Source organism: Streptomyces sp. CB02400 (assembly GCF_001905725.1).
GTDB classification, from domain to species: domain Bacteria; phylum Actinomycetota; class Actinomycetes; order Streptomycetales; family Streptomycetaceae; genus Streptomyces; species Streptomyces atrovirens.
Window position 1 is genome coordinate 488,956 of the sequence record NZ_LIWB01000003.1, and the last position, 92,515, is coordinate 581,470.

The window sequence follows — 92,515 nt, forward strand, 5'->3', positions numbered from 1 at the left end:
GCGAAGATCCTCCAGGTCGACGGCAACTTCGACGACTGCCTCACGCTGGCCCGCGCGCTGAGCGACAACTACCCGGTGGCGCTGGTCAATTCGGTCAATCCGGTACGGATAGAAGGCCAGAAGACGGCCGCCTTCGAGATCGTGGACATGCTGGGCGACGCGCCCGACATCCACGTCCTGCCGGTGGGCAACGCGGGCAACATCACCGCGTACTGGAAGGGGTACAAGGAGTACGCCGCCGATCGGGTCAGCACGAAGAAGCCGCGCATGTGGGGGTTCCAGGCCTCCGGCAGCGCGCCGATCGTGCGCGGCGAGGTCGTCAAGGACCCGTCGACCATCGCCACCGCCATCCGCATCGGCAACCCCGCCTCCTGGGACTTCGCGCTCGCCGCGCGGGACGAGTCGGGCGGCGCCATAGACGAGGTGACGGACCGTGAGATCCTGCGCGCCTACCGGCTGTTGGCCTCGCAGGAGGGCGTCTTCGTCGAGCCCGCGTCCGCCGCGTCGGTCGCCGGTCTGCTGAAGGCCGCCGAGCAGGGCAAGGTCGATCCGGGGCAGAAGATCGTGTGCACCGTCACCGGCAACGGTCTGAAGGACCCGGACTGGGCCGTCGCCGGCGCCCCGCAGCCGGTCACCGTCCCCGTGGACGCCGCGACCGCCGCCGAGCGGCTCGGCCTGGTCTAGCACGGGCGGCCGGACGCGACCGGGCCCGCAAAGCGGGCGTAAGAGCGCGTCCACCTGGGGAAGTTCTCCACAGGGGGTGCACAGGGGGCTTGCGACACGCATCGTGCGCCTCCTGTGCGCCCTATGTCGCCACTGAACCTTCCTTCGATAGGCTGTACCGGACCCGCCCGCCGCATATGCCGCGGTATCGCGGCGTCTCCGTGGTCCGGAAAGCGGCCCGGAGCGGCCCGGAAAGCGGCCGGCCACCCCGGTCGGCGGCGATCCCAGGGGGTTTCGTACGCCCCCGCACGTCCCCACACGTCCCCTCACGTCCCTCGAATGTCATTCGACAGTCACGCAGCTCAAGGAGAGTCTTCGAGCGATGGCCGGTCCCGCGTTCCGCGCCGCCGCCGTCCGGGTGCGCGTCCCCGCCACCAGCGCCAACCTCGGCCCGGGCTTCGACGCCCTCGGCCTCGCGCTGGGTCTCTACGACGACGTGGTCGTCCGGGTGGCCGACTCCGGACTGCACATCGACATCGCCGGTGAGGGCGGCGAGACCCTCCCGCGCGACGAGCGCCATCTCCTCGTACGCTCCCTGCGCACCGCCTTCGACCTGCTCGGCGGACAGCCGCGCGGCCTGGAGATCGTCTGCGCCAACCGCATCCCGCACGGCCGCGGCCTGGGCTCCTCCTCCGCCGCCATCTGCGCCGGCATCGTCGCCGCCCGCGCCGTGACCATAGGCGCCGAGGCCAGGCTCGACGACACCGCGCTCCTCGAACTCGCCACCGAGATCGAGGGCCACCCCGACAACGTCGCGGCCTGCCTGCTGGGAGGTTTCACCCTGTCCTGGATGGAGCGCGGCGCGGCCCGGGCGATCAGGATGGAGCCCGCCGATTCCATCGTTCCGGTGGTTTTCGTGCCCGGGAAGCCGGTTCTCACCGAGACCGCGCGGGGTCTGCTCCCGCGCACCGTGCCGCATGTCGACGCCGCCACCAACGCGGGCCGTGCCGCCCTGCTCGTCGAGGCCCTGACCAGGCGCCCCGAGCTGCTGCTGCCCGCCACCGAGGACCGGCTGCACCAGGAGTACCGCGCCCCGGCCATGCCCGAGAGCGCCGCCCTGGTGGAGCGGCTGCGGGGGGACGGGATCCCCGCGGTGATCTCCGGCGCCGGACCCACGGTCATGGCGCTGGCGGACGCGGAAACGGCCGACAAGGTCGAAGCACTGGCCGGCAACGACTGGGCCGCCAACCGGCTCGGTCTCGACGCGCAGGGCGCGAGCGTGCTTCCGCTCGCCACCTGACACACGGTTGCCGGATTTGGAGAGGGGGAATGTTTGTTGGATCCGGTAGTGTTAACCTCAAGTCTGCACCCGACCCCACCATGGCGAGGTGCCTCGTGTCCCCGTCCGGGACAGACATTCTTCCGGGAGCCCCCCAAGCCGCACTGTGTTCTCTGCTACGTACGCGGGCAGTACGTCGCACGCGGACACTGAACGGCTCGACGATGGGGGTACCCCCTCTGGGGGAGCTTCGGAACAGGTGCGACCACGCCACGTGACACTGGGTGCCACGGCTCGGGGAAGCGCCATCACCAGATATCTCTTCCGCCGTTCAGGCGGACAACCGCCCCGGCACGGTTCACACAGCAAGGACCGATGCCGGACAGCACAACCGGTCGCCGAGCCAGACAGGCCGACGTCCGCTCCAGGGAAGGACCCTTCGTGAGCGACACCACCGATCTGATGGGCGCACGTGTCGAGGAGACCGCTGCCGCGCCCGCCACGGACGCTTCCGCGCCTGCCACCGGTGCCGGCTCCCGGCGGCGCCGCGGTACCGGCCTCGAGGGCATGGTGCTGGCCGAACTGCAGCAGGTCGCGTCCGGCCTCGGAATCAGGGGCACCGCGCGGATGCGCAAGAGCCAGCTGATCGAGGTCATCAAGGAGGCGCAGGCCGCCGGTGGGGGTGCCCCCTCTGGGGGAGCGGCCCCGGCCAAGGCCGAGTCCGCCGCCGAGACCAAGCCCAAGCGCCGTGCCACCTCCCGGACCCGTACCGGCGAGGCCGCCGAGAAGAAGGCCGACGCCAAGGCCGAGCAGGCCCCCGCCGAGAAGGCCGCGGCCCAGCAGCAGATCGAGATCCCGGGCCAGCCCTCCCCGAAGGCCTCCGGCCAGTCCGAGCAGGCCGAGGAGGCCGCTCCCGTCGAGCGCCGCCGCCGTCGCGCCACCGCCGAGGCGGGCGCCCCGGCCGCCGCCGCGACCGAGACGGTCACCGCCGAGGCGAAGGCCGAGCCCAAGGCCGAGGCCCCGGCCCAGCAGCAGTCGCAGCAGCAGGGCGACGCCAAGGGCGACCACGACGGCGGCGAGGGCCGCCGCCGCGACCGCCGTGAGCGCGGCCGCGACCGTGACCGTGGTGAGCGCGGCGACCGTGGTGAGCGCGGCGACCGCGGGGACCGTCGTGGCAAGGGCGACGACCAGCAGCAGGGCCAGGGCGGCCAGGGCCGTCAGCAGAACCAGCAGGGCGGCGGCGGCCGACAGGACCGTCAGCAGCACGACGACGACGACTTCGAGGGCGGCCGTCGTGGCCGTCGCGGGCGCTACCGCGACCGCCGTGGCCGTCGTGGCCGCGACGAGATGGGCCAGGAGCCGCAGATCACCGAGGACGACGTCCTGATCCCGGTCGCGGGCATCCTCGACATCCTCGACAACTACGCGTTCATCCGGACCTCCGGCTACCTGCCCGGTCCGAACGACGTGTACGTCTCCCTCGCCCAGGTCCGCAAGAACGGCCTGCGCAAGGGCGACCACGTCACCGGCGCCGTGCGCCAGCCCAAGGAGGGCGAGCGCCGCGAGAAGTTCAACGCGCTGGTCCGCCTGGACTCCGTCAACGGCATGGCGCCCGAACACGGCCGTGGCCGCCCGGAGTTCAACAAGCTCACCCCGCTGTACCCGCAGGACCGCCTCCGCCTGGAGACGGACCCCGGCGTCCTCACCACCCGGATCATCGACCTCGTGTCGCCGATCGGTAAGGGCCAGCGCGGTCTGATCGTGGCCCCGCCGAAGACCGGCAAGACCATGATCATGCAGGCGATCGCCAACGCGATCACCCACAACAACCCCGAGTGCCACCTGATGGTCGTCCTCGTCGACGAGCGTCCGGAAGAGGTCACCGACATGCAGCGGTCGGTGAAGGGCGAGGTCATCTCCTCGACCTTCGACCGTCCCGCCGAGGACCACACCACGGTCGCCGAGCTCGCCATCGAGCGCGCCAAGCGCCTGGTGGAGCTGGGTCACGACGTCGTCGTGCTGCTCGACTCGATCACGCGTCTGGGCCGTGCGTACAACCTCGCCGCCCCGGCCTCCGGCCGCATCCTGTCCGGTGGTGTCGACTCGACCGCCCTGTACCCGCCGAAGCGCTTCTTCGGTGCGGCCCGCAACATCGAGGACGGCGGTTCGCTGACCATCCTCGCCACCGCCCTGGTGGACACCGGGTCCCGCATGGACGAGGTGATCTTCGAGGAGTTCAAGGGCACCGGCAACATGGAGCTCAAGCTCGACCGGAAGCTCGCCGACAAGCGCATCTTCCCCGCGGTGGACGTCGACGCGTCCGGCACCCGCAAGGAGGAGATCCTGCTCGGCAACGAGGAACTGGCCGTCGTCTGGAAGCTGCGCCGGGTGCTGCACGCGCTCGACCAGCAGCAGGCGATCGAGCTGCTCCTCGACAAGATGAAGCAGACCAAGTCGAACGCCGAGTTCCTGATGCAGATCCAGAAGACGACGCCGGGCAACGGCGACTGACGTCGCGCTTTCCCGTCGCGCTTTCCACCGGAAGGGCCGCTCCCGCGAGGGGGCGGCCCTTCCGCGTGCGGCGAGGGCTCCGCCGGCGGGACGATGGATGCCGTACGGCTGTGAGGGCCGGGTCTGACACCGGGTGCAGGGGGTAACCGACCGGGGACGAGCCGAGGAGCACATGTCTGCCGAGAGCACACCGGGCCACCGGGGCAAGGGGCGCCGGGGCCTGAAGGTCGCGGCCTGGACCGCCGCCGGCGTCGTCGCCCTCGGCGGCACCGGCGCCGGATACGTGTACTTAAAGCTCAACGGCAACATCGAGAGCCTCGACATCGACCGGGCCCTCGGCACCGACCGGCCCGAGAAGGCCGGCAACGGCTCCGAGAACATCCTCGTCCTCGGCTCCGACACCCGCTCCGGCGGCAACAAGGAGCTCGGCGGCGGCACCGACGACGGAAGCGCCCGCTCCGACACCGCGATGATCGTGCACGTCCACGAGGGCCACAAGAAGGCGAGCGTGGTCTCCGTCCCGCGCGACACCGTCGTCGACCGTCCCGAGTGCACCGACACCGACGGCGGCACCCACCCCGCGGCGAGCGGTGTGATGTTCAACTCCGCCTACGCCACGGGCGGGGCGGCCTGCGCGGTGAAGACCGTCGAGTCGATCACCGACCTGCGCATGGACCACTACCTGGAGATCGACTTCACCGGCTTCCGGAAGATCGTCGACGAACTCGGCGGCGTCGAGGTCACCACCGGCGAGGACATCCACGACCCCGACAGCCACCTCGACCTGGAGGCCGGCACCCACCGGCTCGACGGCGAACAGGCCCTCGCCCTGGTACGCACCCGGCACGGCGTCGGCGACGGCTCCGACCTCGGTCGCATCCAGCTCCAGCAGGCCTTCGTCAAGGCCCTGGTACGGCAGGTCGGGGAGATCGGCGTCCTCACCGGCCCCAAGAAGCTGTACGACCTCGCCGACACCGCCACCAGGACCGTCACCACCGACTCCGACCTGGGCTCGGTCAACGCCCTGATGTCCTTCGCGTCCGGCCTGAAGAACATCACCCCCGCCGGCCTGCACATGATCACCCTGCCGGTTACCTACGACCCGGCCGACGCCAACCGGGTCCTGATCGAGAAGACCAAGGCCCAGCAGGTCTGGAACGCCCTGAAGAACGACCAGCCGATCCCGGCGACGGCCACAGAGGAAACGGCCACCGGTGAAGCAAAGGGCTTGGTGAGAGGCTTTTAAGGGGCGCGGGTCTGTATCGATATGCGGCTCCGCCGCGTGGGCGCGAGAAACCACAGACGGCCCGCAGGGAACAAACAACGGCAACCCCCGGTTTTGGGAGAGGACGCCAGTCCTGGCAGACTGGTGAGTCGGCCCCGGTTCACGCCCCCGCACCCCGCGGCAGCGACCCGGTGCCCTCCCGAACCTAGGAGACACCTTGAAGCGCGACATCCACCCCGAGTACGTCGAGACGCAGGTCAGCTGCACCTGTGGCGCGTCGTTCACCACCCGCAGCACGCTCCCCGGCGGCACCATCCGCGCCGAGGTCTGCTCCGAGTGCCACCCGTTCTACACGGGCAAGCAGAAGATCCTCGACACCGGTGGCCGTGTGGCCCGCTTCGAGGCCCGCTTCGGCAAGGCCGCCGGCTCCAAGAAGTAGCGAGCCCCATACCGCCGGTCCACGGCCGCGCCCCCGCCCGGGGGCAGGCCGGGACCGGCGTTTTTGGTCGCCCGCCCTTCACCCACGTAATCGCAGGAGCCCAAGATGTTCGAGGCCGTCGAGGAACTCGTCGCCGAGCACGCCGACCTGGAGAAGAAGCTCGCCGACCCGTCGGTCCACGCCGACCAGGCCAACGCGCGCAAGCTGAACAAGCGCTACGCCGAGCTCACCCCGATCGTCGCCACGTACCGCTCCTGGAAGCAGACGGGCGACGACATCGAGACCGCGCGCGAACTGGCCGCCGACGACCCCGACTTCGCCGCCGAGGTCAAGGACCTGGAGAAGCAGCGCGAGGAGTTCACCGAGAAGCTCCGCCTGCTGCTGGTCCCGCGCGACCCCAGCGACGACAAGGACGTCATCCTCGAGATCAAGGCGGGCGCGGGCGGCGACGAGTCCGCCCTGTTCGCCGGCGACCTGCTGCGCATGTACCTGCGGTACGCCGAGCGCGTCGGCTGGAAGACCGAGATCATCGACGCCACCGAGTCCGAGCTGGGCGGCTACAAGGACGTCCAGGTGGCCGTGAAGGCCCGCGGGCAGACCGAGCCCGGCCAGGGCGTGTGGGCCCGGCTGAAGTACGAGGGCGGCGTGCACCGCGTGCAGCGCGTGCCGGCCACCGAGTCGCAGGGCCGCATCCACACCTCCGCCGCCGGTGTCCTGGTGACCCCCGAGGCGGAGGAGGTCGACGTCGAGATCAACCCGAACGACCTGCGCATCGACGTCTACCGGTCCTCCGGCCCCGGCGGGCAGTCCGTCAACACCACCGACTCCGCCGTGCGCATCACGCACATCCCGACCGGAGTCGTCGCCTCCTGCCAGAACGAGAAGAGCCAGCTCCAGAACAAGGAGCAGGCACTGCGTATCCTGCGCTCCAGGCTGCTCGCGGCGGCGCAGGAGGAGGCGGAGCGGGAGGCCGCCGACGCCCGTCGCAGCCAGGTCCGTACCGTCGACCGCTCCGAGAAGATCCGTACGTACAACTTCCCGGAGAACCGCATCTCGGACCACCGCGTCGGCTTCAAGGCGTACAACCTCGACCAGGTCCTGGACGGCGAGCTCGCCGCGGTGATCCAGGCCTGTGTCGACGCGGACTCCGCCGCCAAGCTCGCCGCCGCGTAAATCCCGTAGACAGCCCGGAGGACCGTCGTGAACCTGCTGCTCGCCGAGGTGGCCCAGGCCACCCAGCGGCTCGCCGACGCCGGCGTGCCCTCTCCGCGCACCGACGCGGAGGAGCTCGCCGCGTTCGTGCACGGCGTCAAGCGCGGCGAGCTGCACACCGTGAAGGACTCCGACTTCGACGCCCGGTACTGGGAGGTCATCGCCCGCCGTGAGGCGCGCGAGCCGCTCCAGCACATCACCGGGCGGGCGTACTTCCGCTACCTGGAGCTCCAGGTGGGTCCCGGAGTGTTCGTGCCGCGGCCCGAGACCGAGTCGGTGGTCGGCTGGGCGATAGACGCCGTCCGCGCGATGGACGTCGTCGAGCCCTGCATCGTCGACCTGTGCACCGGCTCGGGCGCCATCGCGCTCGCGCTCGCGCAGGAGGTGCCGCGCTCGCGCGTGTACGCCGTGGAGCTGTCCGAGGACGCCCTGAGGTGGACCCGCAAGAACATGGAGGGGTCCAGGGTCGAGCTGCGCCAGGGAGACGCCCTGACGGCCTTCCCGGACCTCGACGGACAGGTCGACCTGGTCGTCTCCAACCCGCCGTACATCCCGCTCACCGAGTGGGAGTACGTCGCCCCGGAGGCCCGCGACTACGACCCCGACCTCGCGCTGTTCTCCGGTGAGGACGGCCTCGACCTGATCCGCGGCCTGGAGCGCACCGCGCACCGGCTGCTGCGGCCCGGCGGGGTGGTCGTCGTCGAGCACGCCGACACCCAGGGCGGACAGGTGCCGTGGATCTTCGCCGAGGAACGAGGGTGGGCCGACGCGGCCGACCATCCCGACCTGAACAGGCGCCCCCGGTTCGCCACCGCCCGCAAGGCGCTGCCGTGAGCACCCCGCATACTTCATTCCCCCAGCAGCACCCGTACGAGGAGGCCCGCTAGATGGCTCGGCGATACGACACCAACGACGCGACCGACCGCACGACCGGTCTGCGCGAGGCCGCGTCCGCCGTCCGCCGGGGCGAGCTCGTGGTGCTGCCGACGGACACCGTGTACGGGATCGGCGCCGACGCGTTCACCTCGGAGGCCGTCGCCGATCTGCTGGACGCCAAGGGCCGGGGCCGCAACATGCCCACGCCCGTCCTCATCGGCTCCCCGAACACCCTGCACGGCCTGGTCACCGACTTCTCCGAGCTGGCCTGGGAGCTGGTCGACGCGTTCTGGCCGGGCGCGCTGACGCTGGTCGCCAGGCACCAGCCGTCGCTCCAGTGGGACCTCGGGGACACCCGGGGCACGGTCGCCGTGCGGATGCCGCTGCACCCGGTCGCCATCGAGCTGCTCACCGAGGTCGGGCCCATGGCCGTCTCGTCCGCGAACCTCACCGGGCACCCGGCGCCGGAGAACTGCGACGCCGCGCAGGAGATGCTCGGCGACTCCGTCTCCGTGTACCTGGACGGCGGGCCCACCCCCGGGAACGTGCCCTCCTCCATCGTCGACGTCACCCGGCCCGTGCCCGTGCTGCTGCGCGAGGGCGCGATCTCGCCGGAGGAGCTGCGCAAGGTGGTACCCGACCTCGAGGTGGCGAATTGACGGCCCCTGAGTCGGGGCGTGGCATAGGCAACGGGGAATCCAGCGCGGAGATCACGACGACCTTCGGTTTCCCGCGCGACACCTTCCGCATCCTCCACGTCAGTACCGGAAACGTGTGCCGCTCGCCCGTCACCGAGCGGCTGACCCGGCATTTCGTGAGCCAGCGGCTGGGGATCCTGGGCGGCGGGCTGATCGTGGAGAGCGCGGGGACCTGGGGGCACGAGGGTGCGCCCATGGAGGCCCATGCGGAGACCGTGCTGGCGGAGTTCGGGGCGGACGCCTCGGGGTTCGTGGGGCGGGAGCTGCTGGACGAGCATGTGATCCGGGCGGATCTCGTGCTGACCGCTACGCGGGACCACCGGGCGCAGGTCATTTCCATGGGGCATTCCGCGGGGCTGCGGACGTTCACGTTGAAGGAGTTCACCCGGCTGGTCAACGCGATCGATCCGGCGACTCTGCCGTCGTTGGACGAGGGGCTGGTCATGCGGGCGCGTGCGCTGGTGCGGGCTGCCGCGGCTCTACGCGGGTGGCTGTTGGCGCCGACGGCTGAGGCGGATGAGGTGTACGACCCGTACGGGGCGCCGCTGACGTTCTTCCGGTCGATCGGGGACGAGATATTCGAGGCGCTGGACCCTGTGGTGACCGCGCTGACCGGGGTGCCTGCTCGGGCGTAGGCGTCCGGCTGCCGGGGTGGGTTCGCAGGGCCTCTGGTGTTGTTCCGCTGTGCCCACCCGTTCCGCCTTGCGGAACGACTGCCCACAGCGGCGGCGGGGGTGGGTGATCGCCCACAGCGACGCGGGTGCCCACATCGAGGCGGGCGGGGTGACTGGTCGCGGCGGGGCGGGGGCGATTTCTGGGGGTTCGGCATACATTGGGCGGTATGACGGTCGGGCATGTCCTTGAGGTCGATGTGGTGCGGCGGCAGGATCCCGAGCTGGCCGATGTGCTGCTCGGGGAGTGGGAGCGGCAGTCGAGCTCGCTCCAGCTGATCGCCGCCGAGAACTTCATGTCGCCGGCCGTGCTGGCCGCGCTCGGGTCGCCGCTGGCCAACAAGTACGCCGAGGGGTACCCCGGCAACCGGCACCACGGCGGCTGCGAGGTCGTCGACGTCGCCGAGCGCCTCGCCGTGGAGCGGGCGAAGGCGCTGTTCGGCGCCGAGCACGCCAACGTGCAGGCGCACTCCGGCTCGTCCGCCGTGCTCGCCGCGTACGCCGCCCTGCTGCGCCCCGGCGACACCGTCCTCGCCCTCGGCCTGCCCCACGGCGGTCACCTCACCCACGGCTCGCCCGCCAACTTCTCCGGCCGCTGGTTCGACTTCGTCGGCTACGGCGTGGACGCGGAGAGCGGGCTCATCGACCACGACCAGGTCCGCGCCCTCGCGCACACGCGCCGCCCCAAGGCGATCGTCTGCGGCTCCATCGCCTACCCCCGCCACATCGACTACGCGTTCTTCCGCGAGGTCGCCGACGAGGTGGGCGCGTATCTGATCGCCGACGCCGCGCACCCCATGGGTCTCGTCGCCGGGGGAGCGGCGCCCAGCCCGGTGCCGTACGCGGACATCGTGTGCGCGACGACGCACAAGGTGCTGCGGGGACCGCGCGGCGGGATGATCCTGTGCGGCGGCGAGCTGGCCGAGCGCCTCGACCGGGCCGTCTTCCCCTTCACCCAGGGCGGCGCCCCGATGAACACCGTCGCGGCCAAGGCCGTCGCGTTCGGGGAGGCGGCGACACCGGCGTTCGCCGCGTACGCGCACCAGGTGGTCGCCAACGCGCGGGCCCTGGCCGCCGCCCTGGCCGCCGAGGGGCTGGCCGTCACCACCGGCGGCACCGACACCCACCTGATCACCGCCGACCCGGCGCCGCTCGGCGTCGACGGACGCGCCGCGCGCGGCCGGCTCGCGGCGGCCGGGCTCGTCCTGGACTGCTGTGCGCTCCCGCACGACGACGACCGCGGGCTGCGCCTGGGCACGGCGGCGGTGACCACGCAGGGCATGGGGGCGAGGGAGATGACGTTCGTCGCGGGACTGCTGGCGAGCGTCCTGCGGGGCGGCACCGAGCCCGCGCGGGCCCGGGAGGACGTACGGGAACTGGCCGCGGCGTTCCCGCCGTACCCCCGCTGAACGGGCCGGTTCCGGGGTAGGCGGCACGGATGCACAGTCACGCGTGCAACCATCGTCGCTACCCGGAAGTCCCCACTCATATGCGTGCCTCGCTAGGGTGTGGGGCTGTGATGGCCAGCGAGACCTGTGGGGAAGCCCGTGCGTGAATACCTGCTGACGCTCTGCATCACGGCCGCGGTGACGTACCTGCTGACAGGGCCGGTACGGAAGTTCGCGATCGTGGCGGGGGCGATGCCGGAGATCCGGGCACGTGACGTGCACCGGGAACCCACTCCGCGGCTCGGCGGTATCGCCATGTTCTTCGGCCTGTGCGCGGGCCTGCTGACCGCCGGCCACCTCACCAACCTGGGCCAGCTCTTCGAGAAGTCCAACGAGCCGCGGGCGCTGCTCTCCGGGGCCGCGCTGATCTGGCTGATCGGTGTGCTGGACGACAAGTTCGAGATCGACGCGCTGATCAAGCTGGGCGGTCAGATGATCGCCGCGGGCGTGATGGTCATGCAGGGTCTGACGATCCTGTGGCTGCCCATCCCGGGCGTCGGCACGGTCGCGCTGACCCAGTGGCAGGGCACCCTGCTCACGGTGGCGCTGGTCGTCATCACCATCAACGCGGTCAACTTCGTGGACGGCCTCGACGGCCTCGCCGCCGGCATGGTGTGCATCGCGGCGGCCGCGTTCTTCATGTACGCCTACCGCATCTGGTACTCGTACGGCATCGAGGCCGCCGCCCCCGCGACGCTGTTCGCGGCCATCCTGATGGGCATGTGCCTGGGCTTCCTGCCGCACAACATGCACCCCGCGCGGATCTTCATGGGCGACTCGGGCTCGATGCTGATCGGTCTGGTCCTGGCGGCGGGCGCGATCTCCATCACGGGACAGGTGGACCCGGACAGCCTGTTCGGCGGGTCCGAGCGCAGCACGGTGCACCAGATGGTGCCGGTCTACATCCCGCTGGTGATGCCGCTGACGATCATCGCGATCCCGGCCGCCGACCTGATCCTGGCGATCGTGCGGCGCACCTGGCGCGGCCAGTCGCCGTTCGCGGCGGACCGGGGGCACCTGCACCACCGGCTGCTGGAGATCGGCCACTCGCACAGCCGGGCGGTGCTGATCATGTACTTCTGGTCGGCGCTGATCGCCTTCGGCGCGCTGACCTACTCCGTGAACTCGGCGTCGATGTGGATCGTGCTGGGCGTCGTCATCCTCTCCACGCTCGGCCTCGTCCTGCTTCTGCTGCCGCGCTTCACGCCGCGCGCCCCGCGCTGGGCGGAGGCCTTCGTCCCGCCGCGCTACCGGCGCCGCCGTCGGACGGCCCTGGCCGCCGCCCCGGACACGTCGGTCCCGGCGGACCCCGGGTCCACCGACGACGACCACCGCACCCCGGTCGCCGCGGGTGTCTCCGGCGTCAACGGCGCGACCGCCGTCGGCCCCCGCGCACGCCTGGCCGACCGATCACGGGCAAGGTAAGAATCCGACTAGAGCATTGCCAAGTCGTGGGGCCCCGATGGGTCCCCGTTGGGTCCCTGTTGGGTGTGCAAACTGCCCCAATACCAGACAAAGAGGCCGCGTTCTCGCTCAGACGCGCAGATTCACTCTCATGTGTGACAGTGAGCACACCAGGCAGGTAAAGACTGCATCAAATAGTTTGTGATACCGTTCACGAGAACCCCGGATAGAGCCGAAGGACCGCAGTGCGACGGTTCACCGGCGCGAGGAATTCACCCTCGGCCCGGGGGTCTACGCTCGTCCATGACGACACCCTGCCCCCTGTGAAAAGCGGAGTTGCCGCCATGCCGTCCAATGACGTCCGGATCCTGGCCCAGGCCGCCGTGCCCACGGCTGCCGCCGGCGCTGTCGCCGCCGTCGTCAGCGCGGTGGTCGCCGGTGGCAAGGGTGCGATCGGGGCGCTCGTCGCGACCGTGGTGGTGATCCTCTTCATGGGGATCGGCCTCTACGTACTGCAGCGGACCGCCAAATCGCTTCCGCACCTGTTCCAGGCCATGGGGCTGATGCTGTACGCGGCACAGATCCTGCTGCTGTTCATCTTCGTCGCCCTGTTCCGGGACACCACCCTGTTCCACCCCAAGGCCTTCGCCCTCACGCTTCTCGGCACCACGCTCGTGTGGATCGCCGCACAGACGCGCGCGCACATGAAAGCCAAGATCCTGTACGTCGAACCCGAGTCGACGACGAGCGGAAAGCCCGGAAACCCGGGGCACTCGTCGTGAGGGGTAGGCCCGGGATAAAGAGGCCCCGGAACTCCTGCTATCGTCCGGTGCCAACTGCGGCATCGCGGGCGCGGGCATCCGAGCTGACGCCTGCTCAATGGCGAGGCGAGATGCCCCCCAGCCGCCCCCACATCCGAACCACCAGTCCCGTGCCGAACCGCGGCCGTGCGCCGCGCCGACACAACGAGGTTGCCGTACCTATGCGCCACGATGAAGGAGCCCGCGGTGAGTGCTGACCCGACGCAGGTGCTCGCCTTCGAGACCGACTGCCACCTGTTCGACGGTTGTGGCTTCCCGGCTCCGGGCCTGCACTCGTTCCTCTTCGAGCCGCTCTGGGGCGACGCAGACGGCAACGGCCTGTACTTCAACAAGCCGATGCTGCTCGCGCTGCTCGGTTCCATCATCGTGGTGGGCTTCTTCTGGGCCGCGTTCGCCAAGCCCAAGCTCGTCCCGGGCAAGCTCCAGATGGTCGCCGAGGCCGGCTACGACTTCGTCCGTACCGGCATCGTGTACCAGACGCTCGGCAAGCGCGAGGGCGAGAAGTACGTCCCGCTCGCCGTCTCCCTGTTCTTCTTCGTCTGGATGATGAACCTCTGGTCGATCATCCCCGTCGCCGCCTTCCCGGTGACGTCGATCATCGCCTACCCGCTGGTGCTGGCCCTGATCGTCTACATCACCTGGGTCTCCCTCACCTTCAAGCGGCACGGTTTCGTCGGCTTCTTCAAGAACGTCACGGGCTACGACAAGTCGCTCGGCGCGGTGCTGCCGCTGTCGATGACCATCGAGTTCTTCTCGAACCTGCTGGTCCGCCCCTTCACGCACGCCGTGCGACTCTTCGCGAACATGTTCGCCGGTCACACCCTGCTGCTGCTCTTCACGATCGCCAGCTGGTACATGCTCAACGGCATCGGCATCGCCTTCTCCGCCGTGTCGTTCGGCATGGTCCTCGTGATGACGCTCTTCGAGCTCTTCATCCAGGCCGTGCAGGCGTACGTCTTCGTCCTGCTGACCTGCACGTACATCCAGGGCGCGCTCGCCGAGCACCACTGAGCGCCCCAGGTTCCCACCCCCAAGTCGTCCGGTGGCCAACCCCCACCGGTCCGTAAAGAGAAGGAAGAACTGGCATGTCCCAGACCCTCGCTGCTGTCGAAGGCCACATCGGCTCCATCGGTTACGGTCTCGCGGCCATCGGCCCGGGCGTCGGCGTCGGCATCATCTTCGGTAACGGCACCCAGGCCCTGGCCCGTCAGCCCGAGGCTGCCGGCCTGATCCGCGCCAACCAGATCCTGGGCTTCGCCTTCTGTGAGGCGCTCGCCCTGATCGGTCTCGTCATGCCGTTCGTCTACTAAGACGAACCCTGACGACCGACCCTTTCGACGAAAGGCACTGATGTGACATCCGCCCTGGTTTTCCTGGCGGCCGAGGGTGAGAAGGAGAATCCCCTCGTTCCGCCGTGGCCGGAAGTTGTCATCGGCCTCATCGCTTTCGTCATCGTCTTCGGTTTCCTCGCCAAGAAGCTCCTCCCGACCATCAACAAGGTCCTGGAAGAGCGTCGCGAGGCCATCGAGGGCGGTATCGAGAAGGCCGAGGCCGCTCAGACCGAGGCCCAGAGCGTCCTTGAGCAGTACAAGGCTCAGCTCGCCGAAGCCCGGCACGAGGCCGCGCGTCTGCGCCAGGAGGCGCAGGAGCAGGGCGCGACGCTCATCGCCGAGATGCGGGCCGAGGGCCAGCGTCAGCGCGAGGAGATCATCGCCGCCGGCCACGCGCAGATCGAGGCCGACCGCAAGGCCGCCGCGTCCGCGCTGCGCCAGGACGTCGGCAAGCTCGCCACCGACCTGGCCGGCAAGCTCGTCGGCGAGTCCCTCGAGGACCACGCCCGGCAGAGCCGCGTGATCGACCGCTTCCTCGACGAGCTCGACCAGAAGGCCGAGGCCACGCGATGAACGGAGCGAGCCGCGAGGCCCTGGCAGCCGCACGTGAGCGTCTCGACGCGCTGACGGACTCCACGTCCGTGGACGCCGGCTCGCTCGCCGGTGAGCTGGCCGCCGTCACCGCGCTGCTCCACCGCGAGGTGTCGCTGCGTCGGGTCCTCACCGACCCGGCGCAGGCCGGTGAGGCCAAGGCCGACCTGGCCCGGCGCCTGCTCGGCTCGCAGGTCAGCGGTCCGGCCGCGGACCTGGTGTCCGGCATGGTGCGTTCCCGCTGGTCGCAGTCGCGCGACCTGGTGGACGCGCTGGAGGAGCTGGCCGATGTGGCCGACCTCACCGCCGCCCAGAAGGCCGGCGCGCTCGACGACGTCGAGGACGAGCTGTTCCGGTTCGGCCGGATCGTCTCCTCCAGCACCGAGCTGCGCGCCGCGCTGACCAACCGGAGCGCCACCGCCTCCGCCAAGGGCGAGCTGCTGCGCAGCCTGCTCGGGGGCAGGGCGAACGCGGCCACCGAGCGTCTGGTCACGCGTCTTGTGACCGCGCCGCGGGGACGTAGCCTGGAATCGGGACTGGAGTCCCTGTCCAAGCTCGCCGCCGAGCGCCGCGACCGCATGGTGGCCGTCGTCACCTCCGCGGTGCCGCTGAGCGACCAGCAGAAGCAGCGCCTGGGCAACGCCCTCGCGAAGCTCTACGGCCGCCGGATGCACCTCAACCTCGACGTCGACCCCGAGGTCGTCGGCGGGATCCGGGTGCAGGTCGGTGACGAGGTCATCAACGGCTCCCTCGCGGACCGGCTCGAGGACGCCGGCCGTCGGCTGGCCGGCTGAGCAGCACATTTCTTCATAGCAGTACGTAAGCAATTACGGCCCTGGTTGGGCCGTGCAGAGGATTCACCTCGTATCGGGGGGAGTCCCCATACCCCCCAAGTGAAACTTCGGGCCCAACAAGGAGAGCAGGGAACTCAGATGGCGGAGCTCACGATCCGGCCGGAGGAGATCCGGGACGCGCTGGAGAACTTCGTCCAGTCGTACAAGCCGGACGCGGCCTCGCGCGAGGAGGTCGGTACGGTCACCCTTGCCGGCGACGGCATCGCCAAGGTCGAGGGCCTTCCCTCGGCCATGGCCAACGAGCTGCTGAAGTTCGAGGACGGCACCCTCGGCCTCGCCCTCAACCTCGAGGAGCGCGAGATCGGTGCCATCGTCCTCGGTGAGTTCAGCGGCATCGAGGAGGGCCAGCCGGTCACCCGTACCGGCGAGGTGCTGTCCGTCGCCGTGGGCGAGGGCTACCTCGGCCGCGTGGTCGACCCGCTCGGCAACCCGATCGACGGCCTCGGCGAGATCGAGACCGAGGGCCGCCGCGCCCTCGAACTGCAGGCCCCCACGGTCATGCAGCGCAAGTCGGTGCACGAGCCGATGGAGACGGGCTACAAGGCCGTCGACGCCATGACCCCGATCGGCCGTGGTCAGCGCCAGCTGATCATCGGCGACCGCCAGACCGGCAAGACCGCCCTGGCCGTCGACACGATCATCAACCAGCGTGACAACTGGCGCACCGGCGACCCGAAGAAGCAGGTCCGCTGCATCTACGTCGCCATCGGCCAGAAGGGCTCCACCATCGCGTCGGTCCGCCGCGCGCTGGAGGAGAACGGCGCGCTGGAGTACACGACCATCGTCGCCGCCCCGGCGTCCGACCCGGCCGGCTTCAAGTACCTGGCGCCGTACACCGGTTCGGCCATCGGCCAGCAGTGGATGTACGAGGGCAAGCACGTCCTGATCATCTTCGACGACCTGTCGAAGCAGGCCGACGCCTACCGCGCCGTCTCCCTGCTGCTGCGCCGCCCGCCGGGCCGTGAGGCCTACCCGGGTGACGTCTTCTACCTGCACTCCCGTCTGCTGGAGCGCTGCGCCAAGCTCTCCGACGACATGGGCGCGGGCTCGATGACCGGTCTGCCGATCGTCGAGACCAAGGCCAATGACGTGTCGGCGTTCATCCCGACCAACGTCATCTCCATCACCGACGGCCAGTGCTTCCTGGAGTCGGACCTGTTCAACGCCGGTCAGCGCCCCGCGCTGAACGTCGGTATCTCCGTCTCCCGAGTCGGTGGTTCCGCGCAGCACAAGGCGATGAAGCAGGTCTCCGGCCGTCTGCGCGTGGACCTCGCCCAGTTCCGTGAGCTGGAGGCGTTCGCCGCCTTCGGTTCCGACCTGGACGCCGCGTCGAAGGCGCAGCTGGAGCGCGGTCAGCGCATGGTCGAGCTGCTGAAGCAGGACCAGTACCAGCCGATGTCCACCGAGGACCAGGTCGTCTCCGTCTGGGCCGGCACCACCGGCAAGATGGACGAGGTCCCGGTCGCCGACATCCGCCGCTTCGAGAAGGAGCTCCTGGAGCACCTGCACCGCAACGAGCAGGGCCTCATGACCTCCATCCGCGAGGGCGGCAAGATGTCCGACGACACCCTGCAGGCCGTGGCCGACGCGATCGTGGACTTCAAGAAGCAGTTCGAGACGAGCGACGGCAAGCTGCTCGGCGAGGACGCGCCGAAGGCGACCAGCGCCTCCAAGTGACGTAAGGAAGGGACCTGACTCATGGGAGCCCAGCTCCGGGTCTACAAGCGTCGCATCCGATCCGTCACCGCGACCAAGAAGATCACGAAGGCGATGGAGATGATCGCCGCCTCGCGCGTCGTCAAGGCGCAGCGCAAGGTGGCGGCCTCCACGCCGTACGCGCGGGAGCTCACCCGCGCGGTCACGGCGGTCGGTACCGGCTCGAACACCAAGCACCCGCTGACCACGGAGGCGGAGAACCCGACCCGTGCCGCGGTCCTGCTCCTCACGAGCGACCGCGGCCTGGCCGGCGCCTTCAACTCCAACGCCATCAAGGCGGCGGAGCAGCTGACCGAGCGCCTGGAGCGCGAGGGCAAGCAGGTCGACACGTACATCGTCGGCCGGCGCGGTGTCGCCCACTACAACTTCCGTGAGCGCAAGATCGCGGAGACGTTCACCGGCTTCACCGACGAGCCCTCGTACGCGGACGCCAAGAAGATCGCGGCCCCGCTGATCGAGGCGCTCGAGACGGAGACGGCGGACGGCGGCGTGGACGAACTCCACATCGTCTACACCGAGTTCGTGTCGATGATGACGCAGACGGCGGTCGACTCCCGGATGCTTCCGCTGCGCCTCGAAGAGGTCGCGCAGGAGAGCACCACCAAGGGCGAGATCCTGCCGCTGTTCGACTTCGAGCCCTCGGCGGAGGACGTCCTCGACGCGCTGCTGCCGCGGTACGTCGAGAGCCGGATCTACAACGCGCTGCTCCAGTCGGCCGCTTCGAAGCACGCCGCCACGCGGCGCGCGATGAAGTCGGCCACCGACAACGCGGGCGAGCTGATCAACACGCTCTCCCGTCTTGCCAACGCGGCCCGCCAGGCCGAAATCACCCAGGAAATCAGCGAGATCGTCGGTGGCGCCAGTGCCCTGGCCGACGCGAACGCGGGGAGTGACAACTAATGACCACCACTGTTGAGACCGCGACGGCCACGGGCCGCGTCGCCCGGGTCATCGGCCCGGTCGTCGACGTGGAGTTCCCCGTCGACGCGATGCCGGAGATCTACAACGCCCTCCACGTCGAGGTCGCCGACCCGGCCCAGGAGGGTGCGCTCAAGACGCTGACCCTCGAGGTCGCGCAGCACCTCGGTGACGGCCTGGTCCGCACCATCTCCATGCAGCCCACCGACGGTCTGGTCCGCCAGGCCCCGGTGACCGACACGGGCTCCTCCATCTCGGTGCCGGTCGGCGACTTCACCACCGGCAAGGTGTTCAACACCCTCGGTGAGGTGCTGAACGTCGACGAGCAGTACACGGGTGAGCGCTGGCCGATCCACCGCAAGGCGCCCAACTTCGACGAGCTCGAGTCGAAGACCGAGATGTTCGAGACCGGCGTCAAGGTCATCGACCTTCTCACCCCGTACGTCAAGGGTGGAAAGATCGGTCTGTTCGGCGGTGCCGGCGTCGGCAAGACGGTGCTCATCCAGGAGATGATCTACCGCGTCGCCAACAACCACGACGGTGTGTCGGTGTTCGCCGGTGTCGGTGAGCGCACCCGTGAGGGCAACGACCTCATCGACGAGATGAGCGAGTCGGGCGTCATCGACAAGACCGCCCTGGTCTTCGGCCAGATGGACGAGCCCCCGGGCACCCGTCTGCGCGTGGCCCTCGCCGGTCTGACCATGGCGGAGTACTTCCGCGATGTGCAGAAGCAGGACGTGCTGTTCTTCATCGACAACATCTTCCGCTTCACCCAGGCCGGCTCCGAGGTGTCGACCCTGCTCGGCCGCATGCCCTCCGCGGTGGGCTACCAGCCGAACCTGGCCGACGAGATGGGTCTCCTCCAGGAGCGCATCACCTCGACCCGTGGTCACTCGATCACCTCGATGCAGGCGATCTACGTCCCCGCGGACGACCTGACCGACCCGGCCCCGGCCACCACCTTCGCCCACCTCGACGCGACGACGGTGCTCTCCCGTCCGATCTCGGAGAAGGGCATCTACCCGGCCGTGGACCCGCTGGACTCCACGTCCCGGATCCTGGACCCGCGCTACATCGCGCAGGACCACTACCAGGCCGCGATGCGCGTGAAGAACATCCTGCAGAAGTACAAGGACCTGCAGGACATCATCGCGATCCTCGGTATCGACGAGCTCGGCGAGGAGGACAAGCTCGTCGTCCACCGCGCCCGTCGCGTGGAGCGCTTCCTGTCCCAGAACACCCACGTCGCCAAGCAGTTCACCGGCGTCGACGGGTCGGACGTCCCGCTGGACGAGTCGATCGCGGCCTTCAACGCGATCTGCGACGGCGAGTACGACCACTTCCCGGAGCAGGCGTTCTTCATGTGCGGTGGCATCGAGGACCTGAAGAACAACGCCAAGGAGCTGGGCGTCTCCTGAGCATCAGGCTCACCGTGAACCCCTGAGGTTCACACCTGAGGGGGCGGGTGCGTCCCGCCCCCTCGTTCACGCCCCTTAGACTTGTAACCAACACCCGGCACAACCGCCGGGTGGTGACCCGAGGAGCCACCTTGGCTGCTGAGCTGCACGTCGCGCTGGTCGCGGCCGACCGAGAGGTCTGGTCCGGCGAGGCCACCCTGGTCGTCGCGCGCACCACGTCCGGCGACATCGGCGTCATGCCCGGTCACCAGCCGCTGCTCGGTGTGCTGGAGTCGGGCCCGGTGACCATTCGTACGCGTGAGGGCGGGACGGTCGTCGCCGCGGTGCACGGCGGTTTCATCTCGTTCGCGGACGACAAGCTGTCGCTGCTGGCCGAGATCGCCGAGCTGTCGGACGAGATCGACGTCCAGAGCGCGGAGCAGGAACTCGCCCGTGCGAAGGCGGAGGACGATGCGGAGGCCCAGCGCCGCGCGGACGTCCGTCTGCGGGCGGCGTCGGCAGGGCGCTGATACCGGCGCGGTGGGATGACGTCACTCAGCCGCGGCCGGCACCGGAGCGATCCGGAGCCGGTCGCGGCTGAGGCAGATCTGGATGATTTTTCCGTTCCGTTACCTAGGAGACGAGGAGGTCGGTGTCGATGGTCCTCGCTCTGACTGTGTGCGGAATCGTGGTGGCCCTCGTGGTGGTGGGGCTCTTCGTCTTCGGCCTGCGCCGCCGCCTCATCCAGCGTTCCGGTGGAACGTTCGACTGCAGCCTGCGCTGGGACGCGCCCGAGTCGGGCGACTCCGGCGGCAAGGGCTGGGCGTACGGGGTGGCACGTTACAACGGTGACCGGGTCGAGTGGTTCCGGGTCTTCTCCTACGCTCCCCGCCCGCGCCGCCTCCTGGAGCGTTCCGCGATCGAGGTGGCCGGCCGTCGGCTGCCCGAGGGCGAGGAGGAGCTGGCACTGCTGTCGGACTCGGTGGTTCTCGCCTGTCTGCACCGGGGCACGCGTCTTGAGCTCGCCATGAGCGAAGACGCGCTGACCGGATTCCTCGCGTGGCTCGAGGCAGCCCCGCCCGGTCAGCGCGTCAATGTCGCCTAGTACTGCTTGTACTGCTTGTACTGCTTGAGAGTTACTTCAGGCCGTTGTTGATGGCGCTGACCAGCTCACCGTTGGCGGTGTCGCCGCTGAACTCCCAGAAGAAGGCTCCGCCCAGGCCCTGGTTCTTGGCCCAGGCCATCTTCGTGTTGATGGTGGCCGGGGTGTCGTACGACCACCAGTTCTGACCGCAGTGGGCGTACGCCGTGCCGGCGATGGTGCCGGTGGCCGGGCAGGAGTTCTTCAGGACCTTGTAGTCCTCGATGCCGGCCTCGTAGGTGCCGGCCGCCGGGCCGGTCGCCGTTCCGCCCGGGGTGGACTGGGTGACGCCGGTCCAGCCGCGGCCGTAGAAGCCGATGCCGAGCAGCAGCTTGCTCGCCGGGACGCCCGCCGCCTTGAACTTCGCGATCGCCTCGGCGGAGTTGAAGCCCTGCTGCGGGATGCCGTCGTACGAGGTCAGCGGCGAGTGCGGAGCGGTCGGGCCGTTCTTCGCCCAGGCGCCGAAGAAGTCGTACGTCATGACGTTGTACCAGTCGATGTACTGCGCGGCCGTGCCGTAGTCGGCGGCCTCGATCTTGCCGCCGTCGGAGGCGTCGGCGGTGGTGGCCGCGGTGACCAGGTCGTCGCCGAACTCGGCGCGCATGGCCTTCATCATGTTGCTGAAGGCGTTCGGGGCGCTGGTCGTGTCACAGCTCAGACCGCAGGCGTTCGGGTACTCCCAGTCCAGGTCGATGCCGTCGAAGACATCGGCCCAGCGCGGGTCCTCGACCAGGTCGTGGCAGGACTTGGCGAAGGCCGCCGGGTTCTTGACCGCGTCGGGGAAGCCGCCGGACCAGGTCCAGCCGCCGAAGGACCAGATGACCTTGATGTGCGGGTACTTGGCCTTCAGCTTGCGGAGCTGGTTGAAGTTGCCGCGCAGCGGCTGGTCCCAGGTGTCGGCGACGCCGTCGACGGACTGGTCGGCGGTGTACGCCTTGTCGTAGTCGGCGTAGGCGTCACCGATGGTGCACTTGCCGCCCTGGACGTTGCCGAAGGCGTAGTTGATGTGCGTGATCTTCTCGGCGGAGCCGGAGGTGACCAGGTTCTTCACGTGGTAGTTGCGCCCGTAGACGCCCCAGTTGGTGAAGTAGCCGAGGTTGACCTTCTCGCCCGGGTCGGGCTGGCCGCCGTCGCCGCCGGTGGTGGTGACCTTCACGGCGCCGCTCACCGGACCGGTCTGGTCGGCGGTGTCACGGGCCTGCACGGTGTACGAGTAGTCCGTGCCCTTGCTGAGGCCGGTGTTCGTGTACGAGGTGCCCGTCACGGTGGCGACCTTGGCGCCGTCGCGCAGGACGTCGTAGTTCTTGACGCCCTTGTCGTCGGTCGCCGCCGACCAGGACAGCTTCACCGAGGTGTCGGTGATGTCCGAGGCGGTCGGGGTGCCGGGTGCGGAGGGGGCCGCGTCGCCGGGGACCTCCGGGCCGCCGTCGCAGCTGCCGCCGTTGAGCGTACAGCCGGAGGGGGCGCCGGAGCCGCTGCCGTTGAAGCCGAAGGAGACCGACGCCCCGGGGGCGAGGGTGCCGTTCCAGCCGAGGTTCTTGGCGGTCCAGTGGTCACCGGAGTTGGTGACCGTGGCGTCCCAGGCGGAGGTGACCTTGGTGCCGGAGGGGAAGTCCCACTCGATGGTCCAGGAGCTGAGGCTCGTGGTGCCGGTGTTCTTCACCGTCCACTTGCCCTCGAAGCCGGAGCCCCAGTCCTGGGTCTTGGCGTAGGTGGCGGTCGCCGAGGTCGCGGCCTGGGCGGGGCTCGCGAGGGCGACGAGGCCGGAGAAGGGGAGCAGCAGGGTCGCGAACCCTGCGGCGGCTTTATGTCTGAAGCGCATGCTGCGCCTCCTTATGGGGAGAAGCCGTCGTGGGCGTGACTGAGCCATCACGCCCGCAGTGCCGCGAGAATAGAAAGGTCTGGACCACAGGTCAATAGGTCTGGACCACTTGCCCCGGCTGTCCCTCTGTGCTTCCGCTAGAGCCCCAACTCTTGTGCCAGCACGGCCGCTTGCACCCGGCTGCGCAGCTCCAGCTTGCCCAGCAGACGGCTGACGTGCGTCTTCACCGTCGCCTCCGCCATGTCGAGACGGGCCGCGATGTCGGCGTTGGACAGCCCTTCGCCGACACAGGACAGCACCTCGCGCTCGCGCCGGGTGAGGGAGTCCAGCACCGCCGGATCGGCGGTCGCCCGGCGGGCGGGCTTCGCGGCGAACTCCGCGATCAGCCGCCGGGTGACGGCCGGGGCGACGATGCCCTCCCCGCGCGCCACCGTGCGCACCGACGCGATGAGGTCCTTCGCGTCCGTGTTCTTCAGCAGGAACCCGGCCGCCCCGGCGCGCAGCGCCCCGAACACGTACTCGTCGAGGTCGAAGGTGGTCAGCACCAGCACATCGGCGAGCCCCTCCCCGACCACCTGCCGGGTCGCCGACACCCCGTCCAGGCGCGGCATCTGTACGTCCATCAGCACCAGGTCGGGGCGGAGTTCACGGGCGAGGGCCACCGCCTGCTCGCCGTCGCCCGCCTCGCCGACCACCTCGATGTCGGGCGCGCTGCGCAGGATGAGGACCAGTCCGGCACGGACGGCGGACTGGTCCTCGGCGACCAGGACCCGGATCATTGCGTCTCTCCTTGGGCGATGTCGGTGACGGGAAGACATGCGCGTACGACCCACAGCTTGCCGTCCGGGCCGCTCTCGGGCGCCGCCTCGAACGTGCCGTCCAGCAGGGCCGCCCGCTCCCGCATCCCGACGAGCCCGGCCCCGGACCCCGGTGCGCGCGGGGTGTCCCGGCCGCCGTACGGGCTGGCCACCCGGATGTCGAGGCCGCCGTCGAGGCGGCGCAGCAGCACGGTGACCTTCCCCGGCGCGGCGTGTTTCAGCGCGTTCGTCAGCGACTCCTGCACGATCCTGTACGCGGCGAGCTCGACCGGTGCGGGAACGGAGCCGTAGGTGGCGTCGAGGGTGACGTCCAGACCGTTGGCGCGGGCGCCCTCGACCAGTGCGCCGAGGCCGTCGAGAGTGGGGGTCGCGGCCGGTTCCCGGTCGTCGGCCCCGTCGCGCAGGATGCCGATGAGCCGTCGCATCTCGGACAGTCCCTGGACGCTGTTCTCCCGGATCACGGTGAGCGCGTCGCGGGAGGTCCTCTCGTCGTCCAGGGAGAGCGCGGCCGTGGAGTGGATGGCGATCGCGGAGAGGTGGTTGGCGACCATGTCGTGCAACTCCCGTGCCATCCGGGCACGTTCCGCGGTCACCGCCTGGGTGCGGTCCATCTCGGCGAGCAGCGCGGTCTGTTCGGCCCGCAGCCGGGCCGCCTCGGCGGCGTCGCGGTGGTTGCGCACGATGAGGCCGGTCGACGCGGGCGCGAACGAGACGACACCGACCGCCACCCCGATCAGCAGTGCCTGGGGCACCCGCCACACGGCGTACGGCACCAGCGATGCGGCGATGCTGAACAGCCCGGTGATCCACGGAATGCGGCGGGCGGAGGCGGGAGAGCCGTACAGGACGGCCGCGTACATCAGGTCGGTGTACATCAGGAGTGTGGCGATGCTGCCCTGGGTGAGGGTGTCCACGGTCAGGGCGGCCGTGCCGGTCAGCACGGCGGTGCGTGGGGCGGTCCTGCGCAGCAGCTCGCAGCAGGCCGTCACCAGCAGCGGCAGCAGGACCGGCCAGCGGCCGTCGAGCAGCACGATCGGCTCGTCGGCCGGCCGGGTGCCCAGCCCTGTGCCCCACAGCAGCAGTCCGCCGAGCAGTCCGGCGAGCGCGACCCACACGTCGAAGCGGCAGGGGCGGGGCAGTCGTACGGCCATGGCACCATCCAACACGCTGCGCGCACCCGGCGCCTGATCCCCGCGGACGGTCCTGGACTGCATCTTTCGATGTACCGCGAGTTCATCGGCGGCGACGACGAAACGGGCCGCTTCGCACGGGAGCCTGAAGGGGTGAACGAAGGGAGTGCGTCGTGGTCGTCGCTTTGATCATCGCCTGCGAGGTCGGATTCTGGGTCCTGCTGGCCCTCGGGCTGGCCGCCCGCTACCTGCTGAAGTGGCGCCGCACCAGTGTGTTCCTGCTGCTGTGCGAGCCCGTCCTGGAACTGGTGCTGTTCGCCGTGACGGCGATCGACCTGAGGAACGGAGCCGAGCCGGGCTGGGAGCACGGCCTGGCCGCGCTGTACATCGGCTACACGGTCGCGTACGGCCACTACACGATCCGCTGGCTCGACGGCCACGCCGCCCACCGCCTGGGCGGCGGCCCGCCGCCGGTGAAGCCCCCGCGCTACGGCAGGGCCCGGGCCGCGCACGAGGGCCGGCTGTGGCTGCGCACGCTGCTGGGCGCGGCCGTGGCGTGCGCACTGCTCCAGGGAGCGGTCTGGTACGTCGGCGACGAGGGCGACGTCTCCTCCCTGCGTGCCTTCCAGTGGGTGGCGATCAGGGTCGCCGCCATCCACGGCCTGGTGGCCCTCGGCTACCTGATCTGGCCGAAGAAGGCCCCGGCCGGGACGCAGGAGGTCACGGCCGGACGGCAGAAGGAGGAGGCACACCGGTGAACCGGGCGTCGAAGAACCTGCTGGAGGGTGTGGTCACCCTGCTCGTCGGGCTGGCCCTGTGGCTCTTCACCGGGGACGTGGAGGTCCCCGTGGTCACCCCGGCCAAGGTCGGCATCGTGCTGATGTGTGTCGGCGGCGCGCAGACCGCGTGGGGCCTGTACGGGGCCGCGCGCCGGTCGGCCTAGCGCTCCCCGCCCGGCACCCACAGCACGTCACCGGTCTCCTTGTTCGCGATGCGGGCGAGGATGAACAGCAGGTCGGAGAGGCGGTTGAGGTAGGTCGCGGTGAGCGGGTTCATGGTGTCGCCGTGGGCCTCCAGCGCCGCCCAGGTGGAGCGCTCGGCGCGGCGTACGACCGTGCAGGCCTGGTGGAGCAGGGCCGCGCCGGGCGTGCCGCCGGGCAGGATGAAGGAGCGGAGCTTCTCCAGCCGCTCGTTGAAGCGGTCGCAGTCCGCCTCCAGCCGGTCGACGTAGAACTGCTCGACCCGCAGCGGCGGGTACTCCGGGTTCTCCACCACCGGCGTCGACAGGTCGGCGCCCACGTCGAACAGGTCGTTCTGCACGCGGGTGAGGACCTGTACGACCTCCTCCTCGAGACCGCCCAGCGCGATCGCCGTACCGATCACCGCGTTCGCCTCGTTGGCGTCGGCGTAGGCGGAGATCCGCAGGTCGGTCTTGGCGACCCGGCTCATGTCACCGAGAGCGGTGGTGCCCTTGTCGCCGGTCCGGGTGTAGATACGCGTCAGGTTGACCATGAGGTCAATCTAGACGCTTGCTTTGTGGGAGCCGAGACCGGCCAGTACCCGGATGGAGTCCGGGGTCCAGGTTCTGAGCTCGTACATTCGCACCTGTTTCGCACCCGTGTCCTGAAGCCCGGCGCGTCGTCCACAAAGCAGATCGTTCGAGTCGGAGGGGGGGAGGGAAGTCGTGCTGGTCGGCAGGAAGTACCGGCTCGCGCTCACGCCGGAACGGAGGGATCAGGCGGAGGAGTACGGCAGCGTCTGCCGAACTGTGTGGAACATCGGCCTGGAGCGGCGACGTGAGTACCGTCGGCGGGGCAAGCTGATCGGATATGTGCAGCAGGCCCGTGAGCTGGCCGAGGCGAAAGCGGATCATCCGTGGCTGGCCGCACCGTCCCACGTTCTGCGGGTCACAGGGCGTGGAGGCCTCGGTGCAAGCCGGTCCGCGAAGCGCCAACCAGCGTGAAGCCGCAAGGAATTACCGCTTCGACCGCTGAGGTCGGAATCCCGTCGGCTCCCGCCGCCGGGAGGATCGCCAAGCCCGTCATGCGAGACGTGACAGGGGTCTCACTCCGTGAGACGTGAAACGCGTTACTAAGTCAGTCACAGGGGCGCCGGCGCCCGCTAATGTCCGCTCCTGGAGAACAAGACAGCGCGTATCAGGGGAGTCGCACAGTGGCACGCAAGCTCGCCGTCATCGGGGCCGGTCTCATGGGGTCCGGCATCGCCCAGGTATCCGCCCAGGCGGGCTGGGACGTCGTCCTGCGGGACGTCACCGACGAGGCGCTCACGCGCGGCACCGACGGGATCAAGGCGTCGTACGACAAGTTCGTGAGCAAGGGCAGACTGGAGGCGCACGACGCCGACGCCGCCCTCGCCCGGATCACCGCGACCACCGACCTGGACGCCTGCGCGGACGCGGACGTCGTGGTCGAGGCGGTGTTCGAGAAGCTCGAGGTCAAGCACGAGATCTTCCGCACGCTCGACAAGATCGTGCGTGAGGACGCCGTACTCGCCTCCAACACCTCCGCCATCCCGATCACCAAGATCGCGGCCGTGACGGAGCGCCCGGAGCGGGTCGTCGGCACCCACTTCTTCTCGCCGGTGCCGATGATGCAGCTCTGCGAACTGGTCCGCGGCTACAAGACCAGCGACGAAACCCTCGCCAGGGCGCGGGAGTTCGCCGAGTCGGTCGGCAAGACCTGCATCGTCGTCAACCGCGACGTCGCCGGCTTCGTCACCACCCGCCTCATCTGCGCCCTCGTCGTCGAGGCCGCCAAGCTCTACGAGTCGGGCGTGGCGAGCGCCGAGGACATCGACCTCGCCTGCAAGCTGGGCTTCGGCCACGCGATGGGACCGCTGGCCACCGCCGACCTCACCGGCGTGGACATCCTGCTGCACGCCACCGGCAACATCTACACCGAGTCCCAGGACGAGAAGTTCGCCGCTCCCGAGCTGATGCGCCGGATGGTTGACGCCGGTGACATCGGCCGCAAGAGCGGGCAGGGCTTCTACGAGCACTGACACCGCGCACTCGCCCCGGCACGCATCACACGCCGGGGTGAATTCGGTATCGGTTCGCTTACAGGTAGCAACCTCGGACGCCGCCACGCAGTCAGAGGTTGCATCACCGGCCATCAGAAAACGCGGAGCACGAGACGCATATCGGGGAGCGCATATGTACATCAAGGGCGACCACGCCGGGCTGGTCGTCGGGGGCCGCCTCGACGTCCGCAGCGCGGCGGACGCCCGTACGGTCCTGCACTCGGCCGTCGACGACGGAGTCGGCGACCTGGTGCTGGACCTGTCCGACCTGGACTCCTGGGACGCCACCGGACTCGGCGTGATCATGGGGGCCCACCGACGGGCCGGCCGCTGCGGCCGGCGCCTGGTGCTGCGGGACGTGCCGCCGCAGATGCAGCGCCTGTTGGTGGCCACCCGGCTGCACCGGATCCTGGCGATCGAGGGAGGCATCGGGGTGGACACGCTGCCCCGCGTATGAGGGCGTACGGGTACGGGACGGACGCCCCCCGAGAACCCGGACCGACCTCGACGAACCCTTCGACGCGCGCACAATCCTCACGAGACCGTGACCTCTCGGACCGCGCGGTACCCCGGACTGTCGTAGATACTGAGCGAAGGTTTAGGGTTCGGCTGCCTGCTGCCCTGCAAACCCTGAGCGGGCCCGGACCAGAAGCGACAGCGCGGTGTGCGGCGAGGTCGGGAGGGGCTTCCACCACACGACGCTTTTGGGGGGCTAGGACCTATGGACCCGAACAACCCGGGACCCGAGGAGTACGGCCACGAGGGTGACGGCCGCGCGCCGCGCCAGCGTCCGCCCCGGGAATCCCTCACTTCCGACTTCGGACAGCACGCGCCCGCGCTCGCCCGCACGGTGCAGCTCGTCTCCGGCGACTTCCTGCTGACCGTCAACCCCGTCGACGGCAGCGAGATCGAGCCCTGCCCGCCCGCCGAACGGCCGGCCCGCCCCGCGAAGCTGACCGAGGCCGAGCGCGCCGAGGTCGAGCGCGCCGCCAGGCCGTCCGTCCCGCCGGGACCCGCGCAGCTCCCGCTGCCGCTGCTGGCCCGCCAGGACGAGCGCGAGAAGCTGGTCCGGCTGCTGGCCCGCGGCCGCTCCGTACGCCTCACCGGCCCGGCCGGCTCCGGCCGCACCCGGCTCCTCGACACCGTCGCCGAGGACTGCGCGGACCTCGCCCCCGACGGCGTCGTCCGGCTCAACGGCCACCGCCGCTCCGCAGACGACCTGCTGCACGACCTCTTCTACGCCGTCCACGACGCCCCGCTGCACCGCCCGGACCGGGACGAACTCACCGACCACGTCCGTGAGATCGGCGCCGTCGTCGTCCTCGACGACCTGGAGTTCGGCGGCGCCGCCCTCGACGAGCTGCTGGACGCCACCCCCGAGTGCGCCTTCCTGCTCGGCGCCACCCCGGACGTGCCCGAGCCGTCCGCCGGCGCCGGCATCGAGGAGGTCGCCCTCCCCGGCCTCGACCGCGCGGCCAGTCTCGACCTGCTCAGGCACGCCGTCGGCCGGGACCTCACCGAGGACGAGTCGAACTGGGCCGGCGACCTCTGGTTCGAGTCCGAGGGCCTGCCGCTGCGCTTCGTCCAGGCCGGTGCCCTGCTGCGGCAGCGCGACCGGCTGCGGGCCGGCACCGACGCCGTCGACGAGTTCGGCGTCTTCGAGGACGTACGGCCCGACGAGACGTCCTACGATCCCGCGGACGGCGACGAGGTGCCGCTGCCCTCGCTCGGCGAGGCCGCCGCGCCCGCCCCGCTGCTCGCCTCCCGGCTCAGCGCCTCCGCCCGCGCCACCCTGCGGTTCGCCGTCGCGCTCGGCGGCGAGGTGCCCCACCAGGCACATCTGCCCGCCCTGGTGGGCGACACCCACGCCGACGCCGCGCTCGGCGAGCTGGCCGCCTGCGGACTGGTCTCCGCGGCCGGCGCCCGCTACCGGCTCGCCGCCGGGGTGCCGGCCCAGCTCGAGGCCGCCGGATACGCCGACGAGGCCGAGGACCGGGCCCGCGCCGCCGCCCAGCACTACACCTGGTGGACCGGGCACCCCTCGGTCACCCCGGAGCGGGTGTGCGCCGAGGCCGACGCGGTGCTCGCCGCGCTCGCCGTGCTGTCGCCGCTCACCACGGCCGTCGCCGAGGGCGAGCAGAGCACGGCCGTACAGCTCGCCCGTACCGCCGCGCCCGCGTTCGCCTCGGGCCTGCACTGGAGCGCCTGGGAGAAGGCGCTGCGGGCCGGCGCGGAGGCCGCCCGGCTCGCGGGGGACGTGGCGGAACAGGCCTACTTCCACCACGAACTCGGCATCCACGCGCTGTGCGCCGGACAGCTCGACCGGGCGCGCGCCGAACTGGAGGCGTCCATCGGGCTGCGCGGCGCCCTCGCCGACAAGCGCGGCACCGTCGCCGGACGCAGGGCACTGGCCCTCGTCGCGGACCGCTCCGGAACCCCGCTCGCGCTCATGCCGACCGCGGGGGAGGAGGTGCCCGAGGCCCGCTACGAGGAGTCGGCCTCGCCGCCCCGCGGGGTACCGACGGCCTTCCCGGAGCTCCAGCCGCCCTCCGACACCGGCCTGGTCGTCAACCGCGCGGTGCCGTCGCCGTCCAGGCCGTCCACGCCGTCGGCCAAGCCGGGCGGCGGCCTCAAGGGGCTGGCCAAGCGCAACCTGGTGGCGGCCGGCGCGGGCGCGCTGCTCGTCGCCGTGCTGGGCACGGTGGTCACCCTGGGCGCCACGTCGGAGAACGACGCCGGCACCCCCTCCGAGAACGTCGGCGTCAACCCCTCCGCCAGCCAGGGCGTCGACGACGGCAGCCTCGGCGCCGATCCGGCGACCGGGGACGAGGGCGACACCGGCGAGGCCACCAGCCGGCCGACCGACCCGGGCCCGGACGGCACCGTGGGCACGTCCGACGACCCGACGCCGACGGCCAGTTCGTCGGGGGAGCCGTCGGACGGTCCGAGCGGCACCAAGAAGCCGGACGATCCGTCGAGGTCCCCGTCGAAGTCCCCGTCGAAGACGCCGCCGCCCGAGCCGTCCGACAGCGGGTCTCCCACGCCGACCGAGACGGAGACGGAGGAGGAAACGCCGACGGGATCGCCGACGCCGACGGGTTCGGGAACGCCGACGGACACCACGCCCACCACCACCAACTCCGCGAGCGATTCCGCCCCGTCCACCCCCGTGGAGACGAACGCGAGCGCCCCCCAGAGCAGCGGCGCGAACACGCCCGGAGACCCGGAACGGGTGATCTGACCCGCAGGACACACACGAGGGCCGGGTTCCCCGCGGAACCCGGCCCTCGGTCCGTACCGGCGCGGCTCAGAACAGCCGCAGCTTGTCGTCCTCGATGCCGCGCATCGCGTCGTAGTCGAGGACCTGGCAGCCGATGCCCCGGTCGGTCGCGAGGACCCGGGCCTGCGGCTTGATCTCCTGCGCGGCGAAGACGCCCCGCACCGGGGCGAGATGGGGATCGCGGTTCAGCAGCTCCAGATAGCGCGTGAGCTGCTCCACGCCGTCGATCTCGCCGCGCCGCTTGATCTCCACCGCGACGGTCCGCCCCTCGGCGTCCCGGCACAGGATGTCGACGGGGCCGATCGCCGTCATGTACTCGCGGCGGATGAGGGTGTAGCCCTCGCCGAGGATCTCGATGCGGTCGGCGAGCAGTTCCTGGAGGTGCGCTTCCACGCCGTCCTTGATCAGGCCGGGGTCGACGCCCAGTTCGTGCGAGGAGTCGTGGAGGATCTCCTCCATCGTGATGATGAGCTTCTCGCCCGCCTTGTTGACGACGGTCCAGACGCCCTCTTCGTCGCCGGTCCCCTCCTTCAGGGTGCAGGGCGGCGACATCCAGTTCAGGGGTTTGTAGGCCCGGTCGTCGGCGTGGATCGAGACGCTGCCGTCCGCCTTGACCAGGATGAGACGGGGTGCCGACGGCAGGTGCGCGGTGAGCCGCCCGGCGTAGTCCACGGAGCAGCGGGCAATGACGAGACGCATGGTCGGCAACGCTACTCGACCGGCCGGGGTCGACGCGATTCGCCGTCACACACGACCCTCGGGACCCACCTGACGCGTCCTGAATCTCCGGGAAAACGCTTGTTTCGGCGATGGCCGATTACCGGCCCACAGGAAGTTCCGCATCCGGGCATTCGCCTGGTGCCGTCACCGTCCGTTGCTTACGGTATTGAACGGGAGGTCGCGAACTGTGTACGCAGCGTGTCCGATACCGCGCACTCCCTTATCTGTCAGGCAACCCCTGTTCGTTGGGGGTGCGAGAGGAGAACCCATGTCGCTCGACGTCTCACCGGCCCTACTCGAACAGGCCGAGCGAGGCGAGGTCGACGAAGCTGAATTCGTCGACTGCGTCCGGACCTCCCTGCCCTTCGCGTGGGAGATGATCAGCTCCCTGGTGGCACAGCTGAAGGTGGACGGCGGAGCCTTCGCCGACAACCAGACGCCCCCGCCGGACGAGCAGGCACGCGGTCAGCTGCTGCGTGCACTCGCGAGTGACGCGATACGCGGCGCGCTGCAACGGCACTTCGGTGTACGGCTGGCCTTCCAGAACTGCCACCGGGTGGCGGTGTTCCCGCTCGACCCCTCGGTCGACGAGAGGCACGCCCGCTTCACCTCGGTGCGCGCTCAGATACTGAACCAGTCGCCGGAACTGCGCGACTGCTGACGCGCTCCACCGTTCGCTTGCCGCTCCGTACGCGGGAGGTGCAGTTGTACCGGGGCGGCAAGCCTGTGTGAACCCCGCTCGCTCAGCCGAGCCGGGGCAGTACCTCGGCTCCGAGCCGCCGCACGTTCTCCTCGGTCGCCGCGAGGTCGCCGGAGCCCTCGACGAGCAGGGCGAAGCGGGAGATGCCGGTCCGCTCGCTGGTCGCGGCGAGCCGGTCGGCGCACAGTTGCGGGGGCCCCACCGGGTGCAGTCCGCAGAGGAGTTCGGTGTACGCCAGCGGGTCGCGCATCCGCCGCTGCCGCCCGTCCACCGTGACATGGGCCTCAAGCCCCTGTTTCAGCCAGCCGGGCATCGCCTTCATCAGGGTCTCCGCCGCGTCCGTGCGCCGGTCCGCGATCTGGCAGACGCCGGCCGAGACATGGGCCGCGCGGTGGATCTCCCGGGCCGGCCGCCCGCAGGCACGGGCGTGGTTGCGCCACAGGGCGACCATCTCGGCCTTCTCCTCGTCCCCGACGTGCATGCCGAGCAGCATCGGCAGCCCGCGCTCGGCGGCCAGCCGTACGCTCGCCGGGGAGGTGCAGGCGACCACGACCTCCGGGCCCTCCGCCTCGTCCAGGGACTCCGACGGGCGCGGCACGACGGGCACCTCGCGGAAGCGGTAACGCTCGCCGTCGGCCCCGACGGACGGTTCACGCAGCCAGCGCACCAGCAGATCGAGTGATTCCGGGAACCCTTTCTCGTACGCGTCCAGTCCGGCCCCGAACACCTCCAGGTCGACCCACGGCCCGCCGCGCCCGAGGCCCAGCGAGAACCGGCCGCCGCTCGTGATGTGCAGCAGCGCGGCCTGTTCGCCGAGGGCGACGGGGTGGACGGTGGGCAGCACGCTGACCGCCGTACCGACCCGCAGCCGGCGGGTGCGGCCGAGCAGTAACGCGGCCAGGGTGACGGCCGACGGGCAGGTGCCGTAGGGCACGAAGTGGTGCTCGGCCAGCCAGACCGTGTCGAGCCCCGCCTCCTCGGCGACCTCGGCCGAGCGGACCGCGCGGTGCAGCGCCTCTCCCTCGCCCTGCCCGGGGAACTGGGCGGCCAACACGAAACTTCCAACGCGCATTGCTTTCCTGCTTCCTTGGCTCCGACGCGGAGCTCCCCCGCAGGGCATAACCGCCCGACACGTGCCGAGGACACGGCCGGGCGGGGGATTTTGCGGATTGTCTGCAGAATCAGCCGCTCAGGAGGGGGTGCCGCATGACCACGGAGGGGACTTGTGACGTTTGGTTCCGTACGCGTACCCCTGCGCGCGCCGCGTAGGCTGGTAGCGGCCCCAGCATCCTGTATAGCCCCGTGAGGTGTTCTGTGTCCCCGCGTCGCAACCGACCCAAGGGAGCCGGTTCGTCCGGCCGGAGCGCCGAGGACGACCGCTCCGGCCGCTACGGCGGCTGGCAGTCCACGGAGAGCTGGCAGGGCGAGGAGTGGAGCGTACGGCACGTGGCGGGCGCCAGTGCCCAGGGCAAGGCCTACCGCTGCCCCGGTTGCGACCAGTTGATCCCGGACGGGGTGCCGCACGTGGTGGCCTGGCCGGAGCACTCGGGCGTCGACGAGCGCCGGCACTGGCACAAGGCGTGCTGGAACGCGAAGGACCGCCGCACCACGCGGGTGCGGCGGTCCCGTGACGCGCCGAAGTTCTGAACCTCGTTACACGTCCCGCTTCTGCAGCAGGGCGAAGGCGCCGCCGAGCGCGGCCGCCGTGGCGACCAGCATGATCCACAGCGGGTCCCAGCCCGACGGGCCGGAATCGCTCAATGAGTTGGCGTAGAAGATGCTCATCTGGTTCGGGATGGAGTACTCGAACAGCGCCTGCTGCACGTCCGCCAGCGAGGACGAGAACATGAACAGCGCGATCACCAGCGGGGCGAGCACGGCACCGATCATGATGGTGATGGCGCCCGCCGAGTGCCGGATGATCGACCCGATCGCCAGCGACAGCGTGCCGAGCAGCGCCACGTAGAGCGAGACGCCGACCGTGCCCTTCAGCCACTCCTCACCCGAGGGGCTGCTCGCGCCGTCGCCCTCCAGCAGCGCCACGTGCAGGAAGCCGACCAGCGACGCGCACACCAGGGTCACCACGAAGGCGATCAGGAAGAACACCATGGCCTTCGCCGCGAGCACCCGTCCGCGCGAGGGGCAGGCGACCATCGTGGTGCGGACCATGCCGGTGCCGTACTCCGACGCCGTGGTGAGCACGCCCAGCGTGATGATGCACATGTTGCCGAGGAGCAGCCCGAAGAAGCCGAGGGCCAGCGGGCTCTCGCCGCCCATGTCGGGTTCGGCGCTCGACACCACCAGGCCGGTCAGCAGACCGATGCCGACCACGAGCAGCACGAACACGCCCAGCGTCCACATCGTGGAGCGCACGGACTTGATCTTCGTCCACTCGGAGGCGAGCGCGTGCCCGAGGTGCGTACGGACCACGGGGATCGGCGAGGTGTAGCCGGGATACGGGGAGCCGGGCGCCGCCTGCCAGTCGGGTGCGGCGGTCTGCGGCATCGGGGGCGGGGGCGTGCTCATCGGGCGTCCTCGGGCTTGGTCAGGTCGGCGGCGGGAGCGGTCGGGGGCGCGGCGGGCACGGCGGGCGGCGCCGCCGGAGCCTGGGCGGGCGGCGCCTGGGGCGCCTGCGGGGCGGGCTGCGCGTACGGGTTGGGCGCGGGGGCGCCCGGGGCCGCTCCAGGGGCGCCCGGGGCGCCGTAGGGGCCCGCGGGGGCCTGTCCGGGTACGCCCTGCGGCGCGGCGAAGGGCTGCCCGCCCTGCTGGGGCGGCGGCGGGGCGTACCAGCCGGGCTGGCCCTGTCCCGGAACCGGCACCGGCGGCTGCGCGCCGGGCGGCAGCGGCTGCTGGAGCCCGGCCTTCTGGTCGGTGGTCGAGCGGTAGTCGACGGCGCCCTGCGTCATCCGCATGTACGCCTCCTCCAGCGACGCCTGGTGCGGCGACAGCTCCCACAGCCGTACGTCGGAGTCGTGGGCGATGTCGCTGATGCGCGGCAGCGCCAGTCCCGTCACCCGCAGCGCGCCGTCCTGCTCGGGCAGCACATGGCCGCCGGCCTCGGTGATCGCGGCGGACAGCTTCTCGCGCTGCTGCGGCTCGGTGTCGGGGGTGCGCACGCGCGCGAAGTCGGCGGAATTGGCGGAGATGAAGTCCGTCACGCTCATGTCGGCGAGGAGCTGTCCGCGCCCGATGACGATGAGGTGGTCGGCGGTCAGCGCCATCTCGCTCATCAGGTGCGAGGAGACGAAGACCGTACGGCCCTCGGCGGCCAGCGCCTTCATCAGGTTGCGCACCCAGAGGATGCCCTCGGGGTCGAGGCCGTTGACCGGCTCGTCGAACAGCAGCACCTGGGGGTCACCGAGCAGCGCGGCGGCGATGCCGAGCCGCTGGCCCATGCCCAGGGAGAAGCCCTTGGACCGCCTGCGCGCCACCTCGTGCAGGCCCACCACGCCCAGCACCTCGTCCACCCGCCGGGCCGGGATGCCCGAGAGCTGGGCCAGGCTCAGCAGGTGGTTGCGGGCGGACCGGCCGCCGTGCACCGCCTTCGCGTCCAGCAGCGCGCCGACCTGACGGGGGGCGTTGGGCAGCCTGCGGTAGGGGTAGCCGCCGATCGTGACCTGACCCGCGGTGGGGTTGTCCAGACCGAGGATCATCCGCATCGTCGTCGACTTGCCCGAGCCGTTGGGACCCAGGAACCCGGTGACGGCGCCGGGCCGCACCTGGAAGGAAAGGTTGTACACAGCGGTCTTGTCGCCGTACCGCTTGGTCAGGCCGACTGCCTCGATCATGCTCCGCACCCATCGAAAGGTTCAGGACAGCGGGGCACACGCCCCCGTAAGGGTTAGGAGCTTATCGAGGCGCTGACGGTTCCGCTCAAGCCGAGGTAAAAACCGGTCCCGCGCGGTCACCCACCGGGCGTCGCGCCCCCTTCACTGCGCGTCGCGCCGCTTCAGCAGCACGTAGCCGCCGACGACCGCCGCGATCACCCAGAGCGCCATGATCCCGAGGCCGCCCCAGGGCCCGTATGGGGTGTCGTCGTCCAGGGGCGTCACCACCTGCATGATCCTGCTGCCGGCCTGGTCGGGCAGGAACTGTCCGACCTTCTTCGTGGCGTCGACGTTGCCGAGGATGTTGGAGATCAGGAAGAAGAACGGCATCAGGATGCCCAGCGACAGCATGGGGGAGCGCAGCATCGCGGCGACGCCCATAGAGAACAGCGCGATCAGCGTCATGTAGAGGCCGCCGCCGATCACCGCCCGCAGCACCCCGTCGTCCCCGAGGGACGCCTTGTGCTCGCCGAGCATCGCCTGGCCCAGGAAGAACGTGGCGAAGCTGGTCGCCATGGAGACGACCAGGGCGAGCGCGGTGGCGACCGCCAGCTTGCTCAGCAGGAACGTGCCGCGCCGCGGTACGGCCGCCAGCGAGGCGCGGATCATGCCGGTGCTGTACTCGTTCGACACCACCAGCACCCCGAACACGATCATCGCGAGCTGCCCGAGGCTCATCCCGGCGAAGCTGATGAACGTCGGGTCGAAGGAGAGCCGGTCCCGTGCGCTCATGGTCTCGAACTCGTTCTTCGACAGCGCCGAGATCAGCATGCCGAGCGCGATGGTGACGACCACCGCCAGGGAGAGCGTCCACACCGTGGACGCCACCGACCGGATCTTGGTCCACTCGGACCGTACGACCTGCGTCGCCGCCATGCCGCTCAGCCCTTCTTCCAGCTCTCGCCCCACTGCTGCCGCGGGGGCGCGGGCGTACCGGTGCCGGTGTGCGCGTGGTACTCCACCGACTCCGCGGTCAACCGCATGAACGCCTCCTCCAGGGAGGCCTGCTGCGGGCTCAGCTCGTGCAGCACCAGCTGCTGCCGGGCCGCCAGCTCCCCGATGTACTCGGCCTTGGAGCCGTCCACCTCCAGCGCCCCGTCGCCGCTCTCCACGGCGGTGACCCCGGCCTGGCGCAGCGCGTCGAGCAGCCGCTCGCGCTGGGGGCTGCGGACACGGACGTACGAGCGGGAGTTGCGCTCGATGAACTCGGCCATGGAGGTGTCGGCGAGCAGCCGGCCCTGGCCGATGACGACGAGGTGGTCGGCGGTCAGCGCCATCTCGCTCATCAGATGGGAGGAGACGAAGACCGTACGGCCCTGGGCGGCGAGCGATTTCATCAGTGTGCGGATCCAGTGGATGCCCTCGGGGTCGAGCCCGTTGACCGGCTCGTCGAACATCAGGATCCGCGGGTCGCCGAGCAGCGCGGCGGCGATGCCGAGCCGTTGGCCCATGCCGAGCGAGAACCCCTTGGCCTTCTTCCGCGCCACCGCCGTCAGCCCGACCGTGTCCAGCACCTCGTGCACCCGCTGCCGCGGGATGCCGTTGCTCTGCGCGAGGCACAGCAGATGGTTGTAGGCGCTGCGGCCCGGGTGCACGCCCTTGGCCTCCAGCAGGGCGCCGATGCAGGTCAGCGGGTCCTTGAGCCGGTCGTAGCGCGTGCCGTCGATCCGTACGTCCCCGGCGGTCGGGTGGTCCAGGCCCAGGATCATCCGCATGGTGGTCGACTTGCCGGCGCCGTTCGGGCCGAGGAAGCCCGTGATGATGCCCGGTCTGACGGTGAAGGTCAGATCCTTGACCGCCACCTTCTCGCCGTACCGCTTGGTCAGCCCCTCGAGCTCGATCATGCGGCCACGCTAGAACGGGACAAAGCCCTCTGCCACCTCAGTGGCAGAGGGCTTCGCCGATACGTCGGTCGCCGTTACCGGGACTGCTGGGCCGGAACCCCGCGGGAGATCGGCTCGTCCTCGGTGGCGGGCGCGCCGGTCGCCGCCACCGCGGCACCGGTGAGCGTCGCCAGCATCTCGCGCACGTTCGTCAGCTGGGCGTTGATCGAGTCGCGGCGGTTGGTCAGCGCCGCGAGCTCACGCTCGGATTCCGAACGGATCCGGTCGGCCTTGGCGTTGGCGTCGGCCACGATGTCCTCCGCCTGACGCTGAGCCGTCTCCACCGTCTGGCGGGCACGGCGCTCGGCGTCGGTGCGCAGCTTCTCGGCCTCCAGCCGGAGCTGCTCCGCGCGGTGCTCGATCTCCGCGAGGCGCTTCTCGGCCTTCTGCTGGCGCGAGGCCAGGTCGCGCTCGGACTGCTCACGCCGCTTGGCGAGGTTCGTCTCGAAGTCGGCGGCGGCCTGCGCGGCCTTGGCGCGGGTCTCCTCGAAGAGGGCGTCCGCCTCCTCCCGCTTGGACTGCGCGTCCTTCTGCGCCTCGGAACGCAGCTGGGCGGCGTCGCCCTGGGCCTTCTCGACGATCCGCGCGCCCTCGTCCTCCGCCTTCGACTTGCGCTCGGCGGCGTACGACTCGGCGTCGTTGCGCACCTGCTGGGCGGCCGACTCGGCGAGCTCGCGGTGCTGCTCCGCCGCGCGCCGGGCCTCCTCGCGCAGGTCCTTCGCCTCCTCCTCGGCGAGGCGGAGGATCTTCTCCACGCGCGCGCCGAGACCGGCGTACGACGGCTCGGCGTCGTTGACCTGGGCCTGGGCGTTCTGCGTCTCGAGATGGAGCTCTTCGATGCGCTTTTCCAGAGCGGTGATGCGGGCGAGAGCGCTGTCACGGTCGGAGACGAGCTTGGAGATACGTTCGTCCACCTGAGCGCGGTCGTACCCACGCCGCACAAGCTCGAAGCCGTAGGGGGAAGTGTCGCTCATGGGGTTCCTGTCGAATGAGACCGGTGAGGTGATAGGTGGAATCCTAGGGGCGAAAGCGCTGTGTCATCGAGCGGATGCACGTTTGATACGGAGAATGACACCCCTTTTGAGTGGCTCGCCGCCGCAATGCTTGCCAAAAGCATGATCAAAGCCCTCACCCTACAAGGGATTTCGTCCGCTTTGCCAGCTATTCCGCTGACTTGCCACCCGTACGGGTACCACCCGCGGCGGCCCCCGCCTTGACCCCGTTGTCCTTCGCGCCCCCCGGCGCCTCGAAGGACTCCAGCGCCTCCAGCACGTCCTGCACGCGGGAGATCTCCGCGTTGATGTCCTCGCGGCGCCGCACCAGCACCTCCAGCTCGCGCTTGCCCTCCTCGACCGTGCGCCGCGCCTCCCGGACCGCCTCGGCCTTCAGCTCCTCGGCCTCCTTCACCAGGCGGGCCTTCTTCTGCTCCGCCTCCTTCAGCAGACCCTCGGCCTTCTTCACGGCGGCGATACGCACCTTGCCGGCCTCGGAGTTGGCCTCGGAGACGATCTCCTTGGCCTTCGCCTCCGCCTTGGCGAGCTGTTCCTCGGCGGCCTTGATGAGCGCGTCGCAGCGGTCGCCCGTCGACTTCATCGTCTCCGCCGCCTCACGGCGGGCCCGCCCGTGCAGCTCCTCGATCTCACTGGTGATCCGGTCGCGCAGCTCCTCCGCGCGCTCCCTGATCTGCGTGGCGTCCCGGCGCGCGCCGACCAGCAGCTCGTCCGCGTCCGTACGGGCCTTCTCCACCCGCGAGTTGCCCTCGACGGTCGCCTCGGCGACCAGCCGGTCGGCCTCGCTGCGGGCCGCGCCGACCATCGTGTCCGCCTGCGCCTCGGCCTCCGCCGTCGTCTTCAGCGCCTGCTGCTGCGCCTCGGTGAGCAGCTTGTCCGCCTCGGCGGTGGTCTCCGTGATGAGCGTGTCCACCTGCTCGGCCGCCTCGGAACGCCGCTTGTTGGCGTCCTTGCGGGCCTCGTCCAGCGTCCGCTCCGCCTCCTCGCGCGCGGCGGACACCATCCGCTCGGCCTCCGACTCCGCGTCGGACCTGACCCGCTCGGCCTCCTGGCGCATCCGCTCCGCGTGCGCCTGCGCCGACCCGACCGTCTCCGCGGCCTCGGCCCGCAGCCGCTCCGCGTCCCCGGTGGCGTCCGCGATCAGCTTCTCCGCCTTGGACACCGACTCCGACCGCACCCGCTCGGCCTCGGCGGCCGTCTCCGCGCGCACCCGCTCGCTCTCCGCGAGGGTCTCGTCGGTGAGCCGCTCCGCCTCGCTGCGGGCCTCGGTGATGAGGGTGTCCGCCTGCGTCGCCGCGTCCGAACGGATCCGGTTGGCGTCCTCACGGGCGTCCGCCCGGGTGCGCGCCGCGGCCTGCTCCGCCTCGGCGATCGCGTCCGACGCCTCCGTACGCACCCGCTGGGCGTGCTCGGACACGTCCGTACGGATCCGGTCGGCCTCCGTGATGGCCTCGGACACCGTCCGCTCGGCCAGCGCCTTCGCGGCCTCCGTCTCCTCCTGCGCCTCGCGCCGCAGCCGGCCTGCGTCCTCGCTCGCCCGCTCCCGCTCCGCGTAGGCGTCGGAACGGACCCGGTCCGCCTCCTCCTCGGCCTCACGGCGGGTGCGCTCCGCCACGTGCTCGGCGGCGCTGCGCAGCCCGGCGATCTCCTCCTGCGCCTGCTCGTGCAGCCCCGCCACGGAGTCCCGCACCTGCTGGGCGTGCTGTTCGGCCGCCGACACCATCTCGGTGGCACGCCGGTCGGCCTCCTCGACCAGCCGTACGGCCTCGGCCTGCGCCTCCTCCACGCGGGTGCGCGCCGACGCCAGCAGCTCCTCGCTCTGCTCGCGGGCCCGCTCGCGCTCCTGGTCGGCCTCCTGCCGGGCCGCGCCGAGGAGTTCCTCGGCCTCGCGGCGGCGCCGGGCGGCCTCCTCCTGCGCGGCGGCCAGCGTCTCCGAGGCCTCCGCGCCGATCCGCTCGGCGGCGGCCTGCGCCTCCGCGCGCATCCGGTCGGCGCTGTCCTGCGCCTCCGACTTCAGCCGCTCCGCCTCGGCCGCGGCCTCCGACCGCAGCCGCACGGCGACGGACTCGCCCTCCGCGCGGGACGCCGACGCGTCCGCGGCGGCCTCGTCACGCAGCCGCTCGGCCTCCGCCTCCGCCTGCTGCCGCAGCGTCCGGATCCGCTCGGCGGCCTCCGCGCGCAGCCGCTCGGTCTCCTCGGACGCCTCCCGGCGGATCCGGCCGGCCTCCTCACGCGCGTCGCTCAGCGCCTGCTCGGCCGATGCGAGCCGCTCCTCGGCCTCCGTGTGCAGCCGCGTCAGCTCCCCGGCGGCCTCCGCGCGGCGCGCCTCCACGGCCAGCTCGGTCTCCTCGCGCAGCTCGCGCGCGGCCCGCTCGGCGTCCTCCTTGAGCGCGTCGGCCTGCTCGACGACCTCCGCGCGGTGCCGCTCGGCCTCCTGGCGGGTGCGCTCCAGCGTCTCCTCGGCCTGCCGGCGCAGCGTCGTGGCGCGCTCGATGGCCTCGGTGCGGACCTTCTCGCTGTCGCTCTGCGCGGTGGAGCGCAGTTCGTCGGCGTCCGCCTTCGCCTTGGCGAGCAGCTCCTCGGCGGACTTCGCCGCCTCCTCGATCTGCGCCACGGCCTCCTTGCGGGCCTCCGCGCGGATCTTCTCGCCCTCGGCGACCGCGTCGGCGCGCAGCTGCTCGGCCTCGCCGCGCAGCCGGCGGGCCTCCTCCTGCAGCTCGACCGTCTTGGCGCGGTACTCCTTGGTGTCGTCCTTCGCCGCGCCCTTGAGCTGCTCGGCGATGTCGTGCGCCTCGGCGCGCAGCCGGTCCGCCTCGGCCTCGGCCTCGCTGCGGATCCGCTCGGCCTCCTCGGCCGCCGCCCTGGTGGTCTGCTTGGCCTCCTCGGACGCCTTGTTGAGCACGTCCTCGGCGGTCTTGGCCGCCTTGGAGAGCTGGGTGGCGGTTTCTTCGGCGGTGAGCGTGCGGGCCTTCTCGGAGGCCTCGGCGACGATCTTCTCGGCCTCCGCGCGGGCGTCCGCGACCAGTTGCTCGGCGTCCGCCTTGGTGGTCTCCGCCTCCTTGGTGGCCTCGCTGACCAGCCGCGCCACCTGCTCCTTGGCGGTGCGCGTACGGGTCTCGTTGGCGGACTCGGCGGAGGCGAGCGCCTTCGAGGCGGCCTCCTTCGCCTCGGCGAGCACCTTCTCCGCCTCCGCGCGGGCCTCGCGCAGCGCGGAGTCGGCCTGGGACATCCGCTCCTCGGCGGCCCTGCTGAGCTCCTGCGCCTGACGGCGCGCGGACTCCGACTCGCTGGCCGTCGACGTCCGCAGCTGCTCGGCGTGGTCGGTGGCCTCCTGGGCCTGCGTCGAGGCGGCGTTCAGCAGCCGCTCGGCGTCCGCGCGGGCCCGGCGCAGGATCTGCTCCGCCTCCGCGCGGGCCGACTCCGCCTCGCTCTGCAGCCGCTGCCGGGCCTCGGCCGTCAGCCGCTCGGCCTCCGCGCGGGCGGCGGCCATCGCCTGCTCGGTCTCCGCGCGGGTCTCGTCGAGGAGCCGGCGGGCCTGCTGCTCGGTGCGGGCACGGAGCTGCTCCGCCCACGCCACGTTCTCGTTGACGTGCGACTCGACGGTCTGCCGGCGCTCCGCCAGCTCCTGGTCGAGCTGCTGGCGCCGCGTCACCGCCTCCTGGTGCAGCTCCGCCTGGAGCCGGGCCGCCTGCTCCGCGTGCTCCTGGAGGATCCGCTGGGTCTGCGCCCGCGCCTGGCTCAGCTCCCGCTCGGCGTCCGCGCGGAGCTGGTCGGCCTGCACCTGCGCGTTGCGCAGCAACTGCTCGGCCTGGTAGCCGATGTCACCGCCGTCGTACGCGGGCCGGGACATGATGGTGCGCCGCGCCTCGTGCAGCTTGGCGCGCAGCACCTCGACCTGGTAGCCGAGGTCCTCGGCGTGCTGGATCGCCTTTTCCCGCTCGGTCTTCAGCCGCTTCATCTCGGCTTCGAACCGAGAGAGGTGGTCGACGTCAGCCGCCGGCTCTCGCTCCTGGCTCTCGTAGCCCCGCACTGCGCGGTCCCATCCGTCCCCTGGTCGCAAGTCTGGCCGAGCTCCGTCCATCCGCCGAACGGGGCCCCCGGGGAATGGTGTCAGATCAACGGCGGAGCATGGGCTGCCGCCCCGCGCTCGCCCCCCGAAAACCGGACCCCGGCGATCCCGCCGCCAAAGACGACGGGACTGGGTCACCACGCATCGAGCGGCGACCAGACCCAACCCTACCGGCCCTTATGTACGTGGGTCAGTGCCCGGACGACTCAACGGGCGCCGAAGTGACCAGTTCTGTCAGTACGCCATGGCAGTCCTTGGGGTGCAGGAAGGTGATTCGTGACCCCATGGAGCCGCGCCGGGGCTCTTCGTAGAGAACGCGTACGCCCTTGTCCTTGATGTCCGCGGCCTCCGTGTCCACGTCCGCCGTACCGAAAGCGATGTGGTGGACGCCCTCGCCGTTCTTCGCCAGCCACTTGGCGACGGTGGAGTCCTCCCGGATCGGCTCGAGGAGCTGCAGATAGGAGGCCCCGCCGTCGGAGGTGTCGTTGATCTTGAGCATGGCCTCGCGCACGCCCTGCTCCTCGTTGACCTCGGAGTGGAACACCTCGAAGCCGTAGGTGGCCCGGTAGAACTCCACGGTCTTGTCCAGGTCGAAACAGGCGATCCCGATGTGGTCGATTCGCGTCAGCATGGATTCAGTGCAGCGCTCCCGCGACGGTTACGCAACGTGCGCGCGATCACACCGAAAGGACGATGACGTGGTCCACCGCACGTCAGTACATTCGAAGTAAACCCTCGTTCACTCCTCGGCTGTGCAGCCGGAAGGGGATCGCAGCTCATGTCTTCCGAAACTTCCGCACCATCCGCAACGAACGGCACGACCTCCGTCATCGTCGCGGGCGCCCGCACCCCCATGGGTCGGCTGCTCGGCTCACTCAAGTCCTTCTCGGGAGCCGACCTCGGCGGCTTCGCGATCAAGGCCGCCCTCGACCGTGCGGGGATCGGCGGCGACCAGGTCCAGTACGTGATCATGGGCCAGGTGCTCCAGGCCGGGGCGGGGCAGATCCCGGCCCGCCAGGCCGCCGTCAAGGCCGGCATCCCGATGAACGTCCCGGCGCTCACCGTCAACAAGGTGTGCCTCTCCGGCCTCGACGCCATCGCGCTGGCCGACCAGCTCATCCGCGCCGGCGAGTTCGACGTGATCGTCGCCGGCGGCCAGGAGTCCATGACCAACGCCCCGCACCTGCTCCCGAAGTCCCGCGAGGGCTTCAAGTACGGCGCGGTGCAGATGCTCGACGCCATGGCGTACGACGGTCTGACCGACTCCTTCGAGAACATCGCCATGGGCGAGTCCACGGAGAAGCACAACACCCGCCTCGGCATCGCCCGCCCCGAGCAGGACGAGATCGCGGCCCTGTCCCACCAGCGGGCCGCCGCCGCGCAGAAGAACGGCATCTACGAGGCCGAGATCACCCCGGTCGAGATCCCGCAGCGCAAGGGCGACCCGGTCCTGTTCAGCAAGGACGAGGGCATCCGCGGCGACACCACGGTCGAGTCGCTCGGCAAGCTGCGCCCGGCCTTCTCGAAGGACGGCACGATCACCGCGGGCACCTCCTCGCAGATCTCGGACGGTGCGGCGGCCGTGGTCGTGATGAGCAAGGCCAAGGCGCAGGAGCTGGGCCTGGACTGGATCGCCGAGATCGGCGCCCACGGCAACGTGGCCGGTCCCGACAACTCCCTCCAGTCGCAGCCGTCCAACGCGATCCGGCACGCCCTCAAGAAAGAGGGCCTGGAGGTCTCCGACCTCGACCTCATCGAGATCAACGAGGCCTTCGCCGCGGTCGCCGTGCAGTCAATGAAGGACCTGGGCGTTTCCACCGAAAAGGTGAACGTCAACGGCGGCGCCATCGCGCTGGGTCACCCGATCGGGATGTCCGGCGCCCGGCTCGTACTGCACCTGGCGCTGGAGCTGAAGCGGCGCGGCGGCGGTGTCGGCGCGGCGGCGCTGTGCGGCGGTGGCGGCCAGGGTGACGCGCTGATCGTGCGGGTACCCAAGGCCTGAGCCGGTTTCTTTACAGGTTTTCTTCTCGTGAACGGAGCTGTGATGCAGGACGTCTCCTCGCTGGTCGCCCAGGCCAGGGAAGGCAGGCCACGGGCCGTGGCCCGGCTGATCTCCCTGGTGGAGGGGGCGTCCCCGCAGCTCAGGGAGGTCATGGCGGCCCTGGCGCCGCTGACCGGGAACGCGTACGTGGTCGGCCTCACCGGCTCCCCGGGCGTAGGCAAGTCCACGTCCACCTCCGCCCTGGTGACCGCGTACCGCAAACAGGGCAAGCGGGTAGGCGTCCTTGCCGTCGACCCGTCCTCCCCCTTCTCCGGCGGAGCCCTGCTCGGCGACCGCGTCCGCATGTCGGAGCACGCCTCCGACCCGGGCGTCTACATCCGCTCGATGGCCACGCGAGGCCACCTGGGCGGCCTGGCGTGGGCGGCCCCGCAGGCCATCCGCGTCCTGGACGCGGCCGGCTGCGACGTGATCCTGGTCGAGACGGTGGGCGTGGGACAGTCGGAGGTCGAGATCGCCTCCCAGGCCGACACGTCGGTGGTGCTCCTGGCCCCCGGCATGGGCGACGGCATCCAGGCGGCGAAGGCCGGAATCCTGGAGATCGGCGACGTCTACGTCGTCAACAAGGCCGACCGCGACGGCGCCGACGCCACCGCCCGCGAACTGAACCACATGCTGGGCCTCGGCGAGTCCCGCGCCCCCGGCGACTGGCGCCCCCCGATCGTGAAGACGGTCGCCGCGCGGGGCGAGGGCGTCGACGAGGTCGTCGAGGCCCTGGAGAAGCACCGCGCCTGGATGGAGGAGGGGGGCGTCCTGACGACCCGCCGCCTGGCCCGAGCCTCCCGAGAGGTCGAGACCATCGCGGTGACGGCCCTCCGCGAACGCATCGGCGACCTCCACGGCGACCGCCGCCTGGACGCCCTGGCGGAACGCATCATCGCGGGGGATCTGGACCCGTACCGGGCGGCGGACGAACTGGTGGAGGGCCTGACTGCTGCCGGCCCGTCCGGTACCGACTAGCCCGTCCGGCACCGACCGGCCCGTCCGGCGTTTGAGGACAAAGGGGGGCCTGGGGGCACAGCCCCCAGGGACGGGACGGGAAGGGGCGGCGGGGGCGAAAACAATCAGTCGTCGTCCGAGTCGCCCCCGTCGTCGTCCCGGTCAGCCGTGACAGAGCCGCTGCCCAGATCGACCCGCCAGTCCCGCTCACCCCCGGAGGAGGCCCGCGTCTCGGCCTCCCACCCCTTGTCATCGTCGTCGTCCAGATCCACCGACGTCACCGTCCCCTTGGCGGCAGCCGCCTTCGCGGCCTCCCCGGCCGTCACCGACGCCCCCTTCAACGCGGCCCGCACCTCGTCGGCGTCGTCCTCGTCGTCCTTCGAGGCGCCCAGGACCTTCCCGTTGCCCGGATCGACGCGCACGCTGTACCAGCCGTCCCCACCACCGAGGACGTCGACCTCCCAGACCGCCTTGCCGCCGTTGTCGTCATCGTCGTCGTCCAGCTCGGCGGAGACGGCCGTACCCGGCGTGTGCTTCAGCGCGGCGGCGATGGCGTCGGCGGCGGTCACGTCACCGGAGACGGCACGCTCGTCACGGTCGTCGTCACGACTGTCGTCGTCGTTACGACTGTCGTCGTCGTCCCGCCCGTCGTCGTCCCGCCCGTCGTCATCCCCCACCCGGCTCTCCGTCTGCGCCACCGACGCCGCCCCGTCGTCGCTCCCCGAGACCGCGAGGGCCGTAGCCGTACCGCCCCCGACCAGGGCCGCGGCCGTGACGACGGCGATCACGATGTTGCGCTTCATGCTGTTTCCTCCCGAGTCGCTTCGTTTTCGACGTCTTCAATCTCGCCGACCGACGCTGAGGAGAACCTGAAACCGCCTGAAGGGATCTTCAGGTTCGCTTTGCGACCCTTGACCCATGCGCCCGCCCGTCTCCCACCACCACCCTGCCGGAGGCGCTTCGCGCCGCCCCTTTCGACTCCTGATCGTGGAGGACGAAAAACGCCTCGCCCTCTCCCTCGCCAAGGGCCTCACCGCCGAGGGCTACGCCGTGGACGTCGTCCACGACGGCCGGGAGGGCCTGCACCGGGCCACGGAGGGGACGTACGACCTCCTGATCCTCGACATCATGCTGCCCGGCCTGAACGGCTACCGGGTCTGCGCCGCCCTGCGCGCCGCCGGCCACGACGTGCCGATCCTGATGCTCACGGCGAAGGACGGCGAGTACGACGAGGCCGAGGGCCTCGACACCGGCGCCGACGACTACCTCACCAAGCCGTTCTCGTACGTCGTCCTCGTCGCCAGGATCAAGGCGCTGCTGCGCCGCCGGCAGGGCGCCGGGGCCTCCCCGGTCCATGTGCACGGCGACCTCAAGGTGGACACCGCCGCCCGCCGGGTCTTCCTGGGCGAGGACGAAGTGACCCTGACCGCGAAGGAGTTCTCGGTCCTCGAACACCTGGTGCTGCGGGCCGGCGAGGTGGTCTCCAAGGCCGACATCCTCGAACACGTCTGGGACTTCGCCTACGAGGGCGACCCCAACATCGTCGAGGTCTACGTCAGCGCCCTGCGCCGCAAACTGCGCGCCGGTCTCATCCGTACCGTGCGCGGCGCCGGTTACCGCCTGGAGACGGCTTCGTGAGCCGCCTGTTCGGCTCGGTCCGCGCGCGGGCGACGCTCGGCGCCACCCTCGTGGTCGCGGTCGCCCTCGTCGCGGCCGGCACCGCCGTGCTGCTGTCGCTGCGCTCCAACCTGATCGGCGAGGCGGGCACCCAGGCGGAACGCTCCGCGCGGGCGGTCGCCTCCGAACTCGCCGCCCGGACGCCGTACGACAAACTGTCGGGGCTGGACGGCGACGACAGCCCGGTGCAGATCGTCGACGCGGACGGACGACTGGTCGCGGTGAGCGAGGACCTGCGACGGATCACCGGCACGGCGACGACCGACGTGACCCCGCAGTCGCCGAAGCCGGACGATGACGACGACTCCGGCGACGACTCCGACGACTCCGACGACGATTCCGGTGAGTCCCTCGCCCCCGGCGAGATCTCCGCCGAGACCACCTTCAGCAACGGCTCGGCGACCATCGACGGCGACACCGAGGACTACCGCTTCGCCGCCGTGGAGGTGGAGACCGACGACCGGGGCCGCCTCACCGTCCACGCGGGCGCCCCCCTCGCCGCCGAACACAGCGCCGTGCGGACCGCGCTGACCGTGATGCTCATCGGCTTCCCGCTGCTCCTGACGGTCGTCGGTGCGGTGACCTGGCTGGTCACCGGCCGGGCGTTGCGCCCGGTGGAGGGCATCCGGAGCGAGATGGCCGCGATCACCGCCTCCGAGGACCTCGCCCGCCGCGTCCCCGAACCGGCCACGCACGACGAGATCGCCCGTCTCGCCCGCACCACCAACGAGACACTGGCCGCGCTGGAGGCGTCCGTGGAGCGGCAGCGGAGGTTCGTCGCCGACGCCTCGCACGAGCTGCGCAGCCCGATCGCGTCCCTGCGCACCCAGTTGGAGGTGGCCGCCGCCCACCCCGAGCTGCTGGACCTGGACGGTGCCGTCGAGGACACCGTGCGGCTCCAGCACCTCGCCGCCGACCTGCTGCTGCTTGCCCGGCTGGACGCGGGGGAGCGGCCCGCCGACGCCCGGGTCGACCTGTCCGCGCTGGCCCGCGAGGAGGCCGCGGGCCGTACGGGCGTGACGGTGGACGCGGAGCCGGCGGAGGTGACCGGATCGCGGGGACAGTTGGGGCGAGTGCTCGCCAATCTGCTGGACAACGGCCGGCGGCACGCCCGCGAGCGGGTCACCGTGACCGTACGGCGGGAGGGTGACTGGGCGGTCCTGGGTGTGGCCGACGACGGCGAGGGTGTGGCCGAGGCCGACCGGGAGCGGATCTTCGAGCGGTTCGTACGGCTGGACGCCGCCCGCAGCCGCGACGACGGTGGCGCGGGGCTGGGGCTGGCGATCGCGCGGGATGTCGCCGTACGGCACGGCGGGACGCTCACGGCGTCCGCGGCGCCGACCGGCGGAGCCCTGTTCGAACTCCGCCTGCCGCTCGCCCGCTGAGCCCGAGGGCCGTCAGTGACGCCCCCGCTGCCCCCGCAGATGCTCGGCGATGGGCTTGAGGGCCTTGTCGAGCTCGGTGAGGGCCTCGGGGGAGAGCAGGTCGATGAAGTGCCGGCGCACGGACGCCACATGGTGCGGGGCGACCTTCTGCATGGTCTCCATGCCGTGGTCGGTGAGGACCGCGTACAGCCCGCGGCGGTCGGACTCGCAGTTCTCCCGCCGGACCAGGTTCGCGTTCTCCATGCGGGTGATCTGGTGCGAGAGGCGGCTCTTGGACTGCATGGTGGCGGAGGCGAGGTCGCTCATCCGCATCCGCCGGTCCTCCGACTCGGACAGGTTCACCAGGATCTCGTAATCGTTCATCGTCAGGCCGAACGGCTGCAGATCCTTCTCGAGCTGGTACGTCAACAGCCTGTTGACCTCCAGGTGGGTGCGCCAGGCGCACTGCTCCGCATTGGTCAGCCAGCGGGTGGCCGTCTCGGTCTCCATGAATGAAGTCTACCTAAGAAAGTTGAATGGCGAACTAATAAGGCTTCCGTGTGACACCGCGCGCAGGCGTTCGATGTCACACCCCGCACACTACCGCTCACAGCCCGAAGCGACGCTGGAGGTCTCCCAGCTGTCCGGGAAGACGCGGTGTGCCCGCCCCCTGCCCGTGGCCACCCGGAACCCCGCCCCCGGGCACCCCCGGCTCGTTCGGAGTCACCCCCGTGGCCTGCTCCGCCATCAGCGTCTCGGACGACTGGAGCAGCACCGTGCCCGCCCCCACGAACTCGAACTGGTGCTCCTCGCCGGAGGCCCCGCCGAGGCCCGTCATCGCACGTAGACCGCCCATCAGGCCGGTCATGTAACCGTGGTCGTAGTGGTGGCACGGGGAGGGGCAGTCCGCCCATCCGACCAGCGCCTGCGGATCCACCCGGATGGGAGGTTCCATGAACACCACCGGACCGTTGGAGGCGGCCACGAACTTTCCGGTTCCGATCAGCGTCAGAAAACCCGGCACGATCGACTGCTTGAGCGCGAGACTTGGCTGAAAAGCGAGGAGGTTGCCCGAGCGAATGGTCAGGTTGCCGTCCTCGAGGTCGTACGAATTCACATCGAAGGCCCGGTCGGCGAGGAGCATCTTGCCCGAGCCCTCCGCCACGACCCAGTCGCTCGCGTGCAGTGGCGAATGGAACGACGTACGGACAAGTCGGTCGAGTCGCCCGTGCCCGATCCCGTTGAACTCGATCGAACCGTAGTAGGCGATCATCTTCCCCTTCTGCATGAACCACTGGGTGCCCTTGAGCTCCACGCAGAAGGTGTAGTGATCGACGTTGTCGTCGGACGGCAGCGTCGCCGGGTCGTGGACGGTGTTGCTCACAGCTTCTCCTCCGACGCCTGGACGTACACGGCACCGCTGCCGCTCAGCTCCAACTGGAACGCCTCGCCGGAGCCGCGGCCCACCATGTCCCGCCAGCCGAGGGCGGTCGACAGCTTGTTGCGGACGTCACCGTGGTGGGCGACGTAGGCCTGCGGGTCGACGTGCACCGGCCGCTGCGGGGTGATCGGGACCTCGATGACCCCTCCGTGGGCCATCACGGCGACGGAGCCGTGTCCCTTCAGCGAGGTGGTGAACAGCCCCTGCCCGGAGACCTGCCCCCGCACCATGCCCATCACCCCGCCCTGCGAGCCGAGGAACACCGTGCCCTGCTCCAGCGTGCCCTCGAAGGCCAGCAGCCGGTCGGCCTCGACGTACAGGGTGTCCCCGGCGAGGTCGATCACTTGCACGTGATGGCCGCCGTGCCCGAACAGGACGGTGCCGCTGCCCTCGACGGACATCAGGGGCGTGTCCTCGTTGGCGACCCGCCGCCCGATCATCGACATCACCCCGCCCTGACCGCCGGCCATGTTCGGGGTGAAGCTGACCTCCCCCTTGTACGCGAGCATCGCGCCGCGCTGACTGAACAGCCGCTGACCGGGCGACACGGTCGCCTCGATCATCTTCGCGTTGATCTCCCGGAAGCCCATGTCAGACGTCCCCCGCGATCGTGTTCCGCTCACTGGGCTGCACGTAGACCAGCCCGTCGCCCTCGAACCGGATCTGGAAGGCCTCGCCGCCGCCCTCGCCCATCAGCGTGCGGAAGGTCACACCCGACTGGAAGGACTGCCGCAGGTTCCCCTGGTGGGCCACATAGGCGCCGGGGTCGACCGTCAGCGGGTACTGCGGGCTGACCCGGAGCAGCACCGCCGGCCCGTCCGACAGGAGCGCCGCCTGGCCGTGCCCCTCGACCGTGGTCGTGAACAGCCCGTTGCCCTGCGAGGCCCCGCGCATCCCCGTGAAACTCGTCCCCGTGCGCAGCCCGCCGTCGGTCGCCAGCAGGTTGCTGGACTCCACGTACAGCTTGTCGCCCTGCAGGCCCACCAGATTGATCTCGGAGGCCCGGTCCGCGAAAAAGCAGGTCCCGTGCCCCTTCACCTCCATCAGGGTCATCTGCTCGCCCGTGAGCCTGCGGGTCACCATCCCCCTCAGCCCCTCACCACCACCGCTGAGCTTCTTGAAGGCCATCTCACCGTCGTACGCGACCATGGAGCCGTTCTTCGCCTTCACGGCGTCCCCGGTCATGTCGACGGCGAGCACCTTGCTGCTCTGAAGTCGGAACATCGCCACGCTTGCGACGGTAGCCGCACCTTCGCCCCCACCGACAGATCCCGAAGGTGGAGTCGCACCCTGACCGCCCCCTTACGGGATGCGTGGCCCCCCTCCGGTGATCGCGGACGGCGTTTGCCACAATGGCGGGGCGCTTGTGCGTGCGTTCACAAGCCGTCCGACCCGTAGACGCCGACGTCTCTCCCACCGAAGGTGACCCGTGGACATCAAGACCGCCTCCGCCCTCCGCCGCCTCCGCCTGGTCTCGGGCCCCGAAGCGATCTCGTTCCTGCTGCTGCTCGTCTGCTCGGTCCTCAAGCGGACCACGGACTTCAACGCCGTCCCGGTGATGGGCGCGGTCCACGGCTTCCTCTTCGTCCTCTACGTGCTCTTCTGGGCCGACGCCTGGAACCGCGCCAAGTGGTCGCTGGGGACCGCCGCCTTCTACTTCCTGATGTCGGTCCTGCCCACCGGCGGCTTCTTCGCCGACCGCCGCCTCAAGCGCGAGGCCGAGGACGCGGTGATCGCCTCCCGCGCCCGTAACGAAGGGGTCGTGGGCGCGTGATCGTCGCCTTCTCCGTGACACCGCTCGGTGTCGGCGAGGACGTGGGGGAGTACGTCGCCGACGCCGTGCGCGTGGTCCGCGAATCCGGTCTCCCGAACCGCACCGACGCGATGTTCACCTCGATCGAGGGTGAGTGGGACGAGGTCATGGACGTGGTCAGGCGCGCCGTGGCCGCGGTGGAGGCGCGCGCACCGCGCGTCTCCCTCGTCCTCAAGGCGGACGTCCGCCCGGGTGTGGAGGACGGTCTCACGTCCAAGGTGGAGACCGTCGAAAGGCATCTGGCGCAACGCGACGGCTGACCGACGGGACCGATGAGTGAGACAGGGCTGACCGACATATGACCGGCCGGTAGGGTCTGGTCCGTGCCGAAGCCGCTCAGTCTCTCGTTCGATCCCATCGCCCGCGCCGACGAGCTCTGGAAGCAGCGCTGGGGAAACGTGCCGTCGATGGCCGCGATCACCTCGATCATGCGGGCACAGCAGATCCTGCTGGCCGAGGTGGACGCGGTCGTCAAGCCGTACGGGCTCACGTTCGCGCGGTACGAGGCGCTGGTGCTGCTGACCTTCTCCAAGTCGGGCGAGCTGCCGATGTCCAAGATCGGCGAGCGGCTCATGGTGCACCCCACGTCGGTGACGAACACCGTGGACCGCCTGGTGCGCTCGGGCCTGGTCGCCAAGCGTCCCAACCCCAACGACGGCCGAGGCACCCTCGCGACCATCACCGACAAGGGCCGCGAGGTCGTCGAGTCCGCCACCCGCGACCTGATGGCCATGGACTTCGGCCTGGGCGCGTACGACGCCGAGGAGTGCGGCGAACTCTTCGCGATGCTCCGGCCACTGCGGCTGGCGGCGGGGGACTTCGAGGGGGAGTAGCCTTCCCGTGGGTCAGCACGTTGTTCCCCGCCGTCGCGGGGGTGTTCCGAGCGTCCTGACGCGCTGGCGCATGATGGCTTACCGCTCCCCGCCGACGCGGGGATTTTTCGGACGGTTACGCTCGTATCCATGAAACGAAGCGTGCTGACCCGCTACCGGATCATGGCCTACGTCACCGGTGTCCTCCTCGTCGCGCTGACCCTCGGCATGATCGGCAAGTACGCGCTCGACATGGGCGGGGCGGCCGACTTCACACAGGTGGTCAGCATCGCCCACGGATGGCTGTACGTCGTCTACCTGATCTTCGCCTTCGACCTCGGTTCCAAGGCGAAGTGGCCGGTCAAGAAGCAGCTCTGGGTACTCCTCGCCGGCACCGTCCCCACCGCCGCGTTCTTCGTGGAGCGCAGGATCAGCCGCGAGCTGGAGGGCAAGGTCGCGGACGAGGCCCCCGCGGTCGCGTAACGCGTCTCACCGCCGTACGGAGCAGCGTGCGGCGGTCTCCCATCGACATTTACTAGGACGTCCTAGTAAATTCGAAGGCATGGACGCTGACGCCATCGAGGAGGGCCGCCGACGCTGGCAGGCCCGGTACGACGCCGCTCGCAAGCGCGACGCGGATTTCACCACGCTCTCCGGCGATCCCGTGGAGCCGGTGTACGGGCCCCGGACCGGGGACAGCTACGAAGGGTTCGAGCGGATCGGCTGGCCGGGGGAGTACCCCTTCACCCGCGGGCTGTATCCGACCGGCTACCGGGGGCGTACGTGGACCATCCGGCAGTTCGCCGGGTTCGGTAACGCCGAGCAGACCAACGAGCGGTACAAGATGATCCTCGGCAACGGCGGAGGCGGGCTCTCCGTCGCCTTCGACATGCCGACGCTCATGGGCCGCGACTCCGACGACCCGCGCTCCCTGGGCGAGGTCGGCCACTGCGGGGTGGCGATCGACTCGGCCGCCGACATGGAGGTCCTGTTCCGGGACATCCCGCTCGGGGACGTGACGACCTCCATGACGATCAGCGGGCCCGCCGTGCCCGTCTTCTGCATGTACCTCGTCGCCGCCGAGCGCCAGGGCGTCGACCCCGGCGTGCTCAACGGCACGCTGCAGACGGACATCTTCAAGGAGTACATCGCGCAGAAGGAGTGGCTCTTCCAGCCCGAGCCGCACCTGCGCCTCATCGGCGACCTGATGGAGCACTGCGCGGCCGGCATCCCCGCCTACAAGCCGCTGTCGGTCTCCGGCTACCACATCCGCGAGGCCGGGGCGACGGCCGCGCAGGAGCTGGCGTACACGCTCGCGGACGGCTTCGGGTACGTGGAGCTGGGCCTCAGCCGCGGCCTGGACGTCGACGTCTTCGCGCCCGGCCTCTCCTTCTTCTTCGACGCGCACGTCGACTTCTTCGAGGAGATCGCCAAGTTCCGTGCGGCCAGGCGCATCTGGGCGCGCTGGATGCGGGACGTCTACGGCGCGAAGAGCGACAAGGCGCAGTGGCTGCGCTTCCACACCCAGACCGCCGGTGTCTCGCTGACCGCGCAGCAGCCGTACAACAACGTCGTACGGACGGCCGTGGAGGCCCTGGCCGCCGTGCTCGGCGGGACCAACTCCCTCCACACCAACGCCCTCGACGAGACCCTCGCGCTGCCCAGCGAACAGGCCGCCGAGATCGCCCTGCGCACCCAGCAGGTGCTGATGGAGGAGACCGGCGTCGGCAACGTCGCCGACCCGCTGGGCGGTTCCTGGTACGTCGAGCAGCTCACCGACCGCATCGAGGCGGACGCCGAGAAGATCTTCGAGCAGATCAAGGAGCGGGGCCTGCGGGCCCACCCGGACGGGCGGCACCCGATCGGGCCGATCACCTCCGGCATCCTGCGCGGCATCGAGGACGGCTGGTTCACCGGCGAGATCGCCGAGTCGGCGTTCCGCTACCAGCAGGCGCTGGAGAAGGGCGACAAGCGGGTCGTCGGCGTCAACGTCCACACCGGTTCCGTCACCGGCGACCTGGAGATCCTGCGGGTCAGCCACGAGGTGGAGCGCGAGCAGGTGCGGCTCCTCGGCGAGCGCAAGGCCGCCCGCGACGACGCGAAGGTGCGCGGCGCGCTCGACGCCATGGTCGCGGCCGCGCGCTCCGGCGCCAACATGATCGAGCCGATGCTGGACGCCGTCCGCGCGGAGGCGACCCTCGGCGAGATCTGCGGTGTCCTGCGCGACGAGTGGGGCGTGTACACGGAGCCCGCCGGGTTCTAGACCCGACGCCACTCCGTCACGACGGCGGGGGAGCCGCCGACGCGGCCGCCCCCGCCGTCGTGACGCCGGTCGGAGGCGTTCCGGGCGTGGAGCCGGTGTCCTGCGCCGGGACCGCGCGGAAGGGAGATCGCCGTGGTCCGCGGTCCTGATCCGGGCCACGGCGACCTCCGTGCCGGAGGCCACGTCAGCGGCGGGTGATCTCCACGGTCACCTCGGCGGAGGCCGCGGTGTGCCAGGAGTCACCGGCGTACGTCACGCCGTACCTCGCCTGACCGAGCCTGCTCGGCGTGTCGGTCACGGCGAAGGTGCCGTCGGCCGACACCGTGACGGTGCCCAGCGAGGTGCCTTCCGGAGCGGCGGCGTCGTAGCGCTTCACCGCGACGGTGGTGCCGGGAGCGAAGCCGGCGGCCGGTGCCAGGGTGCCGGTGACGGTCAGTTCCCGGTACCTCCTGCTGGTCGGGGGCGCATCGAGGGTGAGGGTGGTCTGCACGGTGGTGGCGACCTGCCGCGCATGGAAACGGAGTCCGAGGACGCGGGGCTGCTGCGTCACGGCGAAGATCCGGCTCCCGTCCGGCGCCCAGGCCAGCCCCTCGGCCACCAGGCCCTCGGTGTCACCGCCCAGCTCGACCGTGGTCAGCGGAGCGGGAGCGCCCGGCGCGTAGAAGGACAGGTCCGGCACGTCGACGCTGTTGTTGGAGGTTCCTCCGGCCACCGTGCCGTCGGGTGCGACGGCGACGGCCAGGGGGGAGGGCGACGCGTGAGTTCCCTGGTCCGAGAGGTCGTCGAGGCGGAAGACCTGGTACCCGGGCGAGATCAGGGCGGCCACGACGACGCTCCGGCCGTCGGGCGTCACGGCCAGGTCCCGCAGACCGTTCATCTCCGTCCCGGAGAGGACCCGTCGGGCGGCCACCTCGGGCGTTCCGCTGCTCACGTCGTACACCGTGAGGGTGTTGGCGTTGGTGCCGCCCGTGCCGGTCACCAGCACGTTGGGGTCGGTGGGAGAGGTGACGAGATCCGCACCCCAGTCCAGTGAACCGTCCAGACCGAGTTCGATCACCGGCTCGGCAGTGGCCACGTCGACCGACCCCAGGTCCCCGGTGATGCCGTACCCGAACCACAGCTTCCCGCCCGCGAAGGCCAGGCTCCACGGGGCGGTGTCCTCGCCCACGAAGTACCGTGCGGTCTCCGTCAGTGTCGCGGTGTCGTACGCGACGATGGTGTCGATGTCCCGCGCGGCCACGTAAAGGGTCCGGGAGTCGGGCGAGAGGGCCAGCCCGCCGGCGCCCGGCAGGCCGCTCAGCCAGGTGCTGTTCCCGCCGTCGTAGTCCGTCACCACGACTCGGCCGTCGATCCCCGCGGGCATGCTGAGGAAGACCTGCCGGTTGCTCCCGTCGACCTCCATGTCGGCGAGGGAGTACATCGGCAGCGGCACGGGGTCCGCCGCGAACGCCGGGGCGGCTCCCGGAACGGTCAGCAGCAGCGAGCCGAGGGCTGCGGTGAGCGTGGTGCCCAGCGCCCGTCTGAGTATGCGCAAGGTAGTGCCCTTCTGTGTCCCATGAATCACGTCGGCACACCGGTTGGACGACCGGAGGGGACGGCGCGGGACGCCGCCCGCCAGGATTCTGCGGCGCGGAGTCCCTTGGATCACGGCGGCACACCGGTTGGACGACCGGAGGGGAAGGCGCGCGGCAGGGGAGACGGCTCCCCACCTCGTCCCGGGAGACGCTCAGTCGAGACAGAACTCGTTGCCCTCGATGTCCCGCATCACGATGCACGACTCGTTGTCCTCGTCGGCGTACAGCGTCCGCTCGTGTACCGCGCCGAGCGCGACCAGTCGTGCGCACTCGGCTTCGAGCGTGGCGAGGCGCTCCTCACCCACGAGCCCGGTACCGGCCCGCACGTCGAGATGCACCCGGTTCTTGACGACCTTCCCTTCGGGGACGCGCTGGAAGAACAGTCGCGGGCCCGCGCCTGAGGGATCGACGCACGCGAACCACACGACCTGATGGTCGGACGGCAGCGAGCGGTGGTAATCGTCCCAAGTGGCGAATCCCTCCGGAGGAGGCGGTACGACGTACCCCAACACCTCGCACCAGAAACGGGCGAGGCGCTCGGGGTCCGCGCAGTCGAAGGTGACCTGGAACTTCTTGACCGATGCCATCGAGGCACCGTAGCAAGGGCTTTGTCGCTCGTTTCCCGGTGGGGATCCGGCGGCCGACGGAACGTGCTCGATATGAGTGGCCCCGCCGCGCGATCGTGTCACGGCTTGCGGGCCACCGCGCCGTACAGCGAGATCACGGCGTTCTCGTCGGTGCTCTCCCCGACGGCGAGCTCGGGGTGCCAGTCGGTCAGCTGGACCAGGCCCGGCTCCACGGGCTCCAGGCCCTCGAAGAAGCGGGCGATCTCCGCGCGGCTGCGCGGCGCGAGCGTGACGCCGCCCGCCTTGTACATCTCGACCCCGCGGCCGACCGCCTCGGGGTCGAAATCCGCCGTGAGCTGCGACAGGACCAGATGACTGCCGGAGGGCAGCGCCTCGACGAGCCGCGCCACCAGCCCGTACGGATCGTCCTCGTCGCCGAGGAAGTGCGTCAGCGCGACGAGGGACAATGCCACCGGCCGCTCGAAGTCCAGCTTCTCGCGGGCCTGTTCCAGGATGCGGCCGGGTTCGCGCACATCGGCCTGGACGTAGTCGGTGACGCCCTCGGGGGTGCTGCGCAGCAGCGCCTCGGCGTGCTTCAGCACGATGGGATCGTTGTCCGTGTAGACCACGCGGGACTCGGGCGCGATGCCCTGGGCCACCTGGTGCAGATTGGGCTCGGTGGGGATGCCGGTGCCGATGTCCAGGTACTGGCGGACGCCCGCCTCACCGGCCAGCCATCGGGTGACCCGCTGCATGAACCAGCGGTTGGTGCGGGCGACGTGCCGGGCCGTGCCGTCGACGCCCATGATCTGCCGACCCAGCTCCTCGTCGACCGGGTAGTTGTCCTTGCCGCCGAGGAACCAGTCGTAGACCCGGGCCGGGTGCGGCCTGGAGGTGTCGATCCGTGCGGTGGCGGGTTCGGTCCCTGTCCCGGTCATGTGCGCCTCCCTGGCTGCTCGGCGTCCCGCGCGTTCCGGCGCGGGGTGATCATCGATCCTCGCAGCGCGCCGGGGGCGGTGACAGGCGACTACCGGCCGACCGTGGCCGGTTCAGGGCCCTGGGGCGGAGAGACCCGACAGCAGGACCCGGGTGAAGCCGTGCACCCATTCCTCGTCGGCCGGTTCCGCGCTCACCAGGGTGCGGTGCACCACCGCGCCGGCCACCATGTCGAAGATCAGGTCGACCGTACGCTCCGCCTCCCGCGCGTCGGACTCCGGCGGTAGTTCGCCCCGCGCCTGCGCCCGCGCCCGGCCGGCGAGGACGAGACGCTTCTGCCGGTCCACGATCGAGGCGCGGATGCGCTCGCGCAGGGCGTCGTCGCGGGTGGACTCGGCGACCACCGCCATCAGTCCGTTCCGGGCCTCCGGGCGGGCCAGGATCGCGGCGAACTGGAGTACCACGCCCTCGATGTCGGCGGCGAGTGAGCCGCGGTCGGGCAGGGTCAGCTCGTCGAAGAGTTCCGCGACGGCGTCCACGACCAGTTCGTTCTTGCCCGCCCAGCGCCGGTAGAGGGTGGTCTTGGCGACCCCGGCGCGGACCGCCACGTCTCCCAAGGTGAGCTTGGACCAGCCCAGTTCGACCAGAGCCGCACGGGTCGCGGCCAGGATCGCGGCATCCGCGGCGGCACTGCGCGGGCGCCCGGTGCGACTGACGGGGGTGCGGCTCTGCATGGCACGACGATAACGGCGGATTCCGTGCGGTCGTGCGTGAGGGAGATCACCGGGGCACCCTGTTCAGCAGGCCCCGGTCGGTATTACGCTACGACCCGTAGCGAAAGCGCGCACGACCGGCGTGCCCGAGCGACGACCACCGGCGCGGGGTGGGGACCCGGCGTCAACAACACGCGTACGCCTGGCTTTCCCGGGCGTTTTCACACACACGCACCGTACGGGGGAGGATAGACGCATGCAGCCACGGAACATGTCCATGAGCGGAGTCGTCGACCTCGCCGCGGTGAAGGCGGCCCAGGAGGCCAAGGCGAAGGCGGAGCAGGCGCGCGCGGAAGCGGCCCGGCAGGGCGGCGGGGGCGCCATCTCCCCGGCCGATCTCGTCATCGACGTCGACGAGGCCGGCTTCGAGCGCGACGTCCTGCAGCGGTCCACCGAGGTCCCGGTCGTCATCGACTTCTGGGCCGAGTGGTGCGAGCCCTGCAAGCAGCTGAGCCCGCTGCTTGAGCGGCTCACCGTCGAGTACAACGGCCGCGTCCTGCTCGCCAAGATCGACGTCGACGCCAACCAGATGCTGATGCAGCAGTTCGGGATCCAGGGGATCCCGGCGGTCTTCGCGGTGGTCGCCGGGCAGGCGCTGCCGCTCTTCCAGGGGGCCGCGGGCGAGGCGCAGATCCGCCAGACCCTGGACCAGCTGGTGCAGGTCGGCGAGCAGCGCTTCGGCCTGACCGGCCTCGACGTCGACCCCGACGCCGTACCGGGCGGTGGCGCCCCGGCGGAGACCCCGGGCGAGGCCGTCGGTCCGTACGACGCCCTGCTGGAGGCCGCCGTACGGGCGCTGGACAGCGGCGACCTCGCCGGTGCCGTCCAGGCGTACAAGAACGTGCTCACCGACGACCCGACCAACCCCGAGGCCACGCTGGGTCTCGCCCAGGCCGAACTGCTCCAGCGGGTGCAGGGCCTGGACCCGGCGAAGGTGCGCGGGGACGCCGCCGAGAAGCCGGGGGACGCCGCCGCGCAGATCGCCGCCGCCGACCTGGACCTGGTGGGCGGTCATGTCGAGGACGCCTTCGGCCGGCTCATCGAGACGGTGGGGCGCACCGCGGGCGACGACCGCAATGCCGTACGGGTGCGGCTGCTGGAGCTGTTCGAGGTGGTCGGCGCCGACGACCCGCGGGTGATCGCCGCGCGCCGGGCGCTGGCGCGGGCCCTGTTCTGAGCCACCCGGGCGCCGTTGCCCGATTCCGGTCGGTTTGCCGGGGGTTCGGGCGCGTGGGGCCCGAGTTGCCGTTCGGTTCACGGATGCCGGTGCGGCCGCGCTTTACCAAAACTTGGTAATCGCGGCCGCTGTTACTGCCAGTAAGTCACAGGCTTTGGTCTGTCGTGTTCTGTCCGCCGATCAATGGTTTTGTACGGCACGTGCGGTGAACCCAGCGTCGCCGCGTGGCGTCGGCGGGTCGTTACGGGGTTACCCGGCCGTTACTAGCGAGTAACGAACCCCCTTGTGTCGACGGCGAGAATGGACCACGATCGGCGACGCTCGGTCCATCACCCGTATCCCGACAGCCGGTCGGGCCGCGGGAACTCCTGGGTCCCCACCGAGCAGAACCGGCGGCAGTGACGCCGGTTCTTGGACAGGGGGGTCTTCGCCCACCCGGCGAAGCCTGTCCAGCAGGGTTGTGCGTGATGCGTGTCAGGCGCGACCAGTGGTTGTCGCTCGGGGGTGATCGCCGGTGATCGGGCGCGTCGTACGCGCCGTCGAGCTCGGGCGCTCTCCTTCCCGAGGACGTAGCACTTCTCCCATCCCTGCCCGGCCGGGCCGCCGTTCATGGCGACGGGCCGGGGCAGGAGATGTACGTCCGAGAAGGAGGAAATATGGAGTCCCAGGTGCGTGGCGGGACCAGATGGAAGCGGTTCGCTGTGGTCATGGTGCCCAGCGTGCTCGCTACGGCGGCGGTGGGTGTCGGCCTGGCGCAGGGCGCGCTCGCCGCGTCGTTCAGCGTGTCCGGCCAGCAGTTCAAGGTGAAGGCCGGTCACCTGTACGGTGAGGGTTTCGCCCAGTACGGCGGTATGGACGAGGGTTACACGTCGGTCGCCGGCGATGAGAAGACGAAGCGCCCGGTCGCGATCTCGTCGTTCAAGACCGCCGAGATCACCAAGATGTGCCAATCGGTCAAGACGACGATCCCGGTCCTCAACAAGACGGTCTACCTCCGTCTTGAGGCGGGCAACGACGCGAAGAACCCGGTCACGGCCGAGAACCTCTACATCGACGTCGCCCAGCTGGACGCCGACGCCACGTTCAAGAACATCGACATCGGTGTGGCGGTCCAGGACCAGCACCGCGGGCCGGCTGTGAAGCAGGACGGCACCTCGCTGCCGGGCGGCTTCGCCCAGCAGGCCGAGTCTGCCGATCTCTACAACGTCGAGCAGACGGCGTGGGCGACCACGGCCGGCACGTTCAAGCTCAGCGGCCTGAAGATGCGTCTCGGCGCAGACCCGAAGATGGAGTGCTTCTGACGGTTCCGTCATCGGGATGACCTCGGCTGGCTGAGTGGCCGAGGAGGGGTGGGGAGGGTTCGCCTCCCCACCCGCCCGGCTCGCCGCCCGACGGCGGGCACTCGCTGATAGTCAGACACTTCCGGCTTCTCCGTGCCTAGGCCGAGCCGATACGTACGTTCACCGGACCAGGGAGCTGTTTTCCATGAGTGCCGAGACTCCGGTCCAGAGCGCCGGTACCTTCACCCGGCTGCGTCTGCGATTCCGCAACTGGCGGGGCACCCGGCCGTTCTGGGCCGGTCTGCTCACGCTGCTGGGTGGCATCCCCATCGCGTACTTCCCCTACGCCACGCTCAAGCTGGGCCACATGTCGATCGCCATGGCGACGACGGCCGGCGCGGGGTCGCTGATCATCGGCGTGCTGCTGGTCACGCTGGGCCTGACCATGTGGTTCCAGTCCGCCACCCGAATTTTCGCCGGTGTCGCGGCGATCCTGCTGGCCCTGGTGTCGCTGGTGATCTCCAACATAGGCGGCTTCCTGATCGGCTTCCTGCTCTCGCTGGTCGGCGGTGCGCTCGCCCTATCCTGGGCGCCGGGCGAGCCGCCGGTCGAGGCGGCGGGGGAGCACGACGGTGCCGAGGCGCCCACGGGTGAGGCGGCGCCGGACGACGTGTCCCAGGACCCCGCCATGGCGCCGCAGTTCCCGGCCGTTTCCTTCGAGAAGGGGGAAGACGGTGAGGCGGACGGCGTCCGGGCCGCAGGGGGGCACCGTGTCGGCTGACGAGGTGCGCGGACCGCGTCACGCGGCCCCGAAGAAGCCGCTGTTCACCAGGTTCCACGTGCCGAGCGGCAAGGCGATCGCCCTGGCGGCGATGCCCACGGCGGTCCTCATGGGGATGGGGTTCACGCCGACGCTGGCCCTCGCCGACGGCAACGACGGGACGCCGACGGCGAACAGCCTGACCGTCGACGAGTACCAGGCCTGCCTGGAGGTCGTCGAGGACGCCAAGAAGGACGACGCCTCCGCGTCGCCCACGCCGTCCGCGTCGGCGAGCGAGAGCGCGTCCTCGGACGGGGAGCCCTCGGCGGAGACCTCCGAGGAGCAGAAGGCCCCCGAGGCGGACAAGGGCACTGACAAGGAGACGTCCTCTTCGTCGGATTCAGGTTCCGACGACAAGGACGAGCCGGCGCCCGCCACCTCCGCCCCCGCCGCCGAGGACACGACCGAGCCCGAGCCGGAGCCCTCGGAGACCGACCGCAACCTCCTGGAGGGCCTCGGGGACGCCTTCAAGGACGTCTTCACCCCGAAGGAGAAGGAGGCCGAGGCGAGTCCCACCCCGTCCGCCTCCGCCACGGAGGACGACGAGGCCGGGGACGCGGCCGGAACCGCCAAGGAGACCACCGAGAAGGTCACCGAAACGGCGAAGGACACCGCCGAGGACGCCGGCGACAAGGCGACGAAGGCCGCCGAGGACACCAAGAAGACGGTCGAGGAAGCCACCGAGGAGGCCACCGAGACCCCCGAGGCCACCGCCTCCCCCAGCCCCTCCGAGTCGGCCAAGATCGACCCCGAGGACTGCCCGATCGCCACCGACGCCGAGGGCGGCGTCGACAACCAGCTCCTGCTGCCCGACGACCCCTGGACCCTCAACGCCAGCTCGCTGCTGCTGAAGGGCGCCTCGTACGAGGGCATCGTCGAGGTGCGGACGGCGAGCGGCGGCACCAAGAGGGTGCTGAAGTACGTCATCTCCGGCGGCACAGACATCGGGGACCTGCACCAGACGGTCGAGGACAAACGGTCCGGCGCGACCCACCACGTGCAGGCGGCCAAGGGGTCGACGTCCACCATCCGCGACGGCGACACCGTGATGTACACCGAGAGCATCTCCGGCAACCTGCTCGGCCTGATCCCGGTCACGTTCGACCCGGAGCACCCGCCGCCGCTCGACATCCCGCTGATCTACTTCACCAAGGTGACGGTGAAGCAGGCCGGCCAGTTCGGCGGCACCCTGCACGTCCCCGGGCTGCAGCAGTACATCACCACCGGCTGAACGCCACCAAGACCCCCCCCGGGAGCCGCAACACACCGAGGGCGCCCCCTGTGAGACCACAGGGGGCGCCCTCGGTGCCGTACAGGCCCCTTACGGTCAGCCGGTCGCCTCGCCCAGGTGGTGGACGCGGACCATGTTGGTGGTACCGGGGACGCCGGGGGGCGAGCCGGCCGTGATGATCACGATGTCGCCCTCGCTGAAGCGGTTCAGCTTGAGCAGCTCCTGCTCCACCAGCTCGACCATCTCGTCGGTGCTGTTCACGAACGGCGCGACGTACGGCTCCACGCCCCAGCTCAGCGCGAGCTGGTTGCGGGTGGACTCGTCCGTGGTGAACGCCAGGATCGGCTGGGCGGCGCGGTAGCGGCACAGCCGCCGGGCCGTGTCACCGGACTGGGTGAAGGCCACCAGGCCCTTGCCGCCGAGGAAGTCGGCGATCTCGCAGGCGGCGCGGGCCACCGAGCCGCCCTGGGTGCGCGGCTTCTTGCCCGGCACCAGCGGCTGCAGGCCCTTGGAGAGCAGCTCCTGCTCGGCCGCCTGGACGATCTTCGACATCGTCCGCACGGTCTCGATCGGGTACGCGCCCACGCTCGACTCGGCCGACAGCATGACCGCGTCGGCGCCGTCCAGGATCGCGTTGGCCACGTCGGAGGCCTCGGCGCGGGTCGGCCGGGAGTTGGTGATCATCGACTCCATCATCTGGGTCGCCACGATCACCGGCTTGGCGTTGCGCCGGCAGAGCTCGATCAGGCGCTTCTGCACCATGGGGACCTTCTCGAGCGGGTACTCGACGGCCAGGTCGCCGCGCGCGACCATGACGGCGTCGAAGGCCGCCACGACGGACTCCATGTTCTCCACCGCCTGCGGCTTCTCCACCTTGGCGATGACGGGGACCCGGCGGCCCTCCTCGTCCATCACGCGGTGGACGTCGGCGACGTCCTTGGCGTCCCGGACGAAGGACAGCGCGACCAGGTCGCAGCCCATCCGCAGGGCGAACCGCAGGTCCTCGATGTCCTTCTCGGACAGCGCGGGCACGTTCACCGCCGCGCCGGGCAGGTTGATGCCCTTGTGGTCGGAGATGACACCGCCCTCGATGACGATCGACTTCACGCGGGAGCCGTCGACCTCGGTGACCTTCAGCTCGACGTTGCCGTCGTTGATCAGGATCTGGTCGCCCTTGGCCACGTCACCGGGCAGGCCCTTGTAGGTCGTTCCGCAGATCGTCTTGTCGCCCGGGACGTCCTCGGTGGTGATGGTGAACTCGTCACCGCGCACCAGCTCGACGGGACCCTCGGCGAAGGTCTCCAGGCGGATCTTCGGGCCCTGGAGGTCGGCGAGGACACCGATGGCCCTGCCCGTCTCCTTGGCGGCGGCACGGACCCGGTCGTACCGGCCCTGGTGCTCGGCGTGCGAGCCGTGGCTGAAGTTGAAGCGGGCCACGTTCATGCCGGCTTCGATCAGAGCGACGAGCTGCTCGTGGGAGTCGACCGCGGGGCCGAGAGTACAGACGATTTTCGAACGGCGCATGGGGCGATCCTATCGGTTTGTTTCGCAGCGGAATATTCCGTCTGACGGAAAGTACAAATGAGGAAGTCCCTGCTCAGTTGTTCTTTCCGACCAGTGCGTATGTCTGCTGAGCGATCTCCATTTCCTCGTCCGTCGGTACCACCGCGACCGCGACCCGCGCGCCCTCGGGCGAGATCAGCCGCGGCCCGCCACCGCGTACGGCGTTGCGCCCGCCGTCCACCGCCAGGCCCAGCCCCTCCAGGCCCGCCACGGCCGCCTCCCGCACCGGGGCGGCGTTCTCGCCGACCCCGGCGGTGAAGGCCACCGCGTCCACCCGCCCGAGAACGGCGTAATAGGCGCCGATGTACTTCTTCAGACGGTGAATGTAGATGTCGAACGCCAGCTCCGCCTGTTCGTCGCCCTCGTCGATCCGGCGCCGGATCTCCCTCATGTCGTTGTCACCGCACAGTCCGACCAGACCGCTCTTCTTGTTGAGGAGAGTGTCGATCTCGTCGGCGGACATTCCGCCAACACGCATCAAATGGAAGATGACGGCCGGGTCCATGTCTCCGGACCGCGTACCCATCACGAGCCCCTCCAAGGGCGTCAGCCCCATGGAGGTGTCCACGCAACGACCGCCCCGTACGGCCGAGGCGGACGCCCCGTTGCCCAGGTGCAGCACGATGACGTTCACCTCCTCGGGCGCCTTGCCCAGCAGCTCGGCCGTCGCCCGGGAGACGTACGCGTGCGAGGTGCCGTGGAAGCCGTAGCGGCGGACGCGGTGCGCGTCGGCGGTCTCGACGTCGATCGCGTAGCGGGCCGCCGACTCCGGCATCGTGGTGTGGAAGGCGGTGTCGAAGACGGCGACCTGCGGCAGGTCCGGGCGCAGCGCCATGGCGGTGCGGATGCCGGTCAGGTTGGCCGGGTTGTGCAGCGGCGCCACCGGGATCAGCCGCTCGATCTCGGCCAGCACCCGGTCGTCGATCACCGTCGGCTCGGTGAAGCGCTTCCCGCCGTGCACCACCCGGTGGCCGATCGCGGCCAGCTCGGGGGAGTCGAGGCCGAGACCGTCGGCGGCCAGCTCCTCGGCCATCGTCTTCAGGGCGGCGTCGTGGTCGGCGACCTGCCCGGTCCGCTCCCGGGTCCCGCCGCCCGCCGCGAGCGGGGTGTGCCGGACGAGGGAGGTCCGCTCACCGATCCGCTCGACCAGACCGGAGGCCAGCCGGCTGCTGTCGCGCATGTCCAGCAGCTGGTACTTCACCGACGAGGAGCCGGAGTTGAGGACGAGGACGCGCGTGGAACTCACTGGGCCGCCTTCTCGGTCGGGGACTGGGCCGGGGACTGGGCCTGGATCGCCGTGATGGCGACGGTGTTGACGATGTCCTGGACGAGGGCGCCCCGGGACAGGTCGTTGACCGGCTTGCGCAGACCCTGGAGCACCGGGCCGACGGCGATGGCGCCGGCCGAGCGCTGCACGGCCTTGTAGGTGTTGTTGCCGGTGTTCAGGTCGGGGAAGATCAGCACGGTCGCCTGCCCGGCCACCTCCGAGCCCGGCAGCTTGGTCGCCGCGACCGACGGTTCCACGGCCGCGTCGTACTGGATCGGACCCTCGATCCGCAGATCGGGCCGGCGCGAGCGCACCAGCTCGGTGGCGGCGCGCACCTTGTCGACGTCGGCGCCCGTACCGGACGTACCGGTCGAGTACGACAGCATCGCGATCCGCGGCTCCACCCCGAACCGCGCCGCCGTGACCGCCGACTGCACGGCGATGTCGGCGAGCTGCTCGGCGTCCGGGTCCGGGTTGACCGCGCAGTCGCCGTAGACCAGCACCTTGTCGGCCAGGCACATGAAGAAGACGGAGGAGACGATGCCCGCGTCCGGCTTGGTCTTGATGATCTCGAAGGCGGGCCGGATGGTCGCGGCCGTGGAGTGCACCGAGCCCGACACCATGCCGTCGGCGAGCCCCTCCTGCACCATCAGCGTGCCGAAGTAGTTCACGTCGGAGACGACGTCGTAGGCCAGCTCCACGGTGACGCCCCGGTGGGCGCGCAGGGCCGCGTACTGCTCGGCGAAGGAGTCCCGCAGCTCGGAGGTGGCCGGGTCGATCAGCCGGCTGTCACCGAGGTCGACGCCCAGGTCGGCGGCCTTCTTGCGGATCTGGTCGACGTCCCCGAGCAGGGTCAGCTCGCACACGCCCCGGCGCAGCAGCACCTCGGCCGCGTGCAGCACCCGCTCCTCGGTGCCCTCGGGGAGCACGACCCGGCGCAGGTCGGAGCGGGCCTGCTCCAGCAGCTTGTGCTCGAACATCATCGGGGTGACGCGGTCGCTGCTGGGTGCGGAGACTCGCTTGGTGAGGTCCGCGGTGTCGGCGTACCGCTCGAACAGGCCGAGCGCCCGCTCCGCCTTGCGCGGGGTGGCCGCGTTCAGCTTGCCCTCCAGGGAGAAGAGCTGCTCGGCGGTGGGGAAGCTGGTGCTCGGCACCGACAGCACCGGCGTGCCGGGGGCGAGCCGGTCGGCGAGGGTGAGGATGTGCTCGGCCGGGACCTCGTCCAGGGTGAGCAGCACCCCGGCTATCGGCGGGGTGCCGGCGCTGTGCGCGGCCAGCGCGCCGACGACCAGGTCGGCACGGTCACCCGGCGTCACGACCAGGCAGCCCGGCGTCAGGGCGGCGAGGAAGTTCGGCAGCATGGCACCGCCGAACACGAAGTCCAGGGCGTCGCGGGCCAGCCCGGAGTCGTCGCCGAGCACCACCTTCGCGCCGAGGGTGTGCGCGATCTGGGAGACGGTCGGGGCGGACAGCGCCGGCTCGTCCGGCAGCACGTAGCAGGGCACCGGCAGCCGGCTGGCGAGCCGCTCGGCGAGCTCGTCCCGGTCCTCGCGGGCGACCCGGTTGACCACCATGGCGAGCACGTCGCAGCCCAGCGTGTCGTAGGCGCGGTAGGCGTTGGTGGTCTCGGCGCGCACCGACTCGGCGGTCTGCTTGCGGCCGCCGACGACCGGGATCACGGAGGCGCCGAACTCGTTGGCGAGCCGGGCGTTCAGGCTGAGCTCGTCCGGGAACTGGGTGTCGGCGTAGTCGGTGCCGAGGACGAGGACGACGTCGTAGTCGCGGGCGACCCGGTGGAACCGGTCGACGAGGGTCGACACCAGCTCGTCCGTGCCCTGCTCGGCCTGGAGGGCGGACGCCTCGTGGTAGTCCAGGCCGTAGACGGTCGACGGGTCCTGGGTGAGCCGGTACCGGGCGCGCAGCAGTTCGAAGAGGCGGTCGGGCCCGTCGTGCACCAGGGGACGGAAGACACCCACCCGGTCGACCTGCCTGGTCAGGAGCTCCATGACCCCGAGTTCGACGACCTGGCGGCCGTCGCCGCGGTCGATACCGGTCACGTACACGCTGCGGGTCACGCGCGCTCTCCGTTTCGTCGAGGGCCGCAAGGGTCTTCGGCAAGGTTTTCGGCGGGCCACAAAAATCGCCCACCCAGGTGAGCGGACCCCTCTTGACAATACCTCCGGCACTGGCTAGGGCGCCCGCCCGTACGGCGTCGGCGGCGCCCGGGGGGACGTGAAACAATCGGGACTGACTCACCGGTATCGACAGCGACCAGGAGACTCGGCACGATGCGCATAGGAGTACTCACCGCAGGCGGCGACTGCCCTGGACTGAACGCAGTGATCCGGTCGGTCGTGCACCGGGCGGTCGACAACTACGGCGACGAGGTCATCGGCTTCGAGGACGGCTACTCCGGCCTGCTCGACGGCCGCTACCGCACGCTCGACCTCGACGCGGTCAGCGGCATCCTGGCCCGCGGCGGCACCATACTGGGCTCGTCCCGGCTGGAGCGGGACCGGCTCCGCGAGGCCTGCGAGAACGCCTCCGACATGATCCGCGACTTCGGCATCGACGCGCTGATCCCGATCGGCGGCGAGGGCACGCTCACCGCGGCGCACATGCTGTCGGACGCGGGCCTGCCGGTGGTCGGCGTCCCGAAGACGATCGACAACGACATCTCCTCCACCGACCGCACCTTCGGCTTCGACACGGCGGTCGGTGTGGCGACGGAGGCGATGGACCGCCTCAAGACCACCGCCGAGTCCCACCAGCGCGTGATGGTCGTCGAGGTCATGGGCCGGCACGCGGGCTGGATCGCCCTGGAGTCCGGCATGGCCGCCGGCGCCCACGGCATCTGCCTGCCCGAGCGCCCCTTCGACCCGGCCCAGCTGGTCAAGATGGTGGAGGAACGCTTCGCCCGCGGCAAGAAGTTCGCGGTGATCTGCGTCGCCGAGGGCGCGCACCCGGCCGACGGCACCATGGACTACGGCAAGGGCGAGATCGACAAGTTCGGCCACGAGCGCTTCCAGGGCATCGGCACGGCCCTGGCGTACGAGCTGGAGCGCCGACTCGGCAAGGAGGCCAAGCCGGTCATCCTCGGTCACGTCCAGCGCGGCGGCGTGCCCACGGCGTACGACCGCGTCCTCGCCACCCGCTTCGGCTGGCACGCGGTGGAGGCGGCGCACCGGGGCGAGTTCGGCAAGATGACGTCCCTGCGGGGGACCGACATCGTGATGGTGCCGCTGGCGGAGGCGGTCACCGAACTGAAGACGGTCCCGAAGGACCGGATGGACGAGGCGGAGTCGGTCTTCTAGGAGCACCGCCCGAGGGGTGGCCCCGAGCCGTTGAGCGGTGGAGCGGTGGGGCCACCCGTGCGCTCACTCACACCGTGATGACGCCGATCGAGGGCTGCCCTGGCAGGTCCAGAGCGGCGGCACACAGCTTCGGTATGTGTGATCTGTCGGACGTCACGAGGACTGTCGTCGGCGGACTTGATCCGGGCTCGCATCCCGTCGTCACCATCGACATGCAGGGACAGGCCCTGGGCGTCCAGCACGAGAGTGCCTCCAGCTTGCACCCTGGCCTTGAGGCGTTTGCTCACCACTCGGATTCCGCCCGCCTCATCGCCTCGTCGCCGACCGGCCCGACCTCGCGCTCGTCGGCCTCGACGACCTCGCGCAGCTTGGCCATGGCAAGCCACTGCTCCAGCGCCTCGGAGACGACGGCCGAGAACCCGGACTTCCCGGTCCGGACCTCGATTTCCTTCATCAATGACTGCGGCAGAGAGACGGACCGCTTACCAGCCCGCTCCGGTGTGGGGGAGGCGCCGTGAGTGCTCATACCCGGAACGTAGCGCCGCTGGTAGGAAAATTCCTCTTGCGAACTCTTGCAGGTGAGGGGAGCGGTGTGTGGTGAGGTGGAGGGGCGGTGGTCAGAGCAGGTGGTCGGCCTTGCCGGACTTGATGTCGCGGATGAGGGCCTGAAGGGCTTCGCGGGTGTCGGTGAGGTAGTGGTCCTCCTGTCCGGCGACGGCGATGTAGGCGTTGCCTCGGGGGTCGGTGCCTATGCGGAAGCAGTTGGCGCCCTCTCCGCAGAACGGTTCTTCCCAGCTGATGTCGTTCATGGTGACTCTCCTAGAGGTCGTGTGCCAGGGCGTGGATGAAGTCGCGTGAGGCGGGCGGGGCGAGCGCGAGCGCCTGCGCGGCGTCCAGCTGGGCGCGGTACTTGGCAAGTTGGACTTCGTTGTCGATGAACTCCGGGCCGTGGGTGCTGTCGAGCTCCACGGTGTCGAGACGGGGGACAGTCGCATCGGCGTAGATGACGGACTGTCCGGCTCCTGGGAAGCCACCCGCCTTGAACGGGATGACCCGCAGGGTCACGTTCTCGCGCTCAGACATGCGCAGCAGGTGCTCCAACTGCCGTCGCGCGACCGCAGGACCGCCGAACTCCATGCGGAGGGCGGCCTCGTGGAGGATCACGTCGAGTGTCGGCGGGCTCGGACGGTCCAGCACCTGGTGCCGGTCGATCCGGTGGGCGACGCGGACGTCGATGTCGTCCGACGGCAGGCGGGGGATCACGGCCTCGAAGACGGCGCGGGCGTGGTCTTCGGTCTGGAGCAGCCCCGGTAGGTGCATGGTGACGGCGATACGTAGCCGGGTGGCGTGCCACTCCATCTCGGCGATGTCCAGAAAACTGTCCCGGAGTTGTCCCCGGTACGCCTCCCACCAGCCCTTCTCGCGCCCGGCGGCCATGGCGGCGAGAGCCTCGACGAGGGCCTGGTCCGTGCAGCCGTAGTTTCCCGCGAGGGTGCGTACGCGTTCCGCGCTGATGCCGGAACGTCCGGACTCCATGTTGGGCACATTCGTGCGCGGGACGTTCAGCAGGGCGGCGGCGTGCTCCGTGGTCATCCCGGCCGCGACGCGCAACTTGCGCAACTCGGCACCGAGTCGTCGCTGACGCTCCGTCGGAGCGCTCCTCGGCGGCATTCGTCCTCCCGTTCAGCGGTGTGACGGGGACAGTCTGCCGCCGGTGTGACGGGCCGGTCCACCGGGGACTTCGGTGAAGAGTAGTACGTGTACTCCGCTATTGCTCTACAGTCGGTGATGAGCCGCTTACGGTCCGACGCCGTTGGAAGTGCATCGCGCGAGCCTGCCCACATGCTCCTTCCCTGGGAGGGGCGGGCCCGCGCCAGGGAAACAGGCCACCACTGGTCGGGGCGTCGGCGCGTCATCGAATGTCCGCAGTCAATAAGGGAGTTGCCCATGCCCGCGTCCGCAGTCGGGGCCGTCTTCGCCTGTCCCGTGTTCGCCGAGAGGGCGGACTTCGTGCCGTCCTCGCCCGACATGCTCACCTACAGCCTCACGCTGCCCGCCAAGCCGACCAGCTCGCGGATCGCACGGGTCGCGACACGGGCCGTGCTCCAGGGGCACGGGCTGGAGGTCATGGCGGACGCGGTGGTGCAGGTGGTGGGAGAACTCATTGCTTGCGCTTGCCGGTTCACGCCCGGAGGTGAGATGTACGTGTCGCTGCGGTACCGGGAGGGAGCGCTGCGGGTGGTGCTCTACGACGGGCACCGTCGGCACGAGCACCCCCGGCTGGTCGCGGCCTGCGATGCGCGGAGGCGGGCGGCGCTGCGGGTGCTGGGGTGCGTGGTGCGGGAGTGCGACGGGGAGTGGGGGTTCGGGGAGGCGCGGGAGCCCGGGGGCGGGACGCGGATGTGGGCGGTGGTGCCTTGGCGGGGGCTCGGAGGTATGCGGGGGGTGGGGTGAGGCGGGAGCTAATCCAGTAGTTCGGCGGCGTAGGCGCGGGCCTCGGAGGCTTCGGTGAGGGCGTTGGCGCGGGTGAAGGCGTCGGCGGCCTGGAGGTGGGCGGCGCGGGCCTCAGCAGGGCGGTGGGCTGTCTTGTGGGCGAGGGCCAGGTTGCTCAGGGTCTGTCCCTCGCCGTACCAGTCCCTGAACTCCCGGCAGATCTCCAGGTCCTTGCCGTACGCCTTGATCGCCTCCTCCACCCGGCCTGCCTCGCGCAGGATGATGCCGAGGTTGTGCCAGGCCCTGCCCTCGCCGTGGCGGTCTTCGGCGGCCTGGTACAGGTCACGGGCCCGGGTGTAGGCGTCGATTGCCTCCTCCTCTCGCTCCGCCTCTCGCAGGGCACTGCCGAGGTTGTCCCACGCCATGGCCTCGCCGACGCGGTCTTTGGCGGCCTGGTACAGGTTGCGGGCCCGGCGGTGGGCGCCAATTGCCTCCCCTGCCCTGCCCGCCTCCCGCAGAGCGCTGCCGAGGTTGTTCCACGCGGTGGCCTCGCCAACGCGGTGTTCGATGGCCTGATACAAGCCGATGGCACGGACGTGGGCGTCGATTGCCTCCTCCTCCCGGCCTGCTCTCTGCAGGGCGATGCCGAGGTGGTCCCATGCGATGGCCTCATCCAGCCGATACCTGGCAAGTTGCGCGGCCTCCCGCGCGGCTTTCGCGACGGCGATCCAGTCGTCGAAATACCGCCGCCAGTCCAGGTACTCCCCCAGACACTGGGCCAGCCGCACCGCCGCGCCCGCGAACCGCTCCTCCTGTCCCCACCCCACCGCCGCGACCAGACCGGATCGTTCCGCGTCCAGCCACGCCAACGCCTGCCCCCGGTCTCCGAACCGCTCCGGCACCGGCTTCCCCGGCAGCCACCGCAACCGGTCATCGGCCGCGTCCGCCCACCGCAGGTAGAACTTCAGCACCCGCTCCCGCGCCGCGTCCCCCTCCTCCCGCAACCCCGCGTCCCTCGCCACCACACCCGCCCCGAACGCCCGCACCAGGTCATGCAGCCGCCACCGCATGGCGGAAGGTGCCCCGTTGACGCGCCGAACCGGCGTGACGAGATGTCTGGCGGCTAGGTCCTCCAGCAGCAACACCACGGACTCCGGGTCGAGGTCGGCGAGAGGGGTGATCGCCTCCGTGTCGGTCTCCGTGCCTGGCGCGAGGCAGAGCAGGCGCAGCAGCCGGGCCTGCTCGGGTGGCAACCGGCGATAGGAGGTCTCCAGAACAGGCCGCAGGACGAGCGAGCGTCCGTACAGGTCGGTTCCGGGACTGCCGTGGTCGAGGACGGTGGTCGCGTCCCCGGCCTCCCGGATCTCGGCCACCAGGGAGGCGATGTCCCGGTGGCGGCGCCGACGCAACATGCCTGCCGCGATTTGGAGGGCCAGGGGCAGGTGCCCGCACAGATCAGCCAGCTCGCGCAGGGCTCCGGACTCACGCGCCGGGCGGTCGTCGCGTTCGTCGGTGTCGTGCAGGGCACGGGTCAGGAGGGCGACGGAATCGTCTGGAGCGAGTGTTTCCAGGTTGATCAAGCGTACCGGAAGGGCGTCGGGGCGGTCCCGGGAGGTGATGAGCACCCGATGGTGGTCTGTGCCGGGCAGAAGCGGCAGGTACTGGGACGGGTCCGAGGCGTTGTCCAGAATCAGCAGCATCCTGTCCCGTCGTTCGGCGAGGAGCGTGCGGTATGCGTCGTACTGGCGGTCGGCCGTCGGCGGCAGGTCCCCGTCTCGTACGCCGAGCGCGTCGAGTAGGGCCAGGACCGCCTGATCAGCCGTAACCGGGTCATCGTCGTACCCGCGTAGGTCCACGAAGAGCGTTCCGCCCGGGAACCAGCCCCGCGCACGGGCCCGGTGCGCTGCCTCCACCGCCAGCGCGGTCTTGCCGACGCCGCCCATACCCGTGACGGCGAAGATGAGGAGCGGCAGCGCAGCCGTGTCGTCCTCGTCGGGGGAGAGGTGCGGAAGCAGGCGGTCCAGGTCCTCCGATCGACCGGTGAAGCCCAGGGGCCGGGGTGGGAGGGTGGCGGTCGCTCGCGGGACCGGGCCGTGGACGGTGCCCCTATCGCTGCCCTCCGCTCTGCTTGCCGGTGACGGGGCCGCAGAAGGTGCCGCCCCGGAAGTCGATGTGGTCTCCGCCGTACGTCGCTCCGCCGTCCCCGCGCCGTTGGGGACTCTCCTCGGAGTCGGAGGAACCCTCGCGCGGCCGGTGCTTGTGCAGCACCGCCACCGTCACCGCAGCCGCCTGCTCGGCAGCGCGCTTCTGCGAACCCGAGGCGTCGGCCTTGTGCTTCTTGGCGTCGGCCCGGTCGCTGATGCCCCGGATCACCAGGGCGTTCAACTGGCCGTTCAGGTGGGCCGCGTGAGCTGCTCCGGAGCCCTCCATCTCGATCGCGCCGGCGTCGTTGTAGTTCTTGCGGAGGGAGCGGGCGATCTCGGACTTGGCGTCCGCCAGGACCACGTCGCCCGTGGCGATCGGCAGGAAGTGCGCCCGCACGTCGGGCATGTCCCGCACAGCGGAACGGGCCGCCTGTACGAGCGCGTGCGAGCCCGGCAGGGATTCCGGCCGGACCTGGAAGCCGTCCGGCGTCTGCTTGCCGCCATGGATCTCGTACACCTTCGTGCCCACGACGACGTCGCCGATCCCGACGTCGTCCTTCAGGCTGCCGGCGACACCGACGAAGAACACGGCCTCGGGACGCAGCCAGTTGATGAGCTGCGTGGTGAGAGCCGCGGCCCGCTCGGCGCCCATGCCCAGCTCGGCGAGGGCGACGTTCCAGGAGGTACCGAGTAGTTGACCCTTCTCGACTCGGGTCCCGTCACGGTGCACCAACTCCTCCCGCTCCTCGATGTGCGCGCGAACAGCGGCATATTCGAGCGGAAGTGCGGTCAGGACCAGAACAGTGGGCCGGGTCTCCTGCATAGTCATAAGTTACAACTGGGGGGAAGGGAATCGAGTGCCGGAACAGGACCTCACCGTCGGGCAGTTGCTGCTCGCCGAGTACCAGACCGTGAAGGACGAGCAGAAGGCGAGGATCGGGTTCCGGGACAACCTCCTCTACGTGACGCTGGCCGTCGTGGCCGCCGTCATCGCCGCCGCGGCCCAGGCGAAGCAGCCCTCGATGCTCCTGGCGTTGCCGCCGGTGTGCCTCGTCCTCGGCTGGACCTACCTCGTCAACGACGAGAAGATCTCGGCGATCGGCCGCTACGTCCGGGACGATCTGGGGCCCCGGCTGGCCGCCCTCGCGGCGAACGGGAGCGGCTTCACGACCTTCGGGTGGGAGGCGTACCACCGGAGCGACACCCGGCGCCGGTCCCGCAAGACGATCCAGACCGTGATCGACCTGACGGCGTTCTGCGCGGTACCGCTGGCCGCCCTGGTCGTGTTCTGGGTGAACGGCGACGGCGGCGGGCTGCTGGTCACGCTGTCGGTGCTGGAGGCGCTCGCCGTGGCGGGGCTCGGCTCGCAGGTCGTGTGGTACGCGAAGGTGGCATGAACGTACGTTCCATTCACTAGCTTTGACGCACAGTCGGGAGTTGTTGACGGGGGCGAGTACGGCGTATGGAAGCGGCACTGCTGGCGGCCTTGGTCGAGGGCGCGGGCGGGGACAGTGGACGCCGGGCGGTGGACAGGCTGGCGCGGGCGGTGGGGCTCGACGCCGGCGCGACCGCCCGGGACATCGCCGAGGCGGCACAGGACCCGGCACGGCGGGAGGTCGTACGGGAGTGGGGCGAGACGGTGGCCGACCTGCTCGCCGCCGATCCGCGGGGCGTCGCCGGTGCCGTCGCGCGGGCCATGGAACGGTCCGCGCCGGGAAGCGGGACGCCCTGGTACGACGGCGACCACACCGACTTCCGGGGCGGGGTCTTCCTGCGCGAGGTGGTCGGTGCGCAGGTCGTTGTCCAGCAGGGCGGGGCCGCCGTCCCCGAGGCGATGGCCGGTCTGCCGCCGAGGCCCGGCGGGTTCACAGGCCGGGAGCGCGAGACGGAGGAGCTGCTGCGTGCGCTGGACCCGGCCGGGACGCAGTCGGCGGCGACCCTCGTCGCCGCCGTGTCCGGTCTCGGCGGCATCGGCAAGACCGCGCTCGCCGTCGAGACCACGCACCTGGCTCGTGAACGGGGCTGGTTCCCCGGCGGTGTTCTCTTCATCGACCTGCACGGCTACGACCGGGAGCCCGTCACCGCCGACCGTGCTCTCCAAGCCCTGCTGCGCGCCCTCGGCACCCTGCCGGAACACATCCCGACCACAACGGACGAGCGGGCGGCGCTCTACCGCTCGACGCTGGCCGCTCGGGCTGACGAGCGCGGCGCGGTGCTGGTCCTGGCCGACAACGCCTCCTCGCCGGACCAGGTACGGCCCCTCCTGCCGGGCGACTCCCGGCACCACGTCCTGGTCACGTCACGCGACCGGCTGTCCCAATTGGGCGCGCGGCTCATTCCCCTGGACCAGCTCAGTCCGAGGGAGGCGTACGAACTCCTCGACCGTGCCCTGCGGATCGCCGACCCGTGCGACAGCCGGGTGGCCGACGACCCCGACACGGCCGAGCGACTCGCCGACCTCTGCGGGCACCTCCCGCTGGCCCTGCAGATCGCGGCCGCCCTGCTGGTGGAGGACCCGGGCAAGCCGGTGACCGAACTCGTGGCGGAGTTGGCCGAGTCCCGCGACCGGCTCGACCACCTCGACGACGGCGAGCGCAGCGTCCGCGCCGCCTTCGAACTCTCCTACCGCCGGCTGTTGCCCGAGCACGCGCGGCTGCTGCGCCTGCTCGCTCTCGCGCCGGGGCCCGAGGTGAGTGATGAGGTCATCGCCGCGCTGGTCGGTGCCGAGGGACCTCCGGTGCGGGCTCAGAAGGCCCTGGCCCGTGCCCACCTCGTGGAGAGGGGGAGCGAGCGCGGATGGTGGCGGTTGCACGACTTGGTGCGGGTGTTCGGGGCGGGTGTGGTGGCGGGGGACGCGGGGTCGCGGGAGGAGGGGGAGGCTGCGCGGGAGCGGGTGCTGGGGTTCTACGTGCGGTGGGCGTATGCGGCTGATGACCGGTTGCGGTGGTTGCCGGGGATGGCGGAGCCGGAGCGGTTCGGGGATCGAGGGCAGGCGTTGGCGTGGCTGGACGGTGAGCGGGCGGGTCTGGTGGCGGCGGTGGGTTGGGGGCGGGAGGAGCGGTTCGCGGGCGCGGCGGTGTGGCTGGCCACATGTCTGGGGGAGTATCTGTCCTGGCGCCGGTATTTCGATGACTGGATCGCCGTCGCGGAGGCCGCGCGGGAGGCCGCGCAGCGTGCCGGGAACCGACTGGGCGAGGCCGCCGCGTTGGACCATCTCGGCATCGCCCTGCAGAGGGCGGGCCAGGCCGAGAAGGCGATCGGCGCCCACACCCGGGCCCGCGACCTGTACCGGGCCGGGGGAGACCGTGACGGCGAGGCCGGCGCGTGGGACAACCTCGGCCTCGCCATGGGGGAGGCGGGCCGGGAGGGGGAGGCGATCGAGGCCCACAGCCGGGCCCGCGACCTGTACCGGGTCGCGGGAGACCGCCACCACGAGGGCGGGGCGTGGAACAACCTCGGCGTCGCCCTGCGGATGGCGGGTCGGGAGGGGGAGGCGATCGAGGCCCACAGCCGGGCCCGCGACCTGTACCGGGTTGCGGGAGACCGCCACCGCGAGGGCGGGGCGTGGAACAACCTCGGCAGTGCCCTGAGGGAAGTGGGCCGGGCGGGAGAGGCGATCGAGGCGTACGGCAAGTCTCTGGAGATCTTCAGGGAGTTCGAGGACTGGTACGGCGAGGGGCAGACCCTCCACAATCTGGCCATCGCTCACGAGGCAGCCCACCGCCCCGCCGAGGCCCGCACCGCCTACCTCCAGTCCGCCGACGCCTATGCCCGCGCCAACGCCCCCACCGAAGCCACCCAGTCCCGCGCCTACGCCGCCATCCTGGACACCCCCACCCCCTAACGCCCCTTCTCCACCCCCCGAACCCACCGATAAACCAACTCAGGCCGCCCTACCTGCCCATAAACCGGCGCCCGCCCGGCCCTCCCCGCCTCCACCAGATGCTCCAGATACCGCCGAGCCGTGATCCGGGAGATCCCCACCACCTCGGCGACCCCCGCCGCAGTCAGCCCCTCCTCCACCTCCCGCAGCGCCCCCGTCACCCGCTCCAGCGTCGGCCCGCTCAACCCCTTCGGCAGCGCGGCCGGCCCCGGCGCCCGCAGCACCGCCAGCGCCCTGTCCACCTCGTCCTGCCCGCTCGCCTCGCCCACCGCCGCGTGGAACTCGGCGTACCGAACCAGCCGGTCCCGCAGGGTCGCGAACGTGAACGGCTTCAGTACGTACTGCACGACCCCGAGCGACACCCCCTCCCGCACCACCGCCAGATCCCGCGCCGACGTCACCGCGATCACGTCGGCGTGGTGACCGGCCGCCCGCAGCGAGCGCGCGAGCTGGAGCCCGTGCACATCGGGCAGGTGCAGGTCGAGGAGGAGCAGGTCGACAGGCGTCCGGTCCAGGACCCGTCGTGCCTCCGCCCCACTCTGCGCCTTCCCGACGGCGACGAACCCGGGCACCCGCCCGACGTACATCACATGGGCGTCGGCGGCCACCGGGTCGTCCTCGACCACCAGCACTCTGATGGGCTCCCCGGCCACCCCGGTCATACGGCGCCTCCCGCGCTCTCCACGACAGTGGAGCCCCTCAGCGGCAGCCGCGCCTCGAACACCGCGCCGCCCTCGTCCCCGGACGTCACCGACAGCACCCCGCCGTGCCGGCCCGCCGCCTGCCGTACGAGTGCCAGCCCCAGCCCCCGCCCGCCCGGCCCGGCCGGCTTGGTCGTGAAGCCCCGCTGGAAGACCGCCTCCGTGTGGTCCGGGTCCACGCCGGGGCCGGTGTCGGAGACCCGCAGGACCAGCTCCGAGCCGTCCCCGTCCTCTTCCGTCAGTGCCGTCACCGTCACCCGCGGGTGCAGCCCGCCCTGTGCCGCGTCCACGGCGTTGTCGATCAGGTTGCCGAGGATGGTGACCAGGTCCCGGGCGGGCAGGGTGTCGGGGAGGAGGCCGTCGTCCAGGCGGCTGTCGTCCGACACCACCAGTTCCACACCCCGCTCGTTGGCCTGGGCGGTCTTGCCGAGGAGCAGCGCCGCGAGGACCGGCTCGCCCACCGCCGCCACCACCTGGTCGGTGAGGGCCTGCGCCAGCTCCAGCTCGGCGGTGGCGAAGTCGACCGCCTCCTCCGCCCGGCCCAGCTCGATCAGCGAGACCACGGTGTGCAGCCGGTTCGCCGCCTCGTGCGCCTGTGACCTGAGCGCCTGCGTGAAGCCGCGCTCGGAGTCCAGCTCGCCCATCAGCGACTGGAGCTCGGTCACGTCCCGCAGCGTCACCACCGAGCCGCGCTGCTGGCCGCCGGTGACCGGCGAGGTGTTCACCACCAGCACCCGGTCCGCCGTCAGGTGCACCTCGTCCACCCGGGGCTCGGAGGAGAGCAGCGCACCCGTCAGCGGTGTGGGCAGCCCCAGCTCCGCCACCGACCTGCCCACCACGTCCTCCTCCTGGCCCACGCCCAGCAGATCCCGGCCGCCGTCGTTGATCAGCGCCACCCTGTACTGCCCGTCCAGCATCAGCAGCCCCTCGCGCACGGCGTGCAGCGCGGCCTGATGGTAGTCGTGCATGTGGCTGAGCTCGGCCGCGTTCATGCCGTGGGTGTGCCGGCGCAGCCGCGCGTTGATGACGTACGTGCCGATCGCGCCGAGCCCGAGGGCGCCGGCCGCGACCACGAGCAGCGCCGTGAGCTGGCCCTGGGCGCGCTGGCTGATCTCCTCGACCCTTATGCCGGCGCTGACCAGGCCGGTGATCCGGTCGCCGTCCCGGATCGGGGTGACCGCCCGGACCGACGGGCCGAGGGTACCGGTGTAGGTCTCGGTGAAGGTGCGGCCCCGGAGTGCCGGACCGGTGTGGCCCTGGAAGACCAGGCCGATCTGGTCGGGGTCGGGGTGGGTCCAGCGGATGCCCCGCGGATCCATGATCGTGACGAAGTCGACGTCGGTGTCCCGCACCACCGCCAGCGCGTACGGCTGGAGCTCCGCCGACGGGTCGGACGTACGGATCGCCTCCCGCACGGACGGCGAGTCGGCGACCGAACGGGCCACCGCGGTGGCCTGGCGGCCCGCCGCCTGTTCGGCCTGGCTGCGGTCACTGACGTAGGTGAACAGCGCGTATCCGGCCACGACGACCGCGATGAGCACGGCCTGCATGGCGAAGAGCTGGCCCGCGAGGCTGCGGGGGCGGGGCAGGGGGATACGCATTCAGCCAGTCTGCCTCTCGGTTCCACGGTGAACTAAATGAACGGAAGGGTGACCGCGCTCACAAGGCACGACATAGTCACGGCATTCCCCGAAAACCCATCCCCCGGACGTGAGCCGCACGCCGGTGATGCCGACGACGTCGTCAAGGAGGGCCGCCGTGACCAGCACAGCCGCTACGGCACCTGCCGCACCCAAGGCCAAGCGGGACCGCACGCACTATCTCTACATCGCGGTGATCATCGCGGTCGCCCTCGGTATCGCCGTCGGTCTGATCGCGCCCGACTTCGCGACCGAGCTGAAGCCGCTCGGCACCGGCTTCGTGAACCTGATCAAGATGATGATCTCGCCGATCATCTTCTGCACCATCGTGCTGGGCATCGGCTCCGTGCGGAAGGCCGCCAAGGTCGGCGCGGTCGGCGGTATCGCGCTCGGCTACTTCATGGTGATGTCGGTCGTCGCGCTCGCCATCGGTCTGATCGTCGGCAACATCCTGGACCCGGGTACGGGCCTCGCGGTCACCGACGCCGTCAAGGAGACCGGTCAGGCGCAGGTCGACGCGGAGGCCAAGAGCACCGTCGACTTCCTGATGGGCATCATCCCGACCACGATCGTCTCCGCGTTCACCGCCGGCGAGGTCCTGCAGACCCTGCTGGTCGCCCTGCTCTGCGGCTTCGCCCTCCAGGCCATGGGGTCCGCCGGACAGCCCGTCCTGCGCGGCATCGAGCACATCCAGCGGCTGGTCTTCCGCGTCCTGGCGATGATCATGTGGGCGGCCCCGATCGGTGCCTTCGGCGCCATCGCCGCGGTCACCGGCTCGGCCGGCGTCGACGCGCTCAAGAGCCTGGCCGTGCTGATGCTCGGCTTCTACGTCACCTGCGTCCTGTTCATCTTCCTGGTGCTGGGCACGATGCTGCGCCTCATCGCCGGTGTGAACGTCTTCTCGCTCTTCAAGTACCTGGGCCGCGAGTTCCTGCTGATCCTCTCCACCTCCTCGTCGGAGTCGGCGCTGCCGCGCCTCATCGCGAAGATGGAGCACCTGGGAGTCAGCAAGCCGGTGGTCGGCATCACCGTCCCGACCGGCTACTCCTTCAACCTCGACGGCACCATGATCTACATGACCATGGCCTCGCTGTTCATCGCCGACGCCATGGGCACGCCGATGTCGATCGGCGAGCAGATCCCGCTGCTGCTCTTCCTGCTGGTGGCCTCCAAGGGCGCGGCCGGTGTCTCCGGTGCCGGTCTCGCCACGCTGGCCGGTGGCCTCCAGTCGCACAAGCCGGCCCTGGTGGACGGCATCGGCCTCATCGTCGGCATCGACCGCTTCATGAGCGAGGCCCGCGCCCTCACCAACTTCGCGGGCAACGCCGTCGCCACCGTCCTGATCGGCACCTGGACCAAGGAGATCGACCGGGCCCGGGTGGACGAGGTCCTGGCCGGCCGCGCCCCCTTCGACGAGAAGACGCTGCTGGACGACGACCACGGCACCGGCGGCGACGCCGACGAGCCCCGCGCCGAGCTGCCCGAGCCGGGCGGCGAGAAGGAGCTGGCCAAGGCCTGACGGCCACCGGCGCAGCACACAGCACACCCCACAGACCCGGGCGGCTGGGACACTCCCCCGTTGCTCAGCCGCCCGGTCGCTGGAGGCCCGCCGCCCGTATCCGGGCCTCCACAGCCGCCGAGCGGCCAGGCTCCGCCCCCGTGAGCCCGGCCGCTCGGCTTCTTCCGTTCCGCCCGACCCGTACGGCCCCGCCCGTCCCGTACGTCCTTGCCTTGACGCCGACGTCAAGGCTTACGTTCGTCCGTATGCGAATCGGCGAGCTGGCCGCACGGGCCGGGACCACCACGCGGACGCTGCGGTACTACGAGTCACGCGGGCTGCTGTCCGCGCGGCGTACCGGCAACGGATACCGGACCTACGACGAGAGCGATCTGAAGCTGCTGCGGCAGATCCGCACGCTCCAGGACTTCGGGTTCGACCTGGAGGAGACCCGGCCCTTCGTGGAGTGTCTGCGGGCCGGGCACCCCGAGGGCGACTCGTGCCCCGCCTCGCTCCAGGTCTACCGGCGCAAGCTGGACGAGCTCGACGCCCTGATCGGCGAGCTGCGTGCGGTACGGGCGAAGGTCGGCGAGCAGCTCGCGCGGGCGGAGTCGGCACGGGACGGGCTGGCCGCCGACGCGGCGGCTCCGGGCGGTCCGGAGCCGGTGTGCGAACTGGGAGGGGAACCAAGGTGAGCAAGGCGAGTGGTGTGCCCGAGGTGACCGACGCGGACTTCGAGGAAGAGGTGATCGGGGCGGAGCTGCCGGTGCTGGTGGAGTTCACCGCCGACTGGTGCCCGCCGTGCCGGCAGATGGCGCCGGTGCTGAGCGCGCTGGCCGCCGAGGAGGACGGCCGGCTGAAGGTCGTCCAGCTGAATGTGGACGCCAATCCCGGTACGACCAACGCCTACAAGGTGCTGTCGATGCCGACCTTCATGGTGTTCCGCGACGGGGAGCCGCTGCGGTCGATGGTGGGGGCCAGGCCCAAGCGGCGGCTCCTGGAGGAGCTGGCGGACGTGCTCTGACCTGGTACGACGGCCTGGGATGACCTGGTACGCGGCACAAGAAAACCCCCGGGCAATTGCGCCCGGGGGTTTTCTTTGCGTATATTCATTGATTCGCGACTTCGTTTTCGTGGAAGCCGCAGTGAAGTTCAGTGACCACAGTGTATCCGGGCGGGAGCGGAATTGTCAAACACCGAATTTCCGGACGAGGAATTGCGGCAGGAACAGCAATTCATCGACGGACTGTACGCACGCGTGGACGTCCTGCGCGGCGACGCCGAGGTGTCCGTCACGGAGGCGCTCGCCCAGGGCCACACCCCCCGGCAGGCCCGGCTGGAGCGGGACATCCTGGTCGCCGAGCGCTCCGGGCTGCTCGCCGCGCTGAACGCCGTGGACGGCTCCCTCTGCTTCGGCCGCATCGACCTCGCCTCCGGCGACACCCACCACATCGGCCGGATCGGCCTGCGCGCCGACGACGCCGAACGCACGCCCGTCCTCATCGACTGGCGCGCCGACGTCGCCCGCCCGTTCTACCTGGCCACCGGCCACACCACGATGGGGCTCAGGCGCCGCCGGCACATCTCCACCGAGGGCCGCCGGGTCACCGCCCTGCACGACGAGGTCCTCGACCTCGGCGACGACACCCGTACCGGCCACGAGGACCCGACCGGCGACGCCGTCCTGCTCGCCGCGCTCAACTCCGCGCGCACCGGCCGCATGGGCGACATCGTGCGCACCATCCAGGCCGACCAGGACCGCATCATCCGCGCCCCGCACCGCGGGGTCATGGTCGTCGAGGGCGGCCCCGGCACCGGCAAGACCGCCGTCGCCCTGCACCGCGCCGCCTACCTGCTCTACGAGCACCGTGAGCTGCTGGCCCGCCGCGCCGTCCTGATCGTCGGCCCCAACCCGGCGTTCCTCGGCTACATCGGCGAGGTGCTGCCCAGCCTCGGCGAGACCGGTGTGCTGCTCGCGACCGTCGGCGAGCTGTTCCCCGGCGTGAAGACCACCCGGACCGACACTCCCGAGGCCGCCGCCGTCAAGGGCCGCGCGGAGATGGCCGGCGTCCTCGCCGACGTCGTGCGCGACCGGCAGGCGCTGCCCGACCCGGTGATCGCGATCGAGCACGACCGCGAGGTCCTCATGCTCGACGACGGCCTGGTGAACGTCGCCCGTGAACGCACCCGCGCCGCGAAACTGCCGCACAACGTGGCCCGCGAGCACTTCGAGGGCCACATCCTCAACGCGCTCACCGACATGGTCGCCGAACGCATCGGCACCGACCCCTACGACGGCTCCAACCTGCTCGACCCCAGCGACATCACCCAGATCCGCGACGAACTCGCCGAGAACCCCGAGGTCTGGTCCGCGATCGACCGGCTCTGGCCCCGGATCACCCCGCAGCGCCTGGTCGCCGACTTCCTCGCCGCACCCGAGGGCCACCTCCCCGACGAGGACGCCGCCGCGATCCGCCGCCCGGTCACCCGGCACTGGACCGTCTCCGACGTGCCCCTGCTCGACGAGGCCGCCGAACTCCTCGGCGAGGACGACCGCCTCGAACGCGAGCGCGCCGAACGCGAACGGCAGACCCAGATCGCCTTCGCACAGGGCGTGCTGGACGTCTCGTACGCCTCCCGGACCTACGAGTTCGAGGACAAGGAGGACGACGACCCGGACTCCTCCGAGGTGCTGTCCGCGCACGACATCATCGACGCCGAACGCTTCGCCGAACGGCACGAGGAGGACGACCACCGCAGCGCCGCCGAACGCGCCGCCGCCGACCGCACCTGGGCGTTCGGGCACATCATCGTCGACGAGGCGCAGGAGCTGTCCCCGATGGCGTGGCGGCTGCTGATGCGGCGCAGCCCCACCCGCTCGATGACCCTGGTCGGCGACCCGGCACAGACCTCCGAGGCGGGCGGTGTCGGCTCCTGGGCGGACATCCTCACCCCGTTCGTCGAGGACCGCTGGGAGCACACCCGGCTCGGCGTCAACTACCGCACCCCCGCCGAGATCATGGACGTCGCCGCGGCCGTGGTGCGCGCCGAGCACCCCGGTTTCGAGCCGCCCGGCTCGGTCCGCTCCACGGGCGTACGGCCCTGGGCCCGCGCCACCGACGACCTGCCCGGCGCGGTCGCCAAGGCCGTCGCGGAACTCACCCCCGACGAGGGCCGCCTCGCGGTCATCGCCCCGCGCGAGCTGCACCGCGCCCTGGCCGCCCGCCTCGACGGGGTGACGGCGGGCGCCGAGCCCGACCTGGCGCACGCCGTCGTGCTGCTCGACCCGCGCCAGGCCAAGGGGCTGGAGTTCGACTCCGTCCTCGTGGTCGAACCGGGCCGCTACGGCACCAGCGACCTGTACGTGGCCCTCACCCGCGCCACCCAGCGGCTCGGCGTCCTGCACACCGAGCCGCTGCCGAAGCCGCTGGCCGAGGCCATGAACTGAGCGGAAGAGCTCAGGCCGGACGCAGCCACACCGTCGCCAGGGGCGGCAGGGTCAGCCGGATGCTCGCCGGGAACCCGTGCCGTCCCTGCGGCTCCGGCTTGACCGGGTCGGGGCGGGTGACGTCACCGCCGCCGTAGCGGCCGGCGTCGGTGTTCACCACCTCGTGCCAGGCGGGCACGTCGTCGGGGACGCCGATCCGGTAGTCCTGCCGGACCACGGGCGCGAAGTGGGACACCGCGAGCAGCGGGGAGCCGTCGGAGTCGTACCGCAGGAACGCGAACACGTTGTCCTCGGCAGCGTCCCCGGTCACCCACCGGAAACCGGACGGCTCGGTGTCGCCCCGCCACAGCGCCGGGGTGCGCCCGTACACGGTGTTGAGGTCACGCACCAGATCGCGCACCCCGCGATGGTCGGCCTCCGCGCCGTAGTTCGGGTCGAGGAGCCACCAGTCCGGGCCGTGCGCCTCCGACCACTCCGCTCCCTGCGCGAACTCCTGCCCCATGAAGAGGAGCTGCTTGCCCGGATGGGCCCACATGAAGCCCAGGTAGGCCCGCAGGTTGGCGCGCTGCTGCCACCAGTCGCCGGGCATCTTCGACACCAGGGAACGCTTGCCGTGCACCACCTCGTCGTGGGAGATCGGCAGCACGTAGTTCTCGCTGTAGGCGTACACCATCGAGAACGTCATCTCGCCGTGGTGGTAGCGGCGGTGGACCGGCTCGTGGCTCATGTACTGGAGCGAGTCGTGCATCCAGCCCATGTTCCACTTCAGCCCGAACCCGAGCCCGCCGAAGCCGCTCGGCCCCTTGTGGTGGGTGGCCCGGGTGACGCCGTCCCAGGCCGTGGACTCCTCCGCGATCGTCACGACCCCCGGCACCCTGCGGTACACGGTCGCGTTCATCTCCTGGAGGAACGCCACCGCGTCCAGGTTCTCCCGGCCGCCGTGCTCGTTCGGCGTCCACTGGCCCGGCTCGCGCGAGTAGTCGAGGTAGAGCATCGAGGCGACCGCGTCCACGCGCAGCCCGTCGATGTGGAACTCCTCGCACCAGTAAAGGGCGTTGGCGACGAGGAAGTTGCGCACCTCGCGCCGCCCGAAGTCGAACTCCAGGGTGCCCCAGTCGGGATGGGCGGCCCGCAGCGGATCCTCGTGCTCGTACAGCGGCCGCCCGTCGAACTCCGCCAGCGCCCACTCGTCGCGCGGGAAGTGCGCCGGCACCCAGTCCATCAGCACCCCGATCCCGGCCCGGTGCAGGGCGTCGACCAGGTACCGGAAGTCGTCCGGGGTGCCGAGGCGGGCCGTGGGCGCGTAGAACCCGGTGACCTGGTAACCCCACGAGCCGCCGAAGGGGTGCTCGGCGACCGGCATCAGCTCCACGTGGGTGAAGCCGAGGTCCTTGACGTACGCGGGGAGCTGCTCGGCGAGCTGCCGGTACGTCAGTCCCGGCCGCCAGGACGGCAGGTGCACCTCGTAGACGGAGAACGGCGCCCGGTGCGCGGGCACGGCCGCCCGGCGCTCCAGCCATTCCGCGTCGCCCCACTCGTACGCCGACGACGTGACGATCGACGACGTGGCCGGCGGGACCTCCGTACGGCGGGCCAGCGGGTCGGCGCGCAGGGTCTTCGAACCGTCGGGGCGAGTGATCTCGAACTTGTACAGCTCGCCCTCGCCGATCCCCGGCACGAACAGCTCCCACACCCCCGTCGAGCCCAGCGACCGCATGGGGAAGCCGGTGCCGTCCCAGAAGTTGAAGGTGCCGGACACCCGCACCCCGCGCGCGTTCGGCGCCCACACCGTGAAGCGGGTACCGGTGACGCCCTGGTGGGTCATGGGGTGCGCGCCGAGGACCGTCCACAGCTCCTCGTGCCGGCCCTCGCCGATCAGATGCAGGTCGAGCTCGCCGAGCGTGGGCAGGAAGCGGTACGCGTCCTCCGTCTCCTGCACCGTCCCCTCGTACGTCACGAGCAGCCGGTACGCCGGGACCTCGCCCAGCGGCAGCAGTCCCGAGAAGAAGCCGTCACCGTCGTCGTGCAGCTCGACGGTGAGGCCCCCGGAGACGACGGTCACCGCGAGGGCGTACGGCCGGAACGCCCGGAAGACGACCCCGCCGGGCACCGGATGCGCGCCGAGCACGGAGTGCGGGGCGTGATGCGTCCCGCTCAGCAGCCGCTCCCGGTCGGCGGCGTCCACGGCGGGGGAGACGGCGATCTCCATCTCGGGCGGGGCGGGCTGTGCGGCGGGGGTGGCCTTCAACGCCGTCTTCTTCGCCGCGGCCTTCTTGGCGGGGGTCTTCTCGGCGGGGGTCTTCTCGGCCACGGCCCTCTTCGTCACGGCCTTCTTCGCCGGGCTCTTGGCAGCAGCAGCCTTCTTCACCGCGGCCTTCTTCACCGCGGCCTTCTTCACCGCCGCTTTCTCGGTCGCCGCCTTCTTGGCCGTGGCCTTCGCCGCCGCGGCGGTCTTCTTCGCAGCGGTCTTCTTCCCGGCGGTCTTCTTCGCGGTGGCCTTCTTCACCGGCTCGGCTGCCGCGGGCTGGCGCTCGGCCGGCTGTTCCGGATGCGAACCGCTGGACTCGGGGCGGGGGGTCACGGGCGAGGCCTCCTGGACGCGGGTCGGATGGGTCAGATCAGGTCGGACGAGGCGAGCCGGTGCACGGCGGCCAGCGGTACGGGCAGCCACTCAGGACGGTGCCGGGCCTCGTAGACCACTTCGTAGACCGCCTTGTCGGTCTCGTACGCGCGCAGCAGCACCGGATCGGTGCGCGGATCCCGGCCGGCCGCCTCCGCGTAGCCGGAGCAGTACGCCGCCCGGCACCGCACGGCCCAGTCCGGCTGCGGCGGGTCCACCGAACGCGCCGCGTAGTCGAAGGACCGCAGCATGCCGGCCACGTCCCGCACCGCCGGCTGCGGCATCCGGCGCTCGGCCAGCGGACGGGCCGGCTCCCCCTCGAAGTCGATCAGCGACCACTCCCCGGTCGGGGAGCGCAGGCACTGCCCGAGGTGCAGATCGCCGTGCACCCGCTGGGCGGTCCAGACGTGCCCCTCGACGGCCAGACCGTCCAGCGCCGTGAACGCCGAGCGCAGCCCGTCCGCGTACGGCCGCAGCGCGGGCACCGCGTGCACGGCAGCCTCCAGCCGCTCGGTCATGCCGGCGACCAGGGAACGGAGCTGGGCGTGCCCCAGCGTGACCGTGGGCAGCGCGCGGGCCAGCGCGGTGTGCACCTCGGCGGTGGCCCGCCCGAGGGCCCGTGACTCGGCGACGAAGTCCTCCCCCTTGGCCAGCTCCCGCAGCGCCAGCTCCCAGCCGTCCGTCGCACCCTGCACGAACGGCTGGAGCACCCCCAGGACGTACGGCTCGGCCGGGGGCGGCGGGCCGGGCGCCTCATCGGGCTCCGCGACCAGCCAGGCCGTCGGCGGGGGCACCCGGGGGCAGCCCACGCGGGCCAGCGCCAGCGGCAGCTCCAGATCGGGGTTGATCCCGGGCACGATCCGGCGCAACAGCTTCAGGATGAACGTATCTCCGTAGACGACCGAAGAGTTCGACTGCTCGGCGGTCACCAGGCGCGGCACCAGACCGGACCGGATCTCCTGGCGCGGGTCCCGATCGAAGCGAAGCCCGCCGATCCGGGCCTGGGTGCGCAGCGCCTCCAGGAGCAGTTCGGCGGGCCGGGTGTCGTGCAGGGCCTCGTAGACCGTCCGTCCGGCCAGCGGGCCCCGCGTCACATGGCCGATCAGCGCGGGCGCGAGCCGGGGCGGCAACGCCTCGCGCACGCCTATGAGCAGCTGGTAGCAGTCGCCGGGCTGCTCGGGGCCGTCGTGGCCCGGCTGGAGCGGCTGGTGCGCGCGTACGAGCAGGTGGTACAGGCCCAGCTTGGCCGTGGGCGGCAGCAGCTCGGTGGCCGCGACCAGGGAGAACCCGGTGACGGGGCGGCCCTTGCCAGCGAACCAGCGCTGCCGCGGCAGCCATTCCCTCAGCAGTGGATCCAGTGACGCAAGGAGGCCGGGCGGGGTCGTGACGGTGCGTGTGACGGCTTCCGACATGGCGTCGCGTCCTTTCCCCTCTTTCGGCGCGCCCACGGGGGCGCCGCCGGTGGGCGGGGTGTTACTCATGCGTGCCCCGGGCGGAGCGGCGGAAACCGCGCCGCCCCGGGTTCTACGCGGCGTCCTTGCGGAGCCGGAACCAGTAGAAGCCGTGGCCCCCGAGGGTCAGGAGATACGGCAGTTCGCCGACGGCGGGGAAACGCACCCCGCCGAACAGCTCGACCGGGTGCCGTCCTCCGAAGGCGCTGAGATCGAGCTCGGTGGGCTGTGCGAAGCGTGAGAAGTTGTTCACGCAGAGCACCAGGTCGTCCTCGTACTCGCGAAGGAAGGCGAGGACGGCCGGGTTGGAGGACGGCAGCTCGGTGTACGAGCCGAGGCCGAACGCCGGGTTCTGCTTGCGGATCTCGATCATCCGGCGGGTCCAGTGCAGCAGCGAGGAGGGGGAGGCCATGGAGGCCTCGACGTTGGTGACCTGGTAGCCGTAGACCGGGTCCATGATGGTCGGCAGGAACAGCCGGCCGGGGTCGGAGGACGAGAATCCGGCGTTCCGGTCCGGGGTCCACTGCATCGGCGTGCGGACGGCGTCGCGGTCGCCGAGCCAGATGTTGTCGCCCATGCCGATCTCGTCGCCGTAGTAGATGATCGGCGAACCGGGGAGCGACAGCAGCAGGGCGGTGAAGAGTTCGATCTGGTTGCGGTCGTTGTCCAGCAGCGGGGCGAGCCGGCGGCGGATGCCGATGTTGGCGCGCATGCGGGGGTCCTTGGCGTACTCCGCCCACATGTAGTCGCGTTCCTCGTCGGTGACCATCTCCAGGGTCAGCTCGTCGTGGTTGCGCAGGAAGATGCCCCACTGGCAGCCGGACGGGATGGCCGGGGTCTTGGCGAGGATCTCGGAGACGGGGTAGCGGGACTCGCGGCGGACGGCCATGAAGATGCGGGGCATGACCGGGAAGTGGAAGGCCATGTGGCACTCGTCGCCCCCGGCGGCGTAGTCGCCGAAGTAGTCGACGACGTCCTCCGGCCACTGGTTGGCCTCCGCCAGCAGCACCGTGTCCGGGTACTGGGTGTCGATCTCCTTGCGCACCCGCTTCAGGAAGGCGTGGGTCTCCGGGAGGTTCTCGCAGTTCGTCCCCTCCTGCTGGTACAGGTACGGCACCGCGTCGAGGCGGAAGCCGTCGATCCCCAGGTCCAGCCAGAACTTCAGCGCGGAGATCATCTCCTCCTGGACCGCCGGGTTCTCGTAGTTGAGGTCCGGCTGGTGGGAGAAGAAGCGGTGCCAGTAGTACTGCTTGCGCACCGGGTCGTACGTCCAGTTGGAGGCCTCGGTGTCGACGAAGATGATCCGGGCGTCCTGGAACTGCTTGTCGTCGTCCGCCCACACGTAGTAGTCGCCGTACGGTCCGTCGGGGTCCTTGCGCGACTCCTGGAACCACGGGTGCTGGTCGCTGGTGTGGTTCATGACGAAGTCGATGATCACGCGCATCCCGCGCTGGTGGGCGGCGTCGACGAACTCCACGAAGTCGGCGAGGTCACCGAAGTCGGGGAGGACGGCGGTGTAGTCGGCCACGTCGTAACCGCCGTCGCGCAGCGGCGACTTGAAGAAGGGCGGCAGCCAGAGGCAGTCGACGCCCAGCCATTGCAGGTAGTCCAGTTTGGCGGTCAGGCCCTTCAGGTCGCCGATGCCGTCACCGTTGCTGTCCTGGAAGGAGCGGACCAGGACCTCGTAGAAGACGGCTCGCTTGAACCAGTCCGGGTCCCGGTCCTTGGCGGGGGTGTCCTCGAAGGTGTCCGGGACGGGTTCGTTGACGATCATGCTGTGGGTGACCCTCCGATCGACGGGCTGGACGGTCGCAGGACACGGCTGTGCTCACCCGGCGGCTCACTCCCGGATGCCCGGCCGACGACGAGCACATGCGCTCCCCCCGGCTCCAGGCGCACATAGTTGGCCCTGCCCCATTGATAGGTCTCGCCGGTGAGCTCGTCGCGCACCGGTACCGACTCGTGCCAGTCCAGGCCGAGTTGCGGCATGTCCAACGAGACCGTGGCCTCCTGGGTGTGGTGGGGGTCGAGGTTGGCGACCACCAGAACCGTGTTCGAACCCCGCCGCTTCGAGTACGCGATGACCTCCTCCTTGTCGGCGTGGTGGAAGTGGAGGTCGCGCAGTTGCCGCAGGGCCGGGTTCTCGCGCCGGATGGTGTTGAGCCGGGTGATGAGGGGGGTGATGGTGCGGCCCTCGCGTTCGGCGGTCTCCCAGTCGCGGTGCCTGAGCTGGTACTTCTCGCTGTCGAGGTATTCCTCGCCGCCGTCGCGCAGGGGGGTGTTCTCGCAGAGTTCGTAGCCGCTGTAGATGCCCCAGGTGGGGGAGAGGGTG

85 protein-coding genes and 1 pseudogene (1 of these 86 cut by a window edge) are annotated in these 92,515 nt (G+C 70.7%); 50 read left to right on the forward strand and 36 right to left on the reverse strand.

Going from position 1 to position 92,515, the window contains the following annotated elements; translation table 11 throughout:
* The 21 genes from thrC to AMK33_RS10485 form a co-directional block, all read left to right on the forward strand.
* On the forward strand, nucleotides 1-684 hold the 3' portion of the coding sequence (gene thrC, locus AMK33_RS10385) for a threonine synthase (RefSeq protein ID WP_073932485.1). 375 nt of this gene lie to the left of the window's left edge; 684 of the gene's 1,059 nt are visible here — the last part of the coding sequence; its start codon lies beyond the left edge, outside the window; it ends in the stop codon at nucleotides 682-684.
* Nucleotides 685-1,045: 361 nt separating this feature from the next.
* Complete coding sequence (gene thrB / locus AMK33_RS10390; RefSeq protein WP_073932486.1) at nucleotides 1,046-1,963, forward strand: homoserine kinase; 918 nt, start codon at nucleotides 1,046-1,048, stop codon at nucleotides 1,961-1,963.
* Nucleotides 1,964-2,383: 420 nt separating this feature from the next.
* Nucleotides 2,384-4,453, forward strand: a complete 2,070-nt coding sequence (gene rho / locus AMK33_RS10395) for a transcription termination factor Rho (protein WP_073932487.1) — start codon at nucleotides 2,384-2,386, stop codon at nucleotides 4,451-4,453.
* A gap of 172 nt (nucleotides 4,454-4,625) precedes the next feature.
* A complete protein-coding gene (locus AMK33_RS10400; protein ID WP_073932488.1) occupies nucleotides 4,626-5,699 on the forward strand; it encodes an LCP family protein in 1,074 nt (357 codons plus the stop codon).
* A 196-nt stretch (nucleotides 5,700-5,895) separates the two neighbouring features.
* Entirely contained in the window at nucleotides 5,896-6,117 is a 222-nt protein-coding gene (gene rpmE / locus AMK33_RS10405; protein WP_073932489.1) for a 50S ribosomal protein L31, read from the forward strand.
* Between the two features lie 105 nt (nucleotides 6,118-6,222).
* Entirely contained in the window at nucleotides 6,223-7,290 is a 1,068-nt protein-coding gene (gene prfA, locus AMK33_RS10410) for a peptide chain release factor 1 (protein WP_073932490.1), read from the forward strand.
* Between the two features lie 27 nt (nucleotides 7,291-7,317).
* The gene (gene prmC / locus AMK33_RS10415; protein ID WP_073932491.1) at nucleotides 7,318-8,163 is read left to right on the forward strand and encodes a peptide chain release factor N(5)-glutamine methyltransferase; all 846 of its coding nucleotides are present in this window, start codon (nucleotides 7,318-7,320) and stop codon (nucleotides 8,161-8,163) included.
* 53 nt (nucleotides 8,164-8,216) lie between these two features.
* Nucleotides 8,217-8,864 carry an L-threonylcarbamoyladenylate synthase gene (locus AMK33_RS10420; protein ID WP_073932492.1) on the forward strand — a complete coding sequence of 216 codons (648 nt, stop codon included), beginning with the start codon at nucleotides 8,217-8,219 and terminating at the stop codon, nucleotides 8,862-8,864.
* Nucleotides 8,861-9,538: an arsenate reductase/protein-tyrosine-phosphatase family protein gene (locus AMK33_RS10425; RefSeq protein ID WP_073932493.1), complete on the forward strand. Its 678-nt coding sequence runs from the start codon at nucleotides 8,861-8,863 to the stop codon at nucleotides 9,536-9,538. The genes AMK33_RS10420 and AMK33_RS10425 overlap by 4 nt, the downstream gene beginning before the upstream one ends.
* Nucleotides 9,539-9,744: 206 nt before the next feature.
* Nucleotides 9,745-10,983: a serine hydroxymethyltransferase gene (gene glyA, locus AMK33_RS10430; protein ID WP_073932494.1), complete on the forward strand. Its 1,239-nt coding sequence runs from the start codon at nucleotides 9,745-9,747 to the stop codon at nucleotides 10,981-10,983.
* Between the two features lie 138 nt (nucleotides 10,984-11,121).
* Entirely contained in the window at nucleotides 11,122-12,447 is a 1,326-nt protein-coding gene (locus AMK33_RS10435; RefSeq protein ID WP_073932495.1) for an MraY family glycosyltransferase, read from the forward strand.
* A gap of 323 nt (nucleotides 12,448-12,770) precedes the next feature.
* Nucleotides 12,771-13,208: a hypothetical protein gene (locus tag AMK33_RS10440; protein ID WP_073932496.1), complete on the forward strand. Its 438-nt coding sequence runs from the start codon at nucleotides 12,771-12,773 to the stop codon at nucleotides 13,206-13,208.
* A 210-nt stretch (nucleotides 13,209-13,418) separates the two neighbouring features.
* Nucleotides 13,419-14,258: a F0F1 ATP synthase subunit A gene (gene atpB / locus AMK33_RS10445; RefSeq protein ID WP_073932497.1), complete on the forward strand. Its 840-nt coding sequence runs from the start codon at nucleotides 13,419-13,421 to the stop codon at nucleotides 14,256-14,258.
* A 74-nt stretch (nucleotides 14,259-14,332) separates the two neighbouring features.
* Nucleotides 14,333-14,557 carry an ATP synthase F0 subunit C gene (gene atpE, locus AMK33_RS10450; RefSeq protein ID WP_073932498.1) on the forward strand — a complete coding sequence of 75 codons (225 nt, stop codon included), beginning with the start codon at nucleotides 14,333-14,335 and terminating at the stop codon, nucleotides 14,555-14,557.
* A 42-nt stretch (nucleotides 14,558-14,599) separates the two neighbouring features.
* The gene (locus AMK33_RS10455) at nucleotides 14,600-15,151 is read left to right on the forward strand and encodes a F0F1 ATP synthase subunit B (RefSeq protein ID WP_201263004.1); all 552 of its coding nucleotides are present in this window, start codon (nucleotides 14,600-14,602) and stop codon (nucleotides 15,149-15,151) included.
* Complete coding sequence (locus AMK33_RS10460; RefSeq protein WP_073932499.1) at nucleotides 15,148-15,963, forward strand: F0F1 ATP synthase subunit delta; 816 nt, start codon at nucleotides 15,148-15,150, stop codon at nucleotides 15,961-15,963. Before AMK33_RS10455 ends, AMK33_RS10460 begins: the two co-directional genes overlap by 4 nt.
* A 138-nt stretch (nucleotides 15,964-16,101) precedes the next feature.
* On the forward strand, nucleotides 16,102-17,700 hold the full coding sequence (gene atpA, locus AMK33_RS10465; RefSeq protein ID WP_073932500.1) for a F0F1 ATP synthase subunit alpha: 1,599 nt from the start codon (nucleotides 16,102-16,104) through the stop codon (nucleotides 17,698-17,700).
* A gap of 21 nt (nucleotides 17,701-17,721) precedes the next feature.
* Nucleotides 17,722-18,639: a F0F1 ATP synthase subunit gamma gene (locus tag AMK33_RS10470; protein ID WP_073932501.1), complete on the forward strand. Its 918-nt coding sequence runs from the start codon at nucleotides 17,722-17,724 to the stop codon at nucleotides 18,637-18,639.
* Nucleotides 18,639-20,075, forward strand: coding sequence for a F0F1 ATP synthase subunit beta (atpD, locus tag AMK33_RS10475; RefSeq protein ID WP_073932502.1), 1,437 nt, complete (start codon nucleotides 18,639-18,641; stop codon nucleotides 20,073-20,075). The genes AMK33_RS10470 and atpD overlap by 1 nt, the downstream gene beginning before the upstream one ends.
* Nucleotides 20,076-20,206: 131 nt before the next feature.
* Complete coding sequence (locus AMK33_RS10480) at nucleotides 20,207-20,584, forward strand: F0F1 ATP synthase subunit epsilon (RefSeq protein WP_004925483.1); 378 nt, start codon at nucleotides 20,207-20,209, stop codon at nucleotides 20,582-20,584.
* Nucleotides 20,585-20,712: 128 nt separating this feature from the next.
* Nucleotides 20,713-21,159 (forward strand): DUF2550 domain-containing protein, encoded by a 447-nt coding sequence (locus tag AMK33_RS10485; protein ID WP_073932503.1) that lies wholly within the window; start codon nucleotides 20,713-20,715, stop codon nucleotides 21,157-21,159.
* Nucleotides 21,160-21,190: 31 nt separating this feature from the next.
* On the opposite strand, the gene AMK33_RS10490 is transcribed toward AMK33_RS10485, so the two are convergent.
* The 3 genes from AMK33_RS10490 to AMK33_RS10500 form a co-directional block, all read right to left on the reverse strand.
* Nucleotides 21,191-23,017: a glycoside hydrolase family 18 chitinase gene (locus tag AMK33_RS10490; RefSeq protein ID WP_073932504.1), complete on the reverse strand. Its 1,827-nt coding sequence runs from the start codon at nucleotides 23,015-23,017 to the stop codon at nucleotides 21,191-21,193.
* A 137-nt stretch (nucleotides 23,018-23,154) separates the two neighbouring features.
* The gene (locus tag AMK33_RS10495) at nucleotides 23,155-23,796 is read right to left on the reverse strand and encodes a response regulator (RefSeq protein WP_073932505.1); all 642 of its coding nucleotides are present in this window, start codon (nucleotides 23,794-23,796) and stop codon (nucleotides 23,155-23,157) included.
* Nucleotides 23,793-24,986, reverse strand: a complete 1,194-nt coding sequence (locus tag AMK33_RS10500; RefSeq protein WP_073932506.1) for a sensor histidine kinase — start codon at nucleotides 24,984-24,986, stop codon at nucleotides 23,793-23,795. The genes AMK33_RS10495 and AMK33_RS10500 overlap by 4 nt, the downstream gene beginning before the upstream one ends.
* 152 nt (nucleotides 24,987-25,138) lie before the next feature.
* On the opposite strand from AMK33_RS10500, the gene AMK33_RS10505 reads away from it, so the two are divergent.
* Both AMK33_RS10505 and AMK33_RS10510 read left to right on the forward strand, forming a co-directional pair.
* Nucleotides 25,139-25,723 carry a hypothetical protein gene (locus AMK33_RS10505; RefSeq protein WP_073932507.1) on the forward strand — a complete coding sequence of 195 codons (585 nt, stop codon included), beginning with the start codon at nucleotides 25,139-25,141 and terminating at the stop codon, nucleotides 25,721-25,723.
* Nucleotides 25,720-25,908 (forward strand): DUF5708 family protein, encoded by a 189-nt coding sequence (locus AMK33_RS10510; protein WP_073932508.1) that lies wholly within the window; start codon nucleotides 25,720-25,722, stop codon nucleotides 25,906-25,908. The genes AMK33_RS10505 and AMK33_RS10510 overlap by 4 nt, the downstream gene beginning before the upstream one ends.
* Here the strand turns inward: AMK33_RS10510 and AMK33_RS10515 are convergent.
* Entirely contained in the window at nucleotides 25,905-26,477 is a 573-nt protein-coding gene (locus AMK33_RS10515) for a cob(I)yrinic acid a,c-diamide adenosyltransferase (protein WP_073932509.1), read from the reverse strand. The genes AMK33_RS10510 and AMK33_RS10515 overlap by 4 nt on opposite strands.
* A gap of 172 nt (nucleotides 26,478-26,649) precedes the next feature.
* Here AMK33_RS10515 and AMK33_RS10520 point away from each other — a divergent pair, with 172 nt between their 5' ends.
* From AMK33_RS10520 to AMK33_RS10535, 4 genes are all read left to right on the forward strand, one after another.
* Nucleotides 26,650-26,928 carry a helix-turn-helix domain-containing protein gene (locus AMK33_RS10520; RefSeq protein ID WP_073932510.1) on the forward strand — a complete coding sequence of 93 codons (279 nt, stop codon included), beginning with the start codon at nucleotides 26,650-26,652 and terminating at the stop codon, nucleotides 26,926-26,928.
* Between the two features lie 209 nt (nucleotides 26,929-27,137).
* Complete coding sequence (locus AMK33_RS10525; RefSeq protein WP_073932511.1) at nucleotides 27,138-27,986, forward strand: 3-hydroxyacyl-CoA dehydrogenase family protein; 849 nt, start codon at nucleotides 27,138-27,140, stop codon at nucleotides 27,984-27,986.
* 154 nt (nucleotides 27,987-28,140) lie between these two features.
* The gene (locus AMK33_RS10530) at nucleotides 28,141-28,464 is read left to right on the forward strand and encodes an STAS domain-containing protein (protein ID WP_030860450.1); all 324 of its coding nucleotides are present in this window, start codon (nucleotides 28,141-28,143) and stop codon (nucleotides 28,462-28,464) included.
* Between the two features lie 264 nt (nucleotides 28,465-28,728).
* Nucleotides 28,729-31,248 carry an ATP-binding protein gene (locus AMK33_RS10535; protein WP_073932512.1) on the forward strand — a complete coding sequence of 840 codons (2,520 nt, stop codon included), beginning with the start codon at nucleotides 28,729-28,731 and terminating at the stop codon, nucleotides 31,246-31,248.
* A gap of 66 nt (nucleotides 31,249-31,314) precedes the next feature.
* On the opposite strand, the gene nucS is transcribed toward AMK33_RS10535, so the two are convergent.
* Nucleotides 31,315-31,986 carry an endonuclease NucS gene (nucS, locus tag AMK33_RS10540; protein ID WP_073932513.1) on the reverse strand — a complete coding sequence of 224 codons (672 nt, stop codon included), beginning with the start codon at nucleotides 31,984-31,986 and terminating at the stop codon, nucleotides 31,315-31,317.
* A gap of 289 nt (nucleotides 31,987-32,275) precedes the next feature.
* Here nucS and AMK33_RS10545 point away from each other — a divergent pair, with 289 nt between their 5' ends.
* The gene (locus tag AMK33_RS10545; protein WP_073932514.1) at nucleotides 32,276-32,668 is read left to right on the forward strand and encodes an SCO5389 family protein; all 393 of its coding nucleotides are present in this window, start codon (nucleotides 32,276-32,278) and stop codon (nucleotides 32,666-32,668) included.
* 82 nt (nucleotides 32,669-32,750) lie between these two features.
* Here AMK33_RS10545 and AMK33_RS10550 read toward each other — a convergent pair whose 3' ends face one another.
* Entirely contained in the window at nucleotides 32,751-33,779 is a 1,029-nt protein-coding gene (locus tag AMK33_RS10550) for an LLM class flavin-dependent oxidoreductase (RefSeq protein ID WP_073932515.1), read from the reverse strand.
* A 242-nt stretch (nucleotides 33,780-34,021) separates the two neighbouring features.
* Here AMK33_RS10550 and AMK33_RS10555 point away from each other — a divergent pair, with 242 nt between their 5' ends.
* Entirely contained in the window at nucleotides 34,022-34,354 is a 333-nt protein-coding gene (locus tag AMK33_RS10555) for an ATP/GTP-binding protein (RefSeq protein ID WP_073932516.1), read from the forward strand.
* A 6-nt stretch (nucleotides 34,355-34,360) separates the two neighbouring features.
* Here the strand turns inward: AMK33_RS10555 and AMK33_RS10560 are convergent, their stop codons facing one another.
* From AMK33_RS10560 to mce, 7 genes are all read right to left on the reverse strand, one after another.
* Nucleotides 34,361-35,233, reverse strand: a complete 873-nt coding sequence (locus AMK33_RS10560) for an ABC transporter permease subunit (protein ID WP_073932517.1) — start codon at nucleotides 35,231-35,233, stop codon at nucleotides 34,361-34,363.
* A complete protein-coding gene (locus AMK33_RS10565; protein ID WP_073932518.1) occupies nucleotides 35,230-36,495 on the reverse strand; it encodes an ABC transporter ATP-binding protein in 1,266 nt (421 codons plus the stop codon). Before AMK33_RS10565 ends, AMK33_RS10560 begins: the two co-directional genes overlap by 4 nt.
* Before the next feature lie 141 nt (nucleotides 36,496-36,636).
* The gene (locus AMK33_RS10570; RefSeq protein ID WP_073932519.1) at nucleotides 36,637-37,410 is read right to left on the reverse strand and encodes an ABC transporter permease; all 774 of its coding nucleotides are present in this window, start codon (nucleotides 37,408-37,410) and stop codon (nucleotides 36,637-36,639) included.
* A gap of 5 nt (nucleotides 37,411-37,415) precedes the next feature.
* Nucleotides 37,416-38,378: an ABC transporter ATP-binding protein gene (locus tag AMK33_RS10575; RefSeq protein WP_073932520.1), complete on the reverse strand. Its 963-nt coding sequence runs from the start codon at nucleotides 38,376-38,378 to the stop codon at nucleotides 37,416-37,418.
* A gap of 74 nt (nucleotides 38,379-38,452) precedes the next feature.
* A complete protein-coding gene (locus AMK33_RS10580) occupies nucleotides 38,453-39,391 on the reverse strand; it encodes a cellulose-binding protein (RefSeq protein WP_073932521.1) in 939 nt (312 codons plus the stop codon).
* Between the two features lie 187 nt (nucleotides 39,392-39,578).
* Nucleotides 39,579-43,457, reverse strand: coding sequence for a polarized growth protein Scy (gene scy, locus AMK33_RS10585; protein ID WP_073932522.1), 3,879 nt, complete (start codon nucleotides 43,455-43,457; stop codon nucleotides 39,579-39,581).
* A 229-nt stretch (nucleotides 43,458-43,686) separates the two neighbouring features.
* Complete coding sequence (gene mce / locus AMK33_RS10590) at nucleotides 43,687-44,127, reverse strand: methylmalonyl-CoA epimerase (RefSeq protein WP_073932523.1); 441 nt, start codon at nucleotides 44,125-44,127, stop codon at nucleotides 43,687-43,689.
* 147 nt (nucleotides 44,128-44,274) lie between these two features.
* Between mce and AMK33_RS10595 the strand changes: the two genes are divergently transcribed.
* Both AMK33_RS10595 and meaB read left to right on the forward strand, forming a co-directional pair.
* Nucleotides 44,275-45,498 (forward strand): acetyl-CoA C-acetyltransferase, encoded by a 1,224-nt coding sequence (locus AMK33_RS10595; protein WP_073932524.1) that lies wholly within the window; start codon nucleotides 44,275-44,277, stop codon nucleotides 45,496-45,498.
* 42 nt (nucleotides 45,499-45,540) lie between these two features.
* Nucleotides 45,541-46,515 (forward strand): methylmalonyl Co-A mutase-associated GTPase MeaB, encoded by a 975-nt coding sequence (gene meaB / locus AMK33_RS10600; protein ID WP_073932525.1) that lies wholly within the window; start codon nucleotides 45,541-45,543, stop codon nucleotides 46,513-46,515.
* A gap of 104 nt (nucleotides 46,516-46,619) precedes the next feature.
* Here meaB and AMK33_RS10605 read toward each other — a convergent pair whose 3' ends face one another.
* Entirely contained in the window at nucleotides 46,620-47,297 is a 678-nt protein-coding gene (locus AMK33_RS10605) for a PepSY domain-containing protein (protein WP_073932526.1), read from the reverse strand.
* Nucleotides 47,298-47,412: 115 nt separating this feature from the next.
* On the opposite strand from AMK33_RS10605, the gene AMK33_RS10610 reads away from it, so the two are divergent.
* Nucleotides 47,413-48,132, forward strand: coding sequence for a response regulator transcription factor (locus AMK33_RS10610; protein ID WP_073932527.1), 720 nt, complete (start codon nucleotides 47,413-47,415; stop codon nucleotides 48,130-48,132).
* Nucleotides 48,129-49,556 carry a sensor histidine kinase gene (locus AMK33_RS10615; RefSeq protein WP_073932528.1) on the forward strand — a complete coding sequence of 476 codons (1,428 nt, stop codon included), beginning with the start codon at nucleotides 48,129-48,131 and terminating at the stop codon, nucleotides 49,554-49,556. Before AMK33_RS10610 ends, AMK33_RS10615 begins: the two co-directional genes overlap by 4 nt.
* 12 nt (nucleotides 49,557-49,568) lie before the next feature.
* On the opposite strand, the gene AMK33_RS10620 is transcribed toward AMK33_RS10615, so the two are convergent.
* From AMK33_RS10620 to AMK33_RS10635, 4 genes are all read right to left on the reverse strand, one after another.
* Nucleotides 49,569-50,045, reverse strand: coding sequence for a MarR family winged helix-turn-helix transcriptional regulator (locus AMK33_RS10620; protein WP_073932529.1), 477 nt, complete (start codon nucleotides 50,043-50,045; stop codon nucleotides 49,569-49,571).
* A gap of 97 nt (nucleotides 50,046-50,142) precedes the next feature.
* On the reverse strand, nucleotides 50,143-50,919 hold the full coding sequence (locus tag AMK33_RS10625) for an AIM24 family protein (protein WP_073932530.1): 777 nt from the start codon (nucleotides 50,917-50,919) through the stop codon (nucleotides 50,143-50,145).
* Entirely contained in the window at nucleotides 50,916-51,566 is a 651-nt protein-coding gene (locus AMK33_RS10630; RefSeq protein ID WP_073932531.1) for an AIM24 family protein, read from the reverse strand. Before AMK33_RS10630 ends, AMK33_RS10625 begins: the two co-directional genes overlap by 4 nt.
* A gap of 1 nt (nucleotide 51,567) precedes the next feature.
* Complete coding sequence (locus tag AMK33_RS10635) at nucleotides 51,568-52,200, reverse strand: AIM24 family protein (RefSeq protein ID WP_073932532.1); 633 nt, start codon at nucleotides 52,198-52,200, stop codon at nucleotides 51,568-51,570.
* A 205-nt stretch (nucleotides 52,201-52,405) separates the two neighbouring features.
* Here AMK33_RS10635 and AMK33_RS10640 point away from each other — a divergent pair, with 205 nt between their 5' ends.
* The 5 genes from AMK33_RS10640 (at nucleotide 52,406) to AMK33_RS10660 (ending at nucleotide 55,864) form a co-directional block, all read left to right on the forward strand.
* Nucleotides 52,406-52,750: a DUF3817 domain-containing protein gene (locus AMK33_RS10640; protein ID WP_073932533.1), complete on the forward strand. Its 345-nt coding sequence runs from the start codon at nucleotides 52,406-52,408 to the stop codon at nucleotides 52,748-52,750.
* Nucleotides 52,747-53,049, forward strand: a complete 303-nt coding sequence (locus AMK33_RS10645; protein ID WP_073932534.1) for an MTH1187 family thiamine-binding protein — start codon at nucleotides 52,747-52,749, stop codon at nucleotides 53,047-53,049. Before AMK33_RS10640 ends, AMK33_RS10645 begins: the two co-directional genes overlap by 4 nt.
* Nucleotides 53,050-53,112: 63 nt before the next feature.
* Nucleotides 53,113-53,622: a MarR family winged helix-turn-helix transcriptional regulator gene (locus tag AMK33_RS10650; RefSeq protein WP_073932535.1), complete on the forward strand. Its 510-nt coding sequence runs from the start codon at nucleotides 53,113-53,115 to the stop codon at nucleotides 53,620-53,622.
* A 129-nt stretch (nucleotides 53,623-53,751) separates the two neighbouring features.
* Nucleotides 53,752-54,084, forward strand: a complete 333-nt coding sequence (locus AMK33_RS10655) for a DUF3817 domain-containing protein (RefSeq protein ID WP_073932536.1) — start codon at nucleotides 53,752-53,754, stop codon at nucleotides 54,082-54,084.
* A gap of 79 nt (nucleotides 54,085-54,163) precedes the next feature.
* Nucleotides 54,164-55,864 (forward strand): acyl-CoA mutase large subunit family protein, encoded by a 1,701-nt coding sequence (locus AMK33_RS10660; protein WP_073932537.1) that lies wholly within the window; start codon nucleotides 54,164-54,166, stop codon nucleotides 55,862-55,864.
* A gap of 184 nt (nucleotides 55,865-56,048) precedes the next feature.
* On the opposite strand, the gene AMK33_RS10665 is transcribed toward AMK33_RS10660, so the two are convergent.
* The 4 genes from AMK33_RS10665 to AMK33_RS10680 all read right to left on the reverse strand — a co-directional run bounded on the left by AMK33_RS10665 (nucleotide 56,049) and on the right by AMK33_RS10680 (nucleotide 59,674).
* Entirely contained in the window at nucleotides 56,049-57,398 is a 1,350-nt protein-coding gene (locus AMK33_RS10665; protein WP_079194809.1) for a WD40 repeat domain-containing protein, read from the reverse strand.
* 192 nt (nucleotides 57,399-57,590) lie between these two features.
* Nucleotides 57,591-58,025, reverse strand: coding sequence for a VOC family protein (locus AMK33_RS10670; protein WP_073932539.1), 435 nt, complete (start codon nucleotides 58,023-58,025; stop codon nucleotides 57,591-57,593).
* Between the two features lie 98 nt (nucleotides 58,026-58,123).
* Nucleotides 58,124-58,942 (reverse strand): SAM-dependent methyltransferase, encoded by an 819-nt coding sequence (locus tag AMK33_RS10675; protein WP_073932540.1) that lies wholly within the window; start codon nucleotides 58,940-58,942, stop codon nucleotides 58,124-58,126.
* Between the two features lie 111 nt (nucleotides 58,943-59,053).
* Nucleotides 59,054-59,674, reverse strand: a complete 621-nt coding sequence (locus AMK33_RS10680) for a TetR/AcrR family transcriptional regulator (protein WP_073932541.1) — start codon at nucleotides 59,672-59,674, stop codon at nucleotides 59,054-59,056.
* Between the two features lie 235 nt (nucleotides 59,675-59,909).
* On the opposite strand from AMK33_RS10680, the gene AMK33_RS10685 reads away from it, so the two are divergent.
* From AMK33_RS10685 to AMK33_RS10705, 4 genes are all read left to right on the forward strand, one after another.
* The gene (locus AMK33_RS10685) at nucleotides 59,910-60,890 is read left to right on the forward strand and encodes a tetratricopeptide repeat protein (RefSeq protein ID WP_073932542.1); all 981 of its coding nucleotides are present in this window, start codon (nucleotides 59,910-59,912) and stop codon (nucleotides 60,888-60,890) included.
* Between the two features lie 656 nt (nucleotides 60,891-61,546).
* Nucleotides 61,547-62,191, forward strand: coding sequence for a DUF6230 family protein (locus AMK33_RS10695; RefSeq protein WP_073932543.1), 645 nt, complete (start codon nucleotides 61,547-61,549; stop codon nucleotides 62,189-62,191).
* Between the two features lie 184 nt (nucleotides 62,192-62,375).
* Nucleotides 62,376-62,951, forward strand: coding sequence for a DUF6114 domain-containing protein (locus AMK33_RS10700; RefSeq protein WP_073932544.1), 576 nt, complete (start codon nucleotides 62,376-62,378; stop codon nucleotides 62,949-62,951).
* Entirely contained in the window at nucleotides 62,941-64,221 is a 1,281-nt protein-coding gene (locus AMK33_RS10705) for a hypothetical protein (RefSeq protein ID WP_073932604.1), read from the forward strand. The genes AMK33_RS10700 and AMK33_RS10705 overlap by 11 nt, the downstream gene beginning before the upstream one ends.
* Nucleotides 64,222-64,317: 96 nt before the next feature.
* Here the strand turns inward: AMK33_RS10705 and pyk are convergent, their stop codons facing one another.
* The 3 genes from pyk to pta form a co-directional block, all read right to left on the reverse strand.
* Entirely contained in the window at nucleotides 64,318-65,745 is a 1,428-nt protein-coding gene (pyk, locus tag AMK33_RS10710) for a pyruvate kinase (protein ID WP_073932545.1), read from the reverse strand.
* A gap of 73 nt (nucleotides 65,746-65,818) precedes the next feature.
* On the reverse strand, nucleotides 65,819-67,030 hold the full coding sequence (locus AMK33_RS10715; protein WP_073932546.1) for an acetate kinase: 1,212 nt from the start codon (nucleotides 67,028-67,030) through the stop codon (nucleotides 65,819-65,821).
* Nucleotides 67,027-69,126 carry a phosphate acetyltransferase gene (gene pta, locus AMK33_RS10720; RefSeq protein ID WP_073932547.1) on the reverse strand — a complete coding sequence of 700 codons (2,100 nt, stop codon included), beginning with the start codon at nucleotides 69,124-69,126 and terminating at the stop codon, nucleotides 67,027-67,029. Before pta ends, AMK33_RS10715 begins: the two co-directional genes overlap by 4 nt.
* A 213-nt stretch (nucleotides 69,127-69,339) precedes the next feature.
* Between pta and AMK33_RS10725 the strand changes: the two genes are divergently transcribed.
* Complete coding sequence (locus AMK33_RS10725) at nucleotides 69,340-70,365, forward strand: ATP-dependent 6-phosphofructokinase (RefSeq protein WP_073932548.1); 1,026 nt, start codon at nucleotides 69,340-69,342, stop codon at nucleotides 70,363-70,365.
* Nucleotides 70,366-70,648: 283 nt separating this feature from the next.
* Here the strand turns inward: AMK33_RS10725 and AMK33_RS10730 are convergent, their stop codons facing one another.
* The 3 genes from AMK33_RS10730 to AMK33_RS10740 all read right to left on the reverse strand — a co-directional run bounded on the left by AMK33_RS10730 (nucleotide 70,649) and on the right by AMK33_RS10740 (nucleotide 71,985).
* Nucleotides 70,649-70,891 carry a hypothetical protein gene (locus AMK33_RS10730; protein ID WP_073932549.1) on the reverse strand — a complete coding sequence of 81 codons (243 nt, stop codon included), beginning with the start codon at nucleotides 70,889-70,891 and terminating at the stop codon, nucleotides 70,649-70,651.
* Nucleotides 70,892-70,982: 91 nt separating this feature from the next.
* On the reverse strand, nucleotides 70,983-71,174 hold the full coding sequence (locus tag AMK33_RS10735; RefSeq protein WP_073932550.1) for a hypothetical protein: 192 nt from the start codon (nucleotides 71,172-71,174) through the stop codon (nucleotides 70,983-70,985).
* A gap of 10 nt (nucleotides 71,175-71,184) precedes the next feature.
* Nucleotides 71,185-71,985, reverse strand: coding sequence for a helix-turn-helix domain-containing protein (locus tag AMK33_RS10740; protein WP_327379013.1), 801 nt, complete (start codon nucleotides 71,983-71,985; stop codon nucleotides 71,185-71,187).
* A 327-nt stretch (nucleotides 71,986-72,312) separates the two neighbouring features.
* Between AMK33_RS10740 and AMK33_RS10745 the strand changes: the two genes are divergently transcribed.
* The gene (locus tag AMK33_RS10745) at nucleotides 72,313-72,819 is read left to right on the forward strand and encodes a hypothetical protein (protein WP_073932552.1); all 507 of its coding nucleotides are present in this window, start codon (nucleotides 72,313-72,315) and stop codon (nucleotides 72,817-72,819) included.
* Between the two features lie 8 nt (nucleotides 72,820-72,827).
* Here AMK33_RS10745 and AMK33_RS10750 read toward each other — a convergent pair whose 3' ends face one another.
* Nucleotides 72,828-74,771, reverse strand: coding sequence for a tetratricopeptide repeat protein (locus AMK33_RS10750; RefSeq protein WP_235618041.1), 1,944 nt, complete (start codon nucleotides 74,769-74,771; stop codon nucleotides 72,828-72,830).
* A gap of 133 nt (nucleotides 74,772-74,904) precedes the next feature.
* Nucleotides 74,905-75,765, reverse strand: a complete 861-nt coding sequence (locus tag AMK33_RS10755; protein WP_073932554.1) for a 5'-methylthioadenosine/S-adenosylhomocysteine nucleosidase family protein — start codon at nucleotides 75,763-75,765, stop codon at nucleotides 74,905-74,907.
* 34 nt (nucleotides 75,766-75,799) lie between these two features.
* Between AMK33_RS10755 and AMK33_RS10760 the strand changes: the two genes are divergently transcribed.
* Both AMK33_RS10760 and AMK33_RS10765 read left to right on the forward strand, forming a co-directional pair.
* Complete coding sequence (locus AMK33_RS10760; RefSeq protein WP_073932555.1) at nucleotides 75,800-76,339, forward strand: hypothetical protein; 540 nt, start codon at nucleotides 75,800-75,802, stop codon at nucleotides 76,337-76,339.
* A gap of 65 nt (nucleotides 76,340-76,404) precedes the next feature.
* Nucleotides 76,405-78,786 carry a tetratricopeptide repeat protein gene (locus AMK33_RS10765; protein WP_079194812.1) on the forward strand — a complete coding sequence of 794 codons (2,382 nt, stop codon included), beginning with the start codon at nucleotides 76,405-76,407 and terminating at the stop codon, nucleotides 78,784-78,786.
* Here AMK33_RS10765 and AMK33_RS10770 read toward each other — a convergent pair.
* Both AMK33_RS10770 and AMK33_RS10775 read right to left on the reverse strand, forming a co-directional pair.
* The gene (locus AMK33_RS10770) at nucleotides 78,783-79,487 is read right to left on the reverse strand and encodes a response regulator (protein WP_073932556.1); all 705 of its coding nucleotides are present in this window, start codon (nucleotides 79,485-79,487) and stop codon (nucleotides 78,783-78,785) included. The genes AMK33_RS10765 and AMK33_RS10770 overlap by 4 nt on opposite strands.
* The gene (locus AMK33_RS10775; RefSeq protein WP_073932557.1) at nucleotides 79,484-81,127 is read right to left on the reverse strand and encodes a sensor histidine kinase; all 1,644 of its coding nucleotides are present in this window, start codon (nucleotides 81,125-81,127) and stop codon (nucleotides 79,484-79,486) included. Before AMK33_RS10775 ends, AMK33_RS10770 begins: the two co-directional genes overlap by 4 nt.
* Nucleotides 81,128-81,284: 157 nt before the next feature.
* Here AMK33_RS10775 and AMK33_RS10780 point away from each other — a divergent pair, with 157 nt between their 5' ends.
* The 4 genes from AMK33_RS10780 to AMK33_RS10795 all read left to right on the forward strand — a co-directional run bounded on the left by AMK33_RS10780 (nucleotide 81,285) and on the right by AMK33_RS10795 (nucleotide 86,112).
* Nucleotides 81,285-82,685 (forward strand): cation:dicarboxylate symporter family transporter, encoded by a 1,401-nt coding sequence (locus tag AMK33_RS10780; protein ID WP_073932558.1) that lies wholly within the window; start codon nucleotides 81,285-81,287, stop codon nucleotides 82,683-82,685.
* 245 nt (nucleotides 82,686-82,930) lie between these two features.
* On the forward strand, nucleotides 82,931-83,359 hold the full coding sequence (locus tag AMK33_RS10785) for a MerR family transcriptional regulator (RefSeq protein ID WP_073932559.1): 429 nt from the start codon (nucleotides 82,931-82,933) through the stop codon (nucleotides 83,357-83,359).
* 14 nt (nucleotides 83,360-83,373) lie between these two features.
* The gene (locus AMK33_RS10790; protein ID WP_073932560.1) at nucleotides 83,374-83,688 is read left to right on the forward strand and encodes a thioredoxin family protein; all 315 of its coding nucleotides are present in this window, start codon (nucleotides 83,374-83,376) and stop codon (nucleotides 83,686-83,688) included.
* Between the two features lie 192 nt (nucleotides 83,689-83,880).
* Nucleotides 83,881-86,112, forward strand: a complete 2,232-nt coding sequence (locus tag AMK33_RS10795) for a HelD family protein (RefSeq protein WP_201263012.1) — start codon at nucleotides 83,881-83,883, stop codon at nucleotides 86,110-86,112.
* A 10-nt stretch (nucleotides 86,113-86,122) separates the two neighbouring features.
* On the opposite strand, the gene glgB is transcribed toward AMK33_RS10795, so the two are convergent.
* The 4 genes and pseudogenes from glgB to AMK33_RS10815 form a co-directional block, all read right to left on the reverse strand.
* Nucleotides 86,123-88,693, reverse strand: a complete 2,571-nt coding sequence (gene glgB, locus AMK33_RS10800) for a 1,4-alpha-glucan branching enzyme (protein WP_073932562.1) — start codon at nucleotides 88,691-88,693, stop codon at nucleotides 86,123-86,125.
* A gap of 32 nt (nucleotides 88,694-88,725) precedes the next feature.
* Nucleotides 88,726-90,144: a maltokinase N-terminal cap-like domain-containing protein gene (locus AMK33_RS10805; RefSeq protein ID WP_073932563.1), complete on the reverse strand. Its 1,419-nt coding sequence runs from the start codon at nucleotides 90,142-90,144 to the stop codon at nucleotides 88,726-88,728.
* 112 nt (nucleotides 90,145-90,256) lie between these two features.
* The gene (gene treS, locus AMK33_RS10810) at nucleotides 90,257-91,957 is read right to left on the reverse strand and encodes a maltose alpha-D-glucosyltransferase (RefSeq protein WP_073932564.1); all 1,701 of its coding nucleotides are present in this window, start codon (nucleotides 91,955-91,957) and stop codon (nucleotides 90,257-90,259) included.
* Nucleotides 91,954-92,515 (reverse strand): annotated as a pseudogene (locus tag AMK33_RS10815) (alpha-1,4-glucan--maltose-1-phosphate maltosyltransferase); the annotation flags it as partial. The gene treS and the pseudogene AMK33_RS10815, both read right to left, overlap by 4 nt.

Coding starts and splice junctions, on each gene's coding strand:
- AMK33_RS10495 (WP_073932505.1), bottom strand. CDS start 23,796: ATGATCCGGGTCCTGGTCGCCGAGGACCAGTCCGCCGTCCGTGCCGGA.
- AMK33_RS10515 (WP_073932509.1), bottom strand. CDS start 26,477: ATGGTCAACCTGACGCGTATCTACACCCGGACCGGCGACAAGGGCACC.
- AMK33_RS10500 (WP_073932506.1), bottom strand. CDS start 24,986: ATGGCCGTACGACTGCCCCGCCCCTGCCGCTTCGACGTGTGGGTCGCG.
- AMK33_RS10565 (WP_073932518.1), bottom strand. CDS start 36,495: ATGATCGAGGCAGTCGGCCTGACCAAGCGGTACGGCGACAAGACCGCT.
- AMK33_RS10655 (WP_073932536.1), top strand. CDS start 53,752: ATGAAACGAAGCGTGCTGACCCGCTACCGGATCATGGCCTACGTCACC.
- meaB (WP_073932525.1), top strand. CDS start 45,541: ATGCAGGACGTCTCCTCGCTGGTCGCCCAGGCCAGGGAAGGCAGGCCA.
- thrB (WP_073932486.1), top strand. CDS start 1,046: ATGGCCGGTCCCGCGTTCCGCGCCGCCGCCGTCCGGGTGCGCGTCCCC.
- atpB (WP_073932497.1), top strand. CDS start 13,419: ATGAAGGAGCCCGCGGTGAGTGCTGACCCGACGCAGGTGCTCGCCTTC.
- AMK33_RS10775 (WP_073932557.1), bottom strand. CDS start 81,127: ATGCGTATCCCCCTGCCCCGCCCCCGCAGCCTCGCGGGCCAGCTCTTC.
- AMK33_RS10675 (WP_073932540.1), bottom strand. CDS start 58,942: ATGACCGGGACAGGGACCGAACCCGCCACCGCACGGATCGACACCTCC.
- AMK33_RS10605 (WP_073932526.1), bottom strand. CDS start 47,297: ATGAAGCGCAACATCGTGATCGCCGTCGTCACGGCCGCGGCCCTGGTC.
- prfA (WP_073932490.1), top strand. CDS start 6,223: ATGTTCGAGGCCGTCGAGGAACTCGTCGCCGAGCACGCCGACCTGGAG.
- AMK33_RS10420 (WP_073932492.1), top strand. CDS start 8,217: ATGGCTCGGCGATACGACACCAACGACGCGACCGACCGCACGACCGGT.
- AMK33_RS10735 (WP_073932550.1), bottom strand. CDS start 71,174: ATGAACGACATCAGCTGGGAAGAACCGTTCTGCGGAGAGGGCGCCAAC.
- glyA (WP_073932494.1), top strand. CDS start 9,745: ATGACGGTCGGGCATGTCCTTGAGGTCGATGTGGTGCGGCGGCAGGAT.
- AMK33_RS10575 (WP_073932520.1), bottom strand. CDS start 38,378: ATGATCGAGCTCGAGGGGCTGACCAAGCGGTACGGCGAGAAGGTGGCG.
- AMK33_RS10470 (WP_073932501.1), top strand. CDS start 17,722: ATGGGAGCCCAGCTCCGGGTCTACAAGCGTCGCATCCGATCCGTCACC.
- AMK33_RS10670 (WP_073932539.1), bottom strand. CDS start 58,025: ATGGCATCGGTCAAGAAGTTCCAGGTCACCTTCGACTGCGCGGACCCC.
- AMK33_RS10805 (WP_073932563.1), bottom strand. CDS start 90,144: ATGTCGGAAGCCGTCACACGCACCGTCACGACCCCGCCCGGCCTCCTT.
- AMK33_RS10545 (WP_073932514.1), top strand. CDS start 32,276: ATGTCGCTCGACGTCTCACCGGCCCTACTCGAACAGGCCGAGCGAGGC.
- atpE (WP_073932498.1), top strand. CDS start 14,333: ATGTCCCAGACCCTCGCTGCTGTCGAAGGCCACATCGGCTCCATCGGT.
- AMK33_RS10765 (WP_079194812.1), top strand. CDS start 76,405: ATGGAAGCGGCACTGCTGGCGGCCTTGGTCGAGGGCGCGGGCGGGGAC.
- AMK33_RS10490 (WP_073932504.1), bottom strand. CDS start 23,017: ATGCGCTTCAGACATAAAGCCGCCGCAGGGTTCGCGACCCTGCTGCTC.
- AMK33_RS10580 (WP_073932521.1), bottom strand. CDS start 39,391: ATGAGCGACACTTCCCCCTACGGCTTCGAGCTTGTGCGGCGTGGGTAC.
- AMK33_RS10660 (WP_073932537.1), top strand. CDS start 54,164: ATGGACGCTGACGCCATCGAGGAGGGCCGCCGACGCTGGCAGGCCCGG.
- AMK33_RS10560 (WP_073932517.1), bottom strand. CDS start 35,233: ATGAGCACGCCCCCGCCCCCGATGCCGCAGACCGCCGCACCCGACTGG.
- AMK33_RS10680 (WP_073932541.1), bottom strand. CDS start 59,674: ATGCAGAGCCGCACCCCCGTCAGTCGCACCGGGCGCCCGCGCAGTGCC.
- AMK33_RS10785 (WP_073932559.1), top strand. CDS start 82,931: ATGCGAATCGGCGAGCTGGCCGCACGGGCCGGGACCACCACGCGGACG.
- AMK33_RS10725 (WP_073932548.1), top strand. CDS start 69,340: ATGCGCATAGGAGTACTCACCGCAGGCGGCGACTGCCCTGGACTGAAC.
- AMK33_RS10685 (WP_073932542.1), top strand. CDS start 59,910: ATGCAGCCACGGAACATGTCCATGAGCGGAGTCGTCGACCTCGCCGCG.
- mce (WP_073932523.1), bottom strand. CDS start 44,127: ATGCTGACGCGAATCGACCACATCGGGATCGCCTGTTTCGACCTGGAC.
- AMK33_RS10620 (WP_073932529.1), bottom strand. CDS start 50,045: ATGGAGACCGAGACGGCCACCCGCTGGCTGACCAATGCGGAGCAGTGC.
- AMK33_RS10695 (WP_073932543.1), top strand. CDS start 61,547: ATGGAGTCCCAGGTGCGTGGCGGGACCAGATGGAAGCGGTTCGCTGTG.
- AMK33_RS10770 (WP_073932556.1), bottom strand. CDS start 79,487: ATGACCGGGGTGGCCGGGGAGCCCATCAGAGTGCTGGTGGTCGAGGAC.
- AMK33_RS10570 (WP_073932519.1), bottom strand. CDS start 37,410: ATGGCGGCGACGCAGGTCGTACGGTCCGAGTGGACCAAGATCCGGTCG.
- AMK33_RS10610 (WP_073932527.1), top strand. CDS start 47,413: ATGCGCCCGCCCGTCTCCCACCACCACCCTGCCGGAGGCGCTTCGCGC.
- AMK33_RS10550 (WP_073932515.1), bottom strand. CDS start 33,779: ATGCGCGTTGGAAGTTTCGTGTTGGCCGCCCAGTTCCCCGGGCAGGGC.
- AMK33_RS10595 (WP_073932524.1), top strand. CDS start 44,275: ATGTCTTCCGAAACTTCCGCACCATCCGCAACGAACGGCACGACCTCC.
- AMK33_RS10530 (WP_030860450.1), top strand. CDS start 28,141: ATGTACATCAAGGGCGACCACGCCGGGCTGGTCGTCGGGGGCCGCCTC.
- atpD (WP_073932502.1), top strand. CDS start 18,639: ATGACCACCACTGTTGAGACCGCGACGGCCACGGGCCGCGTCGCCCGG.
- AMK33_RS10745 (WP_073932552.1), top strand. CDS start 72,313: ATGCCCGCGTCCGCAGTCGGGGCCGTCTTCGCCTGTCCCGTGTTCGCC.
- AMK33_RS10400 (WP_073932488.1), top strand. CDS start 4,626: ATGTCTGCCGAGAGCACACCGGGCCACCGGGGCAAGGGGCGCCGGGGC.
- AMK33_RS10535 (WP_073932512.1), top strand. CDS start 28,729: ATGGACCCGAACAACCCGGGACCCGAGGAGTACGGCCACGAGGGTGAC.
- AMK33_RS10635 (WP_073932532.1), bottom strand. CDS start 52,200: ATGTTCCGACTTCAGAGCAGCAAGGTGCTCGCCGTCGACATGACCGGG.
- AMK33_RS10700 (WP_073932544.1), top strand. CDS start 62,376: ATGAGTGCCGAGACTCCGGTCCAGAGCGCCGGTACCTTCACCCGGCTG.
- pyk (WP_073932545.1), bottom strand. CDS start 65,745: ATGCGCCGTTCGAAAATCGTCTGTACTCTCGGCCCCGCGGTCGACTCC.
- AMK33_RS10460 (WP_073932499.1), top strand. CDS start 15,148: ATGAACGGAGCGAGCCGCGAGGCCCTGGCAGCCGCACGTGAGCGTCTC.
- AMK33_RS10630 (WP_073932531.1), bottom strand. CDS start 51,566: ATGGGCTTCCGGGAGATCAACGCGAAGATGATCGAGGCGACCGTGTCG.
- nucS (WP_073932513.1), bottom strand. CDS start 31,986: ATGCGTCTCGTCATTGCCCGCTGCTCCGTGGACTACGCCGGGCGGCTC.
- AMK33_RS10440 (WP_073932496.1), top strand. CDS start 12,771: ATGCCGTCCAATGACGTCCGGATCCTGGCCCAGGCCGCCGTGCCCACG.
- AMK33_RS10730 (WP_073932549.1), bottom strand. CDS start 70,891: ATGAGCACTCACGGCGCCTCCCCCACACCGGAGCGGGCTGGTAAGCGG.
- atpA (WP_073932500.1), top strand. CDS start 16,102: ATGGCGGAGCTCACGATCCGGCCGGAGGAGATCCGGGACGCGCTGGAG.
- treS (WP_073932564.1), bottom strand. CDS start 91,957: ATGATCGTCAACGAACCCGTCCCGGACACCTTCGAGGACACCCCCGCC.
- AMK33_RS10755 (WP_073932554.1), bottom strand. CDS start 75,765: ATGCAGGAGACCCGGCCCACTGTTCTGGTCCTGACCGCACTTCCGCTC.
- AMK33_RS10485 (WP_073932503.1), top strand. CDS start 20,713: ATGGTCCTCGCTCTGACTGTGTGCGGAATCGTGGTGGCCCTCGTGGTG.